This window comes from Amycolatopsis sp. NPDC114504, assembly GCF_055633595.1.
In genome coordinates this window covers 386,823-500,326 of sequence record NZ_JBVKDU010000001.1, presented here as the reverse complement: position 1 = coordinate 500,326, position 113,504 = coordinate 386,823, and the positions used below count along the sequence as shown (strand labels likewise).

General features: G+C 72.5%; 102 protein-coding genes and 2 pseudogenes (2 of these 104 cut by a window edge). 69 read left to right on the top strand and 35 right to left on the bottom strand.

Annotated elements, in window-relative coordinates; all coding sequences use genetic code 11:
* A protein-coding gene (locus ACZ7PG_RS02420) for an epoxide hydrolase family protein (protein ID WP_470237295.1) crosses the window boundary here: on the bottom strand, positions 1-434 show its 5' portion. Its footprint begins 595 nt before the window's first position; only the first 434 of its 1,029 coding nucleotides appear in the window; it begins with the start codon at positions 432-434; the stop codon falls past the left edge of the window.
* 37 nt (positions 435-471) lie between these two features.
* Here ACZ7PG_RS02420 and ACZ7PG_RS02415 point away from each other — a divergent pair, with 37 nt between their 5' ends.
* The gene (locus ACZ7PG_RS02415; RefSeq protein ID WP_470237294.1) at positions 472-1,032 is read left to right on the top strand and encodes a TetR/AcrR family transcriptional regulator; all 561 of its coding nucleotides are present in this window, start codon (positions 472-474) and stop codon (positions 1,030-1,032) included.
* A gap of 3 nt (positions 1,033-1,035) precedes the next feature.
* Here ACZ7PG_RS02415 and ACZ7PG_RS02410 read toward each other — a convergent pair whose 3' ends face one another.
* On the bottom strand, positions 1,036-1,569 hold the full coding sequence (locus ACZ7PG_RS02410) for a TetR/AcrR family transcriptional regulator (RefSeq protein WP_470237293.1): 534 nt from the start codon (positions 1,567-1,569) through the stop codon (positions 1,036-1,038).
* 48 nt (positions 1,570-1,617) lie between these two features.
* Between ACZ7PG_RS02410 and ACZ7PG_RS02405 the strand changes: the two genes are divergently transcribed.
* Positions 1,618-2,514: an SAM-dependent methyltransferase gene (locus tag ACZ7PG_RS02405; protein ID WP_470237292.1), complete on the top strand. Its 897-nt coding sequence runs from the start codon at positions 1,618-1,620 to the stop codon at positions 2,512-2,514.
* On the opposite strand, the gene ACZ7PG_RS02400 is transcribed toward ACZ7PG_RS02405, so the two are convergent.
* Positions 2,481-3,299, bottom strand: a complete 819-nt coding sequence (locus ACZ7PG_RS02400) for a CPBP family glutamic-type intramembrane protease (RefSeq protein ID WP_470237291.1) — start codon at positions 3,297-3,299, stop codon at positions 2,481-2,483. The two genes, ACZ7PG_RS02405 and ACZ7PG_RS02400, sit on opposite strands and share 34 nt — an antisense overlap.
* A 185-nt stretch (positions 3,300-3,484) precedes the next feature.
* On the opposite strand from ACZ7PG_RS02400, the gene ACZ7PG_RS02395 reads away from it, so the two are divergent.
* Together ACZ7PG_RS02395 and ACZ7PG_RS02390 are read left to right on the top strand one after the other, a co-directional pair.
* Complete coding sequence (locus ACZ7PG_RS02395; protein ID WP_470237290.1) at positions 3,485-4,444, top strand: ABC transporter ATP-binding protein; 960 nt, start codon at positions 3,485-3,487, stop codon at positions 4,442-4,444.
* Between the two features lie 5 nt (positions 4,445-4,449).
* The gene (locus ACZ7PG_RS02390; RefSeq protein ID WP_470237289.1) at positions 4,450-5,184 is read left to right on the top strand and encodes a hypothetical protein; all 735 of its coding nucleotides are present in this window, start codon (positions 4,450-4,452) and stop codon (positions 5,182-5,184) included.
* Between the two features lie 48 nt (positions 5,185-5,232).
* On the opposite strand, the gene ACZ7PG_RS02385 is transcribed toward ACZ7PG_RS02390, so the two are convergent.
* The 3 genes from ACZ7PG_RS02385 to ACZ7PG_RS02375 are packed head-to-tail and all read right to left on the bottom strand — an operon-like array spanning position 5,233 to position 6,835.
* A complete protein-coding gene (locus ACZ7PG_RS02385) occupies positions 5,233-5,877 on the bottom strand; it encodes a response regulator transcription factor (RefSeq protein WP_470237288.1) in 645 nt (214 codons plus the stop codon).
* The gene (locus ACZ7PG_RS02380) at positions 5,868-6,470 is read right to left on the bottom strand and encodes a sensor histidine kinase (protein ID WP_470237287.1); all 603 of its coding nucleotides are present in this window, start codon (positions 6,468-6,470) and stop codon (positions 5,868-5,870) included. Before ACZ7PG_RS02380 ends, ACZ7PG_RS02385 begins: the two co-directional genes overlap by 10 nt.
* 2 nt (positions 6,471-6,472) lie before the next feature.
* Positions 6,473-6,835 carry a response regulator gene (locus tag ACZ7PG_RS02375; RefSeq protein ID WP_470237286.1) on the bottom strand — a complete coding sequence of 121 codons (363 nt, stop codon included), beginning with the start codon at positions 6,833-6,835 and terminating at the stop codon, positions 6,473-6,475.
* 141 nt (positions 6,836-6,976) lie between these two features.
* Here ACZ7PG_RS02375 and ACZ7PG_RS02370 point away from each other — a divergent pair, with 141 nt between their 5' ends.
* The 3 genes from ACZ7PG_RS02370 to ACZ7PG_RS02360 all read left to right on the top strand — a co-directional run bounded on the left by ACZ7PG_RS02370 (position 6,977) and on the right by ACZ7PG_RS02360 (position 11,750).
* Positions 6,977-8,746: a sensor histidine kinase gene (locus tag ACZ7PG_RS02370; protein WP_470237285.1), complete on the top strand. Its 1,770-nt coding sequence runs from the start codon at positions 6,977-6,979 to the stop codon at positions 8,744-8,746.
* A gap of 87 nt (positions 8,747-8,833) precedes the next feature.
* Complete coding sequence (locus tag ACZ7PG_RS02365) at positions 8,834-10,942, top strand: bifunctional lysylphosphatidylglycerol flippase/synthetase MprF (RefSeq protein ID WP_470237284.1); 2,109 nt, start codon at positions 8,834-8,836, stop codon at positions 10,940-10,942.
* Between the two features lie 31 nt (positions 10,943-10,973).
* Complete coding sequence (locus tag ACZ7PG_RS02360) at positions 10,974-11,750, top strand: IclR family transcriptional regulator (RefSeq protein ID WP_470237283.1); 777 nt, start codon at positions 10,974-10,976, stop codon at positions 11,748-11,750.
* A gap of 5 nt (positions 11,751-11,755) precedes the next feature.
* On the opposite strand, the gene ACZ7PG_RS02355 is transcribed toward ACZ7PG_RS02360, so the two are convergent.
* From ACZ7PG_RS02355 to ACZ7PG_RS02340, 4 genes are read right to left on the bottom strand one after another with little or no spacing between them, the layout of a single operon-like run.
* Positions 11,756-12,454 (bottom strand): alpha/beta hydrolase fold domain-containing protein, encoded by a 699-nt coding sequence (locus ACZ7PG_RS02355; RefSeq protein WP_470237282.1) that lies wholly within the window; start codon positions 12,452-12,454, stop codon positions 11,756-11,758.
* A complete protein-coding gene (locus tag ACZ7PG_RS02350; protein ID WP_470237281.1) occupies positions 12,451-13,698 on the bottom strand; it encodes an amidohydrolase family protein in 1,248 nt (415 codons plus the stop codon). Before ACZ7PG_RS02350 ends, ACZ7PG_RS02355 begins: the two co-directional genes overlap by 4 nt.
* A complete protein-coding gene (locus ACZ7PG_RS02345; protein WP_470237280.1) occupies positions 13,695-14,459 on the bottom strand; it encodes an SDR family NAD(P)-dependent oxidoreductase in 765 nt (254 codons plus the stop codon). The genes ACZ7PG_RS02350 and ACZ7PG_RS02345 overlap by 4 nt, the downstream gene beginning before the upstream one ends.
* Positions 14,460-14,470: 11 nt before the next feature.
* A complete protein-coding gene (locus ACZ7PG_RS02340; RefSeq protein WP_470237279.1) occupies positions 14,471-15,199 on the bottom strand; it encodes an SDR family NAD(P)-dependent oxidoreductase in 729 nt (242 codons plus the stop codon).
* Positions 15,200-15,319: 120 nt separating this feature from the next.
* Here ACZ7PG_RS02340 and ACZ7PG_RS02335 point away from each other — a divergent pair, with 120 nt between their 5' ends.
* Genes ACZ7PG_RS02335 through ACZ7PG_RS02325 form a run of 3 tightly spaced genes read left to right on the top strand, consistent with a single transcriptional unit; the run spans position 15,320 to position 17,570 of the window.
* Positions 15,320-15,877 carry a carboxymuconolactone decarboxylase family protein gene (locus tag ACZ7PG_RS02335; RefSeq protein WP_470237278.1) on the top strand — a complete coding sequence of 186 codons (558 nt, stop codon included), beginning with the start codon at positions 15,320-15,322 and terminating at the stop codon, positions 15,875-15,877.
* Positions 15,874-16,740: a fumarylacetoacetate hydrolase family protein gene (locus tag ACZ7PG_RS02330; protein ID WP_470237277.1), complete on the top strand. Its 867-nt coding sequence runs from the start codon at positions 15,874-15,876 to the stop codon at positions 16,738-16,740. Before ACZ7PG_RS02335 ends, ACZ7PG_RS02330 begins: the two co-directional genes overlap by 4 nt.
* Positions 16,737-17,570, top strand: a complete 834-nt coding sequence (locus tag ACZ7PG_RS02325; RefSeq protein WP_470237276.1) for a fumarylacetoacetate hydrolase family protein — start codon at positions 16,737-16,739, stop codon at positions 17,568-17,570. The genes ACZ7PG_RS02330 and ACZ7PG_RS02325 overlap by 4 nt, the downstream gene beginning before the upstream one ends.
* Before the next feature lie 13 nt (positions 17,571-17,583).
* Here the strand turns inward: ACZ7PG_RS02325 and ACZ7PG_RS02320 are convergent, their stop codons facing one another.
* The 4 genes from ACZ7PG_RS02320 to ACZ7PG_RS02305 all read right to left on the bottom strand — a co-directional run bounded on the left by ACZ7PG_RS02320 (position 17,584) and on the right by ACZ7PG_RS02305 (position 21,055).
* Positions 17,584-18,096: a roadblock/LC7 domain-containing protein gene (locus ACZ7PG_RS02320; RefSeq protein ID WP_470237275.1), complete on the bottom strand. Its 513-nt coding sequence runs from the start codon at positions 18,094-18,096 to the stop codon at positions 17,584-17,586.
* Positions 18,093-18,461, bottom strand: coding sequence for a hypothetical protein (locus tag ACZ7PG_RS02315; protein WP_284741551.1), 369 nt, complete (start codon positions 18,459-18,461; stop codon positions 18,093-18,095). The genes ACZ7PG_RS02320 and ACZ7PG_RS02315 overlap by 4 nt, the downstream gene beginning before the upstream one ends.
* A 271-nt stretch (positions 18,462-18,732) precedes the next feature.
* Complete coding sequence (locus ACZ7PG_RS02310) at positions 18,733-20,403, bottom strand: phospholipid carrier-dependent glycosyltransferase (RefSeq protein ID WP_470237274.1); 1,671 nt, start codon at positions 20,401-20,403, stop codon at positions 18,733-18,735.
* 31 nt (positions 20,404-20,434) lie between these two features.
* A complete protein-coding gene (locus tag ACZ7PG_RS02305) occupies positions 20,435-21,055 on the bottom strand; it encodes a TetR/AcrR family transcriptional regulator (RefSeq protein ID WP_470237273.1) in 621 nt (206 codons plus the stop codon).
* Between the two features lie 88 nt (positions 21,056-21,143).
* On the opposite strand from ACZ7PG_RS02305, the gene ACZ7PG_RS02300 reads away from it, so the two are divergent.
* From ACZ7PG_RS02300 to ACZ7PG_RS02260, 9 genes are all read left to right on the top strand, one after another.
* A complete protein-coding gene (locus ACZ7PG_RS02300) occupies positions 21,144-22,646 on the top strand; it encodes an FAD-dependent oxidoreductase (protein ID WP_470237272.1) in 1,503 nt (500 codons plus the stop codon).
* 42 nt (positions 22,647-22,688) lie between these two features.
* The gene (locus ACZ7PG_RS02295; RefSeq protein WP_284741555.1) at positions 22,689-22,817 is read left to right on the top strand and encodes a hypothetical protein; all 129 of its coding nucleotides are present in this window, start codon (positions 22,689-22,691) and stop codon (positions 22,815-22,817) included.
* A gap of 15 nt (positions 22,818-22,832) precedes the next feature.
* Entirely contained in the window at positions 22,833-24,020 is a 1,188-nt protein-coding gene (locus tag ACZ7PG_RS02290; RefSeq protein WP_470237271.1) for a cupin domain-containing protein, read from the top strand.
* Positions 24,021-24,171: 151 nt separating this feature from the next.
* Complete coding sequence (locus ACZ7PG_RS02285) at positions 24,172-25,098, top strand: sucrase ferredoxin (protein ID WP_470237270.1); 927 nt, start codon at positions 24,172-24,174, stop codon at positions 25,096-25,098.
* A gap of 202 nt (positions 25,099-25,300) precedes the next feature.
* On the top strand, positions 25,301-25,687 hold the full coding sequence (locus ACZ7PG_RS02280) for a DUF805 domain-containing protein (protein ID WP_470237269.1): 387 nt from the start codon (positions 25,301-25,303) through the stop codon (positions 25,685-25,687).
* 43 nt (positions 25,688-25,730) lie between these two features.
* Complete coding sequence (locus ACZ7PG_RS02275) at positions 25,731-27,506, top strand: serine/threonine-protein kinase (RefSeq protein WP_470237268.1); 1,776 nt, start codon at positions 25,731-25,733, stop codon at positions 27,504-27,506.
* A gap of 87 nt (positions 27,507-27,593) precedes the next feature.
* Positions 27,594-28,772 carry a right-handed parallel beta-helix repeat-containing protein gene (locus ACZ7PG_RS02270; RefSeq protein WP_470238983.1) on the top strand — a complete coding sequence of 393 codons (1,179 nt, stop codon included), beginning with the start codon at positions 27,594-27,596 and terminating at the stop codon, positions 28,770-28,772.
* A gap of 2 nt (positions 28,773-28,774) precedes the next feature.
* Positions 28,775-29,566, top strand: coding sequence for an FHA domain-containing protein (locus tag ACZ7PG_RS02265; protein ID WP_470237267.1), 792 nt, complete (start codon positions 28,775-28,777; stop codon positions 29,564-29,566).
* Entirely contained in the window at positions 29,563-33,837 is a 4,275-nt protein-coding gene (locus ACZ7PG_RS02260) for an Hsp70 family protein (protein ID WP_470237266.1), read from the top strand. The genes ACZ7PG_RS02265 and ACZ7PG_RS02260 overlap by 4 nt, the downstream gene beginning before the upstream one ends.
* Here ACZ7PG_RS02260 and ACZ7PG_RS02255 read toward each other — a convergent pair.
* The gene (locus ACZ7PG_RS02255) at positions 33,827-34,237 is read right to left on the bottom strand and encodes a hypothetical protein (RefSeq protein WP_470237265.1); all 411 of its coding nucleotides are present in this window, start codon (positions 34,235-34,237) and stop codon (positions 33,827-33,829) included. The two genes, ACZ7PG_RS02260 and ACZ7PG_RS02255, sit on opposite strands and share 11 nt — an antisense overlap.
* Before the next feature lie 9 nt (positions 34,238-34,246).
* Positions 34,247-34,648, bottom strand: coding sequence for a MerR family transcriptional regulator (locus tag ACZ7PG_RS02250; protein ID WP_470237264.1), 402 nt, complete (start codon positions 34,646-34,648; stop codon positions 34,247-34,249).
* A gap of 67 nt (positions 34,649-34,715) precedes the next feature.
* On the opposite strand from ACZ7PG_RS02250, the gene ACZ7PG_RS02245 reads away from it, so the two are divergent.
* Positions 34,716-35,852, top strand: a complete 1,137-nt coding sequence (locus ACZ7PG_RS02245; protein WP_470237263.1) for an oxidoreductase — start codon at positions 34,716-34,718, stop codon at positions 35,850-35,852.
* Positions 35,853-35,886: 34 nt separating this feature from the next.
* Positions 35,887-36,834, top strand: a complete 948-nt coding sequence (locus ACZ7PG_RS02240) for an NAD(+)/NADH kinase (protein ID WP_470237262.1) — start codon at positions 35,887-35,889, stop codon at positions 36,832-36,834.
* 223 nt (positions 36,835-37,057) lie between these two features.
* Here the strand turns inward: ACZ7PG_RS02240 and ACZ7PG_RS02235 are convergent, their stop codons facing one another.
* The 3 genes from ACZ7PG_RS02235 to ACZ7PG_RS02225 form a co-directional block, all read right to left on the bottom strand.
* Entirely contained in the window at positions 37,058-37,726 is a 669-nt protein-coding gene (locus tag ACZ7PG_RS02235) for a hypothetical protein (protein WP_470237261.1), read from the bottom strand.
* The gene (locus ACZ7PG_RS02230; RefSeq protein WP_470237260.1) at positions 37,723-38,994 is read right to left on the bottom strand and encodes a P-loop NTPase family protein; all 1,272 of its coding nucleotides are present in this window, start codon (positions 38,992-38,994) and stop codon (positions 37,723-37,725) included. Before ACZ7PG_RS02230 ends, ACZ7PG_RS02235 begins: the two co-directional genes overlap by 4 nt.
* A gap of 80 nt (positions 38,995-39,074) precedes the next feature.
* Complete coding sequence (locus ACZ7PG_RS02225; RefSeq protein ID WP_470237259.1) at positions 39,075-41,885, bottom strand: AbfB domain-containing protein; 2,811 nt, start codon at positions 41,883-41,885, stop codon at positions 39,075-39,077.
* Positions 41,886-42,055: 170 nt separating this feature from the next.
* Here ACZ7PG_RS02225 and ACZ7PG_RS02220 point away from each other — a divergent pair, with 170 nt between their 5' ends.
* Both ACZ7PG_RS02220 and ACZ7PG_RS02215 read left to right on the top strand, forming a co-directional pair.
* Positions 42,056-42,406, top strand: coding sequence for a hypothetical protein (locus ACZ7PG_RS02220; RefSeq protein WP_470237258.1), 351 nt, complete (start codon positions 42,056-42,058; stop codon positions 42,404-42,406).
* 64 nt (positions 42,407-42,470) lie between these two features.
* The gene (locus ACZ7PG_RS02215; RefSeq protein WP_470237257.1) at positions 42,471-42,995 is read left to right on the top strand and encodes an RICIN domain-containing protein; all 525 of its coding nucleotides are present in this window, start codon (positions 42,471-42,473) and stop codon (positions 42,993-42,995) included.
* 126 nt (positions 42,996-43,121) lie between these two features.
* Here the strand turns inward: ACZ7PG_RS02215 and ACZ7PG_RS02210 are convergent, their stop codons facing one another.
* Genes ACZ7PG_RS02210 through ACZ7PG_RS02200 form a run of 3 tightly spaced genes read right to left on the bottom strand, consistent with a single transcriptional unit; the run spans position 43,122 to position 45,148 of the window.
* Positions 43,122-43,688: a helix-turn-helix domain-containing protein gene (locus ACZ7PG_RS02210; RefSeq protein ID WP_470237256.1), complete on the bottom strand. Its 567-nt coding sequence runs from the start codon at positions 43,686-43,688 to the stop codon at positions 43,122-43,124.
* Between the two features lie 58 nt (positions 43,689-43,746).
* Positions 43,747-44,379: a CoA transferase subunit B gene (locus tag ACZ7PG_RS02205; RefSeq protein ID WP_470237255.1), complete on the bottom strand. Its 633-nt coding sequence runs from the start codon at positions 44,377-44,379 to the stop codon at positions 43,747-43,749.
* Between the two features lies 1 nt (position 44,380).
* Positions 44,381-45,148: a CoA transferase subunit A gene (locus ACZ7PG_RS02200; RefSeq protein WP_470237254.1), complete on the bottom strand. Its 768-nt coding sequence runs from the start codon at positions 45,146-45,148 to the stop codon at positions 44,381-44,383.
* 105 nt (positions 45,149-45,253) lie between these two features.
* Between ACZ7PG_RS02200 and ACZ7PG_RS02195 the strand changes: the two genes are divergently transcribed.
* The 3 genes and pseudogenes from ACZ7PG_RS02195 to ACZ7PG_RS02185 all read left to right on the top strand — a co-directional run bounded on the left by ACZ7PG_RS02195 (position 45,254) and on the right by ACZ7PG_RS02185 (position 46,851).
* Complete coding sequence (locus ACZ7PG_RS02195; RefSeq protein ID WP_470237253.1) at positions 45,254-46,003, top strand: IclR family transcriptional regulator; 750 nt, start codon at positions 45,254-45,256, stop codon at positions 46,001-46,003.
* A gap of 67 nt (positions 46,004-46,070) precedes the next feature.
* Positions 46,071-46,328 (top strand): annotated as a pseudogene (locus tag ACZ7PG_RS02190) (alpha/beta fold hydrolase); the annotation flags it as partial.
* 67 nt (positions 46,329-46,395) lie between these two features.
* The gene (locus ACZ7PG_RS02185; protein ID WP_470239045.1) at positions 46,396-46,851 is read left to right on the top strand and encodes a hypothetical protein; all 456 of its coding nucleotides are present in this window, start codon (positions 46,396-46,398) and stop codon (positions 46,849-46,851) included.
* On the opposite strand, the gene ACZ7PG_RS02180 is transcribed toward ACZ7PG_RS02185, so the two are convergent.
* On the bottom strand, positions 46,835-47,191 hold the full coding sequence (locus tag ACZ7PG_RS02180) for a VOC family protein (RefSeq protein ID WP_273941014.1): 357 nt from the start codon (positions 47,189-47,191) through the stop codon (positions 46,835-46,837). The genes ACZ7PG_RS02185 and ACZ7PG_RS02180 overlap by 17 nt on opposite strands.
* Before the next feature lie 124 nt (positions 47,192-47,315).
* Here ACZ7PG_RS02180 and ACZ7PG_RS02175 point away from each other — a divergent pair.
* Positions 47,316-48,621 (top strand): annotated as a pseudogene (locus ACZ7PG_RS02175) (IS1634 family transposase); the annotation flags it as partial.
* 153 nt (positions 48,622-48,774) lie between these two features.
* Here the strand turns inward: ACZ7PG_RS02175 and ACZ7PG_RS02170 are convergent.
* The gene (locus ACZ7PG_RS02170) at positions 48,775-49,464 is read right to left on the bottom strand and encodes an IclR family transcriptional regulator (protein ID WP_470237252.1); all 690 of its coding nucleotides are present in this window, start codon (positions 49,462-49,464) and stop codon (positions 48,775-48,777) included.
* A 95-nt stretch (positions 49,465-49,559) separates the two neighbouring features.
* On the opposite strand from ACZ7PG_RS02170, the gene ACZ7PG_RS02165 reads away from it, so the two are divergent.
* From ACZ7PG_RS02165 to fahA, 9 genes are all read left to right on the top strand, one after another.
* Positions 49,560-49,949: a nuclear transport factor 2 family protein gene (locus tag ACZ7PG_RS02165; protein WP_470237251.1), complete on the top strand. Its 390-nt coding sequence runs from the start codon at positions 49,560-49,562 to the stop codon at positions 49,947-49,949.
* A gap of 26 nt (positions 49,950-49,975) precedes the next feature.
* Complete coding sequence (locus tag ACZ7PG_RS02160; RefSeq protein ID WP_470237250.1) at positions 49,976-50,809, top strand: SDR family NAD(P)-dependent oxidoreductase; 834 nt, start codon at positions 49,976-49,978, stop codon at positions 50,807-50,809.
* Positions 50,802-51,578, top strand: coding sequence for an SDR family NAD(P)-dependent oxidoreductase (locus ACZ7PG_RS02155; RefSeq protein ID WP_470237249.1), 777 nt, complete (start codon positions 50,802-50,804; stop codon positions 51,576-51,578). The genes ACZ7PG_RS02160 and ACZ7PG_RS02155 overlap by 8 nt, the downstream gene beginning before the upstream one ends.
* Positions 51,575-52,999 carry an FAD-dependent oxidoreductase gene (locus tag ACZ7PG_RS02150; RefSeq protein WP_470237248.1) on the top strand — a complete coding sequence of 475 codons (1,425 nt, stop codon included), beginning with the start codon at positions 51,575-51,577 and terminating at the stop codon, positions 52,997-52,999. Before ACZ7PG_RS02155 ends, ACZ7PG_RS02150 begins: the two co-directional genes overlap by 4 nt.
* Entirely contained in the window at positions 52,996-54,297 is a 1,302-nt protein-coding gene (locus ACZ7PG_RS02145; protein ID WP_470237247.1) for an MFS transporter, read from the top strand. The genes ACZ7PG_RS02150 and ACZ7PG_RS02145 overlap by 4 nt, the downstream gene beginning before the upstream one ends.
* A gap of 32 nt (positions 54,298-54,329) precedes the next feature.
* The gene (locus tag ACZ7PG_RS02140; RefSeq protein WP_470237246.1) at positions 54,330-54,851 is read left to right on the top strand and encodes a MarR family winged helix-turn-helix transcriptional regulator; all 522 of its coding nucleotides are present in this window, start codon (positions 54,330-54,332) and stop codon (positions 54,849-54,851) included.
* Positions 54,852-54,931: 80 nt separating this feature from the next.
* Positions 54,932-56,131 carry a cupin domain-containing protein gene (locus tag ACZ7PG_RS02135; RefSeq protein WP_470237245.1) on the top strand — a complete coding sequence of 400 codons (1,200 nt, stop codon included), beginning with the start codon at positions 54,932-54,934 and terminating at the stop codon, positions 56,129-56,131.
* Entirely contained in the window at positions 56,098-56,928 is an 831-nt protein-coding gene (locus ACZ7PG_RS02130; protein ID WP_470237244.1) for a hypothetical protein, read from the top strand. The genes ACZ7PG_RS02135 and ACZ7PG_RS02130 overlap by 34 nt, the downstream gene beginning before the upstream one ends.
* Entirely contained in the window at positions 56,925-58,091 is a 1,167-nt protein-coding gene (gene fahA / locus ACZ7PG_RS02125; protein ID WP_470237243.1) for a fumarylacetoacetase, read from the top strand. The genes ACZ7PG_RS02130 and fahA overlap by 4 nt, the downstream gene beginning before the upstream one ends.
* A 141-nt stretch (positions 58,092-58,232) precedes the next feature.
* Here fahA and ACZ7PG_RS02120 read toward each other — a convergent pair whose 3' ends face one another.
* Both ACZ7PG_RS02120 and ACZ7PG_RS02115 read right to left on the bottom strand, forming a co-directional pair.
* On the bottom strand, positions 58,233-58,961 hold the full coding sequence (locus ACZ7PG_RS02120; protein ID WP_470237242.1) for an AfsR/SARP family transcriptional regulator: 729 nt from the start codon (positions 58,959-58,961) through the stop codon (positions 58,233-58,235).
* A gap of 111 nt (positions 58,962-59,072) precedes the next feature.
* Positions 59,073-59,249: a hypothetical protein gene (locus ACZ7PG_RS02115; protein ID WP_470237241.1), complete on the bottom strand. Its 177-nt coding sequence runs from the start codon at positions 59,247-59,249 to the stop codon at positions 59,073-59,075.
* A gap of 209 nt (positions 59,250-59,458) precedes the next feature.
* Here ACZ7PG_RS02115 and ACZ7PG_RS02110 point away from each other — a divergent pair, with 209 nt between their 5' ends.
* Genes ACZ7PG_RS02110 through ACZ7PG_RS02010 form a run of 21 tightly spaced genes read left to right on the top strand, consistent with a single transcriptional unit; the run spans position 59,459 to position 83,383 of the window.
* Positions 59,459-60,031: a Pvc16 family protein gene (locus ACZ7PG_RS02110; protein ID WP_470237240.1), complete on the top strand. Its 573-nt coding sequence runs from the start codon at positions 59,459-59,461 to the stop codon at positions 60,029-60,031.
* Positions 60,028-60,768 carry a carboxypeptidase regulatory-like domain-containing protein gene (locus ACZ7PG_RS02105; RefSeq protein ID WP_470237239.1) on the top strand — a complete coding sequence of 247 codons (741 nt, stop codon included), beginning with the start codon at positions 60,028-60,030 and terminating at the stop codon, positions 60,766-60,768. Before ACZ7PG_RS02110 ends, ACZ7PG_RS02105 begins: the two co-directional genes overlap by 4 nt.
* Before the next feature lie 3 nt (positions 60,769-60,771).
* Positions 60,772-63,060 (top strand): phage tail sheath family protein, encoded by a 2,289-nt coding sequence (locus ACZ7PG_RS02100; RefSeq protein ID WP_470237238.1) that lies wholly within the window; start codon positions 60,772-60,774, stop codon positions 63,058-63,060.
* A 16-nt stretch (positions 63,061-63,076) separates the two neighbouring features.
* Entirely contained in the window at positions 63,077-63,535 is a 459-nt protein-coding gene (locus tag ACZ7PG_RS02095; protein WP_470237237.1) for a phage tail protein, read from the top strand.
* Between the two features lie 10 nt (positions 63,536-63,545).
* Positions 63,546-65,018 (top strand): phage tail sheath family protein, encoded by a 1,473-nt coding sequence (locus ACZ7PG_RS02090; protein WP_470237236.1) that lies wholly within the window; start codon positions 63,546-63,548, stop codon positions 65,016-65,018.
* Positions 65,015-65,515 (top strand): phage tail protein, encoded by a 501-nt coding sequence (locus ACZ7PG_RS02085; protein WP_470237235.1) that lies wholly within the window; start codon positions 65,015-65,017, stop codon positions 65,513-65,515. Before ACZ7PG_RS02090 ends, ACZ7PG_RS02085 begins: the two co-directional genes overlap by 4 nt.
* A 25-nt stretch (positions 65,516-65,540) precedes the next feature.
* Complete coding sequence (locus ACZ7PG_RS02080; protein WP_470237234.1) at positions 65,541-65,729, top strand: putative phage tail protein; 189 nt, start codon at positions 65,541-65,543, stop codon at positions 65,727-65,729.
* Positions 65,726-66,394, top strand: coding sequence for a CIS tube protein (locus ACZ7PG_RS02075; RefSeq protein WP_470237233.1), 669 nt, complete (start codon positions 65,726-65,728; stop codon positions 66,392-66,394). Before ACZ7PG_RS02080 ends, ACZ7PG_RS02075 begins: the two co-directional genes overlap by 4 nt.
* Before the next feature lie 13 nt (positions 66,395-66,407).
* Complete coding sequence (locus tag ACZ7PG_RS02070) at positions 66,408-67,601, top strand: phage late control D family protein (protein WP_470237232.1); 1,194 nt, start codon at positions 66,408-66,410, stop codon at positions 67,599-67,601.
* Positions 67,598-68,230, top strand: coding sequence for a phage baseplate assembly protein V (locus ACZ7PG_RS02065; protein ID WP_470237231.1), 633 nt, complete (start codon positions 67,598-67,600; stop codon positions 68,228-68,230). The genes ACZ7PG_RS02070 and ACZ7PG_RS02065 overlap by 4 nt, the downstream gene beginning before the upstream one ends.
* The gene (locus ACZ7PG_RS02060; protein ID WP_470237230.1) at positions 68,227-68,631 is read left to right on the top strand and encodes a GPW/gp25 family protein; all 405 of its coding nucleotides are present in this window, start codon (positions 68,227-68,229) and stop codon (positions 68,629-68,631) included. The genes ACZ7PG_RS02065 and ACZ7PG_RS02060 overlap by 4 nt, the downstream gene beginning before the upstream one ends.
* Positions 68,628-70,523: a baseplate J/gp47 family protein gene (locus tag ACZ7PG_RS02055; protein WP_470237229.1), complete on the top strand. Its 1,896-nt coding sequence runs from the start codon at positions 68,628-68,630 to the stop codon at positions 70,521-70,523. The genes ACZ7PG_RS02060 and ACZ7PG_RS02055 overlap by 4 nt, the downstream gene beginning before the upstream one ends.
* On the top strand, positions 70,520-72,562 hold the full coding sequence (locus tag ACZ7PG_RS02050; protein WP_470237228.1) for a putative baseplate assembly protein: 2,043 nt from the start codon (positions 70,520-70,522) through the stop codon (positions 72,560-72,562). Before ACZ7PG_RS02055 ends, ACZ7PG_RS02050 begins: the two co-directional genes overlap by 4 nt.
* Positions 72,559-74,484 carry a phage tail protein gene (locus ACZ7PG_RS02045; protein ID WP_470237227.1) on the top strand — a complete coding sequence of 642 codons (1,926 nt, stop codon included), beginning with the start codon at positions 72,559-72,561 and terminating at the stop codon, positions 74,482-74,484. Before ACZ7PG_RS02050 ends, ACZ7PG_RS02045 begins: the two co-directional genes overlap by 4 nt.
* A gap of 15 nt (positions 74,485-74,499) precedes the next feature.
* Positions 74,500-75,720 carry a hypothetical protein gene (locus tag ACZ7PG_RS02040; RefSeq protein ID WP_470237226.1) on the top strand — a complete coding sequence of 407 codons (1,221 nt, stop codon included), beginning with the start codon at positions 74,500-74,502 and terminating at the stop codon, positions 75,718-75,720.
* On the top strand, positions 75,717-77,732 hold the full coding sequence (locus tag ACZ7PG_RS02035) for a hypothetical protein (protein ID WP_470237225.1): 2,016 nt from the start codon (positions 75,717-75,719) through the stop codon (positions 77,730-77,732). The genes ACZ7PG_RS02040 and ACZ7PG_RS02035 overlap by 4 nt, the downstream gene beginning before the upstream one ends.
* Positions 77,729-78,856, top strand: a complete 1,128-nt coding sequence (locus tag ACZ7PG_RS02030; RefSeq protein ID WP_470237224.1) for a hypothetical protein — start codon at positions 77,729-77,731, stop codon at positions 78,854-78,856. Before ACZ7PG_RS02035 ends, ACZ7PG_RS02030 begins: the two co-directional genes overlap by 4 nt.
* 2 nt (positions 78,857-78,858) lie before the next feature.
* Complete coding sequence (locus tag ACZ7PG_RS02025) at positions 78,859-79,368, top strand: hypothetical protein (protein ID WP_470237223.1); 510 nt, start codon at positions 78,859-78,861, stop codon at positions 79,366-79,368.
* The gene (locus tag ACZ7PG_RS02020; protein WP_470237222.1) at positions 79,365-81,026 is read left to right on the top strand and encodes a hypothetical protein; all 1,662 of its coding nucleotides are present in this window, start codon (positions 79,365-79,367) and stop codon (positions 81,024-81,026) included. Before ACZ7PG_RS02025 ends, ACZ7PG_RS02020 begins: the two co-directional genes overlap by 4 nt.
* A gap of 1 nt (position 81,027) precedes the next feature.
* Positions 81,028-83,094: an ATP-binding protein gene (locus ACZ7PG_RS02015; protein WP_470237221.1), complete on the top strand. Its 2,067-nt coding sequence runs from the start codon at positions 81,028-81,030 to the stop codon at positions 83,092-83,094.
* Positions 83,087-83,383: a hypothetical protein gene (locus ACZ7PG_RS02010; protein WP_470237220.1), complete on the top strand. Its 297-nt coding sequence runs from the start codon at positions 83,087-83,089 to the stop codon at positions 83,381-83,383. The genes ACZ7PG_RS02015 and ACZ7PG_RS02010 overlap by 8 nt, the downstream gene beginning before the upstream one ends.
* A 10-nt stretch (positions 83,384-83,393) precedes the next feature.
* Here the strand turns inward: ACZ7PG_RS02010 and ACZ7PG_RS02005 are convergent, their stop codons facing one another.
* Both ACZ7PG_RS02005 and ACZ7PG_RS02000 read right to left on the bottom strand, forming a co-directional pair.
* The gene (locus ACZ7PG_RS02005) at positions 83,394-84,134 is read right to left on the bottom strand and encodes a hypothetical protein (RefSeq protein ID WP_470237219.1); all 741 of its coding nucleotides are present in this window, start codon (positions 84,132-84,134) and stop codon (positions 83,394-83,396) included.
* Entirely contained in the window at positions 84,134-87,718 is a 3,585-nt protein-coding gene (locus ACZ7PG_RS02000) for a phage tail protein (RefSeq protein ID WP_470237218.1), read from the bottom strand. Before ACZ7PG_RS02000 ends, ACZ7PG_RS02005 begins: the two co-directional genes overlap by 1 nt.
* A 119-nt stretch (positions 87,719-87,837) precedes the next feature.
* Between ACZ7PG_RS02000 and ACZ7PG_RS01995 the strand changes: the two genes are divergently transcribed.
* Positions 87,838-94,179: an SDR family NAD(P)-dependent oxidoreductase gene (locus tag ACZ7PG_RS01995; protein ID WP_470237217.1), complete on the top strand. Its 6,342-nt coding sequence runs from the start codon at positions 87,838-87,840 to the stop codon at positions 94,177-94,179.
* 6 nt (positions 94,180-94,185) lie between these two features.
* On the opposite strand, the gene ACZ7PG_RS01990 is transcribed toward ACZ7PG_RS01995, so the two are convergent.
* From ACZ7PG_RS01990 to ACZ7PG_RS01965, 6 genes are all read right to left on the bottom strand, one after another.
* A complete protein-coding gene (locus ACZ7PG_RS01990; protein ID WP_470237216.1) occupies positions 94,186-94,998 on the bottom strand; it encodes a SigB/SigF/SigG family RNA polymerase sigma factor in 813 nt (270 codons plus the stop codon).
* Positions 94,999-95,108: 110 nt separating this feature from the next.
* Positions 95,109-96,086: an esterase-like activity of phytase family protein gene (locus tag ACZ7PG_RS01985; RefSeq protein WP_470237215.1), complete on the bottom strand. Its 978-nt coding sequence runs from the start codon at positions 96,084-96,086 to the stop codon at positions 95,109-95,111.
* Positions 96,087-96,212: 126 nt separating this feature from the next.
* Positions 96,213-98,045 carry a CocE/NonD family hydrolase gene (locus tag ACZ7PG_RS01980; RefSeq protein WP_470237214.1) on the bottom strand — a complete coding sequence of 611 codons (1,833 nt, stop codon included), beginning with the start codon at positions 98,043-98,045 and terminating at the stop codon, positions 96,213-96,215.
* Positions 98,045-98,866 (bottom strand): ABC transporter substrate-binding protein, encoded by an 822-nt coding sequence (locus tag ACZ7PG_RS01975; RefSeq protein ID WP_470237213.1) that lies wholly within the window; start codon positions 98,864-98,866, stop codon positions 98,045-98,047. Before ACZ7PG_RS01975 ends, ACZ7PG_RS01980 begins: the two co-directional genes overlap by 1 nt.
* A gap of 21 nt (positions 98,867-98,887) precedes the next feature.
* Positions 98,888-99,616 carry an amino acid ABC transporter ATP-binding protein gene (locus ACZ7PG_RS01970; protein ID WP_470237212.1) on the bottom strand — a complete coding sequence of 243 codons (729 nt, stop codon included), beginning with the start codon at positions 99,614-99,616 and terminating at the stop codon, positions 98,888-98,890.
* A complete protein-coding gene (locus ACZ7PG_RS01965) occupies positions 99,616-100,365 on the bottom strand; it encodes an amino acid ABC transporter permease (protein ID WP_470237211.1) in 750 nt (249 codons plus the stop codon). The genes ACZ7PG_RS01970 and ACZ7PG_RS01965 overlap by 1 nt, the downstream gene beginning before the upstream one ends.
* Positions 100,366-100,470: 105 nt before the next feature.
* Between ACZ7PG_RS01965 and ACZ7PG_RS01960 the strand changes: the two genes are divergently transcribed.
* The 6 genes from ACZ7PG_RS01960 to ACZ7PG_RS01935 all read left to right on the top strand — a co-directional run bounded on the left by ACZ7PG_RS01960 (position 100,471) and on the right by ACZ7PG_RS01935 (position 110,037).
* The gene (locus ACZ7PG_RS01960; protein ID WP_470237210.1) at positions 100,471-101,547 is read left to right on the top strand and encodes an ArsR/SmtB family transcription factor; all 1,077 of its coding nucleotides are present in this window, start codon (positions 100,471-100,473) and stop codon (positions 101,545-101,547) included.
* A 146-nt stretch (positions 101,548-101,693) separates the two neighbouring features.
* Entirely contained in the window at positions 101,694-103,961 is a 2,268-nt protein-coding gene (locus ACZ7PG_RS01955; RefSeq protein WP_470237209.1) for a cellulase family glycosylhydrolase, read from the top strand.
* A gap of 29 nt (positions 103,962-103,990) precedes the next feature.
* On the top strand, positions 103,991-105,796 hold the full coding sequence (locus ACZ7PG_RS01950; protein ID WP_470237208.1) for a rhamnogalacturonan lyase: 1,806 nt from the start codon (positions 103,991-103,993) through the stop codon (positions 105,794-105,796).
* A gap of 62 nt (positions 105,797-105,858) precedes the next feature.
* Entirely contained in the window at positions 105,859-107,070 is a 1,212-nt protein-coding gene (locus ACZ7PG_RS01945; RefSeq protein WP_470237207.1) for a PucR family transcriptional regulator, read from the top strand.
* A gap of 203 nt (positions 107,071-107,273) precedes the next feature.
* Complete coding sequence (locus tag ACZ7PG_RS01940) at positions 107,274-109,550, top strand: molybdopterin cofactor-binding domain-containing protein (protein WP_470237206.1); 2,277 nt, start codon at positions 107,274-107,276, stop codon at positions 109,548-109,550.
* A gap of 10 nt (positions 109,551-109,560) precedes the next feature.
* Positions 109,561-110,037: a (2Fe-2S)-binding protein gene (locus ACZ7PG_RS01935; protein WP_470237205.1), complete on the top strand. Its 477-nt coding sequence runs from the start codon at positions 109,561-109,563 to the stop codon at positions 110,035-110,037.
* Positions 110,038-110,127: 90 nt separating this feature from the next.
* Here the strand turns inward: ACZ7PG_RS01935 and ACZ7PG_RS01930 are convergent, their stop codons facing one another.
* Positions 110,128-110,562 carry a hypothetical protein gene (locus ACZ7PG_RS01930; RefSeq protein WP_470237204.1) on the bottom strand — a complete coding sequence of 145 codons (435 nt, stop codon included), beginning with the start codon at positions 110,560-110,562 and terminating at the stop codon, positions 110,128-110,130.
* Positions 110,563-110,708: 146 nt separating this feature from the next.
* On the opposite strand from ACZ7PG_RS01930, the gene ACZ7PG_RS01925 reads away from it, so the two are divergent.
* From ACZ7PG_RS01925 to ACZ7PG_RS01905, 5 genes are all read left to right on the top strand, one after another.
* Positions 110,709-110,954, top strand: a complete 246-nt coding sequence (locus ACZ7PG_RS01925; RefSeq protein WP_470238982.1) for a cation:dicarboxylate symporter family transporter — start codon at positions 110,709-110,711, stop codon at positions 110,952-110,954.
* A gap of 211 nt (positions 110,955-111,165) precedes the next feature.
* Positions 111,166-111,681, top strand: a complete 516-nt coding sequence (locus ACZ7PG_RS01920; protein WP_470237203.1) for a roadblock/LC7 domain-containing protein — start codon at positions 111,166-111,168, stop codon at positions 111,679-111,681.
* 33 nt (positions 111,682-111,714) lie between these two features.
* On the top strand, positions 111,715-112,080 hold the full coding sequence (locus ACZ7PG_RS01915) for a hypothetical protein (RefSeq protein WP_196425446.1): 366 nt from the start codon (positions 111,715-111,717) through the stop codon (positions 112,078-112,080).
* A gap of 20 nt (positions 112,081-112,100) precedes the next feature.
* Positions 112,101-112,769, top strand: a complete 669-nt coding sequence (locus ACZ7PG_RS01910; protein ID WP_470237202.1) for a hypothetical protein — start codon at positions 112,101-112,103, stop codon at positions 112,767-112,769.
* Positions 112,770-113,241: 472 nt separating this feature from the next.
* Positions 113,242-113,504 carry the 5' portion of an anti-sigma factor RsbA family regulatory protein gene (locus ACZ7PG_RS01905; RefSeq protein ID WP_470237201.1) on the top strand. Its footprint extends 691 nt past the window's final position, so 263 of the gene's 954 nt are visible here — the first part of the coding sequence; its start codon is at positions 113,242-113,244; the stop codon falls past the right edge of the window.

Sequence of the window (113,504 nt, the reverse complement as noted above, 5' to 3'; positions counted from 1 at the left end):
AGCGTGTAGCGCGGGTAGCCGAGTTCGGCGAGCGCGTCCGCGACGAGCTCGGCGATCCGGCCGGCGGACACGCCGGGGGTGGTGAGCGGGGCCGCGAACGGGAAGCCCGGCAGCGCGGGGACCACCACGTGCACGTCGGTGAGCAGGGGCAGGACGCGTTCGAACCGCAGCACCGAGTCGGGCCAGCCGTGCAGCAGCACGACGACCGGGGCGCCGGGTTCCGCGGCCCGCCGGTGGATCAGGCGCAGGCCACCCGCCGTGACCCAGGGGAGCGCGCGGACGCGGCGCTCGTGTTCGTCCCAGTCGTACCCGCCGGCCCAGCGTTCGAGCAGCTCGTCGAGCCGGGTGGCGGTGATGCCGCGTGTCTCGTCGGTGCTCCAGAGGGTCGTGACCCGCCGGGTCCGCCGGAGTCTGTCCCGCAGTTCGTCCATCATGTGTACGACGATACACATGATGTGTATGCTCGTACACATGACTTCGCGCGACGCGGCGGCCACCCGGCAGCGGATCCTCGACCAGGCCCGGCGCCAGTTCGCCCGGCACGGCTACACGGCGATCACCGTCAAGGGCGTGGCCGACGCGGCCGGCGTGTCACCCAACCTGATCACGCGCTACTTCGGCGGCAAGGAAGGCCTTTTCCTGGCGGCTACCCGGGTCGAGATCCCGGTCGAGGACTCCTTCGACGGCGCCCGCGCCGAGCTGGGTACGCGACTCGCGGCGAGCATCGTCCGACGCTGGTCCGGCGATCCGGGGGAGGATCCGCTGCTGGTGCTGCAACGCGCGTCGGGCGAGCGCCCGGAAGCGGCGGAGGCGCTGGCCGCGTTTCTGGACGCGAAGTCGCTGGAGCCGTTGCACCGCTACCTGCGCGACAGCGGGTTGGCCGATGCCGACGCGCGCGCCCGGGCCGCTGCGATCGATGCGTTCGTGCTCGGTGTCTCGACCCGCCGCCGGGTGCTGCGTTCGGAGTTGGGTGACCCGGGTGCGCTCGAGGCGTGGTTGGCCGAGGTGATCCAGCGGCTTGCCGACGGGTGAAACTCAGCCCGACCGGCGGAATCCCCGGGTCAAGAGCGCAGCGAACCGCCGACTCGCCGCCGGGGTACTCCCGTGGATGCCGGTGCCGGCCATGAGCACCACCTGCAGGTCGGCCAGGGTCACCTCGGGGCGTACGTGGCCGCTCTCCTGGACGCGGTGGATCAGCCGCGCCGCGGAGGTCAGGGACGTCGTGCGCATCGCCGTGAGGTCCACCGCGCGCGGGAACGTGGCCTTGACCGCCGTCGTGAAGGCGTGGTCGCGGGCCTGCAGTGCGCAGAGCTTCCGGACCGTGCTGCGGAAACCGTGCCACGGGTCGGGGTCGGCCAGCCCCTTGTCCACAGTGGACTGCCAGGCCCGGGCCTGCTCGGTGAACGCCGCCGCGGCGAGTGTTTCCTTCGTGGGGAAGTGGCGGTAGACGGTCGCGGGCCCGACCTCGGCGCGCCGGGCGATCTCGCGGACCGGGACCGCCAGGCCTTCCGTGACGAACGCCGCGCGCGCCGCTTCGAGGATGCGGTCGCGAGGCAAACGGGCGGTCACCGCTCTCACTTTAGCCAGCCGGCCGGGCGCCTCCGTTACGGTCCGCCGATGACTGCGAACGGGGACCCCGCGTCCGGTGTCGGCGCGACCGCGACCATGGCGGCGATGGCCCGCGCCATCGCGACGCGGACGGATTCGCTCATCGACGACCCCTTCGCCGCGCCGCTCGTCCGGGCGGTCGGCATCGAGCTCCTGACCCGGCTGGCCACCGGCGAACTGCCGCCCGGCGACCTCGTCGACACGACGGCGATCGACGGAGCCAAGGTGCGGACCCGGTTCTACGACGACTTCTTCCTCGCGGCGACGGACGCGGGCATCGCCCAGGTCGTCATCCTGGCTTGCGGCCTGGACTCCCGCGCGTACCGGCTGCCCTGGCCGGCCGGGACCGTCGTGTACGAGCTCGACCAGCCGCGGGTCGTCGGGTTCAAGACCCGCGCGCTGGCCGAGCTGGGCGCCGAGCCGACCGCCGACCGGCGAGTGGTCGCGGTCGATCTGCGCGACGACTGGCCCGCCGCCCTGCGCGCCGCGGGCTTCGATCCGGCCCGGCCGAGCGCGTGGAGCGCCGAAGGCCTGCTGGGCTACCTGCCGCCCGAGGCGCAGGATCGCCTGCTGGACACCGTCACCGCGCTCAGCGCGCGGGGGAGCCGGGTCGCCACCGAAAGCCGGCCGAACCCGCGACCGGGCGCCGAGACCAAGACGAAGCACCGCCTCGACGGCATCTCCGCACTCTGGCGCGAGCACGGATTCGACACCGACATGACGCGGCTGCGGCACTTCGGCGAGCGCAACGAAGCGGGTCCCTACCTCGCCGCCCGGGGCTGGACGCTGACCGCGGTCAGCACCCGGGACCTGCTCGCCGCCCACGACTTGCCGCCCCTCACGGACGACGACCTGCGCATGGGCGAACTGCGCTACGTCAGCGGCATTCTCGGCGAGACCGCGTAGTGACGGCGGACCGGGCGAGGTGACCGCCAAGCCGCGCGGTCGGCGGTCACGACGGCGACCGCGACCAGGCACCAGAGCGAGCCGGTGAGCCAGCCCAGCCGATCGGCGTCGGCGCCGGTGAAGCCGAGCGCGGCGGCACCGATCGCGCCCTGCGACACGTGGAAGACCACCGCCATCAGGGCACTCCCGCCGGTGCGGTTGACCAGCCACACGTAGACCAGGGTGATCGCGAAGGTCACCGGAAGCCCGAACGGCGCGAGCATCCCCGAGGTGACCAGCGGCAGGTGCCACAGCGCCACCACCACGCCGAGGACGACACCGGCGCGCAGCGGGGACCACTTCTCCTGCAGGCGGGGCAGGGCGTAGGCCCGCCAGCCCGGCTCCTCGCCGATCGGCCCGTCCAGCGGGTTGACGAACCGCACCGCCGCGAACAGCCCGACGTCGGCCCAGGCGACGGCGCCGAGGTCGGGGGCGGGAGCGTCCCAGACGGTCACGTTCGCCGCCACCGCGACGGCCAGCACGGCGAGCGGCAGCGCGACGGCCACCGCCCACCACGTCCAGCCGACGCGCCAGCGGGTCAGCCGCGCGAACAGGTCGCGGTAGCCGGCCCGGCCGTCGGTGACGGCGATGACGGCGAGCGCCGCGACCACGGGGCCGCAGGCGAAGAACGGCGTCGGAGCGATGCCGGCGGCGTAGAACGGCCACGCCCACCACGACAGGGTGAACGCGAGACCGAAGAACGCGGTGAGGCGGTGGCGGCGGGTCCACGCGGTGATCGCTGACATCGGATCCTCCTGGGGGGCAGTGGGTTCCGGTCCACGGTGCGCCCGCGCCGGGAGCGCCGGTAGCGGGCTGACTCCGGTGCGGCGATGAGGGTTTTCCCCGTGGCCGCCAGGGTTTTCCCGCTGCCGGGGGAGCGGCCGCGGCCGCCACAGTGGCTTCTCGGAAGAACGCCACGAGGAGGAGCTCCATGATCGAAACGTGCGGACTCACCAAGCGCTACGGCCCGACGCTCGCCGTCGACGACCTGTCCTTCACCATCAAGCCCGGCCGCGTCACCGGCTTCCTCGGCCCGAACGGCGCCGGCAAGTCGACGACCATGCGGATGATCCTCGGGCTGGACCGGCCCACGTCGGGGCACGCCCTGATCGGCGGCAGACCGTACGAAGACCTGCGGCACCCGCTGCGGGAGGTCGGCGCCCTCCTCGACGCGAAGTGGGTGCACCCCAACCGATCCGCCCGCGCCCACCTGCGGTGGATGGCCCGGTCGAACCGGCTGCCCGCGAGCCGGGTGGACGAGGTGCTCGACCAGGTCGGGCTCACCACGGTCGCCGACCGCCGCGCCGGCACCTACTCGCTCGGCATGTCCCAGCGGCTCGGCATCGCCGCCGCGCTGCTGGGCGACCCGGGCGTCCTGCTGTTCGACGAGCCGGTCAACGGGCTGGACCCGGAAGGCATCGTGTGGATCCGCGAGTTCATGCGGGACCTCGCCGCCGAAGGGCGCAGCGTGCTGGTGTCCAGCCACCTGCTGCCGGAGATGGCCCTCACCGCCACCGACCTGGTGGTCATCGGGCGGGGCAGGCTGATCGCCGAGAGCTCGACCGCGGAGTTCGTCGAGGGCGCCGTCACCTCCACCGTGCGGGTGCGCAGCCCGCGGCTGCTGGAACTGGCGGAAGTCCTGCTGCGCCAAGGGGTCGACGTGCAGGCCGCGCCGGACGACGACCAGTCGCTGATCATCTCCGGCACCGACATCACGCGAGTCGGCGAGCTGGCCGCGGGCGCCGGGCTGGTGCTGCACGAGCTGGCCCTGTGCCGCGGCTCCCTCGAAGAGGCGTTCATGCACCTGACCGGGCACGACGTCGAGTACAGCGCGGGCGACCCCGCCCGCGGCCGGACCAACTCCGCGGCGCTGGCCGCGGCGGGAAGGTGACTCCCATGTCCCTCATCGCAGCCGAACGGATCAAGCTGACCTCGACGCGCTCGCCCTGGTGGTGCGCGGCGGTCGGGGTGGCGGCCACCATCGGCGTCGGCTCGATCTCCATGGCCGGCAGCCAGGACACCGGGTTCAGCGGGGTCCCGTCGACCCAGCTCGGGTACGGCCTGGGGCTGGCGGTCGTCATGGTGATGGCGACGCTCGCGGTGACCACGGAGTACTCCGTCGGCATGATCAGGACGACGTTCCTGGCCGCGCCGGACCGCGGTGCGGTGCTGCTGGCGAAGACGCTGGTCGTCGCGCTCGGAGCGGGACTGGTCGGGCTGCTCGCCGCGTTCGGCAGCTGGGCGCTGGGCCTGGTCCTGATGCCGGGCCGCGACCTCGCGCTGCACGGGGTGACCGAATGGCGCCAGGTCGCCGGGGTCGGCCTGGTCTACCTGGTGGCCGCCGTGTTCGCCGTCGCCGTAGGGATCCTGGTTCGCCACACCGCGGGCGCGGTGGCGCTGGTGCTGACCTGGGCGATGATGGTCGAGTCGCTGCTGGCGCTGATCCCCGGCTTCGAGTCGGCGTCCCGCTGGCTGCCGTTCCAGGCGGCCAAGCAGTTCCTGCTCGGCGGCCGGCCCGCGGACGGCGCCCCGCTGACCGAGCAGCCGTGGGCCGCGATGGGCTACTTCGCGCTGGTCTGCGGTGGCCTGCTGGCGATCGCGATCGCGGTGGCCAAGCGCCGCGACGCCTGAGGCCGGGCGAGCCGTGCGGGGCGCGTCGAGAGACGTGCCCCGCACGGCTCAGCCGCGCAGGTAGGTCAGCACCGCCAGGACCCGCCGGTTGTCGTCGGCGCCCTGGTGCAGCCCCAGCTTGGTGAACACCGAACGGACGTAGGCCTCCACGGTCTTCGGGCTCAGGTAGAGCCGCTGGCCGATGGCCTGGTTGGAGCGTCCCTCGGCCATCACCTCCAGCACGTCCCGCTCCCGTTCGGTCAGGTCGTCGAGCGGGCTGCGGGTGCGCTGACGCCGGACCAGCTGCGCGACGACGGCGGGGTCGATCACCAGCCCGCCGGCCGCGACCCGGCGCAGGGCGTCGGTCAGCTCGTCGAGATCGGCGACGCGTTCCTTGAGCAGGTACCCGGCGCCCTGCGCGCCGGATTCGATCAGCTGCAGCGCGTAGTGCGGTTCGACGTGGGCCGAGAGCACCAGCACCCCGACCGACGGGTACCGCTCGCGCAGGTTCTCGGCCGCGTCGAGGCCCTCGGTGGTGTGGGTCGGCGGCATCCGGATGTCGACGACGACGGCGTCCGGCGGGTCGTGCCGCACCCGCTGCAGCAACGAAGCGGCGTCGCCGACCTGCGCCACGACGTCGAACCCGGCTTCGGTGAGCACCCGTGCCACGCCTTCGCGGAAGAGCACGGCGTCGTCGGCGATCATCACCCGCATGGCACGTCGGCTCTCACGCGAGTCCCGGCGCCCGGCACGCTTTCCACGCGCAGCCGGCCCCCGTGGGCGGCCACGCGGTCGGCCAGCGCGCGCAGGCCCGGCCCGTCCGGGTCGGCGCCGCCGGCGCCGTCGCCACTGACTTCGACGCTCACGAGACCTCCTTCTGCGCGGACCACGACCTCGGCCCGCGTGGCCGACGCGTGCGCGGCCACGTTCCGCACCGCCTCGAACACCACGAAGTAGCAGGTCCGTTCCACCGTCGCGGGCAGCCGCCCGGCCGGCACGGCCGAGACCACGGTGGGGACCGGGCACCGGTCGGCGAGCGAGACCAGCGCCGGTCCCAGCCCGGCTTCGGTCAGCAGCACCGGGTAGGTGTCGCGGGCCAGTTCCCGCAACTCTGCCATAGCGAGGGTCAGTTCCTGCCTCGCTTCGGCGACGAGCCCGGCGGCGTCACCGGTGAGCGTCCGCCCGGCCAGGCCGAGGACCAGCACAGCGGAGGCGAGGCGTTGCTGGGCGCCGTCGTGCAGCCGGCGTTCGAGGCGGCGCCGGAACTCGTCGGCGGCGTCGACGATCCGCGCGGCCGGCTCGTCCATCGTCACGTCCCCGGGGCCAGGAGCCGCCGGACGGAATCGCCGCTCAATGCGGACTTCGCGACGAACCCGACCGCGCTGCTGGTGTCGACGAGCGACCCGTAGTCGGCTCGGGAGCGGCTGGAGACCAGCACCACGGCGGGCGGTTCTTCCTGCGCGTCCAGCACGGCGGCGACGGCGAAGCCGTCCATGTCGGGCAGCCCGACGTCCAGCAGGACGACGTCGGGACGCAGCCGCGGCACGGCAGCGATGGCCGCCGCGCCGTCGGCGGCCTCACCGACCACCACCAGCCCGTCGGCCACCAGGACACGGTGGGCGAACGACCGGAACGCGGCGTGGTCGTCCACGATCAGCACCCGGGGGACCATCCCGCCATGGTCGCAGCGCCGCCGCCGGCCGGCTACCGGGACAACCCTGGGCCGGGACGGCGGTTCAGCGGTACCGGCCACGGCGGTCCTGTACTACGTTGCGGCTGCCAGGGGGACCGGTCGATCCCAACGGGACAGGTCATGGCTTCGGAGACGACGCGGGCCCGCGGCAGCCACCGGTTCGCCCGCGCCGGGCACGGACCCGGCTTCTGGATCCTGCTCTGGTTCGTCACGCTCGCGGCCGAGTTCGGCGCACTGGTCCCGGTGCTGTTCCCGAACGACGCTCCGGGCGAGGCCATCGACGTCGCGTTCCGGCTCATCGGCGGTTCTTTCGCCGCCTGCGGCCTGATCGCCTGGCGCCGCCGGCCGGACAACCACAGCGGCGTGTTGATGACCGTCACCGGCTTCGCCTTCTTCGTGAGTCCCTTGCTGAGCCAGGTGGCCTGGCCGCCCGCGCAGGTCGTCGCGCTGTGGCTGCCGGACCTCTGGGTCCTGCCGTTCGTGCTGCTGGTGCTGACGTTCCTCACCGGCGGCCGGGTGCGCACCACGGCCGACCGGGTGCTGGCCGGGGCGGTGCTGCTGGAGCTGGCCGTGCTGGCTCCCCTGTGGCTGCTGTTCGCCGGGATCCCGGAAAACCCGATCGCGGTCTGGCCCCACGAGCGGATCGCGGAGATCGTCGACGTCGCCCAGCGCGGCACCCTGCTCGTCGCCGTGGCCGGCACCGCCGCGGTCGTGGCGCTGCGCTGGCGTTCGGCGTCGGCGCCCGGCCGGCGCGCGCTGGTGCCGGGCGTCGCGGGTGCCGCCTGCCTGCTGCTGTTCGGGTGGCTGCTCGCGGCGCAGTTCCTGACCGGTGAGAAGTCGATGCTGCTCCTCTGGATCGGGGTGTGCTCGCTGCTCACCGTGCCGATCGCGTTCCTGGTGGGGCTGCTGCGGTCCCGGCTGGCCCGGGGTGGGCTGGCCGGCCTGTTCCGCGGGCTGCGCACGCTGCGGCCCGACGACCTGCGCGGCGCGCTGGCCAAGGCCCTCGGCGACCCGGACCTCGAGGTCGGCTACGCCACGGCGTCCTCGGGCGGCTACACCGATCTCGACGGCGGGCCGGTCACCCCACCCGGTGCCGGCGCGGCCCGGTCGGTGTCGTTCGTCGAGCGGGACGGGCAGCGGGTCGCGGTCCTCGTCTACGACCGGTCGCTCGACGACGATCCCGAGCTGGTCGACGCGGTCACCGCCGCGGCGACGATCGCGCTGGAGAACCAGCACCTGCACACCGAAGCGCGGCGGCGCCTGGCCGAGGTCGAGCACTCCCGCGAACGCATCATCGCCGCCGGGGACGCCGAACGCCGGCGCATCGAACGCAACCTGCACGACGGCGCCCAGCAGGGCCTGGTCACCCTCGCGATGCAGCTTTCCCTGATCCAGCGCCAGATCCGCAAGGATCCCGAGGACGCCGAACAGCTCGTCACCTCGGCGAGCGACCAGCTGGCCCACTCGCTGGCCGAGCTGCGCGAGCTCGCCCGCGGCATCCACCCGGCCGCGCTCGACCAGGGGCTGGACGTCGCCCTCGAAGCGCTCGCCACCCGCTCGGCGGTGCCCACGACCGTGGCGTGCGAGCCCGGGCCGCGGCTGCCCCAGCCGATCGAGTTCGCCGCGTACTTCGTCGCGTCCGAGGCGCTGGCCAACGCCGCCAAGCACGCGCGGGCCGGCGTGGTGACCGTCCGGGTCCGGCGCGCCGGACCCACCGCGGTGATCGAGATCGCCGACGACGGCGTCGGCGGGGTGGACCCGGCCGCGGGCTCGGGGTTGCGCGGCCTCGCCGACCGCGTCGAGGCGCTGCGCGGGCAGCTGACCGTGGTGAGCCCGGCCGGCGGCGGTACCGTCGTGCGGGCCGAGTTGCCCACACAGGGCCAGGGTTAACCCTCGTCGGGCACCGGGCCGGCCCGGTGCCCGGCCGGGAGCTCGCGGCGCACGCTGGAATCCCCAGCGACCCACCAGGAGACCGCGATGAGCAGCTCGCTCACCACCACCGAGCCCGCGACCGCCCCGCCGTCGCGCGTCCACGCACTGGTCACGGTGCTGTGGCGGCGGCTGCCGTTCACGACCGGCGTGCTGCTCGCGATCATCGTCACCGGCGTCGCGACCGGGGCGCTCTGGGACGCCGCGAGCGACCGGACGTGGTTCGACGGCGTCGGCTACGGCCTCCCCGCGCTGGCCGGCGCGCAGTGGTGGACGCCGCTCACCGGCTCGTTCCTCGCCCTCACCCCGATCTTCTACCTCCCGGTGCTGGTCTCGTTCGCCGTGTTCGCCGGCAGCGCGGAATGGCGGCTGGGCACCGGGCGGACCGCGGTGATCTGCGTGCTCGGCCAGCTGGCCGGCGTCCTCGGTGCCGCCGTGACGCTGCTCGTGTTCCGCGACACCGGGTGGGCGTGGGCGCACGAGCTCGCCACCCACCTCGACGCGGGGATCTCCGCGGGCGCGCTCGCGTGCGCGGCGGCGGTGTCGGCGACGGTGCGCTCGCCGTGGCGGCTGCGGCTGCGCGCCGGACTGTGGGTCTACGTCGTCGTTTCCTTCCTGTTCCTCGGCGGGCTGGCCGACCTCGAGCACCTGTGGGCCGTCGCGGTCGCGCTGCCGCTGAGCCGCCGCCTGGCCGGTGGCCGGCACGTCGGCCCGGCCGGTCGGGTGCGCGCCGGGCGCCGCGAATGGCGCCTGTTCGCGGCCACCGGCCTCGCGCTGATCGCCGTCGCCGAGCTGGTGCTCTGGCTGTTCCCGGCGGACAGCCCGCTGGGAACCACCGGCGGCGAGGACACCGGCTGGGGCATCGCCCTCAACATCGCCGTCGTCGCGCTGCTGGCGAACGGACTGCGTCGCGGCCGCCGTCCGGCGTGGTGGGGCGCGACCGCGATCGCCGCGGTCAACGTGCTGATCGGGGCGGTCGCGGCGTTCGGGGTCGCCTTCGGCCAGGAATCCACGGCGGAGAAAGCCCTCGCCGTGACCGGTGCCGTGCTGTGGGCGGCCGAGCTGACCTTGCTGGTCTCGACCCGCTGGGCGTTCCGCGCACCGGCACGACGGCGGCTGGCCCCGGGGATCGGCGGCGCCGACGCGCCCGGCGTCCGGGAGCTGCTCGGCCGGCACGGCGGCGGCACGCTGTCGTGGATGGCCACCTGGCCCGACAACGCGCACTTCCGCACCCCGGACGGGGAAGCGGTGCTCGCCTACCGACGGCACGCCGGGGTGGCCATCGGCCTCGGCGACCCGATCGGGCCCGCGCCCGGTGCGGTCGGCGCGTTCGCGGCGGCCTGCGAGCACGCCGGGGTCGTGCCGTGCCTGTTCTCCGTCACGCAGCCGGTCGCCGACGCCGCCGCGCGGCTGGGCTGGAGCCACGTGCAGATCGCCGAAGACACCCTGGTCGACCTGGACGGGCTCGAACTGCGCGGCAAGAAGTGGCAGAACGTGCGGTCCGCGCTCAACCGCGCCGCGAAGGAAGGCATCGGCTACCGCCAGGTCGTGCTGGCCGACGAGCCGTGGGGCGTCCGCAGCCAGGTCCGCGCCATCTGCGAGGAATGGGTCGGCGACAAGGGAATGCCGGAAATGGGGTTCACGCTCGGCAGCGTCGACGAGGCGCTCGACCCGGCGACCCGGGTCGGCCTGGCCGTCGACGCCGAGGGCAGCGTGCACGGCGTCACGTCGTGGCTGCCGGTGCACGGGCCGGACGGCGAGGTCCACGGCTGGACCCTCGACCTCATGCGCCGCCGCGGCGACGGCTTCCGGCCGGCGGTGGAGTTCCTGATCGGGTCGGCCATCCTGGCGTTCCAGGCCGACGGGATGCGGTTCGTGTCGCTGTCGGGCGCACCGCTGGCCCGGTCGGCGTCGGCCACCGAGCCGGCCGCGGTCGAGCGGCTGCTGGACATGCTGAGCCGGGAGCTGGAACCGGTGTACGGTTTCCGTTCGCTGCACGCGTTCAAGCTGAAGTTCAGCCCGCGGTTCGAGCCGATGTACCTGGCCTACCGCGACGAAGGCGACCTGCCCCGGATCGGCATGGCGCTGACCCGCGCCTACCTGCCGGACGCGAACCTGCGCACCCTGGTGAAGCTGGCCACCACGCACCCGGCTTAGCAGGGAGCGACGTCGGGTACGGTCACCGGTTGTGCCAACCAATGGAAAGCGGGGGCGTCGTCCGGCGCACGGGGAGCCGGTCGTCGACCGGGCGCTGGCCCTGCTGGCCGCGTTCGACGCCGACCACCGCGCGCTCTCGCTCGCGGAGCTGAGCCGGCGCTGCGAGATGCCGCCGAGCTCGGCGCTGCGGCTGGCGAACCGCCTGCGCGAGTGGGGTGCGCTCGAGCGTGACGACCACGGCCGCTTCTGCGTCGGCCTGCGCCTGCTGGAGGTGGCGACGCTGGCGCCGCGCGGGCACGGGCTGCGCCAGGTCGCGCTGCCGTTCATGAACGACCTCGCCGAGGTCACCCGCCAGCACGTCCAGCTGGCGGTCCGCGACGGGATGCAGGCGCTGCTGGTCGAGCGGCTCTCCGGGCACCAGGCGGCGCCGGTCGACTACCGCACCGGCGGCCGGCTTCCCTTGCACTCCACCGGGGTCGGGCTGGCGCTGCTCGCGTTCGCCCCGCGCGAGGTGCAGGAGGAGCTGCTGGCCAAGCCGGTCTACAGCGAGCCGGACAACCGGCTGATCCCCGCCGAGAAGCTGCGCCGCACCCTGGCCGAGGTCCGGCGGGAACGGCTCGCGATCTTCCGCCGCCAGGACGAGACGGTGGCGATCGTGTCGGTCGCCGCGCCGATCTTCGGCCGCGGCGACGTCCTCACCGGCGTCCTCGGCGTGCTCGTGCCCAAGAAGGTTGCCCGGCCCCGGCACCTGGGCCTGGCCGTCCAAACGGCGGCGCGTGGCATCTCGCGCGAGCTGGGCGCGCACTGACCCGCTCAGCGAGGCAGTGCGGCCCGCAGGAACCCGACGGAGGTGGCCACCACGGCCGCGGGATCGGCACCCTCCCAGCGGTGGCGGGCGCCGGGGACCAGGTGCAACTCCACCGGTGCACCCACCGCCCGCAACGCCTCCGCCAGCCGCACACTCTGCGACGCGGGCACGAGGTCGTCGTCCTCGCCGTGCATCAGCAGGATCGGCGGTGCGTCGGCGCGCGCGTGCGTCAGCGGGCTCGCCGCCCGTGCGAGTTCCGGTACCGACTCGGGGCTCGCGCCCAGCAGGTGCGTCTCGCGGGAGACGTCTCCGGTCAGGCCGAGCAGGTCGGTCGGCGGGAACCACGCGACCACACCGTCCACTTCGGACCCGGTCAGCGCCGCCAGCAACGCCAGGTGCGCGCCCGCCGACTCGCCCCAGACGAACAACGGCTTCTCGTCGCGGGCGAAGGAGATGGCCGCTCGTACGTCCTCCAGGGGCGTCGGGAAAATCGCTTCTCCGCTGAGCCGGTAGTCGGCCGCCGCGACGCGGAACCCCTGCGCCACCAGCTCCCCGGTCAGGTGCTCGAAGCCGGGGAGCGGTGAGAGCCGGGAGCCGCGCCGCCAGCCGCCGCCGTGCAGGTACACGATCGTCGCTACCGCGTCGTCCGGTTCAGACAGGTCCAGCTCCAGAGGCCGGTACCCCGGCACCTCGCGGTAGATCACGCGGCCGTCTTGTGGAACCGGCCGCCCTGCATGATCACCTCGAGGTTCGCCGGGTCCTGCAGGAGCGTGACGTCCGACGTCGGGTCGCCGCGGACGACGAGGACGTCGGCGAAGTAGCCCTCGGCGAGCAGCCCGACCGGCAGGTCCATCACCTGGCCGCCGTGGAAGGTGGTCGCCCGCAACGCTTCGGCGGGGGAGTAGCCGAAGAGCCGGACGAACAGCTCGAGGTCGCGGGCGTTGCGGCCGATGGGGTTGTTGGGGAACCCGTAGTCGCCGCCGGGCAGCACCCGCAGCCCGCGCTCGCGCAGTTCCGGGTACAGCTGCTCCATCGCCGCCAGGGACTTCACCGAGCCGATCTTCTCCGCGTCGATGCCGAACTCCGCGCCCTCGTGGACGTTGGCCCACATGATGCCGACGGCGGGGGAGAGGAAGATCGAGTCCTTGTGCGCCTCCAGGAGGTCGATGGCCTCGGGGTCGGCGTAGGAGCAGTGGTAGATCGACCGGAACCCGGCCCGCACGGCCAGCTTGATCGACTCGGGGGACTGGGCGTGGCAGTTGAGCCACACCCCGGACTCGCGCGCCTGGTCGCCCGCCGCGTTCGCCTCCTCCGCGCTGTACTGGGTGACCATCGAGCCGCCTTCGAAGAAGACGTCGTCGTTGCTCATCAACAGCTTCACGCTGTCGAAGCCGAGTTCGGCCTGCTCCCGCACGAACGCTCGGACGGCGTCCGGACCGGTCGCCTGCGGGGCCGGTCCGCCGGGGCCGATCTTGACCGGGTTGTTGTCCCGTTCGAACGACGCCGCCCGCATGCGGGGCCCGGCGGCCAGTCCGGCGGCGATCCGGTCGCGCAGCCGCACTTCGGTCGGCACCGGGGTCAGCGAGCCGGCGGAGTAGGCGCTGGTGAACCCGTGGTCGAGCAGGATCCGGGCGTTGCGCTCGGCGAGCGCCAGGTGCTCGTCCGGACTCGGCGGGTGGTGGAAGAAGCTCACGTCGACCGGCGGGTTGAACGACGGGTCGACGTGCCCGACGGCGGAGGGGAACGTGAGGTGGCAGTGCGACTCGACCAGGCCGGGCATGACCGTCGCGCCGCGGCAGTCGACCACCCGGTCGTCCGGGGTGGGTTCAACGCCGGGGCCGACGCTCTCGATCCGGTCGCCGCGGACCACGACGTCGCCCGGGACGGCGGGGGAGCCGCTGCCGTCGAAGACCCGGCCACCGGTGAACACGACTCGGGGTGCCATCATGCACCGAGCATGGTGTAACCGCCGTCGGCGACGAGGAATCCGCCGGTGATGTGCCCGGCGTCCTCGGTGGCGAGGAACAGCGCCGCCCCGGCGAGCTCCTCGGGCTTCGGGATGCGGCCCATCGGGGTGGCGTCGCGCAGCTTCTCGGCGCGGCCGTTCCGCCAGTCTTCGCGGCCGAGCGTCGCTTCGGTTTCGATGAAGCCGGGCGCGAACACGTTCACGCGCACGGTCGGGGCGAACGCGTGGGCGTAGGACTTGGTCAGGCCGATGATCCCGGCCTTCGCCGCCGCGTACTGCGGGGCGCGGGCGCTGCCGCGCGCGACGACGGTCGAGCCGATGTTGACGATCGCGCCGCCGCCCTGGGTGAGCATCCGGTCGCCGAACTCGTGGGTGCACAGCAGCGTGCCCTTGATGTCGACGGCGAGCACGTGGTCCACCGACTCCTCGGTCAGGTCCCGCCACGACATCTGGTCACGGGCGACGTCGCCGACGTTGTTGACCGCGACGTCGACCCGGCCGAAGTGGCTCCACACCTCGTCGGCCATGCGGCGGATCTGCGCGTGCTCGGAGATGTCGGCCTGCACGAGGAAAGCCTTGCGGCCCAGCTCTTCGACGCGCGCCGCGGTGCGCTCGGCACCGGCGCGCGAGCCGCGGTAGTGCACCGCGACGTCGGCGCCCTCGGTCGCGGCGCGGACGGCGATCTCGGCACCGAACCCGGTGCCGGCGCCGGTGACGAGGACGGTCTTGCCGGTGAAACGCACGAAGGACTCCTTCAGACGAGGGTGCGGCCGCCGTCGGCGTACAGGACGTGTCCCGTGACGAACGCGGCGTGGTCGGAACAGAGGAACAGGATCGGGCCGGTCAGGTCGTCGGTGGTGCCCAGCCGGCCGGCCGGGACGAGCGCGGTGAGCCCGTCGCGGACGCCGGGCTTCGCGAGGTGCTCGCGGGTCAGGGCGGTTTCGGTGTAGCCGGGCGCGACGGTGTTGACCGTGACGCCCGAGGCCGCCCACTCGCGGGCCATCACCCGGGCGAGCTGGTTGACCGCGCCCTTGCTGGCGGCGTACGGCGCGTGGTGCGGGTGGGCGAGCAGGCCGGAGACCGAGGAGAGGTAGACGATCCGGCCGTACCCGCGGGCGACCATCAGCGCGCCCGCGGCCTTGCCCGTCCAGAACGCGCTGTCGGTGTTGACCGCGGTGATCGTGCGCCAGACGTCGTCCGGCGTGTCGAGGACCGGCCGCCGGTCGTTGACGCCGACCGCGTGGACGAAGATGTCGAGCCCGCCCAGCAGCTCGTCGGCGCGCGTCACGCAGTCGCGGGCACTATCGGCGTCGGTGAGGTCGGCTTCGAGAGAGCGCAGTCCCAGTTCGGCGAGCCGCCCGGCGTCGCGGTCGGCGACGACCACGTCGGCCCCGGCACCGGCGAGAGCGAGCGCGGCCGCGCCGCCGATCCCGCCCGCGCCGGCGACCAGCGCGCCCTTGCCCCGCAGACCCAGCCAGTCCACTTCCACTCCCTGCTCCCGAGCTGGCCGCGACGCTAGGCGCGTCGGCCGTCGTCCCGGAACGGACCTGCCATTCAATGGCAAGTCACTCGCTCTGGCCGGGCGTGCTGCTGGGATCGGGGCATGACGAGACTGCCCGGGCTGACCCCGGCCGACCTGTCCGAGGACCAGCGCGCCCTGCGCGAGGCCATCACCGCCGGCCCGCGCGCGGGCGGCCCGTTCCCGCTGACCGACGCCGAGGGCGTCCTGACCGGGCCGTTCAACGCGATGCTGTTCGCCCCGGCGCTCGGGCAGGCGCTGCAGCGGCTGGGCGCGGCCGTCCGGTACGAGACCGCGCTGGGCGATCGCGTGCGGGAACTGGCGATCCTGGCCGTCGCGGCGCGCTGGGACTGCGCGTTCGAGCGGTACGCGCACGAGCCCGCCGCCCGCGCCGCCGGCGTGACGGACGCCCAGCTCGCGGCGGGGACGGTGCCGGACGACCTGTCCGACGCCGAACTGGCGGCCCTGCGGTTCGTGGTCGCCCTGCTGGACGGCGACGTCGACGACGAGACCTACGCCGAGATCGTGCCAATCATTGGCAACCGCGTGGCCGTGGAGCTGACCACGCTGGTGGGCTACTACGCGACGCTCGCCCTCCAGCTGCGCGTCTTCCGAGTCACCGTCCCCGTGGAGCGCCCGTGAAGCTCGTGACCTTCGACGACGGCCTGGTCGGCCGTCTCGCCGACGACCTGGTCCTGGAACTCGACACCGCCTCGGCCCGCGAGTTCTTCGAACGCGGCGGGAGCGTGCCCGAGACCGGGCGCCGCTTCCGCGCGTCGGAGGTGCGCCTGCGGGCGCCGATCGTGCCGAAGAAGTTCTTCCACACGGCGGGGAACTTCCGCGAGCACCACGACGACCTCGCGCGGGTCAACTGGTCGCACCCGGTCAACAAGGGCATCGTGTTCTTCCAGAACGTCGACGCGATCATCGGCTCGGGCGATGAGATCGTCTACCCGTCGCACCTGACCCGCGAGCTCGACTACGAGCTCGAGATGGCCATCGTGATCGGGAAGCCCGGCAAGTTCTTCACCGCGGAGCAGGCGGCCGAGCACATCGCCGGGTACCTCGTCTTCAACGACATCACCGCCCGCGACATCCAGCGGCGCGAGATGGAGTCCGGCGTGTTCTCCTTCTCCAAGGCCATCGACACGTTCTGCCCGATCGGCCCGTACATCGTCACCGCCGACGAGGTCGGCGACCCGCACGACCTGGACATGGAGCTGCGGGTGAACGGCCAGGTGCGGCAGAAGTCGAACACGAGCCGGATGTCCGTCTCGATCCCGGAGCTCGTGGCTTACCACTCGCCGCAGGTCTACAGCGCGGGCGATCTCATCACCACGGGCACGGTCGCCGGGGTCGCGGCGAGCACCGCCGATCCGTTCGCGAACTACCTGAAGCCCGGGGACGTGGTCGAGGCCGAGATCGAGAAGCTCGGGGTGCTGCGCAACCGGGTCGTCTCGTGGGAGGACGCCTACGGGACACCGCCGCCGGCTGGTGACCGGTGACGCGCCTGGCCAATCTCGACGGCCGCGCCGCCCTGGTCTTCGGCGATCGCGCGCTGGACGTCTTCGACGCCGGCGGCTTCGGCCCGGACCCGATGGACGTCCTGGAGAACTGGGCGGCGTTCACCGCGTGGGCGGATGCGGTGTCCCCGGCCGGGAGCCCGTACGACCCGGCGCGGCTGGGACCGCCCGTGCCGCGGCCCCGGCAGGTCTTCGCCGTGGCGCTCAACTACCCGCCGCACGCGGCCGAGGCCGGGTTCGAGCCCCCGGCCGACCCGCTGGTGTTCACCAAGTTCCCGACCTGCGTCGCGGGTCCGCGGGAGACGGTCGAGCTGCCCGGTGACCGGGTCGACTGGGAGGTCGAGCTGGTGGCGGTGGTCGGCCGGGGCGGCCACCGGATCGGCGAGGAGCACGCCCTCGGGCACGTCGCCGGGTTCATGGTCGGCCAGGACCTGTCGGAACGGCGGGTCCAGTCGCTCGGGAAGCCACCGCAGTTCTCGCTGGCCAAGTCGTTCCCCGGCTTCGGCCCGACCGGGCCGCACCTGGTCACCGAGGTCGCAGCCGAGGCCGCGATCACCTGCCTGCTGAACGACGAGGTGGTGCAGAAGGCGTCGCCGGCGGACATGATCTTCGGCGTCCCGGAGCTGGTCGCCCGGCTTTCGGCGGTGTGCCCGCTCCTGCCGGGCGACCTGATCTTCACCGGCACCCCGGCCGGCGTCGGCAACCGCCGGACGCCGCCTCGCTACCTCACCGCCGGAGACGTGCTCACCAGCCGGGTCGACGGGCTCGGCGAGCTGGTGACCCGCTTCCGCGACCGGCCGGCTCCGGACTGACCACGCCGCGACGTCACTCCGGCGACGGCCGCGGCCGGTGGGCCCCGCCCGGCGCCGGGAGGTGGCGCCGCAGCAGCATCAGCGCCTGCTTGGCGGCGAGGGTGAACAGCCCCATGGTGATGTCCGGCTGGCCGAACACGACGAGGAGGAGCGACCCTTCGACGGGGAAGACGCAGACGTAGCCGGAGCTGCCTTCGAACATCGCGCTGCGTGATTCGCCGATCCTGGCCTGTGCGGTGAACTGCGCGGCGAGCCCGACGGCGGCCGCCGACATGGCGGCGACGCTGTCGGCCTCGACGGCCTTGGTGTGGTCGGCCAGCACCAGGCCGTCGTGGGTGGCCACGAGCAGCCCGGCCACCTGGTCGAGCTGGCCCTGGACCGTGCGCAGCGCCTCGAGCATCCGCTCGGCGTCGAGGGGCGGGCGCGTCATCGTCCGGTCCGGCGGGGCGCCGGCGGTTTCCGGCGGCGGCGTGCGGACCGGCAGGGGTGTGCGGGCGGACTGGCTGTGGGTGTCGGCACTCGTCATACGGAAAGGCTGGTCTCGATGCGCTTGAGGCTGTGCCGGGCGAGCGCGAGGTTGGCTCGTTCGCGGTCCAGGACCAGGTAGAGGAACAGGGTGGAGTTGCCTCGGGCCGACAGCGGCCGGATCACGTGGTACTGGCGGTGGAGCGTGATGAGGATGTCTTCGATGCTGTCGTCGAGTCCGAGAGAAGACATGACGCGCAGTTTCGCCCGGACGACTTCGGTGTTGCCGGCCGCCGCGATATCCAGGTCGAGCCAGTCGCCGCCACCCAGTGAACCGAGAGACATCCCGCTGTCGTAGTCGACGAGGGTCGCGCCGACGGCGCCGGGAATGTTCATCGCTTCTTTCAACGCCAAGTCGATCGTCATGAAAAGCCGTCCTCCAGAGGTCGATCACGTGCTATGTCCACAATCGACCGGTCGGGGACTCGTGTTCGGCCATCCGGCGGGCCCATTGCGCAGGCATGTGACGTTAAGTGTCGGCGGCAGTTTCAAGATACGGCCGTTCGGAGCAACTTTCATTTCAGCTCGTGACTTGTTCGCATGTACCATAATCTGTTTTGCGATTCATTTTCTGGCTTGAGTGCTCACTTGAGCGCGGAATCCGAATCTGCAATTTGCAGTCGGCAAATGGCACTCGCTACGGGCGGCGGTAGATGGTCAGGGAGTGGCCGACCTCGTCGATCGGGGTGCTGCCGGTGATCAGCGCCGTCAGGCGGTCGTCCGCCTTGGCGATCGCGGAGTCCGACACCACCAGCAGCCCGTGCACCTCCGACGGGGGTACCGCGAGCGGGTCGGCGGCGTCGATGCCGTACGCGGACGGCACACCGCTTCCCTTGTACACCAGCCAGACCCGCTCGCCGGGGTGGTCGCGTTCCAGGCGTTCCCCCAGCCGGCCCAGGTCCTGGCCCCAGTCGACGTTCGAGTCGTGCAGGCGCAGGTGGGTCTCCGCCGGGCCGCCGAACGCCTCGTTGGAGTACGGCAGGTAGTAGGGGAACGTCCGCAGCGAGCTCACCACCGCGAACACGACCAGGACCGCCATCGCGACGTGCGCCCACCGCCGTCGCAGGGCGACGACGCCCGCCGCCGCGATCGCCAGGAACATCGGGACGAAGATCGCGTACCGGACGCCGAGGTCGCGGGTGCTGGTCATGGCCGCGGCCAGCAGCACGGCCGCGGGGACGAGCACGTACGGTGCCGCCGGGCGCAGCCGCGGCAGCGCCACCAGCACCACCGCGCCGGCCAGGCCGAGGGCCAGTGCGCCCAGCGGCGTCTTCACCAGCAGGGCGACCGGCAGGTAGTACCACAGGGAACCGGCGTGGTAGTGGCCCAGCAGGAAAGTGCTCCACGTCCGGTCTTCGAAGGCGAACTGGACGCGCATCCCGTCGAGGTACGGCCGGGGCAGCGGCAGCCGGTCGACGAGCGCGCGCAGGCCGTGGTCGGCCGGCAGGTCCGGCGGCGTCGCCCAGTGCAGCCGCGGATCGACGGCGAGGTAGGACGCCCACACCACGGCGACGGCGATCAGGGCCACGGCGCAGGCCGCCGCCACGCCGGTCCCGAGCACCCGGAGCGTCCTTTGCGGACTGTCACGGCGGGCGTGCCGGAAGGACAGCGCGGCCAGGAGCACCACGACCGGCACCGCGGCCAGCGCACTCATCTTCGTCGCCACGGCCGCACCCAGGGCGAGCCCGGAGAGGGGCAGGTACAGACCGGGACGCCCTCTCGCCCGCCACAGCAGCCAGGCCGACGTCAGCAGGAACCCGGCCACCGGCACGTCGAGGGTGGCCAGTGACCCGTGCGCGATGAGGTCGGGCGAGAACGCGTACAGGGCCAGGGCCGTCACGCCGCCGGCCGGGCCGGTCAGGTCGCGGGCGAACGCGAAGACGACCAGCCCGAACAGGAGCGTCAGCACGATCACCGGCAGCCGCGCCAGGAAGAGCAGCCGTCCCGGGTCGTTGCCCGACTCGTACAGCACGTGCCGGCCGAGCTGCGTCTGGTCGCCGGCGAAGGCGGGGTCGAGGTGGACGCCGGCGAAGGCGAGGCCGGTCCCGATGATCAGCTTGCCCAGCGGCGGGTGCTCCGGGTTGTAGCGCAGGCTGTGCTGCTCCAGGTAGACGACCGCCGTGCCCACGTAGACCGGCTCGTCGATGGTCGGCGACTGCTCGACGGCCGTCGTGAGCATCGCGACCGCCATCTCCGCGAGCAGGGCGACCACGACGAGCGCGAACAGCCACTGCCGAGACCGGCCGGGGGCCGGGTCCGGCGGAGGAGCCTCGTCGACGGCCGGCGCCCGGTTCGTCAAAAGGGACATCCCGCGGGTCCTTCCGTCCGGCCGAACGGGGTCACTCCCTGGACGTCCGGCCCGCCTGGTGGTTCCGCAGGAGGGGCAGGAAGAACTCGTCGACGATCACCCGGATGCGTTCCGGCGCCGGCGGCCGGAGCTCCATGAGCAGGTCGTGGCGCACCAGGTCGAACGGCAGGTCGAGCAGCGCGGCGGAGACGTTGTCCAGGTCGATCTCGCCGCGGTCGTGGGCGCGCCGGTAGAGCGCGCGTGCGTGGGGGAGTGCCTGGTCGCCCATGACCTTGGCGCGGACCTGCGCGGGGGTCAGGCCGGTGCCGGCGGGCAGGCCCGAGAAGGCGGTCGCCGCGGCGATGGCGAGGAACGTGCCCAGGGTTTCGCTCACGGCCTTGAGCTGGGCGAGCAGGTCGCCGCGCAGGGTGCCGGTGTCGGGGACCGCGACCTGGTGGGCGTCCCGGTAGTGCTCGATCGCGGCCAGCACGAGCTCGTCCTTGTTGGCCCAGCGGCGGTAGAGCACGGCCTCGCTGGTGCGGGCGCGCACGGCGATCGACTCCATGGTCAGGCGGCCGTAGCCGGCCTCGACCAGCTCGTCCCAGCCGGCGGCGAGCAGGTCGGCCTCCAGCTGCTTGCCGTGCCGGCGGCGGCGGACGGGCTCGGAAGTCACCGCGTCACGATAGAAAGGGTTTCCTTTCTTCGCAAGTCGGCCTACGGTAGTTAGAAAGCGATTCCTATCTTGAGGTGGGGGACCCACGATGACGACGACACAGGTGCTGGTCGCCGGCGCCGGCCCGACCGGCCTCACGCTGGCCTGCGAGCTCGCCCGCGCCGGCGTCCCGGTCCGCGTGGTCGAGGCCGCCCCCGGCCCGCGGCCCGGCTCGCGCGGCAAGGGCGTCCAGCCGCGCACCCTCGAGGTGTTCGACGACCTCGGCGTCGTCGGCCGCGTGCTCGCCCACGGCCGCCTTTCGATGCCGATCCGGTCGACCGCCCCCGATGGCCAGGTGACGCTGAGCGGCACCGAGAAGCCCGGGGAACGCCCTGACATCCCGTACCCGGCGAGCCTGATCACGCCCGAATGGCGCGTCGAGGAAGCACTGGGACTGAAACTCGCGGAGCTCGGCGGTTCGGTCGAGTTCGGCGCCGCGCTCGAGAGCTTCGAGCAGTCGGACGAGGGCGTCTCGGCCGTGGTCGTCAAGGACGGCGTCGCGGAGACGGTCACCGCGTCCTGGCTGGTGGGCTGCGACGGCGGCCACAGCACCGTCCGCAAGGGGGCCGGGATCGCGTTCGAGGGCGAGACCCGCGACGAGGTGCGGATGATCGTCGCCGACGTCGAGGTCGACGGCCTCGATCGCACGGCCTGGCACATGTGGCGGCACGAGGAGGGCATGGTCACCCTCTGCCCGTTGCCGTCGACCGGCGTCTTCCAGTTCCAGGCGAGCATCGCGCCGGGGCAGGACGCCGGCCTCGGCCTGGCGAACCTGCAGGCGCTCCTCGAGCGGCGCGGCGGCCGCACCGACCTCCGGCTCCACGAACCGGAGTGGTCGTCGCTGTGGCGCGCCAACGTCCGCCTCGCCGGCCGCTACCGCGCGGGCCGGGTGTTCCTCGCCGGCGACGCGGCGCACATCCACTCGCCCGCCGGTGGCCAGGGCATGAACACCAGCATCCAGGACGCGCACAACCTCGGCTGGAAGCTCGCGGCGGTCGCGAACGGCGCGTCGCCGGCCCTGCTCGACAGCTACGAGGCCGAGCGGCGGCCGGTCGCGGCGGGCGTGCTCGCGCTATCGGACGCGCGACTCAGGGAAGCGGTCGACCGGAAGAGCATCCCGATCCGGCGCGACGCGGCCACCATGCAGCTCGGCATCGGCTACCGCGATTCCGTCCTCGCGCGCGACGACCGTGACGAGACCGCGTCACTGCGCGCCGGCGACCGCGCCCCGGACGCGACCGGGCTGACCACGGTGGACGGCGAACGCCGGCTGTTCGACCTGACCCGCGGGGGAGGCTTCACGCTGCTGGACTTCGGCGGCGGCCCCGGGCCGTACCCGGCCGGGCTCAGGACGTTCCGCGTCGTGGAGCGGCCGGCCGGCCCCGGCGAGATCGCCGACACCCACAGTCACCTCGCGGCCGCGTACGGCGCGGCCGGCACCACCCTCGTGCTGCTCCGCCCCGACGGCTTCGTCGCGTTGATCTCCGACGCCGGTGACGTCCGGGCGGTGGCGGACTACCTAAATGACCTATGCCCGATCCACGGATCTTGACGTAGCGTGGGAATCCCTGTCGTCGACGTTTGCGAGGTCCGGATGGAAAACGCCGCAACGCCCAACGAGATGCCCGCCAGTGGTCTGCTGCTCGGCGTCGAGACGCTGACGGCCGCGGTGGACCGGGGCAAGGCCAACGGCGCGGTCGCCGACAACGACGGCAACGACTAGCGGTCGTCCCGCTCCGTGACGGAGATTCCCGGACTGGCCGGCCTCGTGGCTCCGCTCGAGGCCGGCCAGTTCTTCGAAGACGTACTGGGGAAGGCGCCGCGGCGCTTCCCGGGAGAGAAGGGCCGGTTCGCCGGCCTCCTTCCGTGGCCGGAGCTGGACCGGGTGCTGCGGCAGCACCGCCTGGAGTTCCCCCGGCTGCGCCTCGCGCTCGACGGCGAGGTCGTGCCCGCCCACACTTACACCGAGATGGTGTCGACCCGGCGCAACGGCTTCGTGCCGCGCGTGCTGTCGGCGCCCTTCGCCGAGCACCTGCGGGCCGGCGCGACGCTCGTCGTCGACTCGGTCAACGAGCTGGTCGACGGCGTCGGGGAGCTGGCGAGCCGGCTGGAGCACGACCTGCGGGAGCGGATCCAGGTCAACCTCTACGCGGGCTGGGGCACCACGCACGGCTTCGACGTGCACTGGGACGACCACGACGCGTTCATCATCCAGCTCTCCGGGCGCAAGCGCTGGCGCCTGCACGGCGTCACCCGGCGCGCGCCGCTGCAGCGGGACGTCGAGCTGCCGGAACGCCCGGAGGGGGAGCCGTACGAGGACTTCCTGCTGGAAGACGGCGACGTCCTCTACCTGCCGCGCGGGCACTGGCACGACGTGTCGGCCGTGGGCGAGGAGTCGCTCCACCTGACGATCGGGTTCAACGCCGCCACCGGCGTGGACCTGGTGGCGTGGCTGGCCGACCAGCTGCGGGCCGACGAGCTGTTCCGCGCGGACCTGCCCCGGTTCGCCGGGCCGGAGGTGCGGGCCGAGCGGGCCGAGGCGGTGCGCCGGCGGCTCGCCGAGCTGACCGCCGGGGACCTCGTCGACCGCTTCCTCGCCGACCGGGACGCCCAGGCCCCCGCGCAGACCCGCGTCGGGCTGCCGTGGGCGGCGACGGCGGAGCTGCTGCCGCCGGACGACGACTTCGAGGTCCGGCTGCTCGTCCCGCGTGCCGCGCTGGTGGACGGCGACGGCACCGTGGCGCTGGTCGGCGCCGGGAAGCGCCTGGTCTTCGCGGCAGCCGCGCGGCCGGTGCTGGCGGCGTTGCTCGGCGGTGCTCCGCAGCCGTTCAAGGTGCTGGCCGATGCCCTGCCGGGCGTGGACCGGGCGACCGTGCGGGCGTTGCTGGGCGAGCTGGTGACCCAGGGGCTCGTGGCGAGAGCGTGACGGCACCCCGGGTGGCGGTCAGGCCGCCACCCGGGGCCGCTCCGTGACCGCTTACCGCTCGATCGAGGGACCTGGTCGACGAGCCGGTCAACATCAGGGGGATTGATTCGCTCGACTTCGGGTACGCTTAGGCATGCCTAAGTCAGGGTTGATGGCTGAGGCGGGACTCTGCTCTCCCAGCCCGACCGCGGCGCCCGCGTGCGCCGCACTGACCCGCGAGCTCGGTGGCGAGCCCGCCGGGACCGCCGCGCGCATGACGTCGTGGCTGCTCATCGAGCAGCCGGGTTCCTGGGGTCCGGACGCTCTCGAAGAAGTGCTGGCCGAAGCGCTGCCCGCCGCGCGGCTCGAAGCCGCCGCCGACGCCGGCCTGCGCCCCCTGCTCATCCGCAAGCCCGGCCGGCACGCGCGAGTGCCGGGTGCGCCGCGCGCGGTCTACGTCGCCAGTGGCCTGCCGGGGCACCGCTGGCTCGAACGGCTCGACATCGCCGACCTCGGCGAGCTCGCCCACCTCGACCTCGGAGCCGTCGCCGCGGGCCGCCGCGGGCACGGCGAACCGGTGTCCGGCCCGCTCTTCCTCGTCTGCACGCACGGCAGCAAGGACATGTGCTGCGCGGTCTTCGGGCGTCCGGTGGTCACCGGGCTGGCCCAGAACCACCCCGGCCAGGTCTGGGAGGTCAGCCACGTCGGCGGCGACCGCTGGGCCGGCAACCTGCTGACGGTCCCCGACGGCTACCTCCACGGCAGCCTCGCGGTGACCGAGGCCGAGCTCGTCGCCAAGGAAGCGCTGAGCGGCAACGTCCGCCTGGAGAACCTGCGCGGCCGCACCGCCGCGGCGAGCCCGTGGTCGCAGTTCGCCGAGATCGAGATCCGCGGCCGCACCGGCCTGCGCGGCCTCGACGCCGTGCTGGCGACCGAAGAGGAGTCCGGCGGTGACGTCCGGAAGGTGCTGGTGACCGGGGGAGCCCGGCGCTACGAGGTCGTCGTGCGGCGCAAGCCGTCGACCGCGTCCGGGCACAGCCGCTGCTCCGCGCGAGTCGTGCTGGCCGCGTTCGAGGCGGAGTCCGTCCGCGAGGTCTGACCCGGGACCGGTCCCCGGAAGCTCCCGCTGGAACGAGCCCCGGGCGCGATCGCCGCCGTGATCGTGACGATCTCGAAGCCGCGGCCGCCGTCTGGTTCACCGCGGTACCGATCGCGCGGAACTACCTGATCGGCGACGCGCCGGCGACCGCCGACCAGCCGAGCCGGGACCGGTCCCTGGCCGCCTGCCCCAAGCTCGCCGCATGCACTTCGACGGCGTCGCGGAGAGAAGCAGGATCGGCTTCGGGGCCGCGCTGGCCCGGGCGGTGCGCCTGAGCTTCCGGTGCCGGGGCCGGGCGTCGCGGCCGGAGTTCTGGTACTTCTTCCTGGCCTACGTGCCGCTGGTCCTGGTGCTCGGGGGCGTCGAGAACGTCGTGGACGAAGAGTGGTTCTACACCGTCGCCACCGTGCTCTACCTGCCGTGGCTGGTGCCGTTCGTCAGTGTCGGGATCCGGCGGCTGCACGACACCGGGCGGTCCGGCTGGTGGTGCGTCGGCGTCATCTCGTGCATCGGCTGGATCCTCCTCACCGTCTTCTGGAGCGAGCGGGGCAAGCCGGGGGAGAACCGGTTCGGCCCGCCGCCACGGTGACAGGGGGTCAGCGGCGTGTCACGGCGTTCCCTAGACTGCCCCCGTGGGCAAGGGGCGAGTCGTGGCCGGCCGGTACCGGCTGGAAGAGGAGCTCGGCCGGGGTGGGATGGGCGTCGTCTGGCGGGCGGCCGACCTCGAGCTCGGCCGGCAGGTGACGCTCAAGCGGTCCCTCGGCGAGGACGCCGGGCAGATCCGGCGGGAGGCGCGGATCGGGGCCGGGCTGCTGCACTCGAACGTCGTCACGGTGTTCGACACGGTCGCCGACGGCGACGCGCAGTGGCTCGTCACGGAGTACCTCGCCGCGCGGAGCCTCGAAGAGCTCGTCGACGACGGCGGGCCGCTGCCCGAGGACCGGGTCCGGCGGATCGGCGCGCAGCTCGCCGCGGCCCTCGCGGAAATGCACGCCCGCGGCATGGTCCACCGCGACGTCAAGCCCGGCAACGTCCTGGTGACCGCCGACGACGTCGCCAAGCTGACCGACCTGGGCATCGCGCGCTGGACCGAGGTCACCCGCACCGGCGGCGCCCAGCTCACAGGCACGCTCGGGTACGTCGCGCCGGAGGTGGCCGACGGCGGTGAAGCCGGTCCCGCGTCGGACGTCTTCTCCCTCGGCGCCACCCTCTACGCCGCGATCGAAGGCCGGTCGCCGTGGGGGTCCGGCGAGGACGGCCCGTTCGCGCAGATGCGCCGGGCCGCCGGCGGACGTCCGGCGCCGGCCGAGCGCGCGGGGCCGTTCGCGCCGGTGCTCGCCGCGCTGATGGCCCGGCACCCCGCCGACCGCCCCACCGCCGCCGAGGTGGTCACCCTGCTCACCGCGGACGCGCCGGTCCCGCGGCGCCCGCGACGGCACCTGCGCCGCCGGCTGCTCGCCGGGGCCGCGGTGGTGGTGGCGGCCGCGCTGGTGGCCGGGTTCGTCCTGACCCGGTCGTCGCCGGCGACCCCTGCCCCGGCCGGGCCGAACACCCTCGGCGCCGACCCCGCCGCGACCGACCCGTGCGCGGCGATCTCGACCGACTCGCTCGTCCCGTTCGGGCAGCCGTTCGTGGACCCCGAGGTGCTGGACTTCGGCACGTGCGTGGTCACGACCACGCTGTCCGACGACTCCGGTCAGGTGCAGAGCGTCCTCTCGCTGACCGGCCCGCTGCGGTACCCGACCCGGCCGCCGGTGCCCGGCAAGGTGGGCGACATCGAGCGCCCCGAGGAGCGCGACGGCAAGTGCGTTCGCGCCATTTCGCTGGCCGACGCCAACCGGATCGGCGTCATGTCCCACCGGGTGGACCGCGCGGAGGACGCGCCGCTGTGCGCCTTCTCGGAGGCGGTGCTGTCCGGCGTGCTGGCCAAGCTCGCCAACGGCCCGCTGCCGGTGCGCGAGCGGCCGTTCCCGGAGTGGTCGCTGGCGCACGTCGACGCCTGCGGCCTGCTCGACGCCGCCACGACGTCGGGCGCGCTGGGCCAGGCCAAGCAGCCCGACCGTGAGTTCGGCGGCTGGGGCTGCACCTGGGAGCACGACCCGCGCACGATCACCGTCGAGTACAGCCGGGAATGGCCGATCGAGGCGGACTCGGACGTGCCCGGCGACCGGATCCGCGTCGGCAACCGGAACGCCGTCGTGGCGCCGGTGCCGGGCGGGCGGCCGGAGTGCGCCGTCGAGGTCGTGCACCGCTTCTACACCCCGGTGCTGCCGGTGCTGCCCGGCACCGACCCGCACCGGGAGGAGGTCGTCACGGTGTCGGTCCAGGACGCCGGGGCGGCCGACGGGACCGCGCTGTGCGCGACCGCGCGCTCGCTGGCGGAGGACCTCGTCCGACGGCTGCCGTGAAACCGGGGACCGGTCCCCGGCGACCTCGGTTAGACAGTGCTTGTCGGGGAACGCGGCCGGGGAAGGGACGGGGACGAGAAAGTGGCGATGCGGGTACTGGCCGGGGTGGCGCTGCTGGTGGCCACGACCGTTCCGACGGCCGAGGGGGCCGCCGGACCGGCGCCGCGGATCCTGCACGTCGGTCCGCACGGCGAGTACGCGGCGGTCCAGGCCGCGGCCGACGCGGCCCGCCCGGGTGACACGGTCGCGATCGAGGCCGGCACCTACCCGGGCGGGCTGACCATCCGCCACGACGGCGCCCCGGGCCGTCCGATCCGGTTCACCGGCGCCGGCGGCACGGCCGTGCTGGCCGGGGGCGGCGGCCTGGCCGTGGGCGGGCACAGCCGGCTGGAGTTCACCGACGTGACCGTGGCCGGCTCGACCCGCTTCGGCGTGTACGCCGAGGGCGCGCACGACCTCGTGTTCGACCGCTTTGGCGTCGACGGTTCCCGCGACGGCGGGCTCGTGCTGGTCGGCACGCGGCGGGTGCGCGTCGCCCACTGCGACATCCGCGGCACCAACTCCCGCGGCACCGCGGCCGACCACGAAGCCCTCAGCATCGCCTCGGGCTCGTCGGACGTCGAGGTGTCCGGCTGCCGCGTGCACGACAACGGCGAGGAGGGCATCGACGTCAAGTACGACGACGCGGCCCGGGTGAAGATCCACCACAACGTCGTGACCGGCAACCGGGGGCCGGACGTCTACGTCGACTCGTCGTCCACTGTGGACGTCTACGCCAACGTCGTGGGCGGCACCCGCGAGGCCACCAAGGCCGGGATCGGGCTCGCCGTCGAGGACTACTCGGAAAGCTGGCTGCTCTCGGACGTCCGGGTCTTCGACAACCTGTCCACCGGCAACGCGCAGGCCGGGCTGAGCCTCTGGGTCGAGTCCACCGGGACCATGCGGAACCTCGAGATCGTCAACAACACCTTCGCCGGCAACGGCCGCGGCTCGGTGCTGATCGACGCCGACCGCTTCGCCGGGACGAACACCCTGCGCAACAACGTGTTCGGCGACGGGCCGGTCGCCGCCGGGCCGTTCGCCGCCGACCACAACCTCGCCGGGGACCCGGGCTTCGCCGATCCGGCCCACGGCGACTACCACCTCGTCGCGGGCTCGGCCGCGGTCGACGCCGGCAGCCCCGCGCACGCCCCGGCGGCCGACCTCGACGGGGTCGCCCGGCCCGCCGGCGCTGGCTTCGACATCGGCGCCTACGAGCGGAGGTAGCCGTGGCCACCGGACGCCTCGACCCGCACCGTCAGCACAGCCTGCGCCACGGCGTCGCCGACGTCGTGCCGGGCACGCTGAGCGCGCTCACCGTGACCGGCGGCGTCGCGGTGCCGCCGTCGCCCGGCAGCCGGGTGACCTTCGGGCGCAACCGGCTGGAGGTCGACGTCTGCGTCGGCGAGGAGGACGTGCGGATCAGCCGGATGCACGGGCTGCTCGTGCGCGAGCGGGACCGCTGGTGGCTCAGCAACACCGGCCGGTCGCCGATCCGGCTGTCCGACAGCGTCCTGCTGCACCGCGACGGCGAACCGCTGCCGCTGGCCGAGGGCTACACCGCGCTGTTCCTGCGCGGCACGCGTGAGCACGTGCTGGAGCTGCTCGTCTCCGACGGCGAGGCCGGCGTCACCACGCGCCGCCCGACCCAGCCGACGGCGCCGCCGAAACGCTGGCGGCTCTCGCCGGAGGAACACCTCGTGCTGGCCGTGCTCGGGCAGCGCTACCTCGGCTACGACCCCCAGCCGCTGCCGCTGTCCCGGCAGCAGGCGGCCGCCGAGCTCGCCGAGCGGCGGCCGCGCGAGAACTGGACGGCCAAGCGCGTCGAACACCTCGTTTCCCGGGTCCGCCAACGGCTTTCCGACGCCGGGGTGCACGGGCTGCGGCGGGAGGAGGTGGGGGAGCCGGTGGGGCTGACGCTGACCGTGAACCTGCTCCGCGAGCTGGTGCTGTCGACTACCCTGGTGCCGATGGACCTGGAGTGGCTCGAACTCCCTGACGCCCCACTGTTCCCCGGATGAGCGAGTCCCGCCTTCTCGACCTGTTCCGCGGCGGTCCGGAGAAGCGGCTTGCGCGTGCCACGGCTCGGCTCGCGGCGGGTTTTGCCGAACCGCCCGCCGCCCGGGTGATCCGTGCCTATCGCACCGCTTTGCGGCTGGCGTTGCGGGTGGACAGCGCTCAGGCCGAAGAGCTCTTCCGGCGGTACGACAACAGAATCCCGCCGGAGCGCTACCCGCTGACGGCGGCCGACGAGCCGTGGCTGACCGGCTCGGACCTGCCCGCGACGACGGTCGTGTTCGAGGTGGTGACGCGGCTGGGGTTGCCGGCGGCGCAGCTGCGCGCCCGGGACCGGCTGGCCGAGCTGTTCACCGGCGCCGCGTCGATCGTGCGCGCCTTCGATCGGTGGCGGGCGCTGGGCGTGCTCGACCTCGACGTCGTGACGCGGGTCCTACGCGGCTACACCGCGGAGGAGTTCGCCGGCGACGAGCAGATGTGGCGCCTGTTTTTTGCGCACCTGCTGCCGGAGCTGGTGCCGGAGCTGTTCGAGGTCCGGCGGTTCCTCGGGCACGGCGCTGCGGCCGTCCGGCTGGCCGCGACGCGAGAGCAGGAACGGCAGGCACTGGACATCTGCCTGGCCAGCGCGGAGATCGATGACGTCACGGCCGGGCTCGCCCTGGCACGCGACCGCGGCGACGTCGTCACTGCGTTGTCCGGACGGCTGGGAGACCTGCTGGCCGGCGCAGGCCGGTACGCGGAAGCGTTGCCCGCCTACGAAGAAGCCGGCCGCCTCGACGGGATGAGCCGGTGCCACGAGGAGCTCGGGCAGTTCGCCGAAGCGCTCGTGACGTGCCCGCCCGGGCAGGACGAGCGTCACGACGGGCTGGTGGACCGCTTCGAGGCCGGCGTCCACCGGCTGATCGAAGGGGAGGACTTCGCCGAGGCCGCCCGGCAGCTGCGGCAGGTCCTCGACCACGGTGAGCACCCCCGGCTGGCCGAGCTGCGGGCGACGCTCCTCGGGGTGACGCGCCGGCACTTCGGTGAGCTGCTGCGCCGCGGCGGCGACCGGCGGGACGTCCTCCGCGCGTGGAGCCGGGTCGAGGAGGCGGCGGGGGAGCACGCCCTGGCGGCCGCCCGCGCCGAGGACGCCGGCGACTTCTTCCGCGCCCACCAGCTGTTCCGGCGCGCCGGACGGTACGGCGAGGCGGTCCGGGTGCTGCGGGACGACGACACGCCCGACGCGCTGACCGCCCGGGCCGAGGCGTGCGGGGCCGGGGGTGACGCGGCCGGTGCGGCAGCGCTGTACGACCGGAGCGGGCTGCTGGAGCGGGCCGTCCCGCTGTACCTGGCGGCCGGCTGGTTCGCCGCCGCGGCGGACTGCCTCGTGCGGTGGCTCGGTGACGCCGCGGCCGACGACGTCCGGCTGGCCGAATGCCTGCGCCGGACCGGCGACCACGACGAGCTCGCGCGGCGCTGCCTCACGGCGGTCGAGGCGCGCGGCACCGCGTCCCCGGCCGCCGGCGTGCTGCGTGAGCTCGTCGACGACGGACTGGTGCCCCCGCACCTTCGTACGCGAGTCACCGAGGTGCTCGACGCGCTGGGCGCGCGGGACCGCGTCCGGTTCGAAGAGCGCGCGCAGGCGTGGGTCACCCGGGCGCGCGCGGACGTCGACGCGCGCTACAGCGGTATCTGGGGGTTCGACCTCGGCACCACGACCTGCGCCGCCGCCGTCTACGACACCGAGACGCGGCAACCGGTGTTCTGCCCCTGGAAGGGCGAGGTGCACTTCGCCTCGACGGTGAGTGTGGACCGCGACGGCACCGAGCTGGTCGGCCTGCACGGCGAGGAGACGCTCGTGCCGTGGCTGGTCGGCCACATCGACGCCGCCAAGCGGAAGATGGGCCGGGGCACGCTCTTCAAGGTCCGCGACCGCACGTTCCGGCCGGAGGAGGTCGCCGCCCGGCTCGTCCGGCACGCCCGGGGCCTGGTCGAGACCTTCCTGGCCGAGCGGGTGCGCGAGCGCGTCGCGGACCTGGCCGCCGAGGAGCTGGGCGAGGTGCACGAGGACTGGCTGTCGTGGGCCGAGCGCAACCACGACCTGCGGCTGGAGCGGCCGCGGGTGGTCGTGACCATCCCGGCCTACTTCACCAACAACCAGAAGGCCGCCACGCGCACGGCCTGCCGCATCGCGGAGGTCGACCTCGTCCGGCTGATCCACGAGCCGACGGCCGCGTGCATCACCGCCGCGCGCGAACGGCGGCTCGGCGGCGCGATCGCCGTCGTCGACCTCGGTGCCGGCACGCTGGACCTGAGCCTGCTCGACGTCGGCGAGAACGTCTACGACGTGCGGGAAGTGGGCGGGGACAGTGCCTTCGGCGGCAAGGACTTCGACACCGCCGTCGCCGCGGCGCTGGCGGGCGAGCTGGAGCGGCGCGCTATCGCGGTGCCGTCGAGCGGCTCGGCGCGGCGGCGCCTGGCGATCGCCGCGGAGCGCCTGAAGGTCGAGCTGTCCGCGCGGGAGCACGCCGAGTACGAGCTGCGCGGCTTCGGCGACGGCGACGTCCGCCTGGAGCTGACGCGCGCCGAGCTGGCCGGGATCCTGGCCGGGCAGCTGGCGCACCTGCACGAGATCTGCGCCGCGTTCAGCTCCTCGGTCAAGACCCGTCCGGACCACCTGGTGCTGATCGGCCGCCCGATGTTTTCCCCGCTGGTCAGGGAAACGGTCGAGCGCGCGTTCGGGCTGCGCCGCACCGTGGTGGCCGATCCGCGGACCGCGGTGGCCGGGGGCGCCGCGCTCCTCGGCGCGATGCGCGACGGCTCGCTGGACGACATCGTCCTGCTCGACGTGACCCCGCTGTCGCTGGGGATCCGGGTGCACGACGAGCACGACCGCGAGAGCCTGACCGAACTCGTGCCGCGCTCCACGACCATCCCGGCGACGCGCTCGAAAGCGTTCACCACGCACGCCGACAACCAGTCCGTGGTGCGCGTCGAGATCTTCAACGGCGGCCTCGACCAGGAGTCGAAGATCGGCCAGTTCCTGCTGTCCGGGATACCGCCCGCCGAGAAGGGTGTGCCCCAGATCGACGTCACGTTCGAGATCGACGCGAGCTGCGTGCTTTCGGTGACCGCGCGCGACCGGGCCACCGGCAAGGCCGCTTCGATCCGGATCGCCGACACCACCTTGCTTTCCCCGCGCGAAGTCGCCGAACTGACCCGAAGCTACGAACGGCAGCGGGAAGTCGAGCGGCGGCAGCAAGAGCTCGCGGACCTGCGTGAGCGGCTGCGCGAGCTGGCGGCGTCCACAATGGACGACGACAGTGACGCGGCGTGGCAGGAGTTCCGGCACCGCTTGGGGAGTCACGTTCCCGTGCCCGGCGCCGACGACGCCGGGCTGCTGGTCGAGATGTTCGGCGAGGCCGGCCGGACCGAGCTGGACCTGCGTCGCGCGCGGGAGTCGGTGCGCGAGGCCGCCGTCGCGGCGTTGAACCACCTCGACCGGCCCGGCAGCGAGCCGGCCGCCGATTTCGCCGAAACGACGCGGCTGACCGATGACCTGACCGCCCGGATGACCGTGCTGCGCGACCTGGCGACCAGGATCGCCCGCTGGAACGCGGTCCTCGTGCGGCTGGCGCTGGCCGAGCCGGATCCGCTGCGCCGGTTCCGTACGCACTACGCGGCCGGCGACTACCGGCAGGCACTGGCCGCGCTCACCGAGCCGCCCTCGGCCGCCGACGACCGCCGCCGGTACGCCCGCTGCCTCGCCGAGACCGGCGACGTCGAGGGCTACCGGAAGTTCCGCCGGGCCGAACCCGTGGAGGTGCCGTCCGCGCTGGTCAGGGTGGGCGCCCGCGCCGGCTTCCTGGTCTCGGACCGGCTGGTCGTCACCGGCCGGGCGGGCCTCACCGCGGACGCCGTCGTCGCCACCGGCCGCGGCGCCCGGAGCGTGACCCGGACCCACCTGCCGGACTCGCCGGAGCACGCCGTCGCCGTGCTGCGGCTGGCCGAGCCGGTGGAAAACACCCCGCTGCCCCTGGGACATCCCGCGCTGGTGCGGATCGGCGACCGGCTGCGGACGTCGGACGGCGAAACCGGCCTGGTCGACCGGTGCGACACGGCGGCAGGAGTCCGGCTGTTCCACGTGCGGGTGGCGCCCGCCGACGTGGGCGGGCCGGCGCTGGACGAACTCGGCGAGGTGATCGGGGTCGTGGTGGCGGCCGAGCCCGGCGGAGTGCTCGTGCTCGGTGTCGACGCTCTCGATCCGCCGCTGGCCGAGGCGGGGTTCAGTCGCTGAAGTCGCCGTTGAGCGACTGGGTCGACGCGCCGTCCCCGCTGCCGCTGGTCTGGCCCCAGGGCTGTCCGTCCACTGTGGCCGTCGCGTTCACCTCGCCGCCGGCGGAGAGCATGACGATGTTGTAGACGTGCTTTCCGGTGTGGGGCGCGAAGCTGAACGTGCGGCTCCACGGCAGCTTGACGTCGTTCTCTTCGGTCGTCTCGCCGTCGACCGTGGAGGTCAGCTTCGTGAGGACCGCCGTCCCCGCGATCTTGATCTCGAGTTTGTGCGGCTGGGCCAGGGGAGCGCTGGACGTGGCAGCGGTTCCCGGTGTCGCCGGTGCGGGCGACGATGTCCCGCCGACGCCGGCCGAACACCCGGCGAGCAGGACGGTGGCGGCGAGCGCGCGCAGGAACCTCATGCCCCGACTTTAGTGCGGACGGCAGGGTTTCGGGGCGTTCTCGGCGACGATCGACGGCGGTGGCGCGCAGGAGTCCGCGCCCGCGGAGGTGATGATGGTGTCCAGCCGTTCCCGCGCGCCGGTCAGCTCGCGGACCAGCTTGTCGATCCGGTCGCGTTCGGTGACGAGGAGCTCGAGTACTTCCGGGGTCGCCCGGCCGGCCCGGACGGACGGCATGATCGCCTGGATCGACTTGCTCGACAGCCCCGCCGCGTAGAACTGCTGGATCAGCCAGACCACGCCCACGCCGGCGTCCGCGTACGAGCGGTGCCCGCCGGCGCTGCGCTCCGGCACGAGCATCCCTTTTTCTTCGTAGTAGCGCAGCGCGCGCACACTGACGCCGGTCTTCTCGGCGAGCTCTCCGATGCGCATGGGCCCTCCCGGCGTGATCTGCGGCACAAGACGTTGAACCTCACGTCCACGTCAGATTCTAGCCTGGGTGTCAACCGACCAGGAGGAGCTGAGATTCGTGGAAACCCGCGCCGCACAACTGCTTTCCCGCCCGATCACCGTCGGCGGCCTGACGCTGCCCAACCGCGTCGCCATGTCCCCGATGACCCGCGGGTTCTCGCCCGGCGGCGTGCCCGGGGCGGACGTCGCCGCGTACTACGCCCGGCGAGCCGCCGGCGGCACCGGGCTCGTGATCACCGAAGGCTCGTACGTGAACCACCCGTCCGCCGGCCAGCACGACCTGGTCCCGCACATGTACGGCGACGACGCGCTGGCCGGCTGGGCCCGCGTCACGGCGGCCGTCCACGACGCCGGCGGGCGGATCTTCGCGCAGCTGCAGCACGTCGGGATGGCGCGCCTGGCCGGGGATCCGCCGTACCCGGACGCTCCGGCGATCGGCCCGTCGGGTCTGCCGCTGGAGGGCACCGTCCGCGGGCACGCCATGACGCGGGCCGACATCGACGCCGTGCTGTCGGCGTTCGGCGAGGCGGCCCGGGAGGCGGAACGCGCCGGGTTCGACGGCGTCGAGCTGCACGGTGCCCACGGCTACCTGATCGACCAGTTCCTGTGGTCGCGGACCAACCGCCGCACCGATCGCTACGGCGGCGGCGTGCGGGCGCGAGCCCGGTTCGCGGCCGAAGCCGTCGCCGCGGTCCGGGCCCGGGTGGCGCCCGGCTTCCCGGTGGTCGTGCGGCTGTCGCAGTGGAAGGCGTCCGACTACGCGGCCCGGCTCGCCGACACACCCGAGGAGTTCGGCGTCATCCTCGGGGAGCTGGTCGACGCGGGCGTGGACGCCTTCCACGCCTCCACCCGGCGTTACTGGCAGCCCGCCTTCGACGGCGCCGACCTGAACCTCGCCGGCTGGGCCAAGAAGCTGACCGGGAAACCGGCGATCACGGTGGGTTCGGCGGGCCTGGACCGGGAGTTCACCGCGAGCATGGCCGGGGAAGCCGCGAGCCGCGCCGGGATCGACGACCTCCTGGACCGCCTGGACGCGGACGAGTTCGACGTCGTCGCCGTGGGCCGCTCGCTGCTCGCCGACCCGGACTGGACGGCGAAGATCCTCGACGGCCGGGACGACGACATCGTCCCGTTCACCCCGGCGGCACTGGGCGTCCTCGGCTGAGCGGGCCGGGCACCGGACGGCCACAATGGACCTCATGGCAGGGTCCGAGATCACGCGCGTCGGGGTGGTGGCGCACCCGCGGAAGCCGGTGCACGAGTCGGTCGACGTGCTCGTCTCCTACGCCGAGCGGCACGGGGTCGAGCTGGTGGTCCGGGGCACCGACGCGGCGCAGGTCGGGGCCGGCGTGGCGGTGGTGCCCGACGCCGAGTTCGCGGCCGGCGTGGACGCCGTCGTCAGCCTCGGGGGCGACGGGACGATGCTGGGCGCGATGCGGCTGGCGGTGGACCGGCCGGTGCCGGTGCTCGGGGTCAACTACGGCAACGTCGGCTTCCTGGTCGAGATCGCCCCGGCCGAGCTCGCCGGGGCACTCGAACGGGTGCACACCGGGGACTTCGAAATCGAGCCGCACAGCTGTATCGCGGTCGAGGAAGGCGACGCGGCGGTGGTCGCGTTCAACGACGTCGTCGTCGGCGGCGCCGAGCCCGGCGCGACGGTGGAGGTCGACCTGCTGGTCGACGGGGCGCAGTTCGGGTACTACCGCTGCGACGCGCTGATCCTGAGCACCCCGACGGGCTCCACCGCCTACAACTACGCCGCCGGCGGACCGGTGATCTCGCCGGCGGCGGAGGTGCTGGCGGTGACCCCGGTCGCGTCGATGTCGGGGGTCAGCCGCTCGATCGTGTTACCGGCGCGCGACGTCGTCACGCTGCGCGGCGTGGCCCGCAGCGCCCCGCCGATGCTGCGCGTCGACGGCAACGCGTGGCGGCCCCTTGACCCGGCCACCCCACTGACGGCAACCCTGCGCCCGGACGCGGCCCAGGTCGTCCGCCTCGACCCCGGACGCCACGCGCGGCGCAGCCGGGTCAAGCTCAGCCTGCTCGACCTGCCGCTGCGTCCGGAGCAGATGGCCGAGCTGTTGCCGACGGAGATGCGTGAGGACCTGGCCCGCCTGCGGGAGCGTCGGCAGCTGCCGGAGCACTGAGCCGGCGCGGGCAGGCCGCGAGACTTGCGGTGGGGACCGGGATCCGCGGGAGCGTTGAGCCGGCGCGGGCAGGCCGCGAGACCTGCGGCGGGGACCTGGCCCGCCTGCGGGAGCGTCGGCAGCTGCCGGAGCACTGAGGCGGCGCGGGGTGCCTGCCCCGCACCGGGTCGTGGTCGCGCGGGCAGGGCGGCGAGACCTGCGGCGGGGACGGGGATCCGCCTGGCTACGGCGGAGGCGTCGGCGTAGGCGTGACCGAGTACCGCACGGTCGTCCCGTCGCGCAGGCACGTCGCTGCCGGGACAGCCGGCGTCGCCGGCAACGCCACGACGTCAGGGGCGCACTGCGGCGGTGGCGGGACGTCGTCGTCCGGCCAGAGCAGCACGGTGACCACCACGCCCACCGCGACCAGCGCCCCCGCCCCCGCCCACACCAAGCCGCGGACCGGCCGCGCGGGCTCACTCGGCGGCGAGACCTCCGGTGAGACCGGGGGACGAGCGACCTCGATCGCGAACGGCTCCGAACGCTCCGCCCGGAAGCCCTCCTCGTCGGCGAGAAACCGTTGGTACGCCGACAAAGCAGCAGCCTCCGTCCGGACCAGCGCGGCCGGCGCCTCCAGCGGATCGCCGGACGGGCTGAGGAAACCGTGCAGCAGCACCAAGGGGCGGCCGTACTCGTCGCGGGGTTCGCCGCCGGCCTCTTCCGTGGTCACCGCGTGCTCGGCCCAGACCAGCACGCCGTGCGGTGTCGGCGCGGTGCGCGACGGCACGTCGTCCAGCGGGGTCGCCGTCGCCTCCAGGAAACCGTGCTCCCGCAGGAAACCCGGGACCAGCAGCGTGGCATAGCCCTGCCGCCGTCCGCGGGCGACCAGGAACGGCCAGGCCCGGCCCGTCACCAGTCGCCCCAGCGGTCGCCGCCGAGGCGGGACACCGGGAGCTTCGCCTCGAGCACCGCGACCTGCCGCTGCAGCTCGCCGACCACCCGCCGCCGGGCCTGGACGTAGTGCTCCGCCATCCGGTCGGCCTCGCCGAGCCTCGCCATCCGGGCGCCGCGCGCGGCCGGGTCGTCGTCGTACGGGGACAGCGTGTCGAGCAGCAGCATCAGGCCGGACTCGGCGACCAGGCCCGCGCCGAGGGCGGACGCCAGCACCCGCGCGGCGTGCGCCGTGAAGTGGGCGCCGAGCGTCCGCAACGCCTCGGCCGGGCCCATCCGCGTCCGCCGTTGCGCGGCCGCGAGCAGCTCGGCACGGGTGGCGCGGTCGAGCGAAAGCTCGGTCTGGCGCAGGATGTCCGGCACCACCACCGCCAACGCGGCCTCGACGTTGCCCGGCCGGAACCGCCCCTCGGGCTTCTTGCGGACCACCCCGTCGGTGAAGACGGCGAAGTCGTGCCCGACGGCCGTCGCCGGGATCAGCCGGACGATGCGCCGGGCACTGTGCATCCGGACGAGGTCGTTGAACCCCGGCGTCGCCATCAGCCGGTCGCGCACGATCCGCAGCCGCTCGTTCTCGTCCGGGTGCAGGTGGTCGAGCAGGTCCCACTTGGTGATCACGAAGACGATCGGGCTGCGCACCGGCAGCATCGCGTTGATCATCGCGTCGAGGGACGCTTCGAGCATGAACGCGCCGCGCTGGTCGCCCTGGGTCGCCTGCAGCAGGCGGAAGCCGTCGATGATGCCGACGAGCGCGTCGGCACCGGCGATCGCCTGCAAGAGCGTCGCCTGGGCGGTCGACCCCGGCGCGTCCGGGTCGGTCAGCAGCTCGCCCGGGTACTCGAGGTAGCCCAGCTTGACGACGGGTTCGGTCGCCCCGCCGACGTCGGTCATCACGCTGAACTCGAACTCGCGCAGCTCGCCGCGGGTCGTGCCGCGCGGCCACTCCTCGTGGACGTCGGCCGCCTTGCGGTACCACCGGTTCAGCTCGATCAGCTGCTCGTGCGGCACGCGCAGGTAGAAGCCGCGGTCGCCCGGGGTCTGCAGGCGGCGGTAGATCCCGGTCAGCAGCAGGGTCTTGCCCGAGCCCTGCAGGCCCAGCGTCACGATCCGGAACGCCGGGACCCCGCCGGGCGGCCCGGCCAGCACCGCCGCGGTGCGCTTGCGGCGGCGCCGGCGTGTGAGAAGCACGACCACCAGCACCAGGACGAGAACGATCAGCACGACGCCCACGGTTTCTCCCCTTCCCTCGCCGGGGACGGAGTCGCGGGGCCGGGCGGAGATACACCGGATTCCGGGAACCCGGCGCGGGCTTACGGGGCCCAGGGTGGCGCGACGGTCCAGCTGCTGTCGGCCGTCACCGTCTGGGGCCGGTCGGAGCCCGTGCCGCCGCCCGAGGCGATGTAGACCGCGGAGTCGAAGTGCCGCAGGAACGCGCCCGGGATGTTGAGCGACTCGAACGTCACGCCGGTGCCGCCGAGACCCGGCCGGGCGCAGAACGTCGCGTCCGCGCGCATCAGGGCCGAGCCGTCGTCCGGGGAGTTGCGGACGCGGCCGTCCTGGTGGCGCAGGAACTGCCCGGGGTAGTTCACCGACTCGAAGGAGGAGCACGAGGACTCCCCGAGCCCGCGCCGCACGGTGTACGTCGCGTCCTGCTTGAGCAACGCGCTGCTGCCGCTGGTCACGACCTCGGTGTAGGCGAGGCCGCCGGCGTGCCGCAGGTACCGGTCGGTGTAGCCCCACGTCGTCACCCGCAGCGACTGCCGCGCGTTCGCCGTCAGGGGCACCGAACTGCGCCACAACGCCGGCGCCGAGACGTCCCACGTCGCGTCGGCGGCGAAGCTCGTCGCCGTGTCCCAGGCGTTCGGGCCACCACTCACGGCCAGGTACACGGTCTCGTCGTAGTGCCGCAGGTACCGGCCGGGCAGGTTCAGCGACTCGAACGACGTCCCGCCGGCGGCGAGCCCCGGCCGGTCGCACCAGGTGGCGTCCGCGGCGAACGTGCCGCCGGTGTCGCTGTCGATCCGGACGCGGTTTTCGGCGTGGCGCAAGAACTTCCCGGGGAAGTTGACCGACTCGAACGAGAAGCAGCGCGGATCCGCGAGCCCGGCGACGGTCCGGAACGAGGCGTCCTGCCGGGGCCCGTCCGCGCTGCCCGTGGTCAGGACGTCGGTGCGGGCGAAGGAATCCGCGTGCCGCAGGTACCGGTCGGTGTACCCGGGGGTGGTGACGCGGAACGACCGGACGTGCCCGAGCGTCAGCGGCACGGCCGCGTTGAGGTTCTTCGACGCGGCGATCAGGTCGGCGTGCGCCGCGCGGACGCGGGCGGTGTCGACCTTCTGCACCCGCCGGTCGTAGGTGAGCAGGCCGTTGTACTCGCCTTCGACGTCGGTGATCTCGGTGTAGACCGACGCCGACAGGCCCTTGGCGGTCATCAGCTGTTTCGCGTCCCGGACCATGCCGGTGTAGCGGTCGTTCAGCTGCGCCGCGCTCGCCATCTGCTCGTAGGCGAAGAAGCCGCCGGTCGGGCTGTACTCGTGACCGGGGTTGCGCAGGCCGAGCCCGCCGAACTCGCCGAGCACCGACACCCGGTTCCCGGACGGCCGGGGCGCGTCCGGGCCGGTGTAGACGTGCCAGTCGATGATGTCGCCGGTGCCCGGGTCACCCTTGGAGGCGCAGCAGTTGAACCCGCTGTGCGCGTTGACCAGCCGGGTCGGGTCCTGGTTCTTGATGTTCGTCGTGACGCGCCTGGTCTCGTCGAGGTTCCACTCGCCCCAGCCTTCGTTGAACGGCACGTACGTCACGACGGCGGGGGAGAAGCGGTGCTCGTCGACGATCTCGCGCGCCTCGGTCTCGAACTCGGCGATCTGCGCCGGCGTCCGGTTGCTGTCGGCCGTCGGAGTCGACGGGATGTCCTGCCACACCAGCAATCCCAGCCGGTCGGCCCAGTAGTACCAGCGGGCGGGCTCGACCTTGATGTGCTTGCGCACCATGTTAAAGCCGAGTTCCTTGTGCTTCTGCAGGTCGGATGCCAATGCCGCGTCGGTCGGCGCGGTGTACAGGCCGTCCGGCCAGAAGCCCTGGTCCAGGGTGCCGATCTGGAACACGAACTCGCCGTTGAGCGTCGGGCGCAGCACGCCGTTCACGTTCTTCGTGCCGACTTCGCGCATGCCGAAGTAGCTGACGACCTGGTCGACCGTCGTGCCGGCGGAGTTGCGCAGCGAAACCCTGAGGTCGTAGAGGAACGGGTCGTCGGGCGACCACCGCCGCGCGTTCGGGACCGGCACCGAGAACTCCGTGAAGCCGCCGGTCGCGCTGCCGACGACGGCGCCGCCGGTCATCGACTCGGCGAGCACGGAGTACCCGCCGACGTCACCGCGGCCGAACACCCGCACGCGTGCCGTGTTGTTCGCGAGGTTCGGGTAGATGTCGACCGAGTAGATCGACGACGGCGCCGTCGGCTCGAGCCAGACGGTCTGCCAGATCCCGGACGACGGCGTGTAGAAGATGCTGGACTGGGCGGTGGCCTGCTTGCCGACGGGCTGCTTCTCGCCGCGGCCGTCGGTCGGGTCGTAGACGCGGACGACGATCTCGTTGGCGCCGCCGTTCAGTCGCGCGGTGATGTCGGCTTCGAACCGGTCGTACCCGCCCTTGTGCGTGGCGACCTGGACGCCGTTGACCCACACGGTGGCTTCGTAGTCGACGGCGCCGAAGTGCAGCTGCACGTTCCGGCCGCCCCACGCTTGCGGCACGGTGAAGGTGCGGCGGTAGAACATCAGGTCGCGGTTGTCGTTGCGCATGATGCCCGACAGTGCCGACTCGACGGGGTAGGGCACGAGGATGCGTTCGGGCAGCGTCTGCCCGAGCGGCGGCGCGGCGTAGCGGTCGACGCTGCCGCCCGCGCCGGTGGCGGGGTTGAGGAACTCCCACTCGCCGTTGAGGGACTGCCAGTCGGGGCGCGTCATCTGCGGCCGCGGGTACTCGGGCAGCGGGTCGGTGGTGCTCACCTGCGAGGTCCACGGCGTGGACAGCGGCGGCGGTTTCGGGGTGACGGCGGCGTCCGCCGTGGGCACCACGACGATCGGGCTCAAGAGCGCGAGAACCAGGACGGCGAGACGGCGCATCGGACTCCTCGGGCACTACCGCGGGCTCGAAAATCGAACATAACAGGTAACACAGGCAAACGGAACAACTCAGAAACCACCAGACAATCAACACTCGCCGGGCGGTCGCCGCCGTTCACACGCGCGAGGCCCGCTGGGGGTTGAGTCCCGGACTGCCGGAGGGTGGCGTCGTGACGGACGAGTGGTACGCGGTGCGGTGCGTCTTCCGGTGGACCGGGGCCGAGGGGCAGCCGTACGAAGAGCGGATCACGGTGTGGCGTGCCGACGGCTTCGATGCGGCCCTCGCGCGGGCGGAGGTGGAGGCGGCGGAGTACGCGGCGGACGCCGGAGTGACCTACCTCGGGCTCGCCCAGGGGTATGCGACGGGGGAGAAGGTCCTCCAGCCCGGCAGCGAAGTGTTCTCGCTGCTGCGCGACAGCCCGTTGCCGCCGGAGGAGTACCTGGACCGCCATTTCGACACCGGCGGGGAGCACGCTGACCGGACGCTCGCCTGCCCGGAAGGGCCGAGTCGGGCCCGCTGACCGGAACCGGCACCCCACGTGTCCGGAACTTCCGGCACCGTCGGGGCGAATTGCGGTGTCGGACGTGGGGAGCGTCGATGAGCTGGAAGAAGTGGCCGCGGTCGTGGCGGGAGTCGTGGCGTCGCTCGGAGCGGCGGCGCCGGTCGCGAGTGCCGCCGACTACGGGCCCTATCCCATCACCGACAACCACGGCGGCCGCTGTCTCCTGCCGCAGGGCACCGGCAACGGCGCGCCGGTCGTGCTGTGGGACTGCTGGCAGGTGACGAACAAGTGGTACCTCCGGTACGTCGCGTACGACAGCCGGTACCAGGTCGTCGACTCCGTCAGCGGCCGCTGCCTCGACGCGGACTTCTCGCGGATCGGCCACAACGGCACGCCGATCCAGCTGTGGGACTGCCTGGGCGGCGGCCAGACCAACCAGGTCTGGTGGGTGTTCCAGGACGGCAACCGCAACTACACCATCCAGAACGTCTACAACTCCCGGTTGCTCGACGCGGATCTTTCGCAGATCGGCCACAACGGCACGCCGGTACAGCTGTGGGACAACCTCGGCGGCGGCCAGATCAACCAGCGCTGGGGCGTTCTTTGATCAGGTGCCGAGCGCTCGTGCGGCTTTCGGCCCGGTCACCACGGTGAGCGGGCCGGCGTCGCGGCCGGCGAGCGGGCGAGGGTGTTCGAGACGCTGGTGGTGCGGCGATGATGGCGCCCCCTCTGATCACCCGCCCAGCGCCCGGGCGGTGCTGGCCAGCCCAGCCACCAGGGTGAGCGAGTTCCGGCCCGGAGCCGGCGTCGCGGCCAGGGCGGCGATGACCGCACCCCCGGGCCCGCGAACCGGAACGGCCACGCTGCCCGCGTCGGCGGCATGGCCCCTCCCGGGGTACGCCACCAGGATCCGGGCCGCGGCGGTGTCCGGCGCCAGCGCCGTCCCCGGGCGGACACCCGCACCCTCGGCCGCGACCACCAGCACTCGTTCCTCCCGCCGTACCGCGAGGAACGTGCCCGCGCGCAGCCGCGCCGACAGGAGTGGCAGCCATTCCCTTGCCCGCGCGCGGAGTTCCGGTTCCCAGCACTCGCCGAGACGGAAGACCCGCGCGCCGATGCGGTAGCCGTCCGGGACGCGTTCGATGGCGCCCAGCCCGGTCAGCTGGTCCAGCAGCCGGTGCGTGGTCGTCTTCGGGAGGTCGCCCGCGCGCACCAGGTCCGTGAACGCGGCCCGGCCGCCGAGCGCGTCCAGGACGTCCAGCAGCGCGAACGCGCCCTCGAGTACCCCTCGGCCGGCCATGCCCGTAGTACAGGGCATCGCGCGCGGCCGCGGAACGGACCTTCGGGCAGCCTCCGGGTCAGGCGACGCGGATCGGCGGCTCGGTCTGCTTCTGCACCTGCTCGACGTCGACGCCCGGGGCGAGCTCGACGAGCGAAAGACCCTCGGGCGTGACGTCGAGGACGCACAGGTCGGTGATGATCCGCTGGACGACGCCGCGGCCGGTGTAGGGCAGCGTGCATTCGTCGACGATCTTGGGCGAGCCGTCGCGGGCGACGTGCTCCATCAGCACGATGACCTTCTTCGCGCCGTGGACCAGGTCCATCGCGCCGCCCATGCCCTTGACCATCTTGCCGGGGATCATCCAGTTCGCGAGGTCGCCCGCCGCGGAGACCTGCATCGCGCCGAGGATGGCGGCGTCGATCTTGCCGCCGCGGATCATCCCGAAGGACAACGCCGAGTCGAAGAACGACGCTCCCTTTCGGACGGTCACCGTCTCCTTGCCCGCGTTGATCAGGTCCGGGTCGACGGCGTCCTCCTCGGGGTAGGGGCCGACGCCGAGGATGCCATTCTCCGACTGCAGGACGAGCTCGACGTCGTCGGGGACGTAGTTCGGCACCAGGGTAGGCAGGCCGATCCCGAGGTTGACGTAGTCGCCGTCGCGCAGCTCGCCGGCGGCGCGGGCGGCCATCTGGTTGCGGTCCCAGGCCATGTCAGGCCTCCGTTCCGGTGCGCACCGTGCGCTTCTCGATCGGCTTGTCCGCGGCCTGCTCCGGCGTCAGCGCGACGACGCGGTGCACGTAGGCGCCCGGCAGGTGGATGTCGTTCGGGTCGAGCTCGCCGGGCTCGACCAGCTCCTCGACCTCGGCGACGGTGATGCGGCCGGACATCGCGGCCAGCGGGTTGAAGTTGCGGGCCGCGTCCTTGAAGACGAGGTTCCCGTGCCGGTCGCCGCGCCACGCGCGGACCAGCCCGAAGTCGGCGACGATCGCGCGTTCGAGGACGTACTCCTTGCCGTCGAAGCTCTTCTTCTGCTTCGGCGGGCTCGCCTTCTCGACGGCGCCGGCTGAGTCGTACTTCCACGGCAGGCCACCGTCGGCGACCTGGGTGCCGGCCCCGGTGGCGGTGAAGAACGCGGGGATGCCGGAACCGCCGGCGCGCAGCCGTTCGGCGAGCGTGCCCTGCGGGGTCAGCTCGACCTCCAGCTCGCCGCCGAGGTACTGGCGGGCGAACTCCTTGTTCTCGCCGACGTAGGAAGCGACGACGCGACGCAGGCGGCCGGCGCCGAGGAGGATTCCGAGCCCCCAGCCGTCCACTCCGGCGTTGTTCGAGACCACTTCGAGGTTCGTCGTCCCCGCTTCGAACAGCGCTTGGACGAGAACGGCGGGTACGCCGCACATCCCGAAGCCGCCCACCGCGAGGGTGGCGCTGTCGGGGATGTCGGCGATGGCCTGTGCGGCCGACACGATCACCTTGTCCATGGGGGACATGAGACCTTTTGTGGCGGGATGCGGTCAATCAGTGAACGCTAGTGACCTGGGTATTGTTCGTCTGGTGGTCGGATTAGATGGGGTAGTGTTCACTGAGTGGACGCTCCTTCAGACCTTGTCGGCCGGACTCATCGGGCTTTGCGGGCGGTTGCCGTTCATGAGCCTGAGGGTGGGACGACTACCGCTGTGGCTCGGGAAGCCGGGTTGCCTCGGCCTACCGTGCATCGGTTGCTGATCTCGCTGCAGGGTGTCGGGCTCGTCGAGCGGGATGGCGATCGGTGGGTGCTCGGGCCCGAGTTGTACTTCCTCGGGGTGGCTGCCGCTCGGCGCTATGACGTCACCGAGGCCGCGTTGCCGGTCGTGCGGCGGCTGGCTTTGGCTACGGGGGAGAGTGCGTTCTTCTCCGCTCGGCGGGGGGAGGAGACGATCTGTTTGATTCGGGAGGATGGGGCTTTTCCGATCCGCAGCCATGTTCTTTTCGAGGGGGCTCGGTTTCCTTTGGGGGTTGTTTCGGCGGGGATGGTGATCCTTGCTCATCTGCCGGATCGGGAGGTCGAGGACTATCTGGGCCGGGTCGATCTTGCTGCGGTGTACGGGCCTCAGCACGACGTCGGCGAGATTCGGCGGCACATCGCGGCTACTCGGACTCAGGGGTATTCGCTGAATCCTGGTCTCGTGGTGGAGGGGAGCTGGGGATTGGCCGCGGCGGTTTTTGATCAGGGTGGGGCTCCGCGGTGGGCGTTGAGCTTGACCGGGGTGGCACACCGCTTCGGCCCCGAGCGGATCCCCCAGCTGGGGGCTTTGCTGCTGCGGGAGGCTCATGCTCTGTCGGAAATTTTGGGGTGAGATTCTTCGCAACCCCGAAGCCTTCATTGTGACCTGACTTGGCTCAAGATCGCTGATCTTGGGTAGGGTGCTGGCTGTTGAGCTGCGGTTTCGTCGTGTGAACGGCGAAAATCTGCGCACTAAGCGGCCGGTTCCAGCGGTCTGCCCATCGCTTCCCGGTTACGGCTTCAGCGACAAGCCGGCCGCGCCGGGGTGGGGGATCGAGCGGATATCCGACGCGTGGTGCGAGCTGATGGCCCGGCTCGGCTACCGGCGGTTCGGCGCCCAGGGCAGCGACTGGGGCACCAGCATCGCCACGAGCATCGGTCAACGGCAACCCGATCGGGTCGCCGGCATCCATCTCATGCCGCCGCTCGCACCGCCCGATCCGGCCACGTTGGACGACCTCACCGGTGCCGAAGCGGGCGGCGCTCGCGACACTGCGGGAGGCGGACGAATGGGGCTCCGGATACTCGGCGCAGCAGTCGACCCGGCCGCAGACGGTCGGCTACGGGCTGGTCGACTCGCCGGCCGCCCTCTGCGCCTGGATCGTCGAGAAGTTCTGGTCGTGGACCGACTCCGGTGGCGACCTGCATCGGGTTATTACCCGGGATGAGCTGCTCGACAACCTGATGCTCTACTGGCTGCCCGGCACCGGTGCCTCATCCGCCCGGCTGTACTGGGAAAGCCTCCGGCAGGTCAACGAATGGATCTCCGGGTCGGCCGGCGCGCCGGTTCCCGAACATCCGGTACTGGAACGAGCCCGGCAAGGGCGGCCACTTCGCGGCGTTCGAGCAGCCGGCGTTGTTCGTCGACGAGGTCCGGTCATTCTTCCGGCTGGTCCGCTGATGGTCACCCGTACTCGGTAAGCGGCTGGCTAAAGATCAACAAGTGCCCATCGGGTGTCCGTACGTTGAAGTCGCGCATCCCGTAGGGCCGGTCAGCCAGTGGCTCGACGATGTCGGCGCCGCGGGCGCGCAGCTCGTCGTGGCAGGAATCGACGTCGTCGACGACAACTGTCACCCTGGCCGGGCCGACGCTGCTTTCGGCGTACAGGTGGAATTCGGCGGTGTCGCGGATCACGGCCGCGTAGCTGGGTGGGGTCTCCCAGGTGAATATGGTGTCGAATCCGAGCGCGTCCGTGAAGTACGACCGCGCTGCCTGCACATCTCGGCACGGCAGCACGGGAATCGCCACCCGCATGACCATTCCGTCACTTTACCTGACTTTGGCTCAAGATCACTGATCTTGGGTAGGGTGCTGGCTGTTGAGCTGCGGTTTCGTCGTGTGAACGGCGAAAATCTGCGCACTCCTCGCGTCGCGGGTCGCGGGTCGCGGGTCGCGGGACATCGAGCACATCGGCTCGGCGCATGACGATGCGGCGTTGGAGGCGCTCAAGGCGGTGGCGAGGCAGCGTCTGGCTGTGGGGCAGCCCGAGCTCGACTTTGGCCCGGACTTCGCGGCGTTGCAGGCCGGCAGTGGTGCTGGTGGTGGGCCGCTTGCGATCACGTCGTCGCGGATGGGGTACCTGTGGGACGCGCTCGGCCACGCCTACCAGCTGTTGGGGTTCGAGGAGGCCGCTGGTGGTGACGAGGTGTTCCGATTACTGGTGCTGGCACGGATCGTCGAGCCGACCAGCAAGCTGGACAGTCTGCGGGTGGTCGAGGTGTCGACCCGCCGGCGTACGCGACCCTCAAGCGGCGTCTGCCCGCGTTCGCGAAAGAGTCCTGGCGGCAGAAGTTGGCCGCGGCGTGCGCCCGCACCGCTGATCTGGGGCCGGCGTCACTGGTTCTCTGCGATGTGTCCACCTTGTACTTCGAGACCGATGCCGGGGACGGGTTCCGTGAGCCCGGGTTCTCCAAAGAACGCCGCCTGGAGCCGCAGATCACGATCGGGCTGCTCACCGACGCAAGCGGGTTTCCGTTGATGGTTAACGCGTTCGAGGGCAACCGGGGCGAGACCACTACGATGCTGCCGACCATCCGTGCGTTCATAGATGTCCACCAGCCGGCTGATGTCACGGTCGTGGCCGACGCTGGCATGATCTCTCCGGCCAACCAGCAGGTCATCGAGGCCGCGGGGTTGTCGTTCATCCTCGGCGCGCGATACCCGACGTGCCGTACGTGGTCCAGGCGTGGCGCCACGAGCACCCGGATGAGCAGATCCCCGACGGGCACATCTTCACCCAGCCCTGGCCTGCCGGCCCCAAGGACCAGCGCCGCGACAGGCCGTCGCCGGCAAGACCGCGGTCAAACGCAACCGGTTCATCCAGCTCACCGGCGCCACCAAGAGTGTCAACCGGACCCTGGAAGCCAAGGCACGCGCCCTTGCCGGCCTCAAAGGCCTACCACCGACTGTTCCACATCGAGAAGTCGTTCCGAATGTCCAAACACGACCTACGTGCGCGGCCGATCTACCACCACAAGCGCGAGTCGATCGACGCGCACCTGACGGTCGTGTTCGCCGCCCTGGCCGTCAGCAGGTGGATCGAGCAGACCACCGGCTGGTCGATCAAGAAGTTCGTGCGCACCACCCGCCGCTACCGCACCATCAACATCCAGGCCGGCGAGCACACCCTCACCGCCGTCGACCCGCTACCCGACGACCTCACCCGCATCCACGATCGCGGTGCGCACTAATTTGGGCCAAGTCAGGTTCGCAACCCCGAAGCCTTCATTGTGACTACGGCCGGCGGTACCGCGTCAAGGCGGGAAAGATGCCTTGACCCGGCGCCGCCGGCCGTGTTCTGGCTTCGGATCGGGGTTGCGGGAGGGTCTGGGTTGCTTCGCTGCTCAGCCGAGCTGGGCGCTCAGTCTCTGTGCTGCCGCTAGCACCATTCGCCCTAGTTCTTCCGGGTCCGGGGCCTCGAACAACGACAGCCCGATGCTCGTCTCCGGGTGGTCGCGTCCGGTGGGGACGATGGCCGAAATCCCTGTGATGCCCGGTGCTATCTCGCCTTTCGACACCGCGAATCCGCGCTCGCGGGCCCTGGTCACCTCTTCCCGCTCGCCCGGTAGTGGTGGGGCGGCCGCCAGGATTGCCAAGCCTGCCGATCCTCGGCCGATCGGGTCCAGCTGGCCTGATCGGAATGCCACGTGCATTGCCGCTCTTCTCGGCTCGACGATCATCAGCATCCGGACCTGCTCCGCGTTCTCCCGCACCACCAGGTGCGCCGATGCCTGGGCCGAGTCCGTCAGCTCCTCCAGCACCGGCCGGGCCAACGTGCGCAGGTCCTGCTCCACCGGCTCGGCCAGCCGAACCAACCCCGTTCCCAGCGAGATGCGCTTGAAGCGGTCGCGGCGGCACAGGTAGTGCGCCTCCAGGGTCCGGACCAGCCGGTGCGCCACTGTCCGGTGCACGCCGATGCCGTCCGCGATTTCGGTCAGTGTCAGGCCTCCGGGGTGCTGGACCAGTAGCTCCAGCACCTGCAGTCCGTGGTGCAACGTCTTCGAAGTCCCGGACGCGGGCAGCGTCGATTCCACACGCGGCTCCCTTGACGACACGAAAGTGGCGACCTACTGTCCTACACATATTAGCACGCCGCGTGCGAATATAGCACGTACCAACGGAGGTTTCGATGCGAGTGGCGACCGAGGACGTCGTGGCCGTGCACCAGCTCTACGGCCGCCAGAGCCACGCCATCGACTCGGGCCGTGCCGCCGAGTGGGCTGCCACCTTCACCTCGGATGGCGAGTTCCACTCGCCCACCTACCCCGAGCCCGCCGCCGGCACCGGTGAACTCACCGCGTTCGCCGAGCGCTTCCACGCCTCCGGAGAGACGCTCAGGCACGTGATCAGCACCGTCCACGTCCGCCCGGGTGACACCCCGGACACCCTGCGCGCCGATGCCTACCTGCAGATCGTCGCCAGTACGCACCTCGTGCGGCTGACCGTCCTCGAGGACGACCTCGTCCGCGACGGCGATGGCTGGCGCGTCCGGCGGCGGACCGTGCATCGCGACTCCTGATCCACCGAACAGAGAGAAGAACAACCATGACGACCCACGAGCCCACCGGTCCCGGGCGGGTCCTGCAGCAGCCGGTCACCACGGTCTACCCCGAGTTCCCCGGCAAGGTCGCCGTGATCACCGGCGCCGGCCGCGGGATGGGTGCCCGGTTCGCCGCCGCCCTCGCCACCCGCGGGGTCGACGTCGTCGGTGGGGACATCGATGGTGACGCCATGGCTGCCACCGCCGCCGAGCTGACCTCGGCCCTCGCCGAGGAGTCCCTCGAGGCCAAGCCTGGGCGGATCGTGCCCGCGACGCTTGACGTCACCAAGGCCGCCGACCACCTTGCCCTCGCTCAGCGCGCCATCGACGAGTTCGGGCGGATCGACTTCTGGGTCAACAATGCCGGGATCTTCCCGTTCGCGGAGGTCGCCGAGATCACGCCGGAGCAGATTCGCGCGACGCTGTCGGTCAATGTCGAGGGCGTTCTCTTCGGTGCCCAGGCCGCCGCGAAGCACATGAATCCCGGCGGTGCCATCGTCAACATGTCCTCGGTGTCGGCAGTGCGCGTGCGTAAGGGCCGTGGTGCCTACTGCAGCTCCAAGGCCGCCGTCGCGCACCTCACCGAGTCGCTCGCCGTCGAGCTCGGTGACCAGGGCCTGCGTGTCAACTCCATCGCGCCCGGCTACATCGACACCGAGATGACGCGGTGGATCCAGGACGATGCCCCGGCGCTCGCCAAGGCCCTCGACGCCGTGCCGCTGCACCGGATCGGCTCGCCCGAAGAGGTCGCCGGTGTGCTGCTGTTCCTGCTGTCGGACAGCGCGCGGTACGTGACCGGGCACAGCATCGCCGTCGACGGCGGGTCGCGGCATGTCTGAGTACCCGGACGTCGTCCTCGTCACCGGCGCCGCGGGTGGCATGGGCGCGTCCCACGCCCGTGCGCTCGGGGCCCTCGGTGTCCACGTCTGCGTGGCCGATGTCGCCGATCCTTCCGAAACCACCGAGAAGATCGTCGCCGACGGTGGTTCGGCGTCGGCTCATCACCTCGACGTCACCGATCCTTCTCAGTGGGACGTCGTGATCGGCGAGATCCGGGCGCGGCAAGGGAAGCTCGGTGGGCTGGTCAACAACGCCGGCATCTCGCGGCGGCTGGAGTTCATGGACACCACCGCCGAAGTCTGGGACCGGGTTGTCGCGGTCAACCTGACCGGGCCGTTCCACGGGATGCGCGCCGCCGCCCCGCTGATGCGGGACTCCGGGGGCGGCTCGATCGTCAACATCTCCTCGATCTCCGGGCAGATCGGCTACTTCTCGCCCGCGTACTCGGCCAGCAAGTGGGGCCTGACCGGACTGTCGAAGTCGGCCGCCGGGAACTTCGCGCGCTGGGGGATCCGGGTCAACTCCGTCCATCCGGGACTCGTCGGCACGGCCTTGCTCGCGGGCGCCGACGCCTTCGTCCAGTCCGCTGTGGACAGCGTCCCGGCCGGGCGCATGGGCCGCCCCGACGAGATCACGGACGCCGTGCTGTTCCTGCTCTCGGGCAAGTCCACCTACATGACCGGCAGCGAGGTCACCGTCGACGGCGGCCTCGTCTCGAACGGGCTCTATCACCGCATCGTCGCGGAGTCGGGAGGTGACCTCGGATGAGCACCGAGGAGTACGACGTCGTCGTCGTGGGCGGTGGGGGCGCGGGCCTCGCGGCCGCCGTGTCCGCCGCCGAGCGCGGCGCGTCCGTCCTGCTGTTCGAGGCCGAAAAAGAACTCGGTGGCTCGACGCAGCTGTCCGCGGGGATGTTCACCGCCGCCGGTACCAGTGTCCAAAAGGGACTGGGCATCGACGATACGCCCGAGAAGTTCTTCCAGCACTACATGGACCTCAACCAGTGGCAGCTCAAACCCGGGCTGGTGCGCGCGTTCTGCGAGGAAGCCGGCCCGGCGCTCGAGTGGCTGATCGGGCTGGGTGCCGACATCCCGGTGCAGGTGTCGCACAACGCGCACTCGCCGGGGCTGACCCGCGCCGGCGTCGAAGACGTCTGGCGTGCGCACGTGCCGAAGGACCAGGGCTACGGCCTCGTCCAGGTCCTCGACCGGGCCAGACGCAAGGCCGGCGTCGAAGCCGTGCTGAACACGCGGGTCGAGCGGCTGCTCGTCGAAGGCGGGCGCGTCACCGGTGTGGTCGCCGACGGGATCGACGTGCCCGCGAAGGCCGTCATCGTCACGACCGGCGGGTTCGCCCGGGACCCCGCGCTGGTCACCCGTCACTACCCGGCCGCCGACGCCGCGGGTGAGGACCTGTTCGTCGTGGCGGCGGACGGCTCCCGGGGCGACCATCTGGCGTTCGGCGAGCAGGTCGACGCGGCCATCGCCGGGGACGGCTGGGGGCTGCTGCTGCCCACCGCGTACTTCCAGCGGCTGCACCACTGGCAGTCCGGCTTCCCGCCGGTGTCGCGGGTGCTGGTCAACGTCCACGGCCGCCGGTTCATGGACGAAGACGCGTCCTACGCGGTGTCCAGTGGGATCATCGACCTCCAGGGCGGTCCCGTGTGGACGGTCTTCGACGAGCGGGCCCGCACCACGCTGCCCGCCGGGTACGCCCACTGGGACGCCGACCACGTCCTGGCCGAAGCCGAGGCCGGCCGCACCGTGCGGGCCGACAGCGTCGAGGAGCTGGCCGGGAAGCTGGGCGTGCCCGCCGACGCGCTGCGGGCGACGCTCGAGCGCTGGAACGCCAACCTGCCCGAGGACCCGGACTTCCTGCGGCACGAAACCCTGGCCGCCAAGGGCCGCACCGCGCCGCCCGACCCGATCGGGACGCCGCCGTTCTACGCGGCGCGCACCCTGCCCGCCGAGCTCGTCTGCACCCACGCCGGGCTCGAGATCGACGGCACCGCCGCCGTGCTCGACGCGCGCGGGGAGCGCGTGCCCGGCCTCTTCGCCGCGGGGGAGGCCGGAGCCGGTGTGCTCGGGCCGCGGTACGTCGGCGGCGGGAACGCCGTCGCCAACGCCATCACCATGGGCCGCGTCGCCGGCCGCAGCGCCACTCACTCAACGCCGAGGAGCACCCCATGACCGTCCACACCGGATCCGCGAGCACCGCGGTCGGGAGACGCACCGTCCGCAAGGTCGCCGTGCGGATCATGCCGATCGTCGGCCTGCTCTACATCTTCAACTACATGGACCGCGCGAACATCGGCTACGCCCAGCTCGGCATGGGCAAGGAGCTGGCGATCGACGCCGCCACGTTCGGGGCCGCGTCGGCGATCTTCTTCCTCGCCTACGTCGTGTTCGAGATCCCCAGCAACATGATCATGAAGAAGGTCGGCGCGCGGCTGTGGCTGAGCCGGATCGCGGTCAGCTGGGGCATCGTCACGGTGGTCACCGGGTTCGTCGCGAGCACGACGCACCTGATCATCGCGCGGATCGTGCTCGGCATCGCCGAAGCCGGGCTCTTCCCGGGCCTGCTGCTGTACCTGACGCTGTGGTTCCGCGGGAAGGAACGCGGCCGCGCCATCGCGACGCTCGCACTGGCCCAGCCGATCGCGCTGATCCTCGGCAGCCTCACCGGCGGCTGGATCCTCGACCACGCGCACTGGCTCGGGATGAGCAGCTGGCAGTGGGTGTTCGTGCTGCAGGGCGCGCCGGCCGTGCTGATCGGCGTCGTCACGTTCCTGTGGCTGCCGAACAAGCCGTCGGAGGCGAAGTTCCTCAGCCGGGAAGAGCGCGACTGGCTGCAGACGGAGATCGATAAGGAGTACGTGCCGGAGGAGAAGGAGACCTTCCTCGGCCAGCTGAAGGCGGTCCGCAACGGCAAGGTGCTGCACCTGGCGTTCTCGAACCTGTTCATCGCCTGCGGCCTCTACGGGCTGACGTTCTTCCTGCCGCTGATCGTCAAGCAGCTCGACCCGAAGTACTCCTCGACCAACATCGGGCTGCTCGGCGCGATCCCGTACGTCGTCGGCGCGGTCGGCATGCTGCTGCTGGCGCGCAACTCCGACCGGACCGGCGAACGCAAGGGGCACGTGATCGTCCTGGTGCTCGTCGCGGCGCTGGGCTTCTTCGGCGCCATCCAGTTCAAGTCGGTGCCCGCGCTGTCGCTGATCAGCCTGTCGCTGGCGGCGATCGGCGTGCTCGGCTACCTGGCGCCGTACTGGGCGATGGCGTCGAAGGTGCTGTCGAAGGAGCACACGGCGGTCGGGCTGGCCGCGATCAACTCGATCGCGGCGCTGGGCGGGTTCTTCGGGCCGTACGCGATCGGGCTGGCGGCGACCGACACCGACGTCACGGTCGGGCTGTACTTCCCGATCGGCTGCCTGGTGCTCTCGGCGATCATGCTCGCGTTCCTGAAGGTCCCGCGCGAGCGAAACTAGTTTCAAGTTTGACTATTTGTTAGAGTGCTCCGATGGAAGAGGAGCTGGACTTCTGGTCGTTCGTCGAGCTGGCCAACCGCCGGCTCGCGACGGAGTACGGCTTCCGCCACCAGCTGGCGACCGAGGTGCTGCTGACCCTCAACCGGGCGTCGGACCTGGTCACCTACGACCTGGAGGCCGCGGTGCACCGGCCGCGCGGCCGGTCGTGGTCGGCGTTCCGGCTGCTGTTCGTGGTCTGGCTGGCCGGGCCGCTGGAGCCGAAGACCGCCGCCCGGCTCACCGGCATGAGCCGGGCGGCGGTGTCGAACCTGATGAAGCCGCTCGTCGCGGACGGCCTGCTCGACCGCGTCCCGGACGAGCGCGACGGCCGCTCGGTCCAGCTTTCGCTGACCGAGGCCGGCCAGGCGGAGATGGTCTCGGTGTTCCGCGAGCACAACGAACGCGAGTTCGGCTGGACGGACGCGCTGACCGGGGAAGAACAGCGGATCCTGGTGATGCTGCTGGGCAAGCTGATCGCCGGGCGGGCCGGATCCGACACCCGCAGCCGCCGCTAGCCTCTACCCGTGGCGCGCGCCGGGGGCTACGCTGCCCCTAAGATAGTAAAAGCGTGAACTAAATCGGCCAGGAGGCGACCATGGCGTACTACCGCCGAGCGGGGACCATCCCGCCGAAGCGGCACACCCAGCACCGCACGCCCGAGGGCGGGCTCTACTACGAAGAGCTGATGGGCGAGGAAGGCTTCTCGTCGGACTCCTCGCTGCTCTACCACCGCGGCGTGCCCTCGGCGATCGTCGACGCGACGCCGTGGGAGCTGCCCGACCAGACGCTCACCGAGAACCGCCCGCTGGTGCCGCGGCACCTGAAGCTGCACGAGCTGTTCGCGGGCAACGACTGGAAGAGCGCCGACGTCGTCACCGGCCGGCGGCTGGTCCTCGGCAACGGCGACGTGCGCATCTCCTACGTCGCGGCGGGGGAGGCGTCCCCGCTCTACCGCAACGCCGTCGGCGACGAGTGCGTGTACGTCGAGTCCGGTGAGGCGCGCGTCGAGACGGTGTTCGGCGTGCTCGAAGCGCGTCAGGGCGACTACGTGATCCTGCCGCGCGCCACCACGCACCGCTGGGTCCCGGTGAGCGACGAGCCGCTGCGGGCGTACGTCGTCGAGGCGAACTCGCACATCACGCCGCCCAAGCGGTACCTGTCGAAGTTCGGCCAGCTGCTGGAGCACGCGCCGTACTGCGAGCGCGACCTGCACGGGCCCGAGGAGCCGTTCCTGGCCGAGGGTGAGGATGTCGAGGTGCTGGTCAAGCACCGCGGCTCGCGCGGCATCACCGGCACCCGGTACGTCTACCCGACCCACCCCTTCGACGTCGTCGGCTGGGACGGGTTCCTCTACCCGTACACCTTCAACATCGCCGACTTCGAGCCGATCACCGGCCGCGTGCACCAGCCGCCGCCCGTGCACCAGGTGTTCGAGGGCCAGAACTTCGTCATCTGCAACTTCGTCCCGCGCAAGGTCGACTACCACCCCCTCGCCGTGCCGGTGCCGTACTACCACTCCAATGTGGACTCCGACGAGGTGATGTTCTACTGCGGCGGGAACTACGAGGCGCGCAAGGGATCCGGCATCGCCCAGGGCTCGATCAGCCTGCACCCGGGCGGGCACAGCCACGGCCCGCAGCCCGGCGCGGTCGAGCGGTCGCTCGGCGCGGAGTTCTTCGACGAGCTGGCCGTCATGGTCGACACCTTCCGCCCGCTCGAACTCGGCGAAGGCGGCCTGGCGAGCGAAGACCCGGGCTACGCGTGGACCTGGTCCGGACGGGGGCCGGTCGCGTGATCCCCGCGCTCTTCGCCGGCCTGTGCGACGACGCCGCGGTGTTCCCGCCCGGCCTGGCGCCCCTGCCGGCCGCGATCGCCGCGCACGACGCCTACGAGAAGGCCTGGTACGCCGACCTGGTCGGCCCGCTGGTGCTCGCCGCCCCGGCGCTCGAAGCGCTGGACGAATTCCTCGGACCGCGCGAGACGCCGTTGCCGGTCGCGGTGACGCTGCCCGGCGGCCCCGACCGGCTGCCCGCCGTGCTCGACGCCGTCAAGACGCTGCCGGTGGACCTGCGGGCCCTGGAGATCGCGGTGCCGGACGGCATGGGGCCGGCCGAGCTGCTCGACGCGGTGTCGGCCGCGACCGCGCCGGTGTACGTGGAGATCCCGCGCGACGACCGCCGCGGGCCACTGCTGCGGGCGCTCGCCGGGACGGGTCACCGCGCGAAGTTCCGCACCGGCGGCGTCCGCGCGGACCTCTACCCCGACGAGGCCGAGCTGGCCGCGTCGATCTGCGCGGCCATCGACGCCGGCGTCCCGTTCAAGGCGACGGCCGGGCTGCACCACGCGCTGCGCAACACCGACCCCGAAACCGGCTTCGAGCAGCACGGCTTCCTCAACCTGCTGCTCGCGGCCGGCGACCCGGACCGCGCCGAGGCGCACCTCGCCGAGCGCGACGGCGCGGTCGTCGCCGGGCTCGTCCGGGACCTGGAGGACGGCGTCCGCGCGCGGTTCACCTCGTTCGGCACCTGCAGTGTCACCGACCCCCTGACCGAGCTGGCCGCCCTCGGCCTGCTGCCCCGAGGAGAGGCATGACCACGATCGAGATCCCCGCCGGTTCCCCGTTCGGCACCGCCAACCTGCCCTACGGCGTGTTCTCGGCCGGCGGCGACGCCCCGCGCGTCGGCGTCCGCGTCGGGGACTCCGTGCTCGATCTGGCTCGCGCGCTCGGCGACGACGTCTTCGCCGCGCCGACGCTGAACCCGTTCATGGCGCAGGGGTACGACCGCTGGGTGGCGGTCCGGTCGCGGATCACGGACCTCGTCGCCGGCGAGGTCCCGGACGACGCCGTGCACGCGGTCGGCGACGTCACGCTGCACCTGCCGTTCGAGGTCGCGGACTACGTCGACTTCTACGCCTCCGAGCACCACGCGTCCAACGTCGGACGGCTGTTCCGGCCGGACGCGGAACCGCTGCTGCCCAACTGGAAGCACCTGCCGGTCGGCTACCACGGCCGTGCCGGGACGATCCTGGTCTCCGGCACGGACATCGTCCGCCCGAGCGGCCAGCGCAAGGGCGACCCGGCGCCGGTGTTCGGCCCGAGCACGCGCCTGGACATCGAGGCGGAGCTGGGCTTCGTCGTCGGCACCGGCACGCCGTTGAACACCCCGATCGCCCCGGACGACTTCGCCCGGCACGTGTTCGGCGCGGTGCTGCTCAACGACTGGTCCGCGCGCGACATCCAGGCGTGGGAGTACGTGCCGCTGGGCCCCAACCTGGGCAAGAGCTTCGCGACGTCGGTCTCGGCGTGGGTCGTCCCGATCCTCGCGCTGCAGGCCGCGCGGGTCCCGCTGCCCGGCCAGGACCCGGAACCGCTGCCGTACCTGCGGGAGAGCAGCCCGTGGGGGCTCGACGTCGAACTGGTCGTCGAGTGGAACGGCGAGGAGGTCAGCCGTCCGCCCTACCGCGAGATGTACTGGTCGCCTGCGCAGATGCTGGCCCACCTGACGGTCAACGGCGCGTCCTCGCGCACCGGCGACCTCTACGGGTCCGGCACGATCTCGGGCCCGGAGAAGCACCAGCGCGGCGCCTTCCTCGAACTGAGCTGGGGCGGCAAGGAACCGCTGACGGTCAAGGGCGAGGAGCGCAGCTTCCTCCTCGACGGCGACGAGGTGGTCATCACGGGCACGGCCCCGGGCGCGAACGGCGAGCGCATCGGCTTCGGCGAAGTCCGCGGCCGCGTCCTGCCGGCCGGTTGATCCGCACGGATCCGTCGACGCCGAGCCCGTTCACGGCGAATTCGCCGTGAACGGGCGACCGGCCGCGATTGATCCGTGATTTCCCGGCCCGCCGCTATTTCGGTAATGATCACGACCGCAATTCGCCGGTGAATTCGGCGGCTACTGCGCGGCGATGTGCGGCAGGAGCCGGCGAAGGGAGTCGGACGGCTCGAGTCCCAGTTCGTCGAGCAGCGTGTGCCGGCACTGCTCGTACTGGTGCTGCGCCGCCGCCCGGTTCCCGGCCGCGAGGTGCGCGTCGATGAGGACCCGGTGCGCGCTCTCCCGCAGCGGCTCGGCCCGCACCGCCGCCAGCCCGGCGGCCACCGCCTCGCCGTGGCGGCCGGCCGTGGTGAGCCGCTTCGCCATGGCCTCCAACGCATACAGCCGCAGCTGGTGGTACTGCTCCTGCTCGAGGAGCACCCACTCGTTGTCCGACCACTCGGGCAGCAGGTCGGCCGACAGGTCGTCGCGGGTCTGCCGGTCCAGGATGTCGTCGCAGCCGCAGGAACGGTCGAGCAGGCGGTGCGCGCGGGCGACCGCGTCGTGGATGTCGACGGTGATGTTGCCCGCCAGCGCCATCTCCTGCACCGACGCGTCGATGACCCGGTGCCCGGTGCGCGACGCGCGCCACAGCGAGGAGCGCAGGTTCGCGTTGGCGCGCGGCGTGGTCGCCTCCGGCCACAGGGTTCTCGCGACGTAGGTCCGGGTCCGTGGCCGGTCCTGCAGCGCGAGGAAGGCGAGCAGCCGCTGCGCGCCGGCCGAGAGCGCCACCCGGTCGTCGTCCACGAGCAGCGTGAATCCCTTGAGCAGCCGCAGTGTCACCAGCTGCTGCGTTTCTTCAGTGCGCATCGGCTCCCCAACCTATGCCCGGCACCGTTCGGATCGACCCACCCTTGAACAATTCGCGACCCCGGTGCGAAACGTTACCGGAATTATCGTCCGGGTGGCGTCAACAGGGCGTCACGAAAACGTCATCGGGCCTGATCCGAGCTCGTCCAGCCAGTTCCGGACGGCCGCGAGCACCGCTTCCGGGGACGTCACGGCGAGTGGCCTGGCCTCGTCGGTCCCGATCGTGGAGAGGATGCGGACCCGGAGCGCGTCGGGCTCGCCGCCTTCCAGCCACGCACGGAGAACCATGCTGCCGGAACGCTCCTCGGATGGCTCCACCACCGCAGGATGCGCGCCGATGTGTCACCGTCGCGTCGCGGGCACGTCAACGCGCGCTCCCGGAACGCCGCCGTGACGCTCGCGCGACGCGCTGATCGCGGCCCCGCCACGCCACCCCTGCGATGCTGCGCCCCGGCAGGTCGGAGCCACTTCCCGGCGTGCCACAGGGGAGGACTGGCATGGGCGATTTCGGCGTCGTCGCCGACGTTTCGACGATCATCGTGGACCGGCTCACCGAGGCGCTGCGCGGACTCGATCCGAACGACCCGCCGCGGGCGATGCTCAGCGACCTCGAGGACCGGCCGAGCCAGGCGACGCTGACGGTCTTCCTGTACGAGATCGCCGAAGACCCGACCTCGCGCAACCGGCCGCCGGTCCGGTCGCTCCCGCCGGCGCCGCCCACGAGCCGCAAACCGCCGATGGCGCTGCTGCTGCGCTACCTGATCACCCCGTGGGGCGGCAACCAGGAAACCCAGCACCAGATGATCGGCCGCGCGTTGCAGGTCTTCTACGACGACGCGATCTGGTCCGGCGAGGAGCTGACGGGCAGCCTCGCGGGCACGACCGAGGCACTGCAGTTCACGCTGACGCCGTTGACGCTCGACCAGAAGTCGTGGATCTGGTACGCGATCCAGAAGCCGTACCGGCTGTCGCTCAACTACGAGGTGCGGGTCGTCAACCTCGACTCCCTCGACGTCGCCGAGCTCCGGCTCGTGCGCAGCCGCACGATCAGCGGGGCGCCGCTCCCATGACCCGCTACTACCCTGTCGAGACCTCCGTCCTGCACAGCCCGGCCTGGTTCGTGCCGTTCGACGAGTTCGCCCAGCGCGTGCGGGCCGCCGACGTCGCCACGGAGCTGGACCGCTTCGACCCGGACGGAGGCGTCTGGGTGCCGCAGGAGACGACGGCGATCCGCACGCCGAGCGCCGCGATCGCGTACCCGGAGCTCGGCCGCCGCCGGCCGCCGGGCGGCGAGCCGGAGCGGTTCCGCGTCCGCCTCTCGGCCATCGGGCTCGCGCCGCTGTACCCGGCGGACGGCACGGACTTCGACGCCGGCCTGGGCGGGGTCGAGTTCACCGCCTACCCCTACGACGACACGAGCCCGCCCGCCGTCGGCAGCGAGCCGAGACTGGTCCGGCTGCTGCCGGGCGTCGCGTTCCCGTACGGGCCCGGCATCCGCACCGTGTACGGCGTCGTCGTCGACGCGGCCACCCGGGCGCCGGTGGCGAACGCGCTGGTCGAGGCCCGTGACACCACCGTCCGGGACGGGGTCGCGTGGCAGGAGCGGACCCTCACCAACCCCGACGGCGCCTTCCGGCTGGCGTTGCGCTGGGAGGGCGAGCCGGTCATCGGGCCGCCGCCCGTGCAGATCTTCCACCTCACGGCCACCGAGCGGCCGGGACGGACCGGGGCGCTGGACGTCCGGCTGCCGACCGAACGGGACCGCCGGCACGTCATCGAAATCGTCTCGCAGCAGAGAAGGAGCTGAACCATGCCCGAGTACCTGAGCCCCGGCGTCTACGTCGAGGAGGTCGACGCGGGGCCGCGGCCGATCGCGGGGGTGAGCACCAGCACGGCGGGCATGGTCGGGGTCACCCAGCGCGGCCCGACCGACGGGAAGCCGAAGCTGGTCACGAACTTCCTGGAGTACCAGACCACTTTCGGCGGCTTCCTGCCGGAGCCGGACCCGGCGATCCGCGACGCCTGGGCGGACAACCCGGGCGAGGGCGGCCGCTGGTGGCTGTTCCCGCTGGCGGTCAAGGGTTTCTTCGACAACGGCGGCCAGCGCCTCTACGTCAAGCGGGTCGCGAGCGCCACCGCGGAGGCCGCGTCCGGCACGCTCCGCCGGGGCCGGGTCAGCCTGATCGCGCAGGACGCCGCGGCCGGTGCCACCACCGTGGCCCTCACGCACCTGATCGGGTTCACCGGCGCGGACGCGATCGGGTTCTTCCGCGGTGACACCGGTGCCGCGATCGGGGCCGCGACGATCACCGGCTACAGCACGACCACCGGCCGGGTCCAGCTCGACGCGGGACCGACCGAGCCGGTGAAGGTGGCCCGCGGGGACTACGTCCAGGTCGGGGACCGCCCCGAGGCCGAGACCCTGCGGTTCGCCGCGTCGAGCCCCGGCTCCTGGGGCCGGACGGTCCAGGTGCGGATCCAGCCGTCGGCGAGCGCCACCCTCCCGGTGCTGCCCGCGCCGGACCAGGGCGCGCTGATCACGACCCAGGTCGCCGAGGAGTCCCCGGTGGACAGTGCGACGCTCCGGGTGGACGCGGCGGCCGGGCTGGACGCGCTCACCCCGCCGTTCCGGGTCCTGATCGGCCCGCGGCGGTTCCCGGTGGTCGGGGTGGCCACCACGGACGACCACGTGGAGCTGACCCTGGCCGAGGGCACCCGGCACGCACTGTGGCGACCCGGCCTCGCCGTGCGCGTGGTGCGGTCGGCCCGCGCCGCCGACGCCGATCCGGACGCCCCGCTGACCCTGCGGATCGGTGGCGCGAACCGGCTGTACGAGAGCGCGGTCACCCAGCTCGACACCGGCACCGCGCTCACCGCCCTGCGCGTGCGCTCGGTGACCGGGGAGATCGTCGAGCTCGAACCCTTCGCGGCCGACGCCGGCCTGCCGGAGGAAATCCTCGAAAACGACCGGCTCACCCTCGTCGAGGCCACCGTGGAAACCCGGTTCGCCGACCCCGGCGGCGGCTCGGCGACCGAGACGTTCCGCAACCTGCGCCTGACCGGCGAGGCCCCGGGGACCGTGGTGGGTGCGCTGGCGAGCCAGTCCCGGCTGGTGCGGGCGACCGCCCTCGACGACCTCGTCGCCGATCCCACGGCCTTCCCGACGCCTGCCGCCGGCTCGTGGCTCAGCCTCGCCGACGACGGCGACGACGCCTTCGGGGGCCTCACGGTCGCGGACTTCGTCGGGACCGACGGCGGGAGCGGCAAGCGCACCGGCATCGTGGCGCTGGAGGACATCGACGAGGTCGCGATCTGCGCGGTGCCCGGCGTCTGGGCCGGCACGGTCGAGTCGGCGCTCGTGACCCATTGCGAACAGCTCAAGGACCGGTTCGCCGTCCTCGACCCGCAGGACGGCCTCGACATCGAGGGGATCCAGACGTTCCGGGTGCCGTTCGACACCAAGTACGCGGCGCTGTACTACCCGTGGCTGGTCGTCAACGACCCTTCGACGAACCGGTTCGTCGAGGCGCCGCCGTCCGGGCACGTCATCGGGATCTACGCCCGCACCGACACCGAACGCGGCGTGCACAAGGCGCCGGCCAACGCGGTCATCCGCGGCATCCGGCTGACCGACGGCATCGCCCAGGACGTCACCAAGCGGCACCAGGACGTCCTCAACCCGCGCGGGATCAACGCGTTGCGGTTCTTCCCCGGCCTCGGCCAGCGGGTGTGGGGCGCGCGCACGCTTTCGTCGGACACCTCGTGGAAGTACGTCAACGTACGCCGGCTCTTCCTGTTCCTCGAGGAGTCGATCGACGAGGGCACCCAGTGGGTCGTGTTCGAGCCGAACGACGAGCCGCTGTGGGCGCTGGTGCGGCAGACCGTCACGAACTTCCTGACCACGGTCTGGCGCAGCGGCGCGCTCGCCGGCACGACCGCGGACGAGGCGTTCTTCGTCCACTGCGACCGCACCACGATGACCGACGACGACATCGCCAACGGCAGGCTCATCTGCGTCATCGGGGTGGCGCCCGTGTTCCCGGCGGAGTTCGTGATCTTCCGGATCCAGCAGAAGACCCGCGAGCCCCAGCTCGTCTGACTGAAAGGCAACGACCATGCCACCTGTGACGCGCGACGATCCGTACGCCGCGTACAACTTCCTGGTCATCGTGACCAACGTCAGCGACGACGGGGTCGCGGTGAGCGGATCCTTCACCGAGGTCAGCGGGATGGACGTCGAGATACCGGTGATCGAGCACCGCAACGGCAGCGAGGACATCACGGTCCGCAAGCTCACCGGCCTCAAGAAGTTCCCGAGCGCGCTGACGTTCAAGCGCGGGGTCACCGGCCACGTCGGCTTCTGGAACTGGGTGAAGGAGGCGCTCGACGGCCGCGTGCGGCGCACCGCGGGCTCGATCGTCATGCTCGACGAGAACCGCCAGGAGGTCATGCGCTGGAACTTCGACCGGGCCTGGCCGACCAAGTACACCGGACCGTCGTTCAACGCGACCAAGAACGAGATCGCCATGGAGACGCTCGTCCTGGCCGTCGAGAGCCTCCTGATCGACGCGTGAGAGAGCAGAGATGACCAGCGCGGCGCTACCCGGCGTTTCCCTGACCTTCGAGCGTGCGGCCCCGGCGGACGAGCCGCTGCGCACGGACGTGGCCGTGTTCCTCGGCCGCACCCGGCGCGGCCCGGTCGGCCGGCCCGTGCGCGTCGAGAGCTGGAACGACGTCGTGGGCGCGTTCGGCCCGCCCGACGGCACCTCGGCGACGCCGTACGCGCTGCGCGGGTTCTTCGAGAACCAGGGCCGCACGGCGTGGGTGCTGCGGGTCTCCGGGCCGGCCGAGCCCGCGAGTGCACAGTGGACGGACGGCTTCCGCGTGGTGGCCGCGAGTCCCGGCGCGTGGGCGAACGGCGGCCGGGTCACCGTGCGGTACCGGGCGAGCAGCGTCGCGGGCCCGCCGGCGGTCACCGTGCGGGTGCTGGTGCCCGGCGAGCCGGCGGAGATCTTCGCCGGCATGGCGCCCGGCGAGGTCGTCGACCGGCTCACCGCGTCGCACCTCATCCGCGTCGTCCCGGTGGGCACGGCGGACCCGATCCCGCCGGACGGGCCGATCTCGCGGTCGTGGGACCTGACGCTCGACGGCGGCACGGACAGCCCGCCGAGCCGTGACGACTACGCGGCCGCGGTGGTGACGCAGGCCGAGCTGCCCGAGCCGGCGCTGGTGGCCCTGCCGGACCTCGGCGCCGACCTGGCCGGGACCGGCCACACGGACCTGGTCCTGACCCTGCTCGCCGCGGTGGCCCCGCTGCTGGACCGCCTGGTGCTGCTGGACGTGCCGCCCTCGGTGTCCACAGTGGACGACGTGCTGGTCTGGGTCGGCGAGCTGGCGGACTTCGGCGACGAGGCGCTGCTCGCCGCGGCGGCGGTGTACCACCCGCCGCTGCGGGCACCCTCGCTCGCCGGGCCCGGCTTGCGGACCGTCCCGGCGTCCGGGCACGTCGCCGGGCTGGTCGCCCGGCTCGACACCGAGCGGGGCGCCGCCGAAACCCCGGCGAACGCCACGCTGCTGGACGCCGTCGACCTCGACGTCGAGTACCCGGAGGCACAGCAGGCCCGGCTGTTCGAAGCGAACGTAAACCTGGTGCGTTGCATGCGGGGCCGCGGCCTCGTCGTGTGGGGCGGGCGGACGCTCTCGGGTGACCCGCGCCGCCGCTACGTCGCCCACCGCCGGCTGCTGCACCTGCTGGTGCGGGCCATCCGGCGGGCCGCCGCGCCGCTGGTGTTCGAGGTGAACTCGCCGGAGCTGCGGCTGTCGCTGGTCCGCGCGATCACCTCGGTGCTGCTGGAGGCGTTCCGCACCGGCGCGCTCGCCGGCAGCCGGCCGGAGGACGCGTTCCGCGTGGTCTGCGACGAGACCAACAACCCGCCGGAGCAGGACCCCGGCCAGGTCGTGTGCGAGATCGGCGTCGCACCGGCCGTGCCCATGGAGTTCATCGCGCTGCGGCTCGTGCTCGGCCAGGACCGCGGCCTGGAGGTGATCGAGCAGTGACGACACCGGTCGAGCAGCTGCTCGCGCTGAACGAGCCGCTGACCAAGTTCCGCTTCCTCGTGACGCTCGCGCCGGCGGACGTGTACCTGCCGCCGGCGCAGGCCCTGCTGCTGCCGGCGGTGGCGGCGGGCGCGTTCCAGGAGGTCACCGGGATGGGGGCGCAGCTGGAGGTGGTGACCTACGCCGAGGGCGGCCGCAACGACTCGGTGCACCGGCTGCCGCTGCGCCACTCGTGGAACCCGATCACCCTCAAGCGCGGCGTCGTCCGCGACCGGCTCCTGTGGTCCTGGTACGACACCGGCCTGCACGACTCGCTGGGTGCCCGCCGCGACGGCGCCGTGATCATGCTCGACGAGGCCGGCGTGCCCGCGAAGTCGTGGATCTTCCACGGCGGGCTGGCCGCCAAGTGGACCGGCCCGGACCTGCACGCCGAGCAGAACGCGGTCGCGATCGAGTCACTGGAAATCGCCCACGAGGGCCTGACGGCCGTCCTGTAGGAGAGCCGCTTTGAGGAGACACAGCGTGCCCAAGAACCTGATCATCCACAACCTCGAGGTGCGCTTCCAGGTGGAAGGCGACGACGGCGCGCTGTTCGCCCGCCTCTTCAACAAGCACATCCAGGCGTGGGCACGGCTGTACGAAGAAGAGTGCGCGCGGGCCGAGCGCAGCGACAACGACCGCAAGCTCGGCACCACGGGAGGCGGCCGGTGAGCGTCACCCCGTTTTCGCTGGTGAGCCAGGGCGCCGACGCGCACCTGGAGATCGAGCAGCCGGAGAACCCGCAGAACGTGCCGAAGCGGATCCCGCTGAAGTTCAACCCGACCGAGTACAAGCTGAGCAAGAGCAACACCTTCGCCGAGATCACCATCCCCGGTCTCGAAACCCCGCCCATCCAGTACATCCGGGGCGGCAGCGAGTCGCTGTCGGTCCAGGCGCTGGTGGACACGTCCGACACGCTGGACGACGTCCGGAAGTCCTATGTGGACAAAATCCGCAAGCTGATGCGGCCGCAGGAGACCCTGCACGCGCCGCCGATCGTCAAGTTCGTCTGGGACAGGACGGTGTTCCGGGGCGTGCTGGAGAAGCTGGACGTCAACTACGTGCTGTTCGCCAAGAACGGCGTCCCGCTGCGGGCCCAGCTCGACCTCACGCTGAAGGAGTACCGGCCGGCGAAGGAGCAGGCCAACGACCCGCCGCGGTCGTCGCCGACGGTGGAGAAGAGCTACGTCGTGCGCCGCGGCGACACGTGGGACCGCATCTCCGCCGCCGTCTACCGGCGCCCGGACGCGTGGCGGGAACTGGCGCGTGCCAACGGGATCTCCGATCCCCGCGACCTGAGGCCGGGGCTGGTGCTGACCGTGCCCCGGCTGCCGTGAGAGGAGGCGTGCGATGACCGCGCCCGCGGGCACCCGGCCCGAGATCGCCGACCCGGACCGCTACGCGCCCGGGTTCGAGGTCGTCGTCGACGGTCTCCAGGCCGACCCGACGACCAAGAACGACATCCTCGACGTCAAGGTGCACCGCGACCTCGACGAGATGTCCGGCTTCGACCTCGAGCTCAACAACTGGGACGACGTCACGCTGAAGTTCAAGCACAGCGACTCGGAGAAGCTGCAGATCGGCACGCGCGTCTCCGTCCGGCTCGGCTACGCGGACAAGCTGCTGACCGTGGGGACCGGGACGATCAGCTCGCTAGCCCCGAAGTTCCCCGACGGCGCGTCGCCGACCGTCTCGATCACCTGCGTCGACGGCATGCTCGCGCTCAAGGACCGCAAGCCCACCAAGGAAGAGGACAAGAACTTCGTCGGGAAGACCGACTGGGAGATCGCCGAGCAGATCGCGCGGCGCAACAAGCTGGCGTTCGTCACGACCCACGAGGGCCCGAGGCACGACCTCGTGGTGCAGAAGAACCAGTCCGACGCGCAGTTCCTGATGGAGCGGGCCAAGCGGATCGACTTCGACTGCTACATCCTGCCGGACCCGCGGACGGGCGAGCAGACGCTCTACTTCGTCAAGCCCACCGACGGCCGCGACAGCCGCCCGATCCGGCTGTTCCGCCTCGCCTACGCACCGGGCCTGGCCACCGGGCCCAGCGGGCAGCCGGCGGGCCTGGTGCCCAACCTCCTCGACTTCACCCCGACCATGACCGTCTCGAACCAGGTCAGCAAGCTCACCGTGCACGGCTGGGACCCGGTCAAGGCGCAGCCGATCGAGTACGTCGCGACCGCGAAGGACCTGCCCGGCGGGCAGAACTCGGCCGACGGGCAGAGCGGGCCGGAGGCGGCGGAAAGCGGGGCCGGCGGCCGGCAAGAGGTGATCGTCGACGCTCCGGTGCTCAGCCAGGAGGAGGCCAAGGAGCTGGCGATCGCGCTGCTGCGGGAGCGGGCGTACGAGTTCATCACCGCGACCGGCCGGGTGGCCGGGCTGCCGGAGCTGCGGCCGGGGGACAACCTGGAGATCTTCGGCCTCGGCAAGCGGTTCTCCGGCACCTACTTCGTCAAACGCGTCGAGCACGCGCTCAACTCGAGCGGCTTCTTCACGACGTTCACCGGCCGGAAGATCTTCCAGGGGGACAAGAAATGACGGCGATGCCCCGCGCGATGGCGAGTGACCAGCGCTTCTACGGCGTCGCGCCCGCGGAGGTCGTGCAGAACGACGGGGACGACGAGGGCCGGGTCAGGGTCAAGTACTACTGGCTGGACGGCGGCGCGTCGATCAGCCCCTGGATCCGGGTCGGCCAGCTGTACGCGGGCGCCGGCTACGGCTCGGTGTTCGTGCCCGAGGTGGGCGATGAGGTGCTGGTCGCGTTCTTCCAGGGCGACATGCGCCAGCCCTACGTGCTCGGCGGCCTCTACAACGGCAAGAAGAAACCGCCTACCGCGCACAAAGATGGTCGCGACCAGAAGATCATCCGCACCAAGGCCGGGCACCAGATCCTCTTCGACGACAAGGAGAAGGAGATCACCATCAACACCGCTTCGGGCGCGAAGGTGGTGCTGAAGGACAGCGGGGAGATCACCCTCGAGGCGGCGAGGGTGACCGTCAAGTCGGATGCCATCGACCTCGGCGGCAGCTCGACCGAGCCGGTCGTGCTCGGCAACGCGCTGCTGCAGGCGTTCGTCCAGCACACCCACCCCGCGCCGGGCGGCGCCACCGGTCCCGCGACGCCCCTGCCGCCGTCCGTGCTCGCGAAGAAGGTGAAGGCGACGTGACCGAACCCTTCCTCGGCACCGGCTGGCGGTTCCCGATCCTGCCCGACGAGGCCGGCCGGCTCGCCTACGCCGTCGGCGAGACGAGCATCGAGCACTGCCTGCGCGCGCTGCTGCTCACCGCGACGGGCGAACGCGTGATGCGCCCGGACCTCGGCACGAAGGCGAGCGAGTCGGTGTTCGCGCCCGGCAGCGTGCAGAACCTGCGCGAACTGGAACGGTCGATCAGCGACGCGGTCCGCGACTTCGAGCCGAGGGTGGAGCTCGCCGACGTCCTCGCCGAGGCCGACCCGGCCGACGAATCCCGCGTCACGGTGTCGATCGAGTACCGGATCCGGCGTACCAACACCAAGGCCAACCTGGTCTTCCCGTTCTACCTCGGCCTGACGGGGACGACGCCATGACCCTGCCCGTGCCGAAGCTCGACGACCTGACCTGGGCCGACCTGATGGCGGCCGTCACCCGCCGCATCCCGGCCGAGTCGGGCGGCACCTGGACGCTGCACGCGCCCGTCGACCCCGGCGTCACGCTGCTGGAGCTGTTCGCGTACCTGCTGGAACAGCGGCTCTACTGGCTCGACCAGGCCCCGGACGAGCTCGTCGTCGCGATCCTGAAGCTGCTGGGCCTCGAGCCGCCGCGACCCGCGCAGCCGGCGGCGACCGTCCTCGCCTTGACGACCGAGTCGCCGGAGCCGGTCGTGGTGCCCGCCGGGACCGTCTTCGCCCGCGACCCGGCCGCGGCCATCCGGTTCACCCTCGACGACGAGGTGACCGCGTTCCCGGTCGAGGGCGACGTGACGGTCTTCACCGACCGCGACCGCACCGCCGACCTGCTCGCCCGCCGCGGGGTTCCGCTGCTGGCCGCCGACGGCTCGGCCGCGTCGGCCCGCTTCACGGTGCCGCTCGCCGGGGCCCACTCCCCGTCCGGCTGGCTGTCCTTGCTGGTCGAGCTCGACTCGGCGGTGCCGCCGTCCTGGTCGCCGCTCGCCGTGTCCGGGGTGGCACCACCCGCCGCCGTGACGTGGTCGTGGTTCCGGCCCGGCGGGGACGCTTCCGGGGCGTTCGAAGAGGTCGAGGACGGCACCGGCGGCCTGCGGCGGTCCGGGGTCGTGCGCCTGCGGCCGCCGGCCGGCTGGTCCACGGCGCACCGGGGGCTGCTGGTGTCGACCCCGGCCGCGACTTACGCGTCGCCGCCGCGGCTGCTGCGGCTGGCGGTCAACGTCTCGGGTGCCCGCCACCGCGAGTGCCGCACGGAGACCGGCTTCGCGGATCAGGTCAAGGACTGGCTGAAGCTGCCCGGCCAGCGGCTCGTGCTGCCGGACGCCGCCGACCGCCTGCTCACCGCGTGCCTGCGGCTGGCCGGCGAGCAGTGGGAACCGGTGGTGGATTTCGCTTTCGGCGCCTCGCGGGACCGGATCTTCCTGCTGGACCGCCGCGACGGCGCGCTGGTGTTCGGCGACGGGCTCACCGGCCGGATCCCGCGCCCGGCCGGCGACGTGCGGGTCGAGTACACGATCGGCGGCGGGCGCGACGGCAACGGCGGGCTCACCGGCAACTGGCTGCCCGTCACGGCCGAGGCGCCGGTGCGCGCCGCGAACCTGGTCCAGGCCGAAGGCGGTGAGGACCCGGAAACGGTGGCGCAGGCACGTGACCGGGCCGCGGGTGCGCTCGGCGAGGTGACCAGGGCCGTCACCGCCGAGGACTTCGTCACCCTGGCCGTGACGACGCCGGGGGTGGCGGCCGGCCGGGCCTACGCCGCGGTCGGCGAGCACCCGGGCTTCCCGTGCGCGCGGGTGCCCGGCGCGGTGACGGTCCACGTCGTCCCGTCGGTGCCGCCGGGCGAGTCGGTCGCGCCCGAGCCGGATCCGGGCCTGCTGTGCGCGGTCGCGGGCCGGCTGGCCGAAGCCCGGTTGCTGACGGCCGAGGTGTTCGTGCGGGCCCCGGCGTACCGGGACGTCCGGCTGCGGGCCGACCTGTCCGGCACGCCGGCCGACCGGGCGAAAGTGTCCACTGTGGTCGGTGACGCGCTGCGCCGCTTCCTCGACCCCCTGACCGGCGGGGACGACGAAACGGGCTGGCCGTTCGGCGAAGCACTGCGGCCCTCGGCGCTGCTGCGGGCCGCGCAGCAGGCGCTCGGCGACCTGGCGGACGTCACCGCCGTCGCGATCGGCGTCGACGGCGCGGAACCGGCGGAGACCTGTGACGACGTGCCCCTGCGCGCCGGCGACCTGCCGGCGGTCCGCGAGGTCCGCACGCGCGTCGTGCCCGCCGTCGAGCCGGGGGAGGGCTTGCTGTGACCGACGACGTCTGGTGGGCGCGCGACGCCACCGAAGAAGCTCGCATCGGGCCCGGCCCCGGGCCGTCCGGAGTGCAGCCCGAGCTCGTCGACGCGACGCGGGAAGCGGTCCGGGCCGCCGTGCGCGATCGCGTCCCCGGCTACACCCCGGACTGGACCAACCCCGACCGCCAGGACGCCGGCGTCGCCCTCGTGCGGCTGTTCGGCACCCAGGCCGAGCCCGTGCTGGCCCGGGTCGACCGCCTGCCGGAGAAGGTCCTCGCCGAGCACCTGAACACCGCCGGGGTGCGCCGCCGGCCGGCGACCGCGGCCGCCGCGCTGCTGGAGTTCACCGTGGCCCCGCCGGACGGCGCGTCGGTGCTCGTCCCCGCCGGGTTCCAGGCCGCCGCGTCCGGCAGCGGCGGCGACCAGGTCGTCTACGAGACCGACCAGGACCTCTACGCCACCCCGGCCACCCTGGGCGTGCTCGCCGTCCAGCGCGGCGGCGCGCTCGAGCCGGTCCCGCTCGGCCCGAACGGGCCCGGCCGGCCCTTCGCACCGTTCGGCGCCGAGCCGCAACCGGGCAACGCGCTGTGGCTGGGCCTCGACGGCACCGCGAGCCCGTTCCCCTCGCTGTCGCTGGGCTTCGTGATCGCGGCCGCCCCGCCGACGCCCGCGGCCGCCGGCGGGCTCACCCCACTGCCGCTGGAGCCCCAGCCGTTGCTGCGCTGGGACGTCCTGGACGGCGGCCGGTTCGTCCCCGCCGAAGTCACCCGCGACGAGACCCAGGGGCTGCGCGCGAGCGGCACGATCGAGCTGCGGCTGCCGCGCACCTGGGCACCCGGCCAACCGCCGACCGCCCGGCCCGGGCCCGCGCTGCGGTGGCTGCGGCTGCAGATCGCGCACGGCCTCTTCGCCGTCGCTCCGCCGCTCGTCTCGGGCCTGCGGCTGAACACGGTCGCCGCGACCGCCGCCCACACGATCTTCGACGAGCCCCTGGAACCGATCCAGGATCCCGCGACGCCGTCCGAGCGGCGGCAGCTACGGCTGAGCCAGGTCCCGATCCTGGCCGGCAGCGTCGTGATCGAGGTCGACGACGACCCCGGCGTCGACCTCTTCGGGACGGCCGAGGACAGCGCGTCGCGGTGGCAGGAGGTCCCGAGCCTCGCCGCGTACGGTCCGGACGACCGGGTGTTCGCGGTCGACTACGACACCGGCGTGGTCACGTTCGGCGACGGCGTCACCGGCGCGCCCGTGCCCCCGGGCTTCCGCAACGTGCGTGCCGTCCGGTACCGGGTCGGCGGCGGCCGGGCGGGCGCCGTGGCGGCCGGCGCGGTCAACGGCGTCGTCACCGCGCGGCCGTTCGTGACCGGCGTGAACAACCCGTTCCCTGCCACCGGCGGTGCCGACGCCGAGCCGGACGCGGACGTGGTGCGGCGCGGGGTGGGGGAGCTGCGCTCCCGCGGCCGCGCCGTCGCCCCGGCCGACTACGGCCTGCTGGCCCTGCGCGCGCCGGGTGCGTCGATCGCCCGCGCGAACGGCGTGCCGGGCCTGCACCCGGACTTCCCGGGCGCGCCCATCCCGGGCGTCGTCGGCGTGCTCGTGGTGCCGCCGGTCGACGAGGGCGGCACCGAGCCGCCCGTGCCCACGGCCGCCACCCTGCGTGCGGTGGCCGGGTTCCTGAGCCGCGAGGTGGCACCGGCCGGGGTCACGGTGGTCACCGGCCCGGTCGCGTTCCGGCGGATCGCCGTCGAGGCCAGGGTCGTGCTCGACGCCGACCAGGACCGGGCCGCGGTGCTCGCGCGCGCGGCCGACGCGGTGACCACCTACCTGGACCCGCTGCGCGGCGGCGAAAACGGCGGCGGCTGGCCCTTCGGCGGCGCGGTGCGGCACACCCCGCTCGTGCGCCGGCTCCTGGCCGTGGACGGCGTCCTCGCCGTGTCCGGGCTCTCGCTGACCGCCGACGGGCTGCGCCTGCCGCCGTGCACCGACCACGCGATCCCGCCGGACGACCTCGTCTGGCCGGAACGCCCCTTGCTGATCCCGGTGGAGGAGTCATGACCTGCGCGCCGACCACCGTCACCTTCCGGCTCCTCGACGACGTCGTCGGGTGGGACGAAGCCGCGGTGACCGACGTCGTCGGCTTCACCGGCGAAGCCGGCGTGCGGCTGGCCTACGAGGGCGCTTCCCCGGAAGGCCCGACGCGCGCGCAGCTGCTGCCGTGGTTCCCCGACCCGCGCCTGGCGCCCGGCTGCCGTCCGTGCGGCTGGTACCTGCTCGCCGGGGACCGGTTGCTGCGCCGGGACACCTGCGCCGGCGGCTGGCTGCCGGTCTGGCCCCGCCACTGCGACCCCCGGCTGCTGAACGACCCGGTCGCCGTGGCCGCGCGCGGGCACCGGATCGCCGTCGCCGACTCCGGCCGGGTCTTCGTCTGGCGCAACGAGGGCGACCACCTGGCCGCGGTGATCCGCCACCGCGACGCCACCGTCGTGGCGCTCGGGCCGGACGACCAGGTGCTCGTGGCCCGCGCCGGCAGCGACCGGCTCTGGCGGTACGGCGCCGACGGGAGGCTGTGCGAGGTCATCCGGACCAGCGTCCGCGGCCAGATCATCGGGATCCGGACCGGACCCGGCCGGACGATCTGGCTGCTCACCGAGAAGAACGGCCGGTTCCGGATCTACCGGGACCACCGCGAGTCCACTGTGGACGAGCTGGCGGCCGCGCTGCCGCCGAGCAGCCTCGTCAGCGCCGGCGACGACGGCTTCTGCCTGCGGGAGAAGGGGCCGGACGGCGACGTCACCTCCTGCTACGACTGGGAAGGGCAGCCGCGCGAAGAACCGGCGCCCGAGGCCGGCCGGTACGTGACGCACGGCGAGTTCACCACGCACCTGATCGACAGCGGCATCTCGCGCTGCCGCTGGCACCGGGTGCGGGTCGAAGCGGACGTGCCGGCGGGCACAGCGGTGTCGGTGTCAGTCGTGGTGTCCGAGGACGACCGGTTCGCCGAGAGCGACTGGCAGACCGCGCCCGCCGGCGTCACCGACTTCCTCGTCGACCAGCCGCCCGGGCGTCACCTCACCCTGCGCGCCCGGCTGTCGGGAGACTCCGCCGCGACCCCGGTCCTGCACCGGATCCGGCTCGACTTCCCGCGGTCCACCAGCGCGGACCTCCTGCCCGCCGCGTTCCGGCAGGACCCCGCCGCGGACGACTTCACCGAGCGGTTCCTGTCCCTGTTCGACGCGAGCATCGCCGAGATCGACCGGGTCATCGAGCGCTATCCCGCGCTGCTCGACCCGGCCGGCGTGCCGGACGCCGCGCTGCCGTGGCTGGCCGGGCTGCTCGGCCTGTCGTTCGAAGCCGGCTGGGACGCCGGCACGCGCCGGAAGCTGATCGCCGCCGCGCCCCGCCTGTACCGGCGGCGCGGCACCCCGGGCGCGCTGAAGGAGGCGATCGAGATCGTCTTCGGGGTCGAGCCGGTCATCGACGAACTGGCCGGCGACCGCCACTGGGCCCAGGTGCGCGCGACGGTGACCTCGCCGGCCCCGGCGACCGCTCGTGGTCTGGGCTCGGTGCGGCTGTTCGGCCGCTCGTCGTCGCGGCTGCGGCTCGGCACCTCGACGCTGGGCGCGACGCCGCTGCGGGCGTTCGGCGACCCGGACACCGATCCCCTCACCGAGCACGCCCACCGGTTCCGGGTCCTGCTGCCCTCCGGCGCCGCGGACGAGGACGCGGTGCGGCGCCTGGTGGCCCGGCAGGCGCCCGCGCACACGAGGGGATCGGTCCGCGCCGGCGGGGCGGGGTTCGTCGTCGGCACGTGGTCGGCGGTCGGCGTGGACACCGCGTTCGTCCCGCTGCCGCCGCCCGTGGTGGGAACCGTGCGCCTGAACCACGACGGAGTACTGAGACCCGGGCCCCGCGGCGCACGTCGAGGCGTGACCGTCGGCGTGGTGTCCGCGGTCGGGGTCCACACGCGAGTGTCTTGAGAGGACAGAAGAGAGATGACCGAGGCAACGACAGAGGAACAGCCCATCCGCCGGCTGCGGTACTTCCACGGCAGGCTGCTCACCGCGCGCGACTTCCAGCGCGAGCAGGAGTACTTCCGCGAGAAGCTGAAGCTGCGGATGCGCTGCCTGCTCGGCTACGGCGTGGTCTGCGGGCTGTTCGTGGAACCCGCCCCGACGGCGGACGACAAGGAGAAGCACGAACACCAGGCCAAGGTGCGCATCACCAGCGGGCTCGGCGTCGACTGCGACGGCAACGAGGTGGTCGTGCCGGGCAGCTGCTCGATCGACCTGTGGGAAGCACTGCACGAGGACGAACGCACCGGCGGGACGGTGTGGGTCGGCGTCGAGTACACCGAACGCGCGGTCGAGCCGACGCGGACCGTGTTCAACTCAGCCTGCGCCGACACCTCGGACTGCGACTTCGGCTACACCGAAGAGAGCTACTGCGTCCGGGTCACCACCAAGACGCCGCCCAAGGACGAGCGCTGCGAGACCTGCTGCACCCCGTGCGAGCACAAGGTCCTGTGGCTGGCCCGGATCGACGACGTCGACTTCGGCGAGCCGGTCCGCGAAGACCAGATCCACCTGGACGTCCGCCGCTTCTTCGGCCGCCGCGTGCCGACGGTGATCACCGGCGTCAACTGGCGCCACGGCCACACCTACACCGTGAACGAGGCCAAGGAGCTGCTCGGCACGCAGAAGAACTCGGGCGGCCTGGTCGTCGAGTTCTCCGACGGCGTCCGCGTCGACAGCCTGCGCCGGGGCGTCGTGGAGATCCAGGTGATCGAGGGCGGCGCCGGCCGCAACGCCGACACCTGGTACATGGGCGGGAGGTTCGAGGAACCCACCGACAAGGACGGCGAGTTCACCGACCACTTCCGCTACCGGCAGACGACCCGCGAGACGCTGCAGGACGGCGACCGCGTGCTGATCACGGTCCGCGCGGCGTTCATCCTCGACCACTGCTGCCGCCCGGTCGACGGCACCAACGTCGGCGGCCGCGTGCCCTTCACCGGCCAGGTGACGGCCGATGCCGAGACGGAGTCCGGCGCCGAGACCGAGACCGAGTCGGGCCACGGCCACGACCCGAAGCCGGAGCCGGACCCGACCGGGTGCCTCGTGCCGCCGACGGGCATCGGGCCGTGGACGTCCGGGACCGGCGCGGGCGGGGACGTCTTCGAGAGCTGGTTCTTCGTCACCGAGGAGCGTTCATGAGCAAGCCTGACTGCGGGTGCGGGTGCGGTGGGGCGCCCGCCTTCCCCGCCGCGTTCGTCCGGCCGCGGTTCTACGCCGGCCAGCTGCTCACCGAGGACGACCTCGGCCTGCTGACCGACTACGTGGCCGGGAAGGACCGGCTGCACAACCGGATGGTGTCCGGCCCGGGGGTCGTGTGCGGGCTGGAGGTCACGTGCGACTCGTGCGCCGGCGGGACGGTGTCCGTCCACCCGGGACACGCCCTCGACTGCTGCGGCAACGACATCGTGTTGTCCTGCAAAGAAAAGGTGGACGTACAGGCGCTCGTCCGGGAGCTGCGGGTGTCCTCGCCGGGCGTCGCGTGCGGCGACCCGTGCGACGACGACCAGCGGCACTACGGGCTCTTCGTGCGGTACGAGGAGACCATGGCCGACCCGGTCGCGCCGTTCGCGACCGAGGAGCCGTGCCCGGCGCCGGGCTGCGTGCCCTCGCGGGTCCGGGAGGGCTTCCGGTTCGTCGTCAAGTGCGACACCGCCGACGACCACCGGTACAACCCGGCCACCAAGCTCCTGGCGCAGATCGGCGACAAGGACGCCTACGAGCACGTCCGCCTGCTGAGCCGTCGTCTCGGGCACTACGTGGACGCCATGTCGGTCGCCGGCACGGCGTCCACCCGGACGTTCGGGTTCGACCAGGCCGACGCCGTCCGGTACGCCGACAACCTGCAGGTGCTGCGGGACATCGAGGGCGTCCCGCAGCCGCCGCTGGCCCGGCAGTGGACCGAGTCCGTGCGGGCGTTGGCGAGTGCTATCGCCCGGTACGACACGTACGACGCCGCGGGCCAGGAGAAGCTCCGGACCGAGCACAACCTGGGGGAGATCGACACCGCCCGGCAGGCCCTCGGCACGGCGTGCGAGCTGCTGGGCCAGACGAAGGCTGAGGACGTGTGGCCGGACCCGGCCCACCGGGCGGTCGCGCTGGCCGTTGTCGCCGAGACCGCGAGCCGGATCGTGAAACCCGATCCGAGCGCCCCCATCGAGGTCCGGCTGCTGGCCCAGGGGACTCCGCTGGACAACGTGCTGGAAGCGGAGCTCCGGGCCGATCTCGTGCGGATCCGCGAGTGGCTGCTCGGCCGGCTGGACCGGGTGTCCGGCGTCGCCGACTGCCTGCTGCACGACGACGTCCGCAAGGTCGCGATCCCGCAGCCGCTGCCGATCCCGGAGCCGGACTCCGCGCAGCGCCTGACGATCGCCGACCTGGGGCTGCTCGCGAACGCCGCCGGGAAGCTCACGACGTACGTGCGCCGGTTCGTCACCGACGCGGCCTGCTCGACGCTGAACCCGCCGTGCGTGGACTGCGCCGACGAGGACGTGCTGCTCGCGCACCTGGAGCTGGACGGCTGCGACGTCGTGCGGGTGTGCTCGGCGACCCGGGAGCAGGTGCTGCCGGGCGGCTCGGCGTACGGCGAATGGCTGCCGAAGCTCTACCAGCTGAGGCACCTCGCCGAGCAGGTGTGCTGTCAGCCGACGCCGGTGTACGAGCCGCCGGGCGTGCCGGTGTCCGGGCCGATCCCGCGGCCCTACGTGCCGAAACTGCTCGAGCAGTGGCGGCAGCGGGGCCCGCTGGAGCACATGTGGGACCTCCTGGTGACGCCGGCGCCGGGGGAGACCGTGCCCAAGCCCGTGCGCGAGCAGGTGTACACGGTGCCGGCCGAGGTCACCGACAGCCTGCAGGAGATGAACGCGCTGCGGGGCCAGGTGAGCGACCTGATCGCGACCGTCGAGGCGCTGCGGGGACAGCTGGACACCGCGCGGGAGCAGGTCTCCCAGGTCCGGGAGGAACTGCCGGACCGGCTGTCCGACCGGCTGTCGGAACTGGAGAGCGCCCCCGCCGCCGAACCGGAGCCGGAACCCGAGCCGGAGGAAGAGCAGGAGGAGACGGTGAAGCCGAAGCCGCCGCCGCGGCGCACCCGGTCGTCGCCGGGCCGGAGCGGCGGGACCGCCCGCAAGCCGCGGTCGGGTGAGTCGTCGTGACCGGTCCGCTGCGCCCGGAGTTCCGCGAAGGACAGGTGCTCGCCGCCGCGGACCTGGCGGCGACCGTCGCCTACGCCCGTGCGGCGGCCGTCCGGCACGCGCGCCTGTCGCACGAGTGGGGCATCGCCGACGGGCTCGCCCTGACGACCGAGAACCGGACCGACCCGGTGACGGGTGCCCGCTTCGTCGAGGTGAGCGTGCAGGCCGGGCTCGCGGTCGACGGGACCGGCCGGGAGATCGTGGTGCCGGCGCCGGTCGTGCTGTCGGAGGCGGACTTTGAGGCCGTCAACGGCGCCGACGGGCCGACGCCCGAGCCGTACCCGGTGTTCCTCACCGCCGCGGACCGGGCCCAGCAGGCCACCGGTCCCACGTCGTGCGCCGGCTCCGCCGGGCCCACCCGCATCGAGGAGTCCTACCAGATCCTCTTCCGGCGGCTCGGCGACGAGCGGCTGGTGGCCGATCAGCGGCCGCCCGCGGTGAACGCCGCCCCGGCCGCCCCGCCCGTCCCGTGGCTGGTGCTGCTGGGCTTCGTCCGGTGGACCGCCGGTCACTTCACGGCGGCGGTCACCGAAGCCAGGGAGGTCGGCCCGCGGTTCGTCGGGGTGCGCGCGGACACCGTGTCGGCCCGGTCCGGCTCGCTGTCCCTGCGGACCCAGCCCGCGGCCGCCGAGGGCAAGCCCGCGCTCGTACTGTCCGGATCGGACACTCCGACGCTGGTCTACGGGCTGTACAAGGGAACCGGCGACGTCGACCCGCTGCTGACGGTGGAGGCCAACGGGAACCTGACCATCGCCGGGAGCTTCTCCGGCCGGATCTCCGCGGGCAGCGTGCTGGCGACGTCCGGCAGCGCGACGGACGGCATGGTGCTGCCGCTGCCCGCCGGGGTGACGCCGGAGGAGGTCGCCGACGGCCGCGTGTCGCTGCACGTCTACGTGACCCCGCGGGTGCCGCCGTCCGACTCGGGGCTCACCGTCCCGGCCGAGACCACTGTGGACGGTGACCGGCGGGTCCGGTGCCGGCTGCGGTTCTACGACCCCGGCGCGGGTCCGGCGGTCACCGAACTGCCGGGCGCGGTCGACTTCCTGGTACTGGCAACGGTCGCGGCGACGAGTGGGGGTGGCTGAGGGTGGGCGTTTTCGCGGTGTACGAGTCGAGCACCGGAGTCCTGGTGGGCGCGGTCAAGGCGATCGACATCCCGGTGCCGGCGGCCGACGCGCTGGTCGGTGCCGCGCTGCCGGTCCGCCTGGGCCCGGCGACCCTGTCGCTGGCGGGGCGGGAACTGGCCGTGCACGACGCGGACGACCAGCCGGAGGTGTTCGTCGACCCGCTGGCGTACGGCGTCGCCCGGCCGAAGGATCAGCCGCCCAAGCCCGCGCTCGCGAAACTGGCCGAGCTGCCCGACGCGCCGAGGCTCGACGCCGCCGGGCTGCTGGTCAAGCTGCCGGCGAACCCGGCCCAGGACACCGCCGTGTTCGCGCTGGTCGCCGAAGGCCAGGACACGCTGCCGGTCACCGGGACCATCACGAAGGACACCGACCACGTGTCGCTGCCGGTCACGGTGAGCGCGGGCCCGCACGCCGTGCTGCTGCTGGTGGCGGGCTGGGCCGGCCGGCTGGAAGAGGTCGAGAAGCCGTGAGTGCCTCCACCGCCGGCGAGATCGTCGTGCACCGCTGCGCGGTGCGCGTGGTCCGGCGCGGGGGGTGGAGCTGGGGGCCCGACCCCCGGGGACTCGTCCAGCGGGTGCTCGACGCGCTGCCGGACCTGCTGTCGGCCGAGTTCGGCGAGTACGTCACGGGCGAGGGCCCGGACCTGGAGATCACCGAGCCGGTGCGGCTGTCCGTCCGGCTGGCCGCGCGCGGGGGAGGCGGTCTGATGCCGGCGAGTCTCGTTCTCGAGCGGACGGCGGGGGAGAACCCGTTGCCCGGCCTGGTCCCGGCACTGGTGGCCGCCGGTCCGGCTTCCGCCGAACAGTCCACAACGGACACTCCGCCCGAGCTGCCGTCCTTCGCCGCGGACGCACCGGTCCCGACGGCGGCCGCGCTGTTCGAGGAGCTCGCGGCCCGGGACGAGCTGGCCGCGTTGCTCGCCCTGCTCCCCGAGGAGGCAGTGCGGATGTACCTGGCCGCGCTGCTGGCCGAGTTCGACGGCGAACCGGTGATCTCCGCGGGGCCGGTCGCCGGGCTGGCGGCGGAGCTGGCTCGCCGGCTGGCTCTCCCGACGCCACCCACGACACGCGCGGAGCTTCTCGAGCTGCTCGGTTCGCCGGAAACCGGCGAGCGGACGACCGCGCCTCTGGGCGGGAGACCGGCCGCCGTCCCGAGGCCGGCGGGGGAGACGAGGGTCGGTTCGGTGCTGCCGTTCCTCCTGGCGGGCCCCCTGGCGCGGACGGGCTACCTGGACGCGATCGGCCCTGCACTGTCCGGTGTGGACCTGCTCGGCGACGCCCCGCTGTTCGCCGCCGCGCTGGCGTACCAGGTCCTGGGCGCGCCGGAGCGGGGCTGGCGGCGAACCCCCGAGGACGACACGACGGCTGCGACGTTCGCGGGCCTGGCGGAGACGCCGGACCTGACGGCGTTCGCCCGGCGGGTCGGTCCCGCGCTGCCGGTGCTGGACGGCGTGCTCGCGCTGTCCCTGTGCCGCGGCCACGATCCCGCCGTCCCGCTGCTGGTCACGGGGGTCGACGACGGCCTGCTGCTGGTGGACGCGCAAGGCCTGTTCCCGATCACATGGACGTCCACAGTGGATGAACTGCTGCCGTACTGGGAAGCGTGCGGACGGCCACCCGTCCTGGTCCGGGACAGCCCGCTTCCGCCGACGTGCCTGCGGGAGCTGGCGGCGGCCGGCGTCCGGTTCCTCACCGACGCGCGACCGCTGCGCGACGACCCCCTTTCCCGGCTGCGGTCGAGGACTCCACTGTGGACGACCGGCGGGGTGGAACCCCGGCTGGCGGCGGAGCTGCCCGCCGAGCGCCTGGACGACCTGGCGCGGACGTTGTTCGCCGGCCGCCGGTCGGTGCCCCTGGCCGGGGACCACGCCCTGGACCACAGCGTCGCGCTCGCGGCGTCCCTGTCGCTGGGCATGATCGCCTGGCAGCTGTGGGGCGGGGAGACACCGGTGCTGGCGCTGACGCGGTTCGCCGACCTGGAAGCCACGGTGCGGTCCACCCGCGACGCGGTGCGCGTCAAGATCCCCCTGGGCCGCCGGCACACCGACCTGTGGCGCGGCGGCGCCCTCACCGACGTGCCGAACGTGGTCTGGCTGGCCGGCCGGACCCTGACCTTCTCCGGTGGCTGAGATGAGCGGACTGGCGGTCGAGCACCTCCGGGTGCGCCTGGCGGAGCTGCACCAGGCGCTGCGGACCGCCGTCGCCCGCCAGTCGGCGGCCGCGGCGGTGCTGACGCGCCCGGACCTGACGCCGTTCTGCGTGACGGACGAGCAGGTCGACGCGCTGCTCGACCGCGTGGACGCCTTCACCGAGGCGATGACCGAGCCGCCGTCCGCGCCGCGCCCGGACCCGGAGTCCGAGCAGCACCTCCGGCGCCTGGCCGCGGCCCGCGGGGTGACGCTGCCGCTGGACGCCCTCGCGACCCGCTACGGCCTGACCCGGGTGGAGCAGGACGCGCTGCTGCTGGTGGCCGCGCCGGAGCTGGACCCGGGCTACGAGCGCGTCTACGCGTACGTGGTGGACAACCTGAACCGGCGGGCGCCGTGCGTGGAGCTGCTGGTCACGGTGGTCGCGGAGACGCCGGCGGACCGTCTGGCGGTGCGCCGGGCGCTGGGCTCCGCGGGCCGGTTGCGCCGCTACGGCCTGCTGCGGGCGTACGACGATGCGCCGAGCGAGCCGGCCCGGGAACTGGCACTGGGCGGCGGCGTGTTCGAGTACCTGATGGGCTGGGGTGGCGACGTCGGGATCCTCGGCCACGACCCCGGCGAGGTGACGTGCCCGGTGCGGCAGGTGGCGTCCCCGTACCTGGAGTCGGCACGGCTCGGCACCCTCGGCCGCGCGCTGGCCGCGGGCGACGTCGACGTGGTCGGCCTGTGGGGGTGCCCGCCCGACAGCCAAGCGGACGCGGCGCGGGCGTTGGCGGCGGCGGCCGGCCGGCCCCTGCGGCGCGTGACCGCCGACGTGGCGCGGGACCTGCGGACCGCCGCGGCGCTGAACGCGATCCTGTGGCTGCCGGCGGACCGCGACTTCGACGAGGCGCTGGTGAGATCGGGCGTGCCGCTGTGCCTGACCGGCACGAACCCGTGGCGCCCGCCCGAACTGCTGGCGACCCGCACGTACGCGGAGCTGACGATCCCGGCGCCGGACTTCCCGGAGCGCCGGGAGATGTGGTCGTCGGCGTTCCCGGTGCTGGATCCGGAGGTGCTGACGGACCTGGCGGCCCGCTACCGCATGAGCGGCGGCGAGCTCCGCGCGGTGGCCGCGGTGGCCGACGCGGGCGCGCGCCTGTCCGGCGACGGCCACCCGGTCACCGAGCACGTGGAGCCGGCGATCGCGACGGTGACGCGAGGTCGCACCAGCGGGGTCGTGCAGTCGATCACCCCGCGCCGCACGGCGGACGACCTGGTGCTGCCGGAGGCCCAGATGAGCCAGGTGGCCGAGATCGCGTCGGCGTTCCGCGCGTGGCCCCGCATCGCGGAGTCCTGGGGTTTCGCCCGCGCCTCGACCGGCGGGGTGAAGGCGTTGTTCACCGGCGAGCCGGGCACGGGCAAGACGATGTCGGCGGAGGTCGTCACCGGGATGCTCGGCCTGGAGCTGCTGAAGGTGGATCTGGCGCAGGTGGTGTCGAAGTGGGTGGGGGAGACGGAGAAGAACATGGAGGAGGTGTTCAGGCAGGCGGAGGACAGCCACGCGGTCCTGCTGTTCGACGAGGCGGACGCGCTGTTCGGCAAGCGCGGCGAGGTCAAGCAGGGAACCGACCGCTACGCGAACCTCGAGGTGGGTTATCTGTTGCAGCGCTTGGAAGCGAGCAACGGGCTGATCATCTTGACGAGCAACCTGAAGGAGAACATCGATCCGGCGTTCACCCGGCGGTTCCACTTCGTGGTCCACTTCCCGCGGCCGGGTCTCGCCGAGCGTCGCCGGTTGTGGGAGCTGGCGTTCCCGCCCGAGGCGCCGTTGTCGCCGGACGTCGACGTGGACGTGTTGTGCCGCTTGGACATGACGGGAGCGGGCATCGCGTCGGCCGCCCGCACGGCAGCGTTGTCGGCGGCCGACAGTGTGTCGTCGTCGATCGGCATGCGGCACGTGGTGCGGGGAGTATCGCGGCAGTTCCAGCGCGAGGCGCGGTTGTTCCGCCCGGCCGAGCTGGGCCGGTATGCTGGGCTTCTGACCGAAAACGGGAGTGCGCATGCCTGAGTTGATGCCTCCGCAGACCAAGCCCGCGGTGCCGGTGACGGCGCAGGAGCTGAGTGTCGCTTCGGCCGCAGACAAGGGAAAGAAGAAGCTGGTGCTGGTGCCGGCGGTGGTCGGGAACGCTCAGTCCGCGAAGACGGCGATGGATGGTTCGTCGAAGACGGTGCCTTCGCACTTGGCTTCGACGTTCGCCGCGGGGCAGGACCGGGTGGGGAACGCGGCGATCGCGGGGGCGGCCATCCGGGTGGTGCCGATGGCGGTTCCCCACACGGAAGCCTGCCCCGGCTCCTGACGTCGGGTCGTCACCCCGCGCCGTGGCCGGCGAACGAAGCCAGGTGCTGGACCAGGCCGTTCCTGATGACCGTGATCCGGCGGCGGCCGGGCAGGTCCGCGAAGGGACAGTCGGACAGGCCCTCTCGCGCGGTGGCCGACTCGTCGCCCGGCGCCAGCCACCGCAGCTTGCCGGAGCGGAGCCACGGCGTGAGGTCGAAGTCGTACTCGGCGACCCGGGGTATCACCCAGTCCCAGCCGCCCCGGCCGCCCTCCCGGTAGACCGGGTACTTGTTGGTGCCCCACAGGTTCACCAGCCGGACCCCTTCCGGCTTCGGCCCGAAGTAGCTGATCGTCCACCCGGTGTGCGCGCCGACCGGCACCTCGGCGAGCACCGCCCGCACGTCCGGGGCGTCGAGTATCCGCGGGACCACGAACGGCACGTCCGGGCCCGGAACCACGGCGAACGCCGGGTGCTCCACCGGATCGGCGAGCCTCATCGCGCCCGTCATGGCCAGCCAGTCCGGCGGCCGCGACGACGACGGGCGGCGGATCGGGGTCTCGTGGTCCCAGAACGGGCCGTCGAGGCCGAACACGTCGATCGGCCAGCGCACCGCCTCGCCGGTGGCCGGCGACCGCGCGACCGTCACCTCGGGCAGCAGGGCCCGGTACCGGCGGTTGACTTCCTGGACCTGGGTGATGTCCGGCGAATCCTGGCCGGCGAGCCGGGCACTCCGGGCCAGCAGCCGGGCCCGTTCGGCGGGGGCGTCCACTAGTCCGGCCTCCCCGCCGGCGGGTGCCAGGGCCGCCGGTCCGTCCACTGCGGGGTCTCCGCCACGACGAACCGCATCGGCTGGCCCGGCGCGAACCGCACGAGACCCTCGTCGCCGCCGCGTTGGTGCTGCCGCACGAGCTTGTCGCGCATCTCCTTTTCGTGCGGGTCGTCGGGGTCCCACCGCACGACCGCGCCGTGCATCACGCCGAACTTGCCCGCCTGCATGTCGAGGACCAGCAGTTCGTACTCGTCGATCGGGATCTCGGTCCCGTCCGGGCGGCGGATGTCGTACAGGTCGTGGTCGCCGGCGATGGGGTGCCGGGCCTTGTTCTTGTCGTAGCCGTGGACGACGTAGCCGAGCACTTCGAACCGGCCGGGGCCCAAGGGTTTCCGGGCCAGCTTCTTCATCTTGGCACCGTACTCCTGACGTTCGTCGACCCGCATGCGATAGCGTCTCCGGCCCGCCTCGACGTCGGCCCTTTCGAGGTTCCGCCGTTTCGGTTGCGGCACGGCGTTGACGAAGAACCCGACCAGGCCCTTCTTCTCCGGTTCGATGCCCAGGTACGTATCCGACCGCTGGATCGTCTTCGCCTTGATGTCCACCGGTTTGTACCAGGCGCCGCGCATGAGGTGGCGGATCGAGTCCGAGTTGGTGGGCCGGACTTCGATGATCAGGTTGTTCGCGTCGGCGAAACGCTGGAACTTCCGGCCGTTCTTGATGAGGACCCCGTAGTCGGCCTGTGCCTTCTTCCGGCTCAGCGGCGAGTTCTCCGCCCGGCTCTCCTTCGACGGGTTGATCGTCGCGGCGAAGTGGACGACGTTGTGGTCGCCCTCGCGCCGTTCCACGACGAGCTTGAGTGCGGTCAGCCGGTGCCGGCGCCGGATCGGCGGGAGGCGTTTTTCGATCTCGTCGGCCGGCATGCCGGTGCGGACCAGGTCGTGCGCGTCGCGGAGCGCGGCATCGAGCGCACCCTGGTCGGTCCCGGGATGCTTGTCCTGGCGTGGGTCCCCGGGCCGGCGAGCGGCCGGGCGCTTCCGCTTCTTCGCCAGCGCCTTGATCTTGGCCCAGACCTTCTTGGCCAGCCCGACGATCTTGTCGATCACCCAGTCGACGGCCTTGGTCACCGGCCGGGCCAGCTTCTGGAAGACCTCCTTGACCTTCCCCGCGATCCCGCCGACTCCCAGAAGCGCGGCCAAAGCGCCGATCAGCACCGGAATCGACCGCGCCAGAGCCTTCTCCACGAGTCCGGCCACCCCGCCGGCGCCGCCCTTGGCGATCGCGATCACCGCGTCCAGCACCGTGTTGACGAACTCGATGATCTGGCGACCGTTGGTCACGATGAACTTGATGATGTCGATGATCATCTTGCACGCGCGGATGAACGCCGACGCGGGATTGAACAGCGAGATGATCCACGTGATCCCCGCCAGGATGATCGTCGGCAGCAGGTACGACACCAGGTTGTCGATCAGGCTCTTCTTCAGGTCGCCGACACGGGTCTTGAGGTCGTCCCACAGGGCGCGGATGCCGCGTTTGCGGACCTCCACCACGATCGGCAGCGCGTGCTCGCCCGCCTCGATCGCCGCCATGGCCTCCTTCGGGAGCTTGCGGGCTAGCCGGGCGCGGAGGTTGGCCCAGGACAGGCCGATCAGGCTCGCGATCAGCACCAGGATGCTCGCGACGTCGAAGCTCGTCGGCAGCTCGATCCCCGCCGTCGCCGCGGTGCCCAGCAGCCACGACAGCACCCCTTGCTGCAAATGCGTCACCGCGTTGTTCTTGAACTGCTTCAACCCGCCGCCGACGGCGGACACCAGGTTGCCCAGGAAGCCGATCGGGTCCTTCAGGATGCCCATCACCGCCTGCGCGGCCTTCGCGAGCACCCCCAGCAGCATGTCCTTCAGCTCGAGGATCGTCTTGATGACGCCCTTGACCGCGTCCAGAGCCTTGTCGACGAGCCCCCGGTTCTTCTCCTTCTCCACGGCGATCTCGGCGTCGACCGACTTGACGGCGTCCGTGTACTTCGTGGCCAGGGTGTCGACCAGCTCGGTGCTCTTGTCGTCGACCGACTGGGTCAGCTCGTCGAACTTGTCGGCGAAACCGGCCGCCGCCCGGGTGCCGAGGGCCTTGAGGTCCTTCGGGAGGCTGTCGACCGCTTTCTGCAGCTCCGTGCGGCCCGTGGCGATGCGCTGCTTCGCTCTCGTCAGCTCGCGGCCGATCGTGTCCGCGACGTCGGAAATGACGCCGCGCATGCGCTTGACGTAGTGGTCGCGGGCCTCGACGAAGATCTGGTTCGCTTCGTCCGGCAGGCCGAACAGCTTGTCGTGGCCCCATTTGACCAGGCCCCACGGGCCGCCGTAGCGGCGCGACTTGTAGTCGTCCATCTTGCGCCGGTGTTCGGCCGTGAACTCGTCGCGGGCCACCTGTTCGCCCGCGGTGAACTGGACGTCGACGAGCTTGTCCAGGCCGGTGAGAATGCCTTCGACGTCGGTCTTCATCGTGTCGAAGACCTTCTGCAGAAGGGCCGTCACCTGGGCACGCTTGTCCTGGTCGCCGGTCTTCGTGGTCTCCTTGCCGCCGTCGACGAGCCGGCCGGTGTGCACTCGCCGGGTGGCGATCGCGCCCATCGCGGTGGCGCCGAAGTGCTTGGCCTGCGCCGTCGTCTGGCGCAGCTGCTGCGACTCGTTCTTGCGGAGCTCCGGCGGTGTCGCCTCGGAATGCCGCTCCGCGGTCTTCTTGTCCTTCAGCGCCGGGCTGAACGCCGGGTCCGTCGACAGCTGCTTCTCGGTGACCTGGTGGTCGGCCATCTCCTTGTCGACGCTCGCCGGGCCGGCCGACAGGTCGGTGGCCGACGGCGGCAGTTTGTCCGGTGCCGCCTTCGCCGGGTCGGGCGTGCCCGGGGTGCCCGGCGGCCGGTCGGCCGTCATCGGCACGACCTGCTTGACCTCGGCGGCCGAGGTGTCCGGGGGTGCCGCGGTCGTGTCGGCGATCTGCTCGGCCGAGTCCGTCCTGCCTTCGCCGACCTTGCCCTGCACCTCGGCCTTGACCTCGGCCGGCTTGCCGGATCCGGCGAAGTCGTCGGCTTCTTCGAGGTTCTTCGGGGCTTTCTCGGCGATGGCCTTCTCGACGGCCTTGACGAACGCTTCCTTGTCGAAGTCCTTCGGCTTGGCCTCGTTCATCTTCTCGGCGTTGGCCGTCTTGCCCTGCGCGATCTCGTCGTCCTTGGGCGGCACCGAGGCGTCCTGCGCCGACGTCGCTTCCTTGTTCGCCGGCAGGTGGGACTTCGCGACCGTCTGCTTCTTGTGCGCGATGTCCTTCTTCAGCACCGCGAACTTCGGGTCCGCGCCCGGACTCCGGGCCAGCCCCGCCGCCACCGCGCCGTTCCCGAGGCTGTCCTGCGACTCCTTGCGCGTCGGGTCCGCGAGCGGCTTCTTGTCACCCGCCCGCAACGCCGCGAGCGCCGCCGCGTTCGACGCCGGCAGCGGCGGGGGTTTCCGCGGCGGCGGGCGCTCCTTCACCGCGGCTGGCGCCGGGGCCACCGTCAGCGCGGGGAGCTTCGCGTGAGCCCTCGGTGGCGGCGGCATGGGACGGCTCTCCTCCCGCTACGGGAACCCCGGACAGCGTCGCAGCCGGGCCGTCACCGGGGCGTCGCCGAAACGTCCCTCGTGGCCGTCGAGGCGGAACCTGCGGTATACCCGGAGCAGTGGAAGATCTCCGGGCCGGGCTCGTCCGGCCGCTCACCGCCGCGTTGTCCGCCCATCCCGGTGATCGGCCGGCCTACTCCGACGGCGCGCGGACCATCACCTACGGACAGCTCGCCGCCCGCAGCGCCGAGTACGCCGCCGGGCTCGACGTCGCGCGGGGCGATCGGGTGCTCGTCCACGTCGGCAGCCGGGTCGAGTTCGCCGAGTACCTCCTGGCCGTGCTGCGTGCCGCCGCCGTCGGCGTCCCGGTCAGCACCAGGGCGACCGAAGCCGAGCTCGCCCACATCGCCGATGACTCCGGCGCGACCCTGCTCATCACCGAGGCACGCCACGCGGAACTGGCGCGCCGGCTCGGCGAGAGCCGGGGCCTGCGGGTCCTCTTCGTCGAGGACCCGCCGAAACGAACGGCACCACAGCCGCGAGACGATCTCGCGCTCGACGAACCGGCCTGGCTGCTCTACACCTCCGGCACCACGGGCCGTCCGAAAGGCGTCCTGCTTTCGCAGCGCGCGATGCTGTGGTCGACCGCCGCGTGCTACGTCCCGATGTTCGGGCTCACCGCGGACGACACGCTCCTGTGGCCACTGCCGACGCACCACGCCTACGCGCTGTCGCTGGCCTTCGTCGCGAATATCGCGATCGGGGCCCACACCCGGCTCGCCGACGGCCTGTCCCCGGACCTGCTCGCCGCCCACGCCGGCTGCGTCCTGGCCGGCGTCCCCGCCACCTACCTGCGGCTCCGCCAGGAACACGACGGCCCGCTCGGCGCACCGAGGCTGTGCTTGACGTCGGGCGCGCAGTGCACGCCGGCGACCCGCGCCGCGGCGCGCGACCTGTTCGGCACCGAGGTGCTCAACGGCTACGGGAGCACCGAAACCGGCGGCAAGATCGCCGTGGAGACGCCCGGCACGACCGGGCTGACCCCGATGGTCGGCGTCGAGATCCGGATCGATGCCGGCGAGGTGCTCGTGCGCGGCCCGGGGCTGATGCTCGGCTACCACGGGCAGGCCTCGCCGCTGCGCGACGGCTGGTACCCCACCGGCGACGCGGGCCGCCTCGAAGAAGGCAGGCTCGTGCTCGACGGCCGGATCGACGACGTCATCGTCTGCGGCGGCCAGAACGTCCACCCGACCGAGATCGAGGCCGTACTCGAGGGGTCGGTCCGGGACGTCCTCGTGGCCGGCCGCCCCGACGACGTCGTCGGCGCGGTGCCGATCGCGTTCGTGGTCCCCGGGCCGGACGGCTTCGACCCCGAAGCGCTGCGGCGGCTGTGCCTGAGCCGGCTCTCGCTGTACAAGGTGCCAGTCGCCTACATCGAGGTCGACGAGATCCCGAGGACGCCGTCGGGCAAACCGCGCCGCAACGCCCTGTCCAGCGCGCCGAAACCCCTGGACCTGGCCGCGATCGTCCGCGCCGAGCTGGTCGCGCTGTGCGGCCACGACGGCGGCGACGGCTGGCGCGACCGGCCCTTCACCGACCTCGGACTGTCTTCGCTCGCCGGCGTCCAGTTCCGGCACCGCGTCACCGCGCTCACCGGCGTGCCCGTGCCGCACTCGCTGATCTACGACTTCCCGACGCCCGGCGAGGTCATCGCGGAGCTCGCCCGGCTCGCCTCGGGCGACTCGACGACACGAGCGCCGGCGCGGCCGGCACCCGCCGCCGAACCGATCGCCATCGTGGCGATGGCCTGCCGGTTCCCCGGCGGCGTGCGCTCGCCGGAGGACCTCTGGCGGCTCGTCGCGGACCAGGTCGACGCGACCGGCGAGTTCCCGGCCGACCGCGGCTGGGACCCCGACGAGCTGTACGACCCGGACCCCGACGCGATCGGCCGGTCGGTGACCCGCCGCGGCGGGTTCCTCGACGGCGCGGGCGACTTCGACGCGGGCATCTTCGGCATCTCGCCCCGGGAGGCCCTGGCCACCGACCCGCAGCAGCGGCTGCTGCTGGAGACGACGTGGGAGGCGTTCGAGCGGGCCGGCATCGACGTCGCGACGCTGCGCGGCAGCGACACCGGCGTGTTCGCCGGCGTGATGAACGAGGACTACGCGAGCCGGTTCACCACCCCCCACGAGCTCGAAGCGTGGCTGGGCATCGGCTCCTCGCACGCGGTGGCCTCGGGCCGGATCTCCTACACCTTCGGGCTGACCGGCCCGGCGCTCACCGTCGACACGGCCTGTTCGTCGTCGCTGGTCGCCCTGCACCTCGCGGCGAAAGCGCTGCGCGCCGGCGAATGTTCGCTCGCGGTCGCCGGCGGGGCGACGGTGATGGCGACCCCGCGGACCTTCCTGGCCTTCAGCCGCCAGCGCGGCCTGTCCCCGGACGGGCGGTGCCGGTCGTACGCCGCCGGCGCGGACGGCACGGCCTGGTCCGAGGGCGCCGGCGTGCTCCTGCTGGAACGGCTGTCCGACGCGCGCCGGCACGGGCACCCGGTCCTGGCGCTCCTGCGCGGGACGGCGGTGAACGCCGACGGCGCGTCGAACGGGCTGACCGCGCCGAACGGGCGCGCGCAGCAGGCCCTGATCGCGTCGGCCCTCGCGGACGCCGGACTGGCCGCCGCCGACGTCGACGCCGTCGAGGGGCACGGGACCGGCACGTCCCTGGGCGACCCGATCGAGGCGGAAGCGGTGATCGCGGCGTACGGCCGGGGCGGCGACCCGCTGTGGCTCGGCTCGGTGAAGTCGAACATCGGCCACACCCAGGCCGCGGCCGGGGTCGCCGGCGTGATCAAGATGGTCGAGGCCTTGCGGCACGAGCAGCTGCCGCCGTCGCTGTACGCCGACGAGCCGAGCCCGCACGTCGACTGGGCCGGCGGCGGAGTGGCGCTGCTGTCCGAGGCGCGGCCGTGGCCGCGCGCGAGCCGGGTCCGCCGGGCCGGGGTGTCCGCCTTCGGGATCGGCGGCACCAACGCGCACGTGCTCCTCGAAGAGGCACCGGCACCGGAAACCGAAGCGCCGCAGGCGTTTCCGGCGGCGCCGTGGCTGCTCAGCGCGGCCGACGACGACGCGCTGCGGCAGGTCGCGGCCGGCCTGGCCGGGGCTCCGGACACCATCGACGTCGCCTACACACTCGCCCGCCGGACGCCGCTCGCGCACCGCGTGCTGGTGCCCGCCGGGAATCCCGAAGCCCTGCGGGCCGTCGCCGAGGGCCGCGTGCCCGGCCGGAGCGTGCGCGGCGGGACCCGGCTGGCCCTGCTGTTCAGCGGGCAGGGCGCACAACGCGCCGGCATGGGACGGGAGCTTTCCGACCTGTTCCCGGTGTTCGCCGACGCCTTCGACGAAGCGTGCGAGGCGCTGGGCGGCCCGGTGCGCGACATCGCGTTCACCGGCGGCGAGGCGCTGGACCGCACGGATCACGCCCAGGCCGCGCTGTTCGCCTTCGAGGTCGCCCAGTACCGGCTGTTCGAGTCCTGGGGGCTGCGGCCGGACGTGCTGGCCGGGCATTCGGTCGGCGAGATCGCCGCCGCGCACGTCGCCGGGGTGCTGTCCCTGCCGGACGCGGCGACGCTGGTGGCCGCCCGTGGCCGGCTCATGGCCTCGCTGCCCGGCGGCGGGGTGATGATCGCCGTGGAAGCCACCGAAGCCGAGGTGACGCCGCTGGTGGGCGACGGGGTCGCGATCGCCGCGGTCAACGGGCCGCGCTCGCTCGTCCTCTCCGGTGAGGACACCGCGACGACGGCCCTGGCCGCGCGCTTCGGCGGCGGGACGCGGCTGCGCGTCAGCCACGCGTTCCATTCGCCGCTGCTGGAGCCGGTGCTCGACGAGTTCCACGACGTCGCCACCGGGCTGAAGCACCACCGGCCGGTCCTGCCGCTGGTGTCGTGCCTGACCGGGCAGCTCGTCGACGAGATCGAGCCCGGCCACTGGCGGCGGCACGCCCGCTCGGCAGTACGCTTCGCGGACGCCTTGGCCACGATCGCCGCCCCCGGCCCGGTCGTCGGCCTCGAAATCGGGCCGGCGCCCGTGCTCAGCCGGCACGCGGCCGGCACCCAGCCGGGGACGATGTCGGGCAGCGGAGTGCTGACGGCGGCCGGCGCCATGCACACCGCCGGCGTCCCCGTCGACTGGCGCGCGGTGTTCGCCGGCAGCGGCGCGCGGATCACGGCCTTGCCCACGTATCCGTTCAAGCGCACCCGGTACTGGCTCGACCCGCAGTCGCCGGAGCCGGCCGGCGGGGACCACGCGATCCTCGGCCCGGCGCTGGTCGCGCCCGACTCGCCGCGGATCGTGCACGGCGGCTCGCTCGGCGTCCGCCGGCACCGGTGGCTCGCCGACCACGTCGTAGGGGGAGCGGTCCTGGCGCCGGGGACGGCGTTCGTCGAGCTGGCCCTGCACGCCGGCGGGACGGCCGTCGAGGAGCTGACGATCGAAGCGCCGCTGCGGCTCGACGGCGGACAGGACGTCCACGTCCAGGTCGTCGTGGACGGGCCGTGCGTGGACGTCTACGCCCGGCGTCCGGCGGACGAGCGCTGGCAGAAGCACGCGTCGGGACGGGTGCGTCCGCGTGGGCCAGTTCCGGCCGGCTGGACCGGGGCATGGCCGCCGCCGGACGCCGTCGAAGCCGACGTCGCCGAGGCCTACCGCGCCCACTCCTACGGTCCTGTTTTCCAAGCCGTACAACGGTTGTGGACGCGCGAGGAGGAGTTCTTCGCCGAGGTGGAGCTCGCGCCGGACGTCGGCGGGCGCTTCGCGCTGCACCCCGTCCTGCTGGACGCGGCCGTGCACGCGACGGCGCTCGCCGAGGGGCCGGCGGCCGAGCCGAGGGTGCCGTTCCTGTGGAGCGGTGTCGAGGTCCACGCGCCCGGAGCCCGGCGGGCCCGGGTGTACGGCGTCCGCCTCGGCGCCGGCACCGTCCGCGTCGACCTGTTCGACGACGGCGGGCAGCCGGTCGCCCGCGTCGAGTCCCTGACGACGCGGCCGATGGCGGCCCGGGACACGATGCTCTACCGTCCACAGTGGATTCCGATGACCCTGCCGCCGCCGGTGGCGACTGCGGAACCGGTGCGCGTCGTGGAAATCGGGCCCGGCGACGTCCGGACGGCGACCGGCCGGGCACTCGCCGTCCTGCACGACTGGCAGGAGCGCGGCGACCGGCTGGTCCTCGTGACGCGGAACGCGACCGGGCCGGTCCCGGACCTCGCCGCGGCGGCGGTCTGGGGCTTCGGGTGCGCCGCGGCGGCGGAGTATCCGGGCCGGATCACCTTGGTCGACCTGGAGCCCGGCTTCCCGGTGGAGCGGGTCGCCGGTCTCGTCGGCGGCAGCGCGGAGCCGCAGATCGCCGTCCGCGACGGGGTGCCGCACGTGCTGCGGATCGCGCGGACCCCGCCGTCCGAGGGCCGGCCGTTCGGTCCGGAAGGGACGGTGCTGGTCACCGGCGGGACGGGCGCGCTCGGGCGGGCGCTGGCCCGGCACCTGGTGACCGCGCACGACGTCCGGCACCTGCTGCTGGTGAGCCGGAGCGGGCCGTCGGCTCCCGGCGCCGCGGAGTTGCGGGCGGAGCTGGGCTCAAGGGTGCGGATCGTCGCCGCCGACGTCGCGGACCGGGCTGTTCTGACGCGGTTGGTCGAGAGCTGCGACCCGCCGCTGACAGCGGTCGTGCACAGCGCGGCGGTGGTGGACGACGGTGTCCTGGCCGCGCAGACGCCGGAGCGCCTGGACACGGTGCTGCGCCCGAAGGTGGACGCGGCGCTGGTGCTCGACGAGGTGACCCGGCACCTGCCGCTGACGGCGTTCGTCCTGTTCTCGTCGATCGCCGGGGTGTTCGGCAAGGCGGGGCAGGCCAACTACGCGGCCGCCAACCGGGTGCTGGACGCGCTGGCGCACCGGCGCCGGGCCGAGGGGCTGCCCGCGTTGTCGCTGGCGTGGGGGCTGTGGGAGCTGGGCACGGGCCTCGGCGACCGGATCTCGGCCGCGGCCCGCCGCCGGATCCACGCGTCCGGCGTCGCGGGGCTCACGGCTGAGCAGGGCCTGGCGCTGTTCGACGCGGCACTCGGCTCGGCCGAACCGGTGCTGGTCCCGGTCCGCTTCGACCCGAGCGCTTCGATGGCCCCGCCGATCGGCGGTTCGCGTGCCGCCGCACCGCGTCCCACCTGGCCGTCGAACCCGGCCGAGGCCGAGCTGCGCGAGCTGGTCCGCGCGGAGGTCGCGACGGTCCTGGGCCACCCGGACGCGTCGGTGATCGCCGACGACCGGCCGTTCCTGGAGCTGGGCTTCGACTCGTTGACGGTGATCGAGCTGCGCACCCGGCTGGCCGGGCTGTCGGGAATCGATTTGCCGGCCACGGTGGTCTTCGATCAGCCGACCGTGGCCGAGCTGGCCGCCTACCTGAAGGAGCAGCCGAGCTGAAGGGCCCTAGTCGGCGACGATGCGGTGCCGCAGCTGTTCCAGCGTTTTGGTCAGCAGCCGGGAGATCTGCATCTGGGAGACGCCCACCCGCTCGGCGATCTGGCTCTGCGTCAGCTCCTCGACGAACCGCATCTCGATGATCGCGCGCTCCCGGGGCGGCAGGCCGGCCATCGCGGCCTGCAACGTCAGGTGGTCGTCGGCCTTGCTGTACGGGGTCTCCTCGTCGGCCAGCTGGTCGGCGACCGTGACGTTGTCGCCGCCGCGGGCGGGCGCGTCGAGGGACGCCGGCTTGTACGCCTCCGCCGCGAGCAGACCTTCGCGGACCGTCTCGACGTCGATGTCGAGGTGGGCCGCGAGCTCGCTGGGGGTGGGGGAGCGGCCCAGGTCGTGGGCCAGCTCGCCGGTCGCCCGGGCGAGGTTCTGCTGCAGCTCCTTGAGCCCCCGGGGCACGCGCATCGACCACGCGCTGTCGCGGAAGTGCCGGCGGACCTCGCCCATGATCGTCGGCACGGCGAAGGACAGGAAGTCGCGGCCCTTGGCCGGGTCGTAGCGGTCGACGGCGTGGATCAGGCCGGTCCGCGCGACCTGCACGAGGTCGTCGAAGGACTCGCCGCGGCCGCCGAAGCGCTTGGCGATGTTCTCGGCGAGCTCGAGGTGCTCGGTGATCAGCCGGTCGCGCAGGTCGGATCGCCGGGGGTCCTCGGCCGGCAGCCCGCTGTGCTCGTGGAACAACGGAACGCAGTGGGCGAACTGGTTGGCCCGCCGTGGTGGGGACACGACGAGCGTCGCGGTGGGACGTTCCGGTGCTCTGACAACCATGGTGCCCACATACCCAAAGCCGTCCTGAATCACACGAACCGGTGATCAGGAAGGCGGGTATTAGTGCACTCGGAGTAACAAAGGTAAGCGGGAGGCTAAGTGCGTTTTCCTCAGCAGGACAGCGTCCCGGCCCGCAGGGCGTGGTTGCCGTCGTTCGCGTCGTCCGACCACACCACCGTCTTGCGCCCGGCGGAACACTGCGGCGAGATCGCGAACCCCTCGTTGTTGTAGTTCGGCATCTTCGACGGCCGCGCGTACGTCGCCGAGACGGTGAACTTGCCGCCGGTGATCTTCAGCGTCGCCGTCTTGCCGTCGCAGGTGTCGTCGCAGACCGACCAGAGGCTGCCCGTCGCCGGGTCGAACTCCAGCTCCATGACCTTCGGGAACCCGGACGCGATGGTCGCCACCCGGGTGAACCCGCCGCCCGCCTGGTCGAGCGCGTAGGCGTAGATCTTGCCCTCGTCCTCGAGGCCGACGAAGTAGAGCCCGGTGCCGTGGCCGGCGTAGGTCGCCGGGTCGTACGCCGCCTTCGTGTGGTCGTCGCGGAAGCCGCCGGCGGTCAGGAACGAGTCCGGGACCCAGGTGATGCCCTCGAAGCCGCCGTTGTCGTCGACCGACGGCAGGTCGCCCGTGAGGTTCCACTCCGCGACCGCGCTGAGTGACGCCGACGACGCACCGGTGTCGAACCGCAGCACCTTCAGCAGGCTGCCGTCCTCGTCGTTGTCCCGCTCGGTCGCGGCGAAGACGCCGTCGGGCGTGGCCACCACGCCTTCCGCGTCCGGGTCACCGCTGCCGTCGCGGTAGTGCAGCTTCTTCCCGGACGGCCAGCCGCTCGCCGGCGCCCAGGTGGTGCCGGTGCGGGTGAGCCGGTAGAGGGTGCCGGGGCCGTTCTTGACCGCCCACAGCTCGTCGGCGCTCGCGAACGAGAGCCCGCTGAGGTTCTCGCCGAAGTAGCCGGCGGCGTCGGCGACCGTGACGGCCGGATCGCCGGGCCACTTCGCCGTCGCGGCCTGCGCGCTGCCGGGTGACGCGGTGAGCAGCGCCGAAACGAGGATCGCGGATGCGGCGAACCGAGGGGGGATACGCACGTCGTGCTCCTGAGGGCCGGTGCGGCGTCGTCGAGAAATGATCTTGACGCAGGCGACTGTACCCAGCCGCCCGGCCACGGGCAACGCGCGCGTCCTCCCATCGGACTGGGCCATTCGGGCCACCCCTCAGTCTTCCGGCAGCACCGCCAAAGTCAGCCACGACCGTCCGTCGACGTGCACCCGGTTGGTCGCCACGACCTTCCGGCGGTCGCCGACTTCCCGGGCACCGGTGTTCGTGTTGACGTCGAACCGGGGGAAGTTGCTGGAGCTGACGTCGAGCCGGATGCGGTGCCCGGCCCGGAACAGGTTCGCCGTGTCGGGAGCCTCGACTGTGATGTCGTAGACCTCGCCGGGCACCATCGGCGCCGGCTCGGCGAAGGAGTCCCGGTAGCGGCAGCGCAGGATGCCGTCGGTGAGGTTCATCGCGAACCCCTGCGGATAGTCCGCGCTGGGCGGGTGGACGTCGATCAGCTTCACCGTGAAGTCGGTGTCGGCCGCCGTGGACGACACCGCCAGCCGGACGGTGACCGGCCCGGCGACCGCGACGTCCCGCGTCAGCGGCGGCGTCTGGAACACCAGCACGTCCGGCCGGCTGTCCAGCGGCAGGAACGGCTCGGCCGCGCCGAAGAAGCGTTCGTCGGGGCACTGGTGGAACGCGCCGCCGCTCATCACCGGCTCGCCGGAGGTGACCTGGCCGCCGAGGGTGGGCACCGGGTCGGCCGGGTCGAAGTCGTAGTCGAGGTACGCGGGAGCCGATGGCGGCGTGCGCGCGAGACTGCCGTCCGCGCCCAGGTGGAACACCTGGTCCTCGGCGGTCTCCGGCGGCCACGCGGTGGCCGTGCGCCACCGGCCGCCGTGGTCGAGCCGTCCCTCGGGCGTCCGGCGCCCGGAACCGCCGCCCATCAGGAAGTACCGCACCGGCGGCGGGGTTTCGCCGGACGCGGCGAGGTGCGCGTCGAACCAGCGCAGCCGCATCGTCACGTAGTCGTCGTCGAGGTTCCCGTCGAGCGGCGCCTCGGGCCCGAAGTCGACGTCGCCGGCATGCCGCTCGCTGCGGGCGCCGTGGGTCCACGGCCCGAGCACGAGGTAGGCGGGGCTGTGCTTCTTGCGGCCCAGCTCGCGGAAGTTCTCGGTGGCGGTGCGGATGTAGGGGTCGTACCAGCTGGAGATGTGCAGGCTCGGCACGTCCGGGAACCGGTCGTAGAAGCCGCGCGCGAAGATGCCGGGCTGCCGCCAGTACTCGTCGAACACCCCGTGCTCCCACTGCTCCAGCAGGTAGTCCTCGTAGGCCGGGACGAACCGCAACGGCGACGCGCCGCGCCGCCACGGCATCCGGGTGAACCACGCCCGCAGGTCCTCGGAGTCCAAAGTGGCCCGCAGCACCGGGTCGGCGAGCACCTCCGCGCTGGTGCGGGCGCGGTGGAACGCCCAGGTCACCTGCTTCAGCTCGAACGCGCCGCCCATCCGGGTCCCGGCTTCGTAGGCGCTGGCGAAGCCACCGGAGTCGAGGAACATGGCCGCCAGGTGCGGCGCGCCCAGTGACGCCAGCGCGGCCTGCGCGTGGGCCGAGTAGGAGACGCCCATCGTCGCGACCCGGCCGTCGCACCAGTCCTGCGCGGCGATCCATTCGACGGTGTCGTAGCCGTCCTCGGCTTCGTTGAGGTACTTGGTGAACGTGCCCCCGGAGTCGCCGCGGCCGCGGCAGTCCTGGCGCACGACCAGGTAGCCGCCCGTGACGAACCGCCGCGTGGCCACCTCGGGGCCGAGGGGGCCGTCGGAGGGACGCACGAGCCGGCGGCCGTACGGGGTGCGCTCGAGGAGCACCGGCCCGGGCGGGGGATCGGGCCGGTCGGCGTAGAGGTCGGCGACCAGGACGACGCCGTCGCGCGCGGGGACGTCGAGCACGAGCCGCCAGCAGGGCTCGTCGCCGGGCAGCGCCAGCCGTTCCCACCCGCCCATCAGAGCCCGCCCGCGAACTGCGCGCCCAGCGCGGGCCAGGCGGCGACGAGCTGGGGCAGCGGCGCGGTGGTGAAGTACTTGCGGTAGAGCCGGGCGTAGGTGCCGTCGGCGACCATCGCGCCGATCTGCTGGTCGAGCGCGGTCAGCAGCGCGCCGTGGTCCTTGGGCACGGCCATCGACGTCGGATGCTCGACCGGCGCCGAGGCCGCCCGCCGCAGCGCGGGGTACTGCTTGAGGAACTGCTCGGCGTCCGGCCCGCCGACGACGAACGCGTCGAGGGCGCCGTTGAGCAGCTGGCTCACCGCGGCGTTGGCGTTGGGGAAGCCGATCGGGACCGCGCCCGGCATCTTGGCCGGCACGAACGGTTCCTGCGTCGACCCGGTGACCGCGCCGACCTTCCGCCCCGCGAAGTCCGTGAGCTTCGCGGCGGTCGAGCTCGCGGTGGTGAGCACCGCCGTGGTGCTCCAGAACAGGGGCTTGGTGAAGGAGACGTTCTTCTGGCGTTCGTCGGTGACGCCCAGCCCCGCGGCGGCCAGGTCGTACTGGTGGCTGGTCAGCCCGGCCAGCGACGACGTCACCGATGTCGACTTGTAGTCCACCTTCAGCCCGAGCCGCTTGGCGGCCTCGTCGGTGACGTCGATGATGAACCCGACCGGCTTGCCCGTCGGGTCACCGTAGGCGAACGGCGGCTGGCTGGTCTGCGTGGCGGCGCGGATCGTGCCCGGCTCGAGCAGGCCGTACGGGTCGTCGGCGGACGACGTGCCGCTACAGCCGGCGAGCAGGAGGGCGCCGGCGAACGCGGCGACAGCGATGCGGAACATGTGATTGTCCTTTCCGGACGGTCAGAGGACGCGGGCGAGGAAGTCGCGCAGCCGCGGGGTTTCCGGGTCGTCGAGGGTGGCGCGGGCGGGACCGGCTTCGGCGACGCGGCCGTCGTCCATGAACACCACGCGATCGGCCACTTCGCGGGCGAAGCCGATTTCGTGGGTCACGGCGAGCATGGTCATGCCGGAGCCCGCGAGGGTGCGCATAACGTCGAGGACGTCCTTGACCAGCTCGGGGTCGAGCGCGGAGGTCGCCTCGTCGAACAGCATCACCTCGGGTTCCATGGCGAGCGCGCGGGCGATCGCGACGCGTTGCTGCTGCCCGCCGGAAAGGCGGCCGGGCCGCTGGTGGGCCAGGTGCGCGAGGCCGAGCCGCTCCAGCTGGGTCGTGGCCGCGGCGTCGGCGGCGTCCTTGCCGAGACGCCGGACGGTCCGCAGCGCGGCGGTGACGTTCTTGAGCACGCTCAGGTGCGGGAACAGGTTGAAGTGCTGGAAGACCATGCCGACGCGGGCGCGGACGGCGTCGACGTCCACCCCGGCGCCGGTGATCGCCGTGCCGCCGATCCGGATCTCCCCGGCGGTCGGCTCCTCCAGCAGGTTGAGGCACTTGAGCAGGGTCGACTTGCCGGAGCCGGACCGCCCGATCACGCAGACGGTCTCGCCCGCGGCCACGTCCAGGTCGACGTCGCGGAGCACTTCGATCGGGCCGTAGCTCTTGTGCAGGCCGCGCACGGACACCGCGGTCATCAGACGGCCGCCTTCGCGGGAATGGGCACGACCGGCGCCGGTCCGGCGGGGATGCGGCGGCCTTCGCGCATGCGCTTGTCGAGCTTGTTCACCGCGTAGGTGAGCGGGATGGTCAGCAGCAGGTAGCAGAGGCCCGCGGCGACCAGGGCCGACGAGTTGTACGTCGCCGCCTGTCGTTCCTGGGCGATGAAGTAGAGCTCCCGCTGGCCGAAGCCGAGTCCGAGCAGGTACACCAGTGCGCTCTCCTTGATGTCGATGATGAACTGGCCGGCCAGCGCGGGCAGGACGTTGCGCACGCCCTGCGGGACGACGACCACCCGCATCGCCGTGAGGTACGGCATGCCGAGGCTGCGCGCGGCGTGCAGCTGCCCGGCGGGGACGGCCTGGATGCCGGAGCGGAAGATCTCGGCCGAGTAGGCGGCGGAGATCAGCGCGATGGCGAGCACGGCGTACCCGAGCGGCTCGCGCCCGAAGGGCCGCAGCCCGGCCGCGGGAAGGCCGACGCCGACCAGGCTGACGGTGACGATCGCCGGCAGCCCCCGGAAGACGTCGACGTAGATCCGGGCGGGCAGCCGGAGCAATCGCCGCCGGGACAGCAGCAGCATCGCCAGCAGCACCCCGGCGACGACGCCGAAGACGATCGCGAGCGCGGCGATCAGCAGGGTGTTGCGCAGCCCTTCGGTCAGCAGCGCAGGCAGGACGCCCAGGATCTCGTGGAAGTCGAAGAAGGTGCGCAGGAAGTCGGGCATGACCTGGCCTCTCGTGTCGCGGATCCCGGAAGGCTAGGTCCGTTTCCCCGCGCTGCCGCCGACGCTTACCGCGACCGCGGTAACCATGGGGCCTAAGCTGCACGCATGCCGGTGGTGCTGTCGGTTCACGGGGCCCGGGCGGCCGATCTCGTCGCCGGGGTCTCGCCGCTGGCCGAGCTGCTCGCGTGCCTGCATTCGATCGCCGAGCCGGAGCACCACTTCGAGGTGCGGCCGTGGCTCACCCGCGTCCGGGCGGACACCTCGGCCGCGCTGCACGGCCGGTTGAAGACCTACGCGCCGCTGTGGGCGCGCCGCCGCTGCCGGCTGCTGCTGCCGTTCGAGCTGCCGCTGGGGCGGACGTTCGAGGAGGAGCTGGGCCGGCTCTCGCAAATGCCGATCGGCAGCTTCGCCGCGACCGCGGCCGAGGCGATCCACGGCGGCTTCGTGGAGATCGGCGACCTGCTGGGCGACGCGGCGGCGCGCGAGGCCTACGTCGCGGCGTGCGAGCGGCGGTCGTTCGGCCGCGGCGAGCTGGCCCGGCACCTCGTCGGCGACCCGGAGGCGTTCCGCGCGGACCTGCTGGACGTCCTGCGCGCCTGCGCCGAGGAGTTCTTCGCCGACGAGTGGGCCCGCGTCGCGCACCGGCTGGAGAGCGAGTGCGCGACCGTGCGGGCGCGGGTCAGCGCACTGCCGGTCGCCGAGGCACTGGCCTCGCTCAGCCCGAACGCGGCGGCGCGGCAGGACCCGCCGTCGGTGGTGTTCGACAAGCTCCAGTCGCTGCACGCCGACCTGCGCGGCCGCCGCTGCCTGCTGGTGCCGTCGGTGCACGCCCGGCCGCACCTGATCGTCAAGGTCGACCCGGGATTCCCGGTGGTGGTGCACTTCCCGGTCGAGGGCGACGGCGCCCGCGACACCCACGCCCAGGTCCGCCTGCGCCTGGCGATCCTCGCCGACCCGGCCCGGCTCTCGCTGTGCCGCCACCTGGTGAACGAGCCGATCACGACGTCCGACCTGGCGGCGCGGACGGGGATGACGGTGCCGCAGGTCTCCCGCCACCTGGGCCGCCTGCGCGAAGCGGGCCTGCTGGTGTCCCGCCGAGACGGGCGGATGATCCAGCACCGCCTCGACCTCCAGCGGCTGATGCAGCTCGGGGTCGACGTGCTCACCACGATCATGCGCTGACGCTGTCGTCCACTGTGGACCGACCGCGTTCGACGACGTGGTCGAATCCGCCGATACTTTCGCGCCGGTGACCGAGCCGTTACACTGCCGTGCTGGGAGCGCTCCCAGGCCGACTGTCCCTGTCGACTTCCTTCAGGAGGATCGGTATGACCCGGCGTGTTCTCCGGGCGCTCGTCGTCGGCTTGCTCTTCGCCGCCTGCGTTGTCGTCCAAGCCCCCGCCCCAGCCACAGCGAAAACCGCAGCGGCCCCCACCCGGATCATGGCCCTCGGTGACTCCATCACCGGCTCGCCCGGGTGCTGGCGCGCCCTGCTGTGGAAGCACCTGCAGGACACCGGCCACACCGACGTCGACTTCGTCGGGACGCTCCCCGCCCAGGGCTGTGGCTTCACCTACGACGGTGAGAACGAGGGCCACGGCGGGTTCCTCGCCACCGGCATCGTCCGGGACAACCAGCTCCCAGGCTGGCTTTCCGCCACCCGGCCGGACATCGTCCTGATGCACCTGGGCACCAACGACGTCTGGAGCAACATCGCCGCGAGCACGATCCTCGACGCCTACACGACGCTGCTCGGCCAGATGCGGGCGAGCAACCCGGCGACGAAGCTCGTCGTCGCGAAGATCATCCCGATGAACCCGGCCACCTGCGCCGCCTGCGCCCAGCGGGTCGTCGACCTGAACAGTGCCATCCCCGCCTGGGCGCAGGCGCACAGCACCGCCGCGTCGCCGATCACCGTCGCCGACCAGTGGACGGGCTTCGACACCGCGGCCGACACCACCGACGGCGTCCACCCGAACAGCACCACCGGCATCCAGAAGATGGAAAGCCGCTGGTACCCGGCCCTGGTCGCGGCGCTGCCCGGCGCCACGGCGGCGGCCGGCCTGCACGTCAGCGGCACCCAGGTCGTCGAAGCGAACGGCGCCGCGTTCGTCATGCGCGGCGTGAACCACCCCTACGCCTGGTATCCCAGCCAGACCGGCGCGTTCGCGGACATCAAGTCCTTCGGCGCCAACACCGTGCGCGTGGTGCTCGGCAGCGGCCAGCGGTGGGGCCCGACGTCGGCGGCCGAGGTCGCGAACGTCGTCTCGCTGTGCAAGCAGTCCCGCCTGATCTGCGTACTCGAAGCGCACGACACCACGGGATACGGCGAGGAGGGGGCGGCCGCGAGCCTGGACCAGGCCGCGAGCTACTGGATCAGCGTCGCCAGTGCCCTGAAGGGCCAGGAGAACTACGTCGTGATCAACCTCGGCAACGAGCCGTTCGGCAACAACCAGCAGGTGAGCGCGACCTGGGCGAGCGCCACGAGCAACGCGATCACCCGGCTGCGCGGCGCCGGCCTGGAACACCTGCTGATGGCCGACGCGCCGATGTGGGGCCAGGACTGGCAGAACATCATGCGCGACAACGCCGCCTCGGTGGAGAATACCGATCCGCGGCACAACACGGTGTTCTCCATCCACATGTACGGCGTCTACGACACCGCGGCCGAGATCACCGGGTACTTCGACGCTTTCCGCACCGCCGGCCTGCCGCTGGTGGTGGGGGAGTTCGGGAACATGCACACCGACGGCAACCCCGACGAGGACACGATCATGGCCCAGGCGCAGGCCCGCGGCCTCGGCTATCTCGGCTGGTCGTGGAGCGGCAACAGCAGTGACGTCGCCTACCTCGACCTGGTGAACAACTTCAACCCGGCCAGCTTGACGGCGTGGGGAGAGCGCTTTCTGAACGGCGCGAACGGCGTCCGCCAGACCTCGAAGGAAGCCACCATCTACGGCGGCGGCACCGCGGACACCGTCGTCCCGACGACGCCGGGCACGCCGTCCGCGTCGGCGGTGACGTCGACCGGCGCCACGCTGAGCTGGAGTGCCTCGACCGACAACGTCGGCGTCACCGGTTACGACGTCCTCCGCGCGACCGGCAGCGGCACGTTCGCCCAGGTCGGCACGACCGGGACGACCACGTTCACCGACACCGGCCTGACCGCCTCGACGACCTACCGGTACCAGGTGCGGGCCCGTGACGCGGCGGGGAACGTCTCGGCGAGCTCCCCGGCGGCGACCGTGACGACCGTCGCAGGCGGCACCGGCACGTGCAAGATCGGCTATTCCGCGCCGGCCTGGGGCGGGGGCAGCGGGTTCACGGCGAACGTGACCATCACCAACACCGGTACGGGCACGCTCACCGGCTGGACGCTGGCCTTCACCTACGCCGACGGCCAGCGCGTGACCCTGCCCGGCTGGGGCGCGACCTTCACGCAGAACGGCGGCGCGGTCACCGCCACCAACCTGTCCTGGAACGGCACGCTGGCCCCGAACGCGGCGACCGGCATCGGCTTCAACGGCACGTTCACCGGGGCCAACCCGGCGCCGGCCTCGTTCACCCTCAACGGCAGCACCTGCACGACCGGCTGAACCCGTCCACAGCAGACAAGGAGAAGAGCATGTTCACGTTGAGTCGCAGCCTGCTCGTGGGCGTCCTGGTGGCGGGGTTGCTGCCGGGCGTCGCGGCGGGGGAGACCGCGCCGACGTTCGACAAGCTGAACCGCGGGGTGGTCAGCGTCCACACCGCGGCCGGAAACCGGGTCGGCTGGCGGTTGCTCGCCGACGACCCCGCGGGCGTGGAGTTCGCCGTCTACCGCGACGGCACGAGGGTGACGCAGACACCCGCCGGTGGCCCGACCGGCTTCCTCGACGCGGGCGCTCCCGCCGGGGCGAACTACACCGTCCGGGCGGTCGTCGGCGGTGTCGAACGCATGTCGGCCTTCGCCGCGGAGAAGTCGCTGACCCTGGACAGCACGGCCGCGGCGAGCACCCGGGACGTGCCGATCCAGATCCCGCCGGGCGGCACGACGCCGTCCGGAGAGAGCTACACCTACGCCGCGAACGACGCGAGCGTCGGCGACCTGGACGGCGACGGCCAGTACGAAATCGTGCTGAAGTGGGATCCGGGCAACGCCAAGGACAATTCGCAGTCCGGCTACACGGGTGACGTCTACGTCGACGCCTACCGGCTGGACGGCACCCGCCTCTGGCGGATCGACCTCGGCCGCAACATCCGCGCCGGCGCGCACTACACGCAGTTCCAGGTCTTCGACTACGACGGCGACGGCCGGGCCGAGGTCGCCATGAAGACCGCCGACGGCACGCGCTCCGGCACCGGCCAGGTCATCGGCAGCTCCAGCGCCGACTACCGCAACTCGAGCGGGTACGTCCTGTCCGGGCCCGAGTACCTGACGATGTTCAACGGCCAGAGCGGGGCCGCGATGTCCACGGTGAACTACGACCCGCCCCGCGGCACGGTGTCCTCGTGGGGCGACAGCTACGGCAACCGCGTGGACCGCTTCCTGGCCGGCACGGCGTACCTGGACGGCTCGCACCCGAGCCTGATCATGTCCCGCGGCTACTACACCCGGACCGTCATCGCGGCCTGGGACTTCCGGGGCGGCGCGCTGACCGAGCGGTGGAAGTTCGACTCCGACTCGGCCGGGTCGCAGTACACGGGCCAGGGCGACCACCAGCTGGCCATCGCCGACGCGGACGGCGACGGCCGCGACGAGATCGTCTTCGGTGCCATGGCCGTCGACGACAACGGCAGTCCACTGTGGAACACCCGGCTCGGCCACGGCGACGCCATGCACGTCGGCGACCTCGTCCCGAGCCGGGCCGGGCTGGAAGAGTTCAAAGTGGACGAAGACACCTCGAAGCCGGCCGCCTGGATGGCCGACGCCAAGACCGGGCAGATCATCTGGCAGAACGCGTCGTGCTCCTGCGACAACGGACGCGGCGTGTCGGACGACGTCTACGCGGGCAGTCCCGGCGCCGAGTCCTGGTCGTCCGCGGTGTCCGGGCTGCTGAACACGAGCGGGCAGAACATCGGGCGCAAGCCGTCCTCGACGAACTTCGTCATCTGGTGGGACGGCGACGCCCAGCGCGAACTGCTCGACGGCACCCACATCGACAAGTACGGCACCAGCGCCGACACGAGGCTGCTGACCGCGTCCGGTGTGCACGCGAACAACGGCACCAAGAACACGCCGTCGCTGCAGGCGGACCTGTTCGGCGACTGGCGCGAGGAGGTCGTCTGGCCGACGTCGGACAACCGCGCGTTGCGGATCTACTCGACCACGGACGCGACGAGCATCTCGCACGTCTCGCTGATGCAGGACCGGCAGTACCGGGAGGCCGTGGCGTGGCAGAACACCGCGTACAACCAGCCGCCGCACCCGGGTTTCGCGCTGGCGAGGTGAGCGGGAACCGAGGTGGCGACGTAGGCTGATCCGCCGGCGAGAGCGTGACAGTGGTGGTGCGGATGGGCGAGGCACGGGCGGACGCCCGGGACACCGCGTGGTCGCTCGCGGCCAGGGTGCTGGACGAGCTCGACGAGCTCACCGGCGCCCTGGTCGCCGTCATCGTCGAGCAGAACCCCGGCTACCGGACGGTCGACGTCGTGCCCGACGACGACCTGTGGCGCTCCTGCCACGACAACCTCCGCCGGGTCCTGCAGCTGATCGGCCGGGGCGCCGGCACCGGCGAGGACCTCTACGACGCGGCGAAGGCGACCGGCCGGCGCCGCGCCGAACAGCAGCTGCCGCTCGACGACGTGCTGCGCTCGTTCCGGATCGGCGGGCGGCTGGTCTGGCAGGCGCTGACCGAGAAGGCCCGGGCGACCGGGTACGTCAACAACGAGGCGATGCTCGACCTCGCGACCCGCGTGTGGGAGGTCGTCGACGCCACTTCGGCCCAGGTGGCGCTGGCCTACCACGTGGCGGAGCGCAGCTTCGTCCGCGCGGACGAGCAGCGGCGCGCGTCGCTCTGGGAAGGGCTGCTGCAGGGCCGGGCGGCCGACGCGGGGTTCGCCTACGAGGCGGGCCGGGCGCTGCGCCTGCCGATCTCGGGGCCCTACGTCGTCGTCGCGGCCGCCGGGCCCGGCGACGCCGCCTTCGCCGAGCCGCTCGGCTCCGCGCTCGAGGACCTCCGGTCGGCGTCCGCCTGGCAGTCGCGCGCGGACGTGCTCGTCGGCCTGGTCTCGCTGCCGGGCCGCGAGGTGGCCGACGCCGTGGCGGCGATCGGGTCGGTGCTGACCGTGCCGGCCGGCGTGTCCCTGGTTGTCGACGGGCTGGCCGCCGTGCACACGGCCTACCGCCAGGCGGTCCTCGCGATGCGGACGGTGCCGCCGGGCCGCGTCGGCGTCGTCTGCCTGGCCGAACGGCTGCCCGAGGCGCTGCTGCTCAGCTCGCCCGAGCTGACCGAGTCGCTGCAGCAGAACTGGCTGGGCGGCCTGCTGGACCTGCGGACGGCGGAACGCGGCCCGCTGCTGGAGACCCTCGCGACGTGGGTGCGCACCGGCGGTTCGGCGACGCGTTCGGCGCAGGCGCTGCACTGCCACCGCAACACCGTGCTCAACCGGATCCACCGGATCGAGGAGCTGACCGGCCGGTCGCTGACCGGCGGTGACCTGGCCCTGGAGCTCGCCCTGGTCGTCCGCACGCTGCCCTTCCTCCCGCCACCGCGCGTGCCGTGACCGGTACCCGCTGTGCACTTTGCACAACGACACTAGGCCAAATGTAGGCACTCAGATGCTTCATTCGGCGGCGTGATGTGTGTAACACTCCGGCCGGCGGTGCTCAGGCCCGCGCTTCTCCCACACCGTCGTTCGAGAGGTCCCAGCCGCTCATGCCCGAACACGACCCTTCCGTCCCACCACCCGGGTCCGAGCCACGCTCCATGGCCCGCCGCCGCTTCCTCGGTTTCGTGCTCGCCGCGCCGACGCTCGCCGTCGCCGCGCAGGTCGGGGGCGCGGAGCTGGCGCCGAGCAAGGCCGACGCCGCGATCCCGTCCCTGCCCCAGCCCGAGGACATCTTCGACCTCGGCGACCTGCAGAACCTCGCCGCGCTGCCGACGTCCGGCCTGATCAGCGTGCAGATCGGCGCCGACGGCCGGGCCGCGTTCGCCGTGCCGCGCGCCGAGGTCGGCCAGGGGATGACCACCGCCGTCGCGATGATGATCGCCGAGGAGCTCGACCTCCCGCTGGACAAGATCGACGTCACGCTCGCCGACGCCCGGCCCGAGCTGCTGATGAACCAGCTGACCGGCGGCTCCAACTCGATGCGCAGCATCTACACACCGGTCCGGACCGCCTCGGCGATCGCCCGGCAGCGGCTGATCGCCGCGGCCGCCGCGAAGTGGGGCGTGCCCGCGTCGCAGCTGACGACGTCCGACGGGGTCGTTCGCGGTTCCGGCCGCACCGCCAGTTACGGCTCCCTGGCGAAGGCCGCCGCCTCGGCCACGACGATCAGCGTCGCGGCGACGCTGAAGCCGCGGTCGCAGTTCAAGGTGCTCGGCACGCCGCAGAACCGCCTCGACGCCCACGCCGCGGTCACCGGCACCAAGCAGTTCACCCTCGACCTGGACGTGCCGAACGCGCTGCCGACCATGGTCGCCCGGCCGCCCACGATCAACGGCACCCCGCGCGCGATCCTCAACGCGGCCGAGGTCAAGGCGATGTCCGGGATCACCGACGTCGTCGCGATCTCCCACGGCGTCGCGGTGCGCGGCCGCACGTTCGGGCAGTGCATCGACGCGATCCGGGCGCTGAAGGTGACCTGGGGCGCGGGCACGGTCGACGGCGAGTCCGACGCGACCGTGCTCAAGAAGCTCAAGGCCGCGCAGCTGCCGATGGCCGTCCCCGGCCTGCTCGACCAGTACCTCGACGCGGAGTTCACCTTCGCCGCCGCCAGCAACAGCCCGCTGGAGACCGGCGCCGCGATCGCCGACGTCCGCGCGGACCGCGCGGAGATCTGGTCGTGCCTGAAGGTGCCGATCGTCGCCCAGGAGGAGATCGCCAAGCTGCTGGGGATGCCGCAGGACGCGGTGAAGGTGCACGTCACCCAGGGCGGCGGCTCGTTCGGCCGGCACCTCTTCCACGACGCGGCCGCCGAAGCGGCGGAGGCGTCGCAGAAGATGGGCAAGCCGGTCAAGCTGATGTGGTCGCGCACCGACGACTTCCGCCAGGGCCGCATCCACCCGATGTGCGTGTCGCGCGTGCGGGCGACCTACCTGCTCGGCAACGTGATCAGCTTCGAACAGCGCCACACGAGCGTGCAGACGGAGTTCAGCCACGGGCTGGGCGAGATGATCACCGCGACCGCCGCGAAGCTCCCGATCGCCGGCAACCTCAGCTTCGCCGAGTCGATCTTCCTGCTGAGCCAGTCGTCGCCGTACAACTTCGGCGTCACGACCCAGCTGCTCAACGAGATCCCGCTGAAGTTCAACACCGGCAGCATGCGCAACATCTACTCGCCCAACGTGGTCACCGCCGAAGAGCTCGTCGTCGACCAGCTGGCGAAGAAGTTCGGCAAGGACCCGGTGGCGTTCCGCCGCGAGTTCCTCAAGGACGACCGGCTGCGCGCCGTGCTGGACAAAGCCGTCCAGGTGGGCAACTGGGGCCGCTCGCTGCCCGCGGGTGTGGCGCAGGGGATCGCGCTGCACGCGGAGTACCGCGGCGCGGTCGCGGTGCTGGTGGAGATCGACTGCCGGCCGGCGACGGTCAACCGCCCGATCCGCGACGGCGTCACGGGTCCGCGGGTGACGAAGGCGCTCGTCGTCGTCGACCCGGGCTTCGCGATCAACCCGCGCGGCCTCGAGGCGCAGATGATCGGCGGCCTCAACGACGGCATCGCGATGTGCCTCACCTCCAGCATCCACATCAAGGACGGCATCCCGCTGGAAGGCAGCTGGGACAACTACTTCTACACCCGCGAGTGGAACACCCCGCCCGAGACGCAGGTCGTCGTCATGCCGAACACCTCGTCCAGCCCCAGTGGCGCGGGCGAGCTCGCGGTGGCGCCGTCGTTCGCCGCCGTGGCCTGCGCCTACGCGCGGGCGGTCGGCAAGATGCCGACTTCGTTCCCGATCAACCACGGCACGCTGAGCTTCGAGCCGTTGCCGCTGCAGCCGTCCACGCCGCCGTCGCCCACCGACGGCCTCGACCACGCCTACTAGGAGCCCCGCTGTGCCGAACCAAACGTTCAAGGTCAACGGCCGCGTGGTCACCGTCGACGCCGACGACGACCTCCGGCTGCTGTGGGTCCTGCGCGACCTGCTGGGCATCACCGGCCCGAAGTACGGCTGCGGGCTCGACGTCTGCAAGGCGTGCACCAGCCACATCAACGGCAAGGCGTTCAACCCGTGCTCGGTGCGGGTGGCCGACATCAAGGAAACCGACGAGATCACGACGATCGAGGGCCTGCCCGCGACGGTGGGCAAGGACCTCCACCCGATGCAGCAGGCCTGGCTCGACCGCGACGTCGCCCAGTGCGGCTACTGCCAGCCGGGCCAGATCATGGCGGCGGTGGCCAAGGTCCGCCAGGCCCAGGCGGCGGGCCGCGACATCACCGACGCCGACCTGGACGAGATCCGCAACATCTGCCGCTGCGGCACGTACGCCCGGATCCGCGAGGCGGTGAAGGCCGGCGCGGCGAACATGTGACGCCCGTGATCAAGGGTCGACACGGCACCTGCCGCCGTGTCGACCCTCCAATCACGCTTACCGGGCGAGTGACCGGCACTTCACGGTCGGCTACTGACCTTTGGTCTCACACCGGACGAGCGGCGCGGCCTCGGTCCCGGACGCGACGCAGTCGACCGCCTTGCCGGGCCCGGGAACCGGGTAGGCGAAGACGGTCGGCGCGTCGCTGTCCCGGCCGACGGAGAACTTGACGACGGTCGGTGTCCACGTCGCGGTGCCGTGCAAGGTCTTCGAGTAGTACACGGTGTGCGCGCCGATGGTGGTGCCCATGCCCTCACCGTCGTCGTTCAGCTCGTGCACGTTCAGCACGTAGTCCCCGGCGGTGTACTTGCCTTCGTTTTCATGCCCGGCCTCGGCCGGCGCCGCACTGACGACCTCCGGCGCGACGGGATCGGCGGCGGTGGCCATGACGGTCGCCCCGATCGCGACAACGGCGGCCCCGGCCGCGACGGCGATGACCCCGATGCGCCTGGTCTTGAGTGCCATGTGCGTCTCCCTCGCTCCGGCTTCCCGATCAAGCTAGGGGAGCGGGGGCGGGGGCCACCTCGGCCGAAGGTACCGGCGGACTCATCCTTTCGGCCGAGGCCCGGCCGCGAGCCTTTTCGGCCCATTGCGGCCTTTGAGCCGATTTCCTGGCCCAGGCCACCGGCACGGACCTCGGCTGGCAGGCGCAGCTGGGCCTGCTGCTCGTGCTGCTGCTGACGTCGAAGGGCGGCGCGGGGGTGTCCGGCTCCGCGATCGCGGTCCTCGCGCTGACCCTCACCGCGACCCACACGATCCCGGTCAGCAGCATCGCGCTCGTGCTGGGCAAGTGGGAGAAGGCCATCGACCGCGAACGCCTGCACGCGGAACTGGACGCCGGCTACCAGGCGGCTTGACGCGGCGAACGGTCCAAAGTGAACTACCGGCTACGCAGAGATACAACCGTGATCGGACACTTCTGACGGCATAAGTGCATTTCAGGCGCGGTGCCGAAAATTCGGAACACGGGCGCCTTCTTCGGTGTGATCAATGGACGCCGGTCTCGCTGGTGAATTATTTTTGGTTACACCAACCGGCGTGCTTCACCCGATCGTGTAAAGGCGAGGGGTGACCATCTGGCGCGCAGTGATGATGGCTGTAGGGTCCCCCGCGGCAGGGCAACCCGAACGGCTGATCATCTTTTCGACCGCCGGATTGCTCATGACTTCGACCGGAATCACGGGCCGACCGGTGATTCCGAAAGAAAGAAGAGAATTGGACTTCGACGCACTGGCCGCTGAGCTGCGAAACCTCCGGGAAAGCGTAGCGGGGGTGACCGGCACGGTGCTCGCCGCGGTCGACGGCATTCCGATCATCGCCGACGCGGACGATTACCTCGATCCGGCGAAGATCTCCGCGCTCGCCGCCGCCGATCTCGGGATCGCGCGCCAGGCCGCCGAGATGACCGGGAAGGGCACGCTCAGCCAGACCGTCGTGTTCGGCAGCGACGGCTACATGGCCGTCTACGCCGTGGGCCGGCTGGCGCTGATGGTCGTCCTGGGCGACAAGGGCCTGAACGTCGGGCGTCTCCTCTTCGAGTCCCGGCCGGTCATCGAGCGGATCGGCACGATCCTGGCCGCGTAGCAAGGCAGTTCAACGGAAGGAAAGAGCATGATGATGAACATCGACACCGCGCTCAAGGAAGCCATGTCCATCGCCGGCGCCGTCGGCGTCGCACTGGTCGACTACGAGAGCGGGATGTCGCTCGGCACCAGCGGCGGTGGTGAGTGGCTCGACCTGGAGGTCGCCGCGGCCGGCAACACCGAGGTCGTGCGGGCGAAGCTGCGGGTGATGTCCTCGCTCGCGCTCAACGACAGCATCGAGGACATCCTGATCACGCTGCACCGGCAGTACCACCTGATCCGGCTGATCAACACCTCGCGCAACTCGCTGTTCCTGTACCTGGTGCTGGACCGGGAGCGGGCGAACCTCGCGCTGGCCCGCCACTACCTCAAACGCATCGAAGCCGACCTGCAGGTGTAGCTCCGGAGGAGGAGAGGGCGATGACCGGAGGCGGCTCCCGCGCCGCACTCGTCATCGGCACGGCGTTGATGCGCGACCTCGGTTCGTTGTTCCCGGTGGCCATGAACCTCGCCGGCGACGAGCTGGCGTTCACCTTCGTGTCGTCCTGCCCTTCGCCCGACGCCGTCGAGGAGTGGGTGCGGCTGCGGTCGGGTGCCGTCGTGGCCGACCGGGTGCTCCGCTTCTCCGTCGACGCGGACGGCAGGCGGATCCGCGTCGAGCTCGCCGGGACGCCGGTCCGGGCCCTGGTCGTGCTCGCGGCCGACGTCACGGCGGCGGCGGTGAACGCCTCGCGCCTCGGCCGCTGGCAGGACCAGATGCCCTGCACCCTGAAGGTGGCGCTGGACGAGCTGGCCCGCGTGCTTTCGCGGAGCCACCACCGCGCCGGCGGCGCCGAGCCGCTGATCGACCTGGACCTCGCGTACCGGCCGGACCGCGACTACGAGCTCCGGCTGTCCGGGGCGCACGAGCGGGTGCGCCCGTTCATCGCACCGGTCCGGCCGGTGCTCGCGATGCGCTGGCGCTCGACGACTTCGGCGCAGCGCAAGGCGATCCTCGACGAGCTCCCGGACGGCGCGCCCGCCCGCGGCTGGCTCCGCCGCCGGCGCACCGTCCGGATCATGGGACTGGAGATGGAAGTCTCGTCCTGACCGGGCCGGCGCCTTCCGCCGCCCTCGCGCACCCGCCGCGGTAGGGCCGAAAGACACTTTCCGCCGACCGGCGCGGAGCCGTACCGTCGAATTCCGCTGTGCCGCCGCCGCTGTGGCTTATTCTCTCGCGCCCATTTACCCGGCGGATCAGCCGGGAATTGTCCTTCGAACACCTGGACGCAATGGTTTCCGGTTCATTTCCTGAGTGCTCGCGGACAGTAGTGTCCGCCACCGGTCCCGGTGAGACACAACTGGCCGTCGACCTGCGGCGTCGCAGCGAGTTCAGGCTCGGAGCGCGGATCCCCCGATCGCCGGTGAGCCGCACGGGGCAATTGCTCCGAACGGGTGCAATCAATTCGCCGAGTAATAGCCGGATCGGGCGCCGTCGAGTACGCTACCGGCCGTCTGCGGGAAATTCCGGGAGAAAACACGATCTTCGTGACGAACGATCGGCGACGGCTCAGGAGGCTTCGTGCACAGGACGACTCCGGCCGCCGGATCCGCGCCGGAAGGTGCGCCGGAAGCCGGTTTCCGGCACCAGGGGTGCCTCTACGGCAGCGACGCCGAGTTCCTCGCGATGGCCGTCCCGTTCGCGCAGGACGGGTTGCGCCGGGGCGAGCCGGTGCTGGTCACCACGACCGCGGCCAACCTGGAGCTGCTGGAAGCCGTGGTGGGTGCCGACGCCGACCGGATCGCCTTCGCTGAGTCGGCCTACATCGGCCGCCGGCCGGAGAA

Bases quoted from the DNA above. Each gene is read 5' to 3' on its own strand.
- ACZ7PG_RS02240 (WP_470237262.1), top strand. From the start codon at position 35,887: ATGGCAGGGTCCGAGATCACGCGCGTCGGGGTGGTGGCGCACCCGCGG.
- ACZ7PG_RS01940 (WP_470237206.1), top strand. From the start codon at position 107,274: ATGGCCCGCCGCCGCTTCCTCGGTTTCGTGCTCGCCGCGCCGACGCTC.
- ACZ7PG_RS02160 (WP_470237250.1), top strand. From the start codon at position 49,976: ATGACGACCCACGAGCCCACCGGTCCCGGGCGGGTCCTGCAGCAGCCG.
- ACZ7PG_RS02115 (WP_470237241.1), bottom strand. From the start codon at position 59,249: ATGGTTCTCCGTGCGTGGCTGGAAGGCGGCGAGCCCGACGCGCTCCGG.
- ACZ7PG_RS02035 (WP_470237225.1), top strand. From the start codon at position 75,717: ATGAGCAAGCCTGACTGCGGGTGCGGGTGCGGTGGGGCGCCCGCCTTC.
- ACZ7PG_RS02225 (WP_470237259.1), bottom strand. From the start codon at position 41,885: ATGCGCCGTCTCGCCGTCCTGGTTCTCGCGCTCTTGAGCCCGATCGTC.
- ACZ7PG_RS02320 (WP_470237275.1), bottom strand. From the start codon at position 18,096: ATGACGAGTGCCGACACCCACAGCCAGTCCGCCCGCACACCCCTGCCG.
- ACZ7PG_RS02295 (WP_284741555.1), top strand. From the start codon at position 22,689: ATGGAAAACGCCGCAACGCCCAACGAGATGCCCGCCAGTGGTCTGCTG.
- ACZ7PG_RS02205 (WP_470237255.1), bottom strand. From the start codon at position 44,379: ATGGCCTGGGACCGCAACCAGATGGCCGCCCGCGCCGCCGGCGAGCTG.
- ACZ7PG_RS01950 (WP_470237208.1), top strand. From the start codon at position 103,991: ATGTTCACGTTGAGTCGCAGCCTGCTCGTGGGCGTCCTGGTGGCGGGG.
- ACZ7PG_RS01960 (WP_470237210.1), top strand. From the start codon at position 100,471: ATGCCGGTGGTGCTGTCGGTTCACGGGGCCCGGGCGGCCGATCTCGTC.
- ACZ7PG_RS02015 (WP_470237221.1), top strand. From the start codon at position 81,028: ATGAGCGGACTGGCGGTCGAGCACCTCCGGGTGCGCCTGGCGGAGCTG.
- ACZ7PG_RS02285 (WP_470237270.1), top strand. From the start codon at position 24,172: ATGGCTGAGGCGGGACTCTGCTCTCCCAGCCCGACCGCGGCGCCCGCG.
- ACZ7PG_RS01980 (WP_470237214.1), bottom strand. From the start codon at position 98,045: ATGGGCGGGTGGGAACGGCTGGCGCTGCCCGGCGACGAGCCCTGCTGG.
- ACZ7PG_RS02370 (WP_470237285.1), top strand. From the start codon at position 6,977: ATGGCTTCGGAGACGACGCGGGCCCGCGGCAGCCACCGGTTCGCCCGC.
- ACZ7PG_RS02260 (WP_470237266.1), top strand. From the start codon at position 29,563: ATGAGCGAGTCCCGCCTTCTCGACCTGTTCCGCGGCGGTCCGGAGAAG.
- ACZ7PG_RS02065 (WP_470237231.1), top strand. From the start codon at position 67,598: ATGACGGCGATGCCCCGCGCGATGGCGAGTGACCAGCGCTTCTACGGC.
- ACZ7PG_RS02350 (WP_470237281.1), bottom strand. From the start codon at position 13,698: ATGATGGCACCCCGAGTCGTGTTCACCGGTGGCCGGGTCTTCGACGGC.
- ACZ7PG_RS02090 (WP_470237236.1), top strand. From the start codon at position 63,546: ATGACCAGCGCGGCGCTACCCGGCGTTTCCCTGACCTTCGAGCGTGCG.
- ACZ7PG_RS02180 (WP_273941014.1), bottom strand. From the start codon at position 47,191: ATGGTCATGCGGGTGGCGATTCCCGTGCTGCCGTGCCGAGATGTGCAG.
- ACZ7PG_RS02280 (WP_470237269.1), top strand. From the start codon at position 25,301: ATGCACTTCGACGGCGTCGCGGAGAGAAGCAGGATCGGCTTCGGGGCC.
- ACZ7PG_RS02045 (WP_470237227.1), top strand. From the start codon at position 72,559: ATGACCTGCGCGCCGACCACCGTCACCTTCCGGCTCCTCGACGACGTC.
- ACZ7PG_RS01990 (WP_470237216.1), bottom strand. From the start codon at position 94,998: ATGGTTGTCAGAGCACCGGAACGTCCCACCGCGACGCTCGTCGTGTCC.
- ACZ7PG_RS02110 (WP_470237240.1), top strand. From the start codon at position 59,459: ATGGGCGATTTCGGCGTCGTCGCCGACGTTTCGACGATCATCGTGGAC.
- ACZ7PG_RS02380 (WP_470237287.1), bottom strand. From the start codon at position 6,470: ATGGACGAGCCGGCCGCGCGGATCGTCGACGCCGCCGACGAGTTCCGG.
- ACZ7PG_RS02145 (WP_470237247.1), top strand. From the start codon at position 52,996: ATGACCGTCCACACCGGATCCGCGAGCACCGCGGTCGGGAGACGCACC.
- ACZ7PG_RS02335 (WP_470237278.1), top strand. From the start codon at position 15,320: ATGACGAGACTGCCCGGGCTGACCCCGGCCGACCTGTCCGAGGACCAG.
- ACZ7PG_RS02390 (WP_470237289.1), top strand. From the start codon at position 4,450: ATGTCCCTCATCGCAGCCGAACGGATCAAGCTGACCTCGACGCGCTCG.
- ACZ7PG_RS02140 (WP_470237246.1), top strand. From the start codon at position 54,330: ATGGAAGAGGAGCTGGACTTCTGGTCGTTCGTCGAGCTGGCCAACCGC.
- ACZ7PG_RS01930 (WP_470237204.1), bottom strand. From the start codon at position 110,562: ATGGCACTCAAGACCAGGCGCATCGGGGTCATCGCCGTCGCGGCCGGG.
- ACZ7PG_RS02100 (WP_470237238.1), top strand. From the start codon at position 60,772: ATGCCCGAGTACCTGAGCCCCGGCGTCTACGTCGAGGAGGTCGACGCG.
- ACZ7PG_RS01910 (WP_470237202.1), top strand. From the start codon at position 112,101: ATGACCGGAGGCGGCTCCCGCGCCGCACTCGTCATCGGCACGGCGTTG.
- ACZ7PG_RS02095 (WP_470237237.1), top strand. From the start codon at position 63,077: ATGCCACCTGTGACGCGCGACGATCCGTACGCCGCGTACAACTTCCTG.
- ACZ7PG_RS02415 (WP_470237294.1), top strand. From the start codon at position 472: ATGACTTCGCGCGACGCGGCGGCCACCCGGCAGCGGATCCTCGACCAG.
- ACZ7PG_RS02210 (WP_470237256.1), bottom strand. From the start codon at position 43,688: ATGGCCGGCCGAGGGGTACTCGAGGGCGCGTTCGCGCTGCTGGACGTC.
- ACZ7PG_RS02200 (WP_470237254.1), bottom strand. From the start codon at position 45,148: ATGGACAAGGTGATCGTGTCGGCCGCACAGGCCATCGCCGACATCCCC.
- ACZ7PG_RS02315 (WP_284741551.1), bottom strand. From the start codon at position 18,461: ATGACGATCGACTTGGCGTTGAAAGAAGCGATGAACATTCCCGGCGCC.
- ACZ7PG_RS02010 (WP_470237220.1), top strand. From the start codon at position 83,087: ATGCCTGAGTTGATGCCTCCGCAGACCAAGCCCGCGGTGCCGGTGACG.
- ACZ7PG_RS02040 (WP_470237226.1), top strand. From the start codon at position 74,500: ATGACCGAGGCAACGACAGAGGAACAGCCCATCCGCCGGCTGCGGTAC.
- ACZ7PG_RS02395 (WP_470237290.1), top strand. From the start codon at position 3,485: ATGATCGAAACGTGCGGACTCACCAAGCGCTACGGCCCGACGCTCGCC.
- ACZ7PG_RS01955 (WP_470237209.1), top strand. From the start codon at position 101,694: ATGACCCGGCGTGTTCTCCGGGCGCTCGTCGTCGGCTTGCTCTTCGCC.
- ACZ7PG_RS02135 (WP_470237245.1), top strand. From the start codon at position 54,932: ATGGCGTACTACCGCCGAGCGGGGACCATCCCGCCGAAGCGGCACACC.
- ACZ7PG_RS02255 (WP_470237265.1), bottom strand. From the start codon at position 34,237: ATGAGGTTCCTGCGCGCGCTCGCCGCCACCGTCCTGCTCGCCGGGTGT.
- ACZ7PG_RS02150 (WP_470237248.1), top strand. From the start codon at position 51,575: ATGAGCACCGAGGAGTACGACGTCGTCGTCGTGGGCGGTGGGGGCGCG.
- ACZ7PG_RS01915 (WP_196425446.1), top strand. From the start codon at position 111,715: ATGAACATCGACACCGCGCTCAAGGAAGCCATGTCCATCGCCGGCGCC.
- ACZ7PG_RS02120 (WP_470237242.1), bottom strand. From the start codon at position 58,961: ATGCGCACTGAAGAAACGCAGCAGCTGGTGACACTGCGGCTGCTCAAG.
- ACZ7PG_RS02365 (WP_470237284.1), top strand. From the start codon at position 8,834: ATGAGCAGCTCGCTCACCACCACCGAGCCCGCGACCGCCCCGCCGTCG.
- ACZ7PG_RS02165 (WP_470237251.1), top strand. From the start codon at position 49,560: ATGCGAGTGGCGACCGAGGACGTCGTGGCCGTGCACCAGCTCTACGGC.
- ACZ7PG_RS02155 (WP_470237249.1), top strand. From the start codon at position 50,802: ATGTCTGAGTACCCGGACGTCGTCCTCGTCACCGGCGCCGCGGGTGGC.
- ACZ7PG_RS02070 (WP_470237232.1), top strand. From the start codon at position 66,408: ATGACCGCGCCCGCGGGCACCCGGCCCGAGATCGCCGACCCGGACCGC.
- ACZ7PG_RS02250 (WP_470237264.1), bottom strand. From the start codon at position 34,648: ATGCGCATCGGAGAGCTCGCCGAGAAGACCGGCGTCAGTGTGCGCGCG.
- ACZ7PG_RS02385 (WP_470237288.1), bottom strand. From the start codon at position 5,877: ATGCGGGTGATGATCGCCGACGACGCCGTGCTCTTCCGCGAAGGCGTG.
- ACZ7PG_RS02375 (WP_470237286.1), bottom strand. From the start codon at position 6,835: ATGGTCCCCCGGGTGCTGATCGTGGACGACCACGCCGCGTTCCGGTCG.
- ACZ7PG_RS02405 (WP_470237292.1), top strand. From the start codon at position 1,618: ATGACTGCGAACGGGGACCCCGCGTCCGGTGTCGGCGCGACCGCGACC.
- ACZ7PG_RS02270 (WP_470238983.1), top strand. From the start codon at position 27,594: ATGCGGGTACTGGCCGGGGTGGCGCTGCTGGTGGCCACGACCGTTCCG.
- ACZ7PG_RS01970 (WP_470237212.1), bottom strand. From the start codon at position 99,616: ATGACCGCGGTGTCCGTGCGCGGCCTGCACAAGAGCTACGGCCCGATC.
- ACZ7PG_RS01975 (WP_470237213.1), bottom strand. From the start codon at position 98,866: ATGTTCCGCATCGCTGTCGCCGCGTTCGCCGGCGCCCTCCTGCTCGCC.
- ACZ7PG_RS02300 (WP_470237272.1), top strand. From the start codon at position 21,144: ATGACGACGACACAGGTGCTGGTCGCCGGCGCCGGCCCGACCGGCCTC.
- ACZ7PG_RS02105 (WP_470237239.1), top strand. From the start codon at position 60,028: ATGACCCGCTACTACCCTGTCGAGACCTCCGTCCTGCACAGCCCGGCC.
- ACZ7PG_RS02000 (WP_470237218.1), bottom strand. From the start codon at position 87,718: ATGCCGCCGCCACCGAGGGCTCACGCGAAGCTCCCCGCGCTGACGGTG.
- fahA (WP_470237243.1), top strand. From the start codon at position 56,925: ATGACCACGATCGAGATCCCCGCCGGTTCCCCGTTCGGCACCGCCAAC.
- ACZ7PG_RS02310 (WP_470237274.1), bottom strand. From the start codon at position 20,403: ATGTCCCTTTTGACGAACCGGGCGCCGGCCGTCGACGAGGCTCCTCCG.
- ACZ7PG_RS02400 (WP_470237291.1), bottom strand. From the start codon at position 3,299: ATGTCAGCGATCACCGCGTGGACCCGCCGCCACCGCCTCACCGCGTTC.
- ACZ7PG_RS02055 (WP_470237229.1), top strand. From the start codon at position 68,628: ATGACCCTGCCCGTGCCGAAGCTCGACGACCTGACCTGGGCCGACCTG.
- ACZ7PG_RS01965 (WP_470237211.1), bottom strand. From the start codon at position 100,365: ATGCCCGACTTCCTGCGCACCTTCTTCGACTTCCACGAGATCCTGGGC.
- ACZ7PG_RS01945 (WP_470237207.1), top strand. From the start codon at position 105,859: ATGGGCGAGGCACGGGCGGACGCCCGGGACACCGCGTGGTCGCTCGCG.